The 115,343-nt window shown below is 29.4% G+C and carries 96 protein-coding genes, 2 tRNA genes, 2 rRNA genes, 3 pseudogenes and 1 CRISPR repeat array (2 of these 104 cut by a window edge); of the genes and pseudogenes, 88 read left to right on the top strand and 15 right to left on the bottom strand.

All coding sequences use genetic code 11. The annotated features are described in order from the left end of the window. The 3 genes from J1C67_RS07165 to J1C67_RS07175 all read left to right on the top strand — a co-directional run. Positions 1 to 2,323: ribosomal RNA gene (locus J1C67_RS07165) — 23S ribosomal RNA — on the top strand (it extends 583 nt beyond the left edge of the window). 90 nt (positions 2,324 to 2,413) lie between these two features. Beyond that, a 5S ribosomal RNA gene (rrf, locus tag J1C67_RS07170) occupies positions 2,414 to 2,530 on the top strand. A gap of 6 nt (positions 2,531 to 2,536) precedes the next feature. Next, positions 2,537 to 2,612, top strand: a tRNA-Phe gene (locus J1C67_RS07175). Positions 2,613 to 2,820: 208 nt separating this feature from the next. On the opposite strand, the gene J1C67_RS07180 is transcribed toward J1C67_RS07175, so the two are convergent. After that, positions 2,821 to 3,279 carry a peroxiredoxin gene (locus J1C67_RS07180; protein WP_089967563.1) on the bottom strand — a complete coding sequence of 153 codons (459 nt, stop codon included), beginning with the start codon at positions 3,277 to 3,279 and terminating at the stop codon, positions 2,821 to 2,823. A 246-nt stretch (positions 3,280 to 3,525) separates the two neighbouring features. Here J1C67_RS07180 and J1C67_RS07185 point away from each other — a divergent pair, with 246 nt between their 5' ends. Next, positions 3,526 to 4,272 carry a peptidylprolyl isomerase gene (locus tag J1C67_RS07185; RefSeq protein ID WP_089967560.1) on the top strand — a complete coding sequence of 249 codons (747 nt, stop codon included), beginning with the start codon at positions 3,526 to 3,528 and terminating at the stop codon, positions 4,270 to 4,272. A 107-nt stretch (positions 4,273 to 4,379) separates the two neighbouring features. On the opposite strand, the gene J1C67_RS07190 is transcribed toward J1C67_RS07185, so the two are convergent. Continuing rightward, positions 4,380 to 5,045, bottom strand: a complete 666-nt coding sequence (locus J1C67_RS07190; RefSeq protein ID WP_167866085.1) for an HAD family hydrolase — start codon at positions 5,043 to 5,045, stop codon at positions 4,380 to 4,382. Positions 5,046 to 5,849: 804 nt separating this feature from the next. On the opposite strand from J1C67_RS07190, the gene J1C67_RS19645 reads away from it, so the two are divergent. Then, positions 5,850 to 5,984, top strand: coding sequence for a hypothetical protein (locus tag J1C67_RS19645; protein WP_279286170.1), 135 nt, complete (start codon positions 5,850 to 5,852; stop codon positions 5,982 to 5,984). 117 nt (positions 5,985 to 6,101) lie between these two features. On the opposite strand, the gene J1C67_RS07195 is transcribed toward J1C67_RS19645, so the two are convergent. Next, positions 6,102 to 6,177: transfer RNA gene (locus J1C67_RS07195), tRNA-Pro, on the bottom strand. A gap of 148 nt (positions 6,178 to 6,325) precedes the next feature. Here J1C67_RS07195 and J1C67_RS07200 point away from each other — a divergent pair. From J1C67_RS07200 to rsmI, 4 genes are all read left to right on the top strand, one after another. Next, on the top strand, positions 6,326 to 6,628 hold the full coding sequence (locus tag J1C67_RS07200) for a hypothetical protein (RefSeq protein WP_167866084.1): 303 nt from the start codon (positions 6,326 to 6,328) through the stop codon (positions 6,626 to 6,628). Positions 6,629 to 6,851: 223 nt separating this feature from the next. Next, a complete protein-coding gene (locus J1C67_RS07205) occupies positions 6,852 to 8,153 on the top strand; it encodes a C40 family peptidase (protein ID WP_167866083.1) in 1,302 nt (433 codons plus the stop codon). 123 nt (positions 8,154 to 8,276) lie between these two features. After that, positions 8,277 to 9,026, top strand: coding sequence for a tRNA1(Val) (adenine(37)-N6)-methyltransferase (locus J1C67_RS07210; RefSeq protein WP_089967548.1), 750 nt, complete (start codon positions 8,277 to 8,279; stop codon positions 9,024 to 9,026). A gap of 2 nt (positions 9,027 to 9,028) precedes the next feature. Beyond that, entirely contained in the window at positions 9,029 to 9,874 is an 846-nt protein-coding gene (gene rsmI, locus J1C67_RS07215; protein ID WP_167866082.1) for a 16S rRNA (cytidine(1402)-2'-O)-methyltransferase, read from the top strand. 147 nt (positions 9,875 to 10,021) lie between these two features. On the opposite strand, the gene J1C67_RS07220 is transcribed toward rsmI, so the two are convergent. Continuing rightward, positions 10,022 to 10,261 (bottom strand): AbrB/MazE/SpoVT family DNA-binding domain-containing protein, encoded by a 240-nt coding sequence (locus J1C67_RS07220; RefSeq protein WP_089967542.1) that lies wholly within the window; start codon positions 10,259 to 10,261, stop codon positions 10,022 to 10,024. 540 nt (positions 10,262 to 10,801) lie between these two features. Here J1C67_RS07220 and J1C67_RS07225 point away from each other — a divergent pair. Then, positions 10,802 to 11,395 carry a DUF1836 domain-containing protein gene (locus tag J1C67_RS07225; RefSeq protein ID WP_167866081.1) on the top strand — a complete coding sequence of 198 codons (594 nt, stop codon included), beginning with the start codon at positions 10,802 to 10,804 and terminating at the stop codon, positions 11,393 to 11,395. 187 nt (positions 11,396 to 11,582) lie between these two features. Then, a complete protein-coding gene (locus J1C67_RS07230) occupies positions 11,583 to 13,874 on the top strand; it encodes an ATP-dependent DNA helicase (protein WP_167866080.1) in 2,292 nt (763 codons plus the stop codon). A gap of 169 nt (positions 13,875 to 14,043) precedes the next feature. On the opposite strand, the gene J1C67_RS07235 is transcribed toward J1C67_RS07230, so the two are convergent. After that, on the bottom strand, positions 14,044 to 14,925 hold the full coding sequence (locus J1C67_RS07235) for an aldose 1-epimerase family protein (RefSeq protein WP_167866079.1): 882 nt from the start codon (positions 14,923 to 14,925) through the stop codon (positions 14,044 to 14,046). Between the two features lie 342 nt (positions 14,926 to 15,267). Between J1C67_RS07235 and J1C67_RS07240 the strand changes: the two genes are divergently transcribed. Together J1C67_RS07240 and J1C67_RS07245 are read left to right on the top strand one after the other, a co-directional pair. Further along, the gene (locus J1C67_RS07240) at positions 15,268 to 16,119 is read left to right on the top strand and encodes a YihY/virulence factor BrkB family protein (RefSeq protein ID WP_089967530.1); all 852 of its coding nucleotides are present in this window, start codon (positions 15,268 to 15,270) and stop codon (positions 16,117 to 16,119) included. A 281-nt stretch (positions 16,120 to 16,400) separates the two neighbouring features. After that, a complete protein-coding gene (locus tag J1C67_RS07245) occupies positions 16,401 to 17,975 on the top strand; it encodes a ClC family H(+)/Cl(-) exchange transporter (protein WP_207253573.1) in 1,575 nt (524 codons plus the stop codon). A gap of 137 nt (positions 17,976 to 18,112) precedes the next feature. On the opposite strand, the gene galE is transcribed toward J1C67_RS07245, so the two are convergent. Next, positions 18,113 to 19,099 (bottom strand): UDP-glucose 4-epimerase GalE, encoded by a 987-nt coding sequence (galE, locus tag J1C67_RS07250; protein ID WP_167866078.1) that lies wholly within the window; start codon positions 19,097 to 19,099, stop codon positions 18,113 to 18,115. A gap of 201 nt (positions 19,100 to 19,300) precedes the next feature. Continuing rightward, a complete protein-coding gene (locus J1C67_RS07255; RefSeq protein ID WP_167866077.1) occupies positions 19,301 to 21,934 on the bottom strand; it encodes an FAD-dependent oxidoreductase in 2,634 nt (877 codons plus the stop codon). A gap of 451 nt (positions 21,935 to 22,385) precedes the next feature. Between J1C67_RS07255 and J1C67_RS07260 the strand changes: the two genes are divergently transcribed. The 14 genes from J1C67_RS07260 (at position 22,386) to J1C67_RS07325 (ending at position 34,556) form a co-directional block, all read left to right on the top strand. Beyond that, a complete protein-coding gene (locus J1C67_RS07260; protein ID WP_167866076.1) occupies positions 22,386 to 22,715 on the top strand; it encodes a DUF6514 family protein in 330 nt (109 codons plus the stop codon). 50 nt (positions 22,716 to 22,765) lie between these two features. Then, positions 22,766 to 23,137: a holo-ACP synthase gene (gene acpS / locus J1C67_RS07265; RefSeq protein WP_167866075.1), complete on the top strand. Its 372-nt coding sequence runs from the start codon at positions 22,766 to 22,768 to the stop codon at positions 23,135 to 23,137. 70 nt (positions 23,138 to 23,207) lie between these two features. After that, positions 23,208 to 23,816, top strand: coding sequence for a germination lipoprotein GerS-related protein (locus tag J1C67_RS07270; RefSeq protein WP_167866074.1), 609 nt, complete (start codon positions 23,208 to 23,210; stop codon positions 23,814 to 23,816). Between the two features lie 31 nt (positions 23,817 to 23,847). Beyond that, positions 23,848 to 25,008: an alanine racemase gene (gene alr / locus J1C67_RS07275; RefSeq protein WP_167866073.1), complete on the top strand. Its 1,161-nt coding sequence runs from the start codon at positions 23,848 to 23,850 to the stop codon at positions 25,006 to 25,008. Positions 25,009 to 25,095: 87 nt separating this feature from the next. After that, positions 25,096 to 25,338, top strand: a complete 243-nt coding sequence (locus tag J1C67_RS07280) for a hypothetical protein (protein ID WP_167866072.1) — start codon at positions 25,096 to 25,098, stop codon at positions 25,336 to 25,338. Between the two features lie 8 nt (positions 25,339 to 25,346). Then, on the top strand, positions 25,347 to 25,700 hold the full coding sequence (locus J1C67_RS07285) for a type II toxin-antitoxin system PemK/MazF family toxin (RefSeq protein ID WP_089967506.1): 354 nt from the start codon (positions 25,347 to 25,349) through the stop codon (positions 25,698 to 25,700). 599 nt (positions 25,701 to 26,299) lie between these two features. Beyond that, complete coding sequence (locus J1C67_RS07290; protein ID WP_167866071.1) at positions 26,300 to 27,124, top strand: transketolase; 825 nt, start codon at positions 26,300 to 26,302, stop codon at positions 27,122 to 27,124. Further along, a complete protein-coding gene (locus J1C67_RS07295) occupies positions 27,124 to 28,068 on the top strand; it encodes a transketolase family protein (protein ID WP_167866070.1) in 945 nt (314 codons plus the stop codon). Before J1C67_RS07290 ends, J1C67_RS07295 begins: the two co-directional genes overlap by 1 nt. Before the next feature lie 347 nt (positions 28,069 to 28,415). Further along, complete coding sequence (locus tag J1C67_RS07300; RefSeq protein ID WP_167866069.1) at positions 28,416 to 29,270, top strand: YitT family protein; 855 nt, start codon at positions 28,416 to 28,418, stop codon at positions 29,268 to 29,270. A gap of 91 nt (positions 29,271 to 29,361) precedes the next feature. Beyond that, positions 29,362 to 30,231 carry a YitT family protein gene (locus J1C67_RS07305; protein ID WP_089967493.1) on the top strand — a complete coding sequence of 290 codons (870 nt, stop codon included), beginning with the start codon at positions 29,362 to 29,364 and terminating at the stop codon, positions 30,229 to 30,231. Between the two features lie 185 nt (positions 30,232 to 30,416). Continuing rightward, positions 30,417 to 31,103: a cell division ATP-binding protein FtsE gene (ftsE, locus tag J1C67_RS07310; RefSeq protein ID WP_089967490.1), complete on the top strand. Its 687-nt coding sequence runs from the start codon at positions 30,417 to 30,419 to the stop codon at positions 31,101 to 31,103. Continuing rightward, positions 31,093 to 31,983 carry a permease-like cell division protein FtsX gene (gene ftsX, locus J1C67_RS07315; protein ID WP_089967487.1) on the top strand — a complete coding sequence of 297 codons (891 nt, stop codon included), beginning with the start codon at positions 31,093 to 31,095 and terminating at the stop codon, positions 31,981 to 31,983. The genes ftsE and ftsX overlap by 11 nt, the downstream gene beginning before the upstream one ends. Positions 31,984 to 32,033: 50 nt before the next feature. Continuing rightward, entirely contained in the window at positions 32,034 to 33,287 is a 1,254-nt protein-coding gene (locus J1C67_RS07320) for a S41 family peptidase (protein ID WP_167866068.1), read from the top strand. A 12-nt stretch (positions 33,288 to 33,299) separates the two neighbouring features. Next, positions 33,300 to 34,556, top strand: a complete 1,257-nt coding sequence (locus J1C67_RS07325; protein ID WP_089967481.1) for a PDZ domain-containing protein — start codon at positions 33,300 to 33,302, stop codon at positions 34,554 to 34,556. Positions 34,557 to 34,686: 130 nt separating this feature from the next. Here the strand turns inward: J1C67_RS07325 and J1C67_RS07330 are convergent, their stop codons facing one another. Continuing rightward, complete coding sequence (locus J1C67_RS07330; protein WP_167866067.1) at positions 34,687 to 35,703, bottom strand: serine hydrolase domain-containing protein; 1,017 nt, start codon at positions 35,701 to 35,703, stop codon at positions 34,687 to 34,689. Positions 35,704 to 36,060: 357 nt separating this feature from the next. Between J1C67_RS07330 and J1C67_RS07335 the strand changes: the two genes are divergently transcribed. The 7 genes from J1C67_RS07335 to J1C67_RS07365 all read left to right on the top strand — a co-directional run bounded on the left by J1C67_RS07335 (position 36,061) and on the right by J1C67_RS07365 (position 45,727). Next, positions 36,061 to 38,205, top strand: a complete 2,145-nt coding sequence (locus J1C67_RS07335; RefSeq protein WP_207253574.1) for an alpha-amylase family glycosyl hydrolase — start codon at positions 36,061 to 36,063, stop codon at positions 38,203 to 38,205. Positions 38,206 to 38,544: 339 nt separating this feature from the next. Then, on the top strand, positions 38,545 to 39,534 hold the full coding sequence (locus tag J1C67_RS07340) for a LacI family DNA-binding transcriptional regulator (protein WP_167866066.1): 990 nt from the start codon (positions 38,545 to 38,547) through the stop codon (positions 39,532 to 39,534). 50 nt (positions 39,535 to 39,584) lie between these two features. Further along, on the top strand, positions 39,585 to 41,423 hold the full coding sequence (locus J1C67_RS07345) for a glycoside hydrolase family 13 protein (RefSeq protein ID WP_167866065.1): 1,839 nt from the start codon (positions 39,585 to 39,587) through the stop codon (positions 41,421 to 41,423). Positions 41,424 to 41,540: 117 nt separating this feature from the next. Further along, positions 41,541 to 42,758 (top strand): sugar ABC transporter substrate-binding protein, encoded by a 1,218-nt coding sequence (locus J1C67_RS07350; protein WP_167866064.1) that lies wholly within the window; start codon positions 41,541 to 41,543, stop codon positions 42,756 to 42,758. A gap of 48 nt (positions 42,759 to 42,806) precedes the next feature. Next, positions 42,807 to 43,739, top strand: a complete 933-nt coding sequence (locus J1C67_RS07355; protein ID WP_089967465.1) for a carbohydrate ABC transporter permease — start codon at positions 42,807 to 42,809, stop codon at positions 43,737 to 43,739. Positions 43,740 to 43,741: 2 nt separating this feature from the next. Then, positions 43,742 to 44,605 carry a sugar ABC transporter permease gene (locus J1C67_RS07360; protein ID WP_089967462.1) on the top strand — a complete coding sequence of 288 codons (864 nt, stop codon included), beginning with the start codon at positions 43,742 to 43,744 and terminating at the stop codon, positions 44,603 to 44,605. A 105-nt stretch (positions 44,606 to 44,710) separates the two neighbouring features. After that, positions 44,711 to 45,727, top strand: coding sequence for a LacI family DNA-binding transcriptional regulator (locus J1C67_RS07365; protein ID WP_167866063.1), 1,017 nt, complete (start codon positions 44,711 to 44,713; stop codon positions 45,725 to 45,727). 182 nt (positions 45,728 to 45,909) lie between these two features. Here J1C67_RS07365 and J1C67_RS07370 read toward each other — a convergent pair whose 3' ends face one another. Further along, positions 45,910 to 46,155: a hypothetical protein gene (locus tag J1C67_RS07370; RefSeq protein ID WP_089967456.1), complete on the bottom strand. Its 246-nt coding sequence runs from the start codon at positions 46,153 to 46,155 to the stop codon at positions 45,910 to 45,912. Then, complete coding sequence (locus tag J1C67_RS07375) at positions 46,148 to 48,028, bottom strand: LTA synthase family protein (RefSeq protein ID WP_167866062.1); 1,881 nt, start codon at positions 48,026 to 48,028, stop codon at positions 46,148 to 46,150. Before J1C67_RS07375 ends, J1C67_RS07370 begins: the two co-directional genes overlap by 8 nt. 266 nt (positions 48,029 to 48,294) lie before the next feature. Between J1C67_RS07375 and J1C67_RS07380 the strand changes: the two genes are divergently transcribed. The 3 genes from J1C67_RS07380 (at position 48,295) to J1C67_RS07390 (ending at position 51,353) form a co-directional block, all read left to right on the top strand. Beyond that, positions 48,295 to 49,554, top strand: a complete 1,260-nt coding sequence (locus tag J1C67_RS07380) for a chloride channel protein (protein ID WP_167866061.1) — start codon at positions 48,295 to 48,297, stop codon at positions 49,552 to 49,554. Between the two features lie 237 nt (positions 49,555 to 49,791). Next, positions 49,792 to 51,051 carry a zinc dependent phospholipase C family protein gene (locus J1C67_RS07385; RefSeq protein WP_167866060.1) on the top strand — a complete coding sequence of 420 codons (1,260 nt, stop codon included), beginning with the start codon at positions 49,792 to 49,794 and terminating at the stop codon, positions 51,049 to 51,051. A gap of 20 nt (positions 51,052 to 51,071) precedes the next feature. Further along, positions 51,072 to 51,353 (top strand): hypothetical protein, encoded by a 282-nt coding sequence (locus J1C67_RS07390; RefSeq protein ID WP_167866059.1) that lies wholly within the window; start codon positions 51,072 to 51,074, stop codon positions 51,351 to 51,353. Between the two features lie 75 nt (positions 51,354 to 51,428). On the opposite strand, the gene cloSI is transcribed toward J1C67_RS07390, so the two are convergent. Continuing rightward, positions 51,429 to 53,015, bottom strand: coding sequence for a clostripain (cloSI, locus tag J1C67_RS07395; protein WP_167866058.1), 1,587 nt, complete (start codon positions 53,013 to 53,015; stop codon positions 51,429 to 51,431). 291 nt (positions 53,016 to 53,306) lie between these two features. Here cloSI and J1C67_RS07400 point away from each other — a divergent pair, with 291 nt between their 5' ends. From J1C67_RS07400 to J1C67_RS07455, 13 genes and pseudogenes are all read left to right on the top strand, one after another. Continuing rightward, positions 53,307 to 53,843 carry a replication initiator protein A gene (locus tag J1C67_RS07400; protein ID WP_167866057.1) on the top strand — a complete coding sequence of 179 codons (537 nt, stop codon included), beginning with the start codon at positions 53,307 to 53,309 and terminating at the stop codon, positions 53,841 to 53,843. Between the two features lie 26 nt (positions 53,844 to 53,869). Further along, positions 53,870 to 55,162, top strand: coding sequence for a replicative DNA helicase (gene dnaB, locus J1C67_RS07405; RefSeq protein WP_167866056.1), 1,293 nt, complete (start codon positions 53,870 to 53,872; stop codon positions 55,160 to 55,162). Positions 55,163 to 55,253: 91 nt separating this feature from the next. Next, positions 55,254 to 55,775, top strand: a complete 522-nt coding sequence (locus J1C67_RS07410; RefSeq protein WP_167866055.1) for a DUF6241 domain-containing protein — start codon at positions 55,254 to 55,256, stop codon at positions 55,773 to 55,775. A 380-nt stretch (positions 55,776 to 56,155) separates the two neighbouring features. Beyond that, positions 56,156 to 56,893 carry a CRISPR-associated endoribonuclease Cas6 gene (cas6, locus tag J1C67_RS07415; protein WP_167866054.1) on the top strand — a complete coding sequence of 246 codons (738 nt, stop codon included), beginning with the start codon at positions 56,156 to 56,158 and terminating at the stop codon, positions 56,891 to 56,893. Continuing rightward, positions 56,890 to 58,236 (top strand): type I CRISPR-associated protein Cas8a1/Csx8, encoded by a 1,347-nt coding sequence (cas8a1, locus tag J1C67_RS07420; RefSeq protein WP_167866053.1) that lies wholly within the window; start codon positions 56,890 to 56,892, stop codon positions 58,234 to 58,236. Before cas6 ends, cas8a1 begins: the two co-directional genes overlap by 4 nt. Further along, complete coding sequence (cas7i, locus tag J1C67_RS07425; RefSeq protein ID WP_167866052.1) at positions 58,229 to 59,116, top strand: type I-B CRISPR-associated protein Cas7/Cst2/DevR; 888 nt, start codon at positions 58,229 to 58,231, stop codon at positions 59,114 to 59,116. The genes cas8a1 and cas7i overlap by 8 nt, the downstream gene beginning before the upstream one ends. 2 nt (positions 59,117 to 59,118) lie before the next feature. Continuing rightward, positions 59,119 to 60,198: a CRISPR-associated protein Cas5 gene (gene cas5, locus J1C67_RS07430; protein WP_167866051.1), complete on the top strand. Its 1,080-nt coding sequence runs from the start codon at positions 59,119 to 59,121 to the stop codon at positions 60,196 to 60,198. A 10-nt stretch (positions 60,199 to 60,208) separates the two neighbouring features. Then, positions 60,209 to 62,434 carry a CRISPR-associated helicase Cas3' gene (cas3, locus tag J1C67_RS07435; protein ID WP_244980270.1) on the top strand — a complete coding sequence of 742 codons (2,226 nt, stop codon included), beginning with the start codon at positions 60,209 to 60,211 and terminating at the stop codon, positions 62,432 to 62,434. A 14-nt stretch (positions 62,435 to 62,448) separates the two neighbouring features. Continuing rightward, positions 62,449 to 62,943 (top strand): CRISPR-associated protein Cas4, encoded by a 495-nt coding sequence (cas4, locus tag J1C67_RS07440; RefSeq protein ID WP_167866050.1) that lies wholly within the window; start codon positions 62,449 to 62,451, stop codon positions 62,941 to 62,943. An 18-nt stretch (positions 62,944 to 62,961) separates the two neighbouring features. Next, complete coding sequence (gene cas1b / locus J1C67_RS07445) at positions 62,962 to 63,954, top strand: type I-B CRISPR-associated endonuclease Cas1b (RefSeq protein WP_167866049.1); 993 nt, start codon at positions 62,962 to 62,964, stop codon at positions 63,952 to 63,954. A gap of 16 nt (positions 63,955 to 63,970) precedes the next feature. Continuing rightward, positions 63,971 to 64,249: a CRISPR-associated endonuclease Cas2 gene (gene cas2, locus J1C67_RS07450; RefSeq protein WP_167866048.1), complete on the top strand. Its 279-nt coding sequence runs from the start codon at positions 63,971 to 63,973 to the stop codon at positions 64,247 to 64,249. Between the two features lie 189 nt (positions 64,250 to 64,438). Then, positions 64,439 to 67,564: a CRISPR direct-repeat array (repeat unit 30 nt; unit sequence GTTTTAATCTATCCATAGTGGAATGTAAAT). A 330-nt stretch (positions 67,565 to 67,894) separates the two neighbouring features. Continuing rightward, positions 67,895 to 67,966 (top strand): annotated as a pseudogene (locus J1C67_RS19850) (hypothetical protein); the annotation flags it as partial. 333 nt (positions 67,967 to 68,299) lie between these two features. Then, positions 68,300 to 69,151 (top strand): hypothetical protein, encoded by an 852-nt coding sequence (locus J1C67_RS07455; protein ID WP_167866047.1) that lies wholly within the window; start codon positions 68,300 to 68,302, stop codon positions 69,149 to 69,151. A 212-nt stretch (positions 69,152 to 69,363) separates the two neighbouring features. Here J1C67_RS07455 and J1C67_RS07460 read toward each other — a convergent pair whose 3' ends face one another. After that, positions 69,364 to 69,825: a hypothetical protein gene (locus tag J1C67_RS07460; RefSeq protein WP_167866046.1), complete on the bottom strand. Its 462-nt coding sequence runs from the start codon at positions 69,823 to 69,825 to the stop codon at positions 69,364 to 69,366. Then, positions 69,818 to 70,288, bottom strand: a complete 471-nt coding sequence (locus J1C67_RS07465; protein WP_167866045.1) for a DUF3990 domain-containing protein — start codon at positions 70,286 to 70,288, stop codon at positions 69,818 to 69,820. The genes J1C67_RS07460 and J1C67_RS07465 overlap by 8 nt, the downstream gene beginning before the upstream one ends. Positions 70,289 to 70,676: 388 nt before the next feature. Here J1C67_RS07465 and J1C67_RS07470 point away from each other — a divergent pair, with 388 nt between their 5' ends. From J1C67_RS07470 to J1C67_RS07490, 6 genes are all read left to right on the top strand, one after another. Beyond that, positions 70,677 to 70,898 carry a DUF1659 domain-containing protein gene (locus tag J1C67_RS07470; RefSeq protein WP_167866044.1) on the top strand — a complete coding sequence of 74 codons (222 nt, stop codon included), beginning with the start codon at positions 70,677 to 70,679 and terminating at the stop codon, positions 70,896 to 70,898. A 54-nt stretch (positions 70,899 to 70,952) separates the two neighbouring features. Next, a complete protein-coding gene (locus J1C67_RS07475; protein WP_167866043.1) occupies positions 70,953 to 71,171 on the top strand; it encodes a DUF2922 domain-containing protein in 219 nt (72 codons plus the stop codon). A 270-nt stretch (positions 71,172 to 71,441) separates the two neighbouring features. Beyond that, positions 71,442 to 71,570 (top strand): hypothetical protein, encoded by a 129-nt coding sequence (locus J1C67_RS19650; RefSeq protein ID WP_279286167.1) that lies wholly within the window; start codon positions 71,442 to 71,444, stop codon positions 71,568 to 71,570. A 7-nt stretch (positions 71,571 to 71,577) separates the two neighbouring features. After that, positions 71,578 to 71,715 carry a hypothetical protein gene (locus J1C67_RS07480; protein ID WP_167866042.1) on the top strand — a complete coding sequence of 46 codons (138 nt, stop codon included), beginning with the start codon at positions 71,578 to 71,580 and terminating at the stop codon, positions 71,713 to 71,715. 181 nt (positions 71,716 to 71,896) lie between these two features. Next, positions 71,897 to 72,190, top strand: a complete 294-nt coding sequence (locus tag J1C67_RS07485; RefSeq protein WP_167866041.1) for a nucleotidyltransferase domain-containing protein — start codon at positions 71,897 to 71,899, stop codon at positions 72,188 to 72,190. Beyond that, positions 72,183 to 72,569 (top strand): nucleotidyltransferase substrate binding protein, encoded by a 387-nt coding sequence (locus J1C67_RS07490; protein WP_167866040.1) that lies wholly within the window; start codon positions 72,183 to 72,185, stop codon positions 72,567 to 72,569. Before J1C67_RS07485 ends, J1C67_RS07490 begins: the two co-directional genes overlap by 8 nt. 482 nt (positions 72,570 to 73,051) lie before the next feature. Here J1C67_RS07490 and J1C67_RS07495 read toward each other — a convergent pair whose 3' ends face one another. After that, on the bottom strand, positions 73,052 to 73,639 hold the full coding sequence (locus J1C67_RS07495; RefSeq protein WP_167866039.1) for a hypothetical protein: 588 nt from the start codon (positions 73,637 to 73,639) through the stop codon (positions 73,052 to 73,054). A 373-nt stretch (positions 73,640 to 74,012) separates the two neighbouring features. Here J1C67_RS07495 and uvrB point away from each other — a divergent pair, with 373 nt between their 5' ends. The 26 genes and pseudogenes from uvrB to rlmD all read left to right on the top strand — a co-directional run bounded on the left by uvrB (position 74,013) and on the right by rlmD (position 108,017). Further along, a complete protein-coding gene (uvrB, locus tag J1C67_RS07500; RefSeq protein ID WP_167866038.1) occupies positions 74,013 to 75,980 on the top strand; it encodes an excinuclease ABC subunit UvrB in 1,968 nt (655 codons plus the stop codon). Between the two features lie 290 nt (positions 75,981 to 76,270). Beyond that, positions 76,271 to 79,096 carry an excinuclease ABC subunit UvrA gene (gene uvrA / locus J1C67_RS07505; RefSeq protein WP_167866037.1) on the top strand — a complete coding sequence of 942 codons (2,826 nt, stop codon included), beginning with the start codon at positions 76,271 to 76,273 and terminating at the stop codon, positions 79,094 to 79,096. 76 nt (positions 79,097 to 79,172) lie between these two features. Beyond that, entirely contained in the window at positions 79,173 to 79,625 is a 453-nt protein-coding gene (locus J1C67_RS07510) for an FHA domain-containing protein (protein WP_167866036.1), read from the top strand. A 10-nt stretch (positions 79,626 to 79,635) separates the two neighbouring features. Further along, a complete protein-coding gene (locus J1C67_RS07515; RefSeq protein ID WP_167866035.1) occupies positions 79,636 to 80,871 on the top strand; it encodes an FtsW/RodA/SpoVE family cell cycle protein in 1,236 nt (411 codons plus the stop codon). Between the two features lie 3 nt (positions 80,872 to 80,874). Continuing rightward, positions 80,875 to 82,344, top strand: a complete 1,470-nt coding sequence (locus J1C67_RS07520; protein WP_167866034.1) for a peptidoglycan D,D-transpeptidase FtsI family protein — start codon at positions 80,875 to 80,877, stop codon at positions 82,342 to 82,344. Positions 82,345 to 82,626: 282 nt separating this feature from the next. Continuing rightward, complete coding sequence (locus tag J1C67_RS07525) at positions 82,627 to 83,175, top strand: dTDP-4-dehydrorhamnose 3,5-epimerase family protein (protein WP_167866033.1); 549 nt, start codon at positions 82,627 to 82,629, stop codon at positions 83,173 to 83,175. A gap of 170 nt (positions 83,176 to 83,345) precedes the next feature. Further along, entirely contained in the window at positions 83,346 to 85,229 is a 1,884-nt protein-coding gene (uvrC, locus tag J1C67_RS07530) for an excinuclease ABC subunit UvrC (protein WP_167866032.1), read from the top strand. A 132-nt stretch (positions 85,230 to 85,361) separates the two neighbouring features. Next, positions 85,362 to 86,276 carry a UDP-N-acetylmuramate dehydrogenase gene (murB, locus tag J1C67_RS07535; RefSeq protein ID WP_167866031.1) on the top strand — a complete coding sequence of 305 codons (915 nt, stop codon included), beginning with the start codon at positions 85,362 to 85,364 and terminating at the stop codon, positions 86,274 to 86,276. Between the two features lie 162 nt (positions 86,277 to 86,438). Further along, positions 86,439 to 86,783 (top strand): hypothetical protein, encoded by a 345-nt coding sequence (locus J1C67_RS07540; protein WP_167866030.1) that lies wholly within the window; start codon positions 86,439 to 86,441, stop codon positions 86,781 to 86,783. Between the two features lie 42 nt (positions 86,784 to 86,825). Then, entirely contained in the window at positions 86,826 to 87,929 is a 1,104-nt protein-coding gene (gene hisC / locus J1C67_RS07545) for a histidinol-phosphate transaminase (protein ID WP_167866029.1), read from the top strand. A 340-nt stretch (positions 87,930 to 88,269) separates the two neighbouring features. Beyond that, on the top strand, positions 88,270 to 89,454 hold the full coding sequence (locus J1C67_RS07550) for a sensor histidine kinase (RefSeq protein ID WP_167866028.1): 1,185 nt from the start codon (positions 88,270 to 88,272) through the stop codon (positions 89,452 to 89,454). Further along, complete coding sequence (locus J1C67_RS07555; protein ID WP_167866027.1) at positions 89,441 to 90,097, top strand: response regulator transcription factor; 657 nt, start codon at positions 89,441 to 89,443, stop codon at positions 90,095 to 90,097. Before J1C67_RS07550 ends, J1C67_RS07555 begins: the two co-directional genes overlap by 14 nt. Before the next feature lie 120 nt (positions 90,098 to 90,217). Further along, a complete protein-coding gene (locus J1C67_RS07560) occupies positions 90,218 to 91,156 on the top strand; it encodes an ABC transporter ATP-binding protein (RefSeq protein WP_167866026.1) in 939 nt (312 codons plus the stop codon). Positions 91,157 to 91,167: 11 nt separating this feature from the next. Then, on the top strand, positions 91,168 to 92,322 hold the full coding sequence (locus J1C67_RS07565; RefSeq protein ID WP_167866025.1) for an ABC transporter permease: 1,155 nt from the start codon (positions 91,168 to 91,170) through the stop codon (positions 92,320 to 92,322). A gap of 2 nt (positions 92,323 to 92,324) precedes the next feature. Further along, positions 92,325 to 93,422, top strand: coding sequence for an ABC transporter permease (locus tag J1C67_RS07570; RefSeq protein ID WP_167866024.1), 1,098 nt, complete (start codon positions 92,325 to 92,327; stop codon positions 93,420 to 93,422). A gap of 185 nt (positions 93,423 to 93,607) precedes the next feature. After that, positions 93,608 to 94,492: an RNase adapter RapZ gene (gene rapZ, locus J1C67_RS07575; protein WP_167866023.1), complete on the top strand. Its 885-nt coding sequence runs from the start codon at positions 93,608 to 93,610 to the stop codon at positions 94,490 to 94,492. Continuing rightward, entirely contained in the window at positions 94,492 to 95,835 is a 1,344-nt protein-coding gene (locus J1C67_RS07580) for a gluconeogenesis factor YvcK family protein (protein WP_167866101.1), read from the top strand. Before rapZ ends, J1C67_RS07580 begins: the two co-directional genes overlap by 1 nt. Positions 95,836 to 95,928: 93 nt before the next feature. Next, positions 95,929 to 96,522, top strand: a complete 594-nt coding sequence (locus J1C67_RS07585; protein WP_167866022.1) for a hypothetical protein — start codon at positions 95,929 to 95,931, stop codon at positions 96,520 to 96,522. A 217-nt stretch (positions 96,523 to 96,739) separates the two neighbouring features. Continuing rightward, entirely contained in the window at positions 96,740 to 97,690 is a 951-nt protein-coding gene (gene whiA, locus J1C67_RS07590; RefSeq protein ID WP_089967343.1) for a DNA-binding protein WhiA, read from the top strand. A gap of 113 nt (positions 97,691 to 97,803) precedes the next feature. Further along, positions 97,804 to 99,882: pseudogene (dnaE, locus tag J1C67_RS07595) on the top strand (DNA polymerase III subunit alpha); the annotation flags it as partial. A 597-nt stretch (positions 99,883 to 100,479) separates the two neighbouring features. After that, positions 100,480 to 101,403 carry an endonuclease gene (locus J1C67_RS07600; protein WP_167866021.1) on the top strand — a complete coding sequence of 308 codons (924 nt, stop codon included), beginning with the start codon at positions 100,480 to 100,482 and terminating at the stop codon, positions 101,401 to 101,403. A 100-nt stretch (positions 101,404 to 101,503) separates the two neighbouring features. Continuing rightward, positions 101,504 to 102,979, top strand: a pseudogene (locus J1C67_RS07605) (helix-hairpin-helix domain-containing protein); the annotation flags it as partial. 505 nt (positions 102,980 to 103,484) lie between these two features. Next, positions 103,485 to 104,444, top strand: coding sequence for a 6-phosphofructokinase (gene pfkA / locus J1C67_RS07610; protein WP_089967334.1), 960 nt, complete (start codon positions 103,485 to 103,487; stop codon positions 104,442 to 104,444). A 66-nt stretch (positions 104,445 to 104,510) separates the two neighbouring features. Then, on the top strand, positions 104,511 to 105,923 hold the full coding sequence (gene pyk / locus J1C67_RS07615; protein ID WP_167866019.1) for a pyruvate kinase: 1,413 nt from the start codon (positions 104,511 to 104,513) through the stop codon (positions 105,921 to 105,923). A gap of 257 nt (positions 105,924 to 106,180) precedes the next feature. Further along, a complete protein-coding gene (locus tag J1C67_RS07620; RefSeq protein WP_167866018.1) occupies positions 106,181 to 106,546 on the top strand; it encodes a DUF1540 domain-containing protein in 366 nt (121 codons plus the stop codon). Positions 106,547 to 106,652: 106 nt separating this feature from the next. Continuing rightward, complete coding sequence (gene rlmD, locus J1C67_RS07625; RefSeq protein WP_167866017.1) at positions 106,653 to 108,017, top strand: 23S rRNA (uracil(1939)-C(5))-methyltransferase RlmD; 1,365 nt, start codon at positions 106,653 to 106,655, stop codon at positions 108,015 to 108,017. 232 nt (positions 108,018 to 108,249) lie between these two features. Here the strand turns inward: rlmD and J1C67_RS07630 are convergent, their stop codons facing one another. Beyond that, positions 108,250 to 108,711, bottom strand: coding sequence for an alpha/beta fold hydrolase (locus J1C67_RS07630; protein ID WP_167866016.1), 462 nt, complete (start codon positions 108,709 to 108,711; stop codon positions 108,250 to 108,252). A 698-nt stretch (positions 108,712 to 109,409) separates the two neighbouring features. On the opposite strand from J1C67_RS07630, the gene J1C67_RS07635 reads away from it, so the two are divergent. The 6 genes from J1C67_RS07635 to J1C67_RS07660 form a co-directional block, all read left to right on the top strand. Continuing rightward, the gene (locus tag J1C67_RS07635) at positions 109,410 to 110,642 is read left to right on the top strand and encodes a COG4705 family protein (protein WP_243176705.1); all 1,233 of its coding nucleotides are present in this window, start codon (positions 109,410 to 109,412) and stop codon (positions 110,640 to 110,642) included. Positions 110,643 to 110,765: 123 nt separating this feature from the next. Further along, on the top strand, positions 110,766 to 111,443 hold the full coding sequence (locus tag J1C67_RS07640; RefSeq protein ID WP_167866015.1) for a response regulator transcription factor: 678 nt from the start codon (positions 110,766 to 110,768) through the stop codon (positions 111,441 to 111,443). 2 nt (positions 111,444 to 111,445) lie between these two features. After that, positions 111,446 to 112,834, top strand: coding sequence for a sensor histidine kinase (locus J1C67_RS07645; RefSeq protein ID WP_167866014.1), 1,389 nt, complete (start codon positions 111,446 to 111,448; stop codon positions 112,832 to 112,834). A gap of 187 nt (positions 112,835 to 113,021) precedes the next feature. Beyond that, the gene (locus J1C67_RS07650) at positions 113,022 to 113,594 is read left to right on the top strand and encodes an undecaprenyl-diphosphatase (RefSeq protein WP_167866013.1); all 573 of its coding nucleotides are present in this window, start codon (positions 113,022 to 113,024) and stop codon (positions 113,592 to 113,594) included. A 119-nt stretch (positions 113,595 to 113,713) separates the two neighbouring features. After that, complete coding sequence (locus tag J1C67_RS07655) at positions 113,714 to 114,580, top strand: hypothetical protein (protein ID WP_167866012.1); 867 nt, start codon at positions 113,714 to 113,716, stop codon at positions 114,578 to 114,580. Positions 114,581 to 114,676: 96 nt separating this feature from the next. Next, positions 114,677 to 115,343, top strand: partial view of an ABC transporter ATP-binding protein gene (locus J1C67_RS07660; RefSeq protein ID WP_167866011.1) — the 5' portion only. The gene runs 68 nt beyond the window's last position; 667 of the gene's 735 nt are visible here — the first part of the coding sequence; it begins with the start codon at positions 114,677 to 114,679; its stop codon lies off the right edge, out of view.

Raw genomic sequence — 115,343 nt, forward strand, 5'->3', positions numbered from 1 at the left:
GGGTGATGATGTGCTTTTTGTAGAACGAGCCAACGAGTTACGGTATGTAGCAAGGTTAAGTACTTAAGGTACGGAGCCGAAGGGAAACCAAGTCTTAATAGGGCGACTAGTTGCATGCCGTAGACCCGAAACCGAGTGACCTATCCATGGCCAGGTTGAAGCGGGGGTAAAACCCCGTGGAGGACCGAACCACGTTGCTGTTGAAAAAGCATGGGATGAGCTGTGGATAGCGGAGAAATTCCAATCGAACTCGGAGATAGCTGGTTCTCCTCGAAATAGCTTTAGGGCTAGCGTCGGATATGAGTAATGGAGGTAGAGCACTGAATGGGCTAGGGGGCGTATCGCTTACTGAACCTTATCAAACTCCGAATGCCATATACTATTAGTCCGGCAGTCAGACTATGAATGATAAGATCCATGGTCGAAAGGGAAAAAGCCCAGATCGTCAGCTAAGGTCCCAAAGTGTAAGTTAAGTGGAAAAGGATGTGGGATTTCAAAGACAACTAGGATGTTGGCTCAGAAGCAGCCATTCATTGAAAGAGTGCGTAATAGCTCACTAGTCAAGAGATCCTGCGCCGAAAATGTCCGGGGCTCAAACTTACCACCGAAGCTACGGGCTTGTATTTAATACGAGCGGTAGAGGAGCGTCGTAATCGGGCTGAAGTCGTACCGTAAGGAGCGGTGGACTGATTACGAGTGAGAATGTTGGCATTAGTAGCGAGATGTAAGTGAGAATCTTACAGGTCGAAAACCTAAGGTTTCCTGGGGAAGGCTCGTCCGCCCAGGGTTAGTCGGGACCTAAGCCGAGGCCGAAAGGCGTAGGCGATGGACAATTGGTTGATATTCCAATACCACTACAATCGTTATTATCGATGGTGTGACGGAGAAGGATAGGATGTGCTAGCGAATGGAAATGCTAGTCTAAGCGTTTAGGGAGTTAAGGTAGGCAAATCCGCTTTAACAATTCTGAGGCGTAATGGGGAAGGCCTTTTAGGCTGAAGTATCTGATTCCATGCTTCCAAGAAAAGCATCTAGAAAGAGAAGTAGTGCCCGTACCGCAAACCGACACAGGTAGGTGAGGAGAGAATCCTAAGACCATCGGAAGAATTGCAGTTAAGGAACTAGGCAAATTAACCCCGTAACTTCGGGAGAAGGGGTGCCTGCGAGAGCAGGCCGCAGAGAATAGGCTCAAGCAACTGTTTAACAAAAACACAGGTCTCTGCTAAAGCGTAAGCTGATGTATAGGGGCTGACTCCTGCCCGGTGCTGGAAGGTTAAGGGGAATGCTTAGCGCAAGCGAAGGTGTGAACTTAAGCCCCAGTAAACGGCGGCCGTAACTATAACGGTCCTAAGGTAGCGAAATTCCTTGTCAGGTAAGTTCTGACCCGCACGAATGGAGTAATGACTTGAGCACTGTCTCAACTGCAAATCCGGCGAAGTTGTAGTGCGAGTGAAGATGCTCGCTACCCGCGATTGGACGGAAAGACCCCGTAGAGCTTTACTGTAGCTTAGCATTGAATTTCGGTATTGTCTGTACAGGATAGGTGGGAGACTGGGAAGCTAGGGCGTTAGCCTTGGTGGAGTCATCCTTGGGATACCACCCTGACAGTACTGAGGTTCTAACTGGACGCCATGAAACTGGTGACAGGACATTGTTAGGTGGGCAGTTTGACTGGGGCGGTCGCCTCCTAAAAAGTAACGGAGGCGCTCAAAGGTTCCCTCAGAACGGTCGGAAATCGTTCGAAGAGTGCAAAGGCAGAAGGGAGCCTGACTGCGACACCTACAAGTGGAGCAGGGACGAAAGTCGGACTTAGTGATCCGGTGGTACCTCGTGGGAGGGCCATCGCTCAACGGATAAAAGCTACCTCGGGGATAACAGGCTGATCTCCCCCAAGAGTCCACATCGACGGGGAGGTTTGGCACCTCGATGTCGGCTCGTCGCATCCTGGGGCTGTAGTAGGTCCCAAGGGTTGGGCTGTTCGCCCATTAAAGCGGCACGCGAGCTGGGTTCAGAACGTCGTGAGACAGTTCGGTCCCTATCCGTCGCGGGCGTAGGAAATTTGAGAGGAGCTGTCCTTAGTACGAGAGGACCGGGATGGACCGACCTATGGTGCACCAGTTGTTCCGCCAGGAGCATCGCTGGGTAGCTAAGTCGGGACGGGATAAACGCTGAAAGCATCTAAGCGTGAAGCCTCCCTCAAGATGAGATTTCCCATAGCATAAGCTAGTAAGACCCCTTGAAGAACACGAGGTTGATAGGTCAGAGGTGTAAGTATGGCAACATATTTAGCTGACTGATACTAATAGGTCGAGGGCTTGACCAATTTACAATAATTCATGTGCAATTTTCAGAGAACAAAACTCTGATAAAATTAAATATAAGAGACTAAATCTATGATTTAGGATCTAAACCATCTGGTGATGATGGCGTAGAGGAAACACTCCTTTCCATTCCGAACAGGAAAGTTAAGCTCTACAGCGCTAATGGTACTGCACGGGCAGCTGTGTGGGAGAGTAGGACGTCGCCAGGTCAGTATGGCTTCATAGCTCAGTTGGTAGAGCAGTGGATTGAAGATCCACGTGTCCTAGGTTCGATTCCTAGTGAAGCCACCAAAAAAAGACTAACTTAAGTTAGTCTTTTTTGATTTATATAATATTATGTAAATTAAAAAAGAAGAGAAATACATAGGATATAAAGTAGATTTTTTAATATAATTTATAAATATAAAAATCCAGTAGTAATATTATAATAATTTGCTACTGGATTTTTAGTCGTTTTAGAACATATAAGTTTCTAATAAGATGACTTTATAAGTGGTACTTAATTGAAAAATTCCTCAATTATTGAATCAACATGTCCTTTAACCTTAACTTTTCTATATTCTTTTATTAGAATCCCATTTTCATCAATTAAGAAAGTACTTCTTTCAATTCCTAGCACTTTTTTACCATACATATTTTTTTCTTTTATTACATCAAATAGATTGCACACAGTTTTTTCTTCATCACTTAGTAATATAAAGGGTAGATCAAATTTAGTAATAAATTTAACATGAGATGCTAAAGTATCCTTGCTAATACCTAGTATTATAGTATTAGAATCAATTATTTGTTTGTTATTATCTCTAAATTCACAGGCCTCAGTTGTGCAACCAGGAGTGTTATCTCTTGGGTAGAAGTAAAGTATTACTTTCTTACCTTTATAATCACTAAGGCTATGTAAATTATTATCAGAACCAATTAAAGAAAAATTAGGAACTGAGTTTCCGACTTCTATCATATGAATACCTCCTAACAAATTTTATTTAATTATACATCTATAAATAATTATTATCAATAGATATAATATATTAAGTGTGTTTAAAAGGAAATACTTAAATAGGTTGTAATAATCTCTAAAAAATAACTAGTAAATATAGATTAATAAATTATTTTAGCAAATTTAAGTATATTTATATTATACATTTAATTGAATTCTGATATAATAAGTGTTAGGAAATACTAACAAACAAAAAGGAGATTAGTTATGGAAAATAAAGTTTTAGCAAGTATATCAGGCGTTGAGGTAAAGGAATCAGATTTACAACAAATAATAATGAGATATCCAGAAGATAAGAGAGCTTATTTTGGAACAGAAGAAGCTAAAAAGCAATTATTAGAACAATTTATATCATTTGAATTAATGAGTAGATTAGGTGCAGAAATGAAATTAAATGAAACTGAAGAATACAAGAATAATTTAATTGCATTAGAAAAGGATCTTTTAACTCAAATAACAATAAATAAGGTTCTTGCAGAAGTAACTGTTACTGATGAAGAATCATTAGAGTACTATAATAATAATAAGGAATCTTTTGCAGAAAAAGCTACAGTATCAGCTAAGCACATATTAGTTCAGGATGAAGAAGAATGTGCTAAGATAAGAGAAGAAATACAAAGTAAAGAATGTACTTTTGAAGAAGCTGCCATGAAATATTCAAGCTGTCCATCAAAAGAACAAGGTGGAAGCCTAGGTGATTTTAGCAGAGGAATGATGGTTCCTGAATTTGAAGATGTTGCGTTTACTTTAGATCTAGAAACAGTAAGTGAGCCAGTTAAAACACAATTCGGATATCATTTAATAAAAGTTGAAGCAAAGACAGAAGGAAATGCTTCAGAATTTGAAACTGTTAAAGAACAAATAGTAAATAACTTAATTCAAGAAAGACAACAAAGAAAATACTTAGACGTAGTTAAAGAATTAGAAGTTAAACACGGCGTAAAAAGATTTTAATAAAAAACTCTCAACTTAATAGTTGAGAGTTTTTTTTCACGTGTCTTAAATTAAAATAGTAAATAAAATTTTAATATGTACTTTAGCTACATTAAAGAAATAACAAATCAAGATACTTTAACAGGTACAAATTCAATTATTTCATTATAGCTGAGAATATATTTATCAGCTAGATTAATCAATTCATCTCTATTATGCTCAGCAGCTTTATCAAATATAGCAATAGTCTTCATATTTGCAGCCTTAGCGCCTATGATAGCTGGTATAATATCTTCAAAAACAACACACTGAGAAGGATTAACACCTAATCTTTTTGCAGCTAATAAATATACATCGGGGTTATCTTTACCATTAGAAACTTCATCAGTAGTAGTAATACAGTCAAAATAGGAATAAATATTATTATTTTTAAGAACGGCTTCTAATAGTGTAACTGAGTTACTAGTAGCTAGTCCAATTTTTATCCCAGAAGATTTTAGTTTTTTTAAGAAGTCTAACGCACCTTCTTTTAGATGTATATTTTGTGAATAATGAATATAAGCCATAGTAGTCCAATCATCCATAATAGTTTCTAAAGAATCTTCTAAGCTAAAGGTTTCTTTGAAATACAGTGCAGTTTCATTAAAGCTTAGATGATTTATTTTATCGTTAAGGTTTAATGGTACAGAATGTCCTCTTTCTTTCAAATATTCTTTATCAATTTGTTCCCAAACCCACATAGAGTCAACTAAAGTTCCATCTAAATCAAAAATTGCTGCTTTCATATTATGCATATAAACTTCCTTCCCTTCGTTATATATTAAAAAAACAAGTGAATAGGCTAGTGCACTTTTAGACCATTATTATTTAAAATATGTAAATTCATATAAATATCTATTTAGTATTATCAGTATAGTATAAATAATTTTAGAAGAATATAAAAAAATATACTCACAATTTTTAGAAATTCAAGTATATTAATATTATTATAACAAATATAAAAGATTAATCAACAAAACTGAGTAAATGAATACAATGTAAATATATTTATTATTCTTTGTATCTCTGTATAGACTGAAATAGCTACACAAGCTTAATGGAGGCGTATTAAAGTAATAGTGGTTATGAATTATAAAAAACAGCATAGAGGCTATGGAGGTGTATAGATATTATATAGAGTTGATAGATATTAATGATATAGTAATAAGTTTAACAATAATTATAATTACTATAATATTTAAGAAAAACAGAGATAGTAAACGTTATCTAAAATTCTAAGTAAGCTTCAAGAAATAATTAGTTAGATTTTACTCTATTTTAAGCTATGTTTAATAATCACACACTTTATATAGACTCAATATACGAATTTTATGGTTCTTCGAATAGCACAAATATCTTTAGAATCTCTGGCTTGTTATTTTCTTTCTGCGCATAAGAATAAAATAATTGTTGAATTTTAGTCATTTTTAAGATGTGTTTCATAACTAAATTTACTAAAGTATAAAAATATTTATATTTTAGTAAATTTAGTACTTAATATTTATGTTTTTGTAAATACTAACAATAGAATATACAAATTATATAAGGAGAGGATTAACATGCCATTAATTATAGTATGCATATATATTGCAATTATTCCTATAGTATTAGCCTTTTGTAAGGGGGAAGGGATGGATGAAAGATTCAGGGAGGGTAAGGAGTACTTAGAAAATAGCTATGATAAAAATAATTAGCGATCTTTAAAAAATAACTAATGAGATTCTAGTTTGTTTTTTTCATATCCATTAAAATAGAAAATGTAGGAATTTACTACGACAAAAAAGGTAGGTTTTATAACCTACCTTTTACTATGGTCGGGGTGACAGGGATTGAACCTGCGGCCTCATGGTCCCAAACCACGCACGCTCCCATCTGCGCCACACCCCGAAGTATGTTACCATTATATATAATTATATGTACATATGTCAATAGTTTTATATAATAAAGTGTTGAAAAGAGGAATTTATTATATTAATATAGTAAATAAAATAAGTGTAGCCTAGGCTACGCGACATATTAAAAGGAGATTATAAAAATGAATGTAACAACAATTATTATAGGCATTGCAAGTATGGGATTTATAATAATGGGATTTATCATGTTAAAGAGTAAAAAATTAAAAGAAATATTAATTATTAGTAGTATGTATAAGGATACCGAAAAATATATTTGCTTTAATGGTAAGTTTAATATATCGGTAGGAATTATAGGATTAGTATTAATGATATTGGATTATTTATTAGAGCAAAAGTCAAATTATATAGTAATAATATTTATATTGTTTATGTTAATGGCAACTGTAGCACAAAAGGTAGCAGGGAAAAAATATAAGGTTTGATTATAAATGATAATAATATAATAATTTAAACATATAAATAAATTATAGATGAAAAAATCTTGCAAATAAAAACGAGTAAATCTTAGTTTGGATATGTATAGAATACATTTACATCAGCTTAACAGCTCATTTTTTAAAATTTACCATTGTCCAAGCACTTAATAAGTGATATAATGGTAACATAATATATTTGAGAGGGGGAGGTCTAAGGACCGTATAGCTTATGAAAAAAAGAATCTTATCAGCTGTTTTAGCAGTGGCATTAGTTTTAACTTCTGGGGTGACTGTATTTGCAACACCAAGCCAAGAAGTAATTGAGAGCCAAAATAAATACGAAGACATAAATAAGAAGATAGAGAATATAAAAAGTAAGATATATAGCTTAAATGCAGAAATAGATCCATTAGTGGCAAAAGTAGAAGAAAATAAAATAAAGATGCAAGATATAAAAGATGAGGTGGAAAACACTAAAAAAGATATTGAAACCTCAAAGATAGAAATCGCAGAAAAAGAAGAAGTTTTAGGGAACAGATTAAGAGAGTTATATAAATCAGGTGGACAAAGTAGTTACTTGATGATTCTATTTACTGCAGATAGTTTCAGCGATCTTATAAATAAGGTTGATTCTACTAGTAAACTAGTTAATATTGATAAAAAAGTTGTAAGTGAATTACTAGAGAAAAAAGAAAAATTAGATCAAAAAACAGCTTTATTAGAACAGAACGCAAAAGAAATAGCAACACTTAATGAAGAAACTAAAAAGAATTTAGACGAATTTGAGGTTAAGAGAAAAGAACAAGAAGTTCTTAGTGCAGAAGCGAAAATAGAACAGGATAAGTTTGATTTAGAATATTTATCAGTTGTAGAAAGAAGCTTAGTTCAAGCTCAATTTGATATGATAAATAACTCACAAGATTCAAGTGATACTCTTCAAGCAGCTATAAATCAATTAAGAAGTATTAAAGAGAATCAACTTAAGAGTCCTACTGTAACAGCAGAAGTGGATATCTATATTGAAAAGGGTAAGGAAAGAATTTACCAATTAGAAGAAGAAGCTAAAGCTAAAGCAGAAGCTGAAGCTGAAGCACAAGCACAGGCATATGTTGATACTAATATGCCTAGTAGAGGCGATGGGGGAGCTAGTTCAGGAAATGGATCAGCTGGTTCAGGAAGTGGATCATCTAGTTCAGGAAGCGCAATTGTTAATTATGCATATCAATACTTAGGAAGAGATTATGTATATGGAGCAGCAGGTGCTGATACATTTGATTGTTCAGGACTTACAAGCTTTGTATATAGAAATGCGGCCGGAATAGAAATAGGTAGAACTACATGGAACCAAGCAGGCCAAGGTCGTGCAGTTTCTCAAGCTGAATTACAACCAGGAGACTTAGTATTCACATATGGATTAGATCACGTTGGAATATATGTTGGTAATGGTAATTATATAAATGCTCCACAACCAGGAGAGAAGGTTAAGATATCTCCAGTTACATCATTTAATTCAGCAAGAAGAATATTATAATAGTAATTAAAAGACTAAGCGTATCTGCTTAGTCTTTTTTTTTGTTATGTTATTTAAACTTAATTGTCAATTATATAGGAGTGGGTTATAATTAGGAAAAAAGAAGATAAAAAGGATGATATCATGGAAGAAAAAGTGAGTTTATTAGAAAATGAAGCTATAGATGATCTTCAATTAAAGGGTCTTCATTTAATTCAAAAGAATGCTGGATTTAGATTTGGAGTAGATGCAGTTCTTTTAGCTGATTTTGCAAATGTTAAAAGAAAACATAAAGTTATAGATATATGTACTGGAACAGGGATAGTACCATTTTTACTTTGGGGAAAATATGAGCCAGAAAGTGTTATTGGTTTAGAAATTCAAGATGATATGGTAGAAATGGCAGAAAGAAGTGTTAAACTTAATAAATTACAAGATAAAATATCTTTTGTACATGGTGATTTGAAGGATAAGAAGTTACTTAGTGAATTAGGTAGATATGATGTGTTAACTGTAAACCCACCATACAAGTTAAATAATGCAGGTATAGTAAACCCTGATGATAAGCTTGCAATAGCAAGGCATGAGGTTTTATGCAACCTAGAGGATGTTATAGCATCTGCTAAAAAGCTACTTAAAGATAATGGACGTATGTATATGGTACATAGACCGGAAAGACTTATAGATATATTTGAGTTAATGAGAAAATATAATATAGAACCTAAGAGAGTAAAACTTATTCATCCAAACTCTAAGAAACCACCTAATATTGTATTAGTAGAAGGGCAGAGAGATGGTGGATCATTTTTAAAGTGGGAACCTTCGCTATATGTATATAATGAAGATGGAACGTATTCAGATGAAATAAATAAAATTTACGGAAGAGAGGAATAATTATGGCTTATGGAAAACTATATTTAGTTCCAACACCAATAGGTAATTTAAAGGATATAACATTAAGAGCATTAGAAGTCCTACAAAATGCAGATATTATAGCAGCAGAGGATACAAGACAAACTCTGAAGTTACTTAATCATTTTAATATAAAAAAGAAATTATACAGCTATCATCAACATAATGAACAAGGACAAAGTGAAAATATAATAACTAAACTTGCAGAAGGTTTAAATATAGCTTTAGTTAGCGATGCAGGAACTCCAGGTATTTCTGATCCTGGAAGTGTTATTGTGGCTAAGTGTATAGAAAAGGGGATAGCTTTTGAAGTTCTGCCGGGGGCAACGGCTATAACAACAGCAGTAGTATATTCAGGATTAGATACTACTAAATTTTTATTTAGAGGGTTTTTACCAAGGGAAAATAAAGATAGAAAAATTATTATAGAGGAAATAATAAATGCTAAAGAAACATTAGTGTTTTATGAGGCACCGCATAGGTTGCTAGATACACTAACTTACTTAAAAGATAACTTGGGAAATAGAAAAATTGCAGCTTGTAGAGAACTAACTAAACTTCATGAAGAAATAGTAAGAGGATCTATAGAAGATTGCATTAATCATTTTGTTGAGAAGAGACCTAGGGGGGAGTTTGTTTTAGTTGTAGAGGGTAAATCAGAAGAAGAAATCAAAGCAGAAAAAGAAGCGTTATGGAGTGATTTAAGTATACAGGATCATATTTTAAAAACTATTGAATCTGGAATAGATAAAAAACAAGCAATTAAAATAGTTGCTAAAGAAAGAAATTTACCAAAGAATGAAGTATATAAATACTCAACTGAATTATAGTATACTGACTTGCTATTTATTTGAAGGTCTCTTACATATATATAGACCTAATTAAATAACCCCGTAGATTATGTAAATCTACGGGGTTAGAATAGTTTGAGAAAAAAATCTCTTAAAACTATTCTTTAAACTGTAAAAATGACAAAATTAACTTTTTAATTCAGCCATACAGTTTTTACAGATATTCTTACCTTTATAATTAGTAACATCTCTAGCATCTCCACAGAAGATACATGCAGGTTGGTATTTCTTTAATATGATTTGTTCACCATCTACATAAATTTCTAATGCATCTTTTTCAGCGATATCTAAAGTTCTTCTTAATTCTATAGGAATAACTATTCTTCCTAATTCATCTACTCTTCTTACTACACCAGTTGATTTCATTTTAAATTCCTCCTTGAAACAAGTTTCGACATCTTGCAACTCAATAATACTAAATATGTAATTAAAAGTCAATATAAAAGTGAAATAATTTTTTCAAATTATAAAATACTTATATAAAAAAACTCCGTAAATAAAATATACTACCATAAATTAGAAAAGTCAAGAGTAATTTGATAAATTGCCATTTAAATAGTAGTTATAAACAAATGGCTTGTACACTTGTTTATAAGAGTAGTAATTAAATAATAGACTTAAGCAAACTTAAAAACATAAAATAAAATATACAAAATATGTAAAAATAATTCTGGATTTATAATTTTTTAATATGTCGAAATACATAATTTCTTAAATAGTTAAGTTTACATATATTGAAAAAAGTATTTGGAATATTTAATTTAAGCTATAAAAACATAAATATAGTATATAAAAAATGGAATTAGTAAAAAAAAATATAAAATAGGCAGAAGTAACTTGTAATAAGTTTATGGGTACTATATAATTAAAATATAAGATTAATTAAAAGGTAAAGGTGGATATAATATGGTTAAAAAAATTGATGCAGATTATATAAGGCAAACTACGGAAGAGATGTCTAAGAATAATATGGTTTCCTATGATGAGCTTCCTAAGTATGACCTTTTCCTATCTCAAGTTATAGATTTTTTAAATGATAAATTTCCAGAGGATAAATACACTAATAATATAGTTCAAAATTATATAAAGAGTGAAGTTATAACTAAACCTGAGGATGGGAAAAAAAGAGGATATACTAAAATACATTTAGTCCAATTAGTATTATTAAGTTATATGAGACCAGTTTTAACAACTGAAGAAATTAAAAAGGTATTTAGTTTAGCCTTTAATGAGATCAATGAGAGATCAGATGATATAATATCATGGGAAGTGGCTTATAAAATATTCTCAGAAACTCAAAGTAAAAGCTTTAATGAGAATTTAAGTACGCCATCGGTAGAAGAAGAAAGATTAGAAGATATTATAAAAGGTTTAGATTTAAATGATAAAGATGAAAATAGTATAAGAACATTTGTTTCAGTAATGTCATTAATTGCTCAAGCAAGTGCTATTAAAAAACTAGTTCAAAAAGTAGTTAATGAATTTCATGAAGAAGATTAGGTATATAAAAAATATGGAAAATTATTTAAAAGATCTTAGATTTTCAATAAATCTAAGGTCTTTATTTATTTAAGGGACTTCCAAAACAATATATTTAGAATATTTGACTTGTTATTTCATTTAAACTCTTTAAAGTGAAATATTAGGGTATAATATCTATATAGAAAAATGAGGATAGGTAAATGAAATGGATACAAGGGTTAAAATAAGGGATTCGGTTAGAGGTGTTATTGAATTTGTTCTTAGAAGAGGACATTTAGATGATAGATATATGGGAAAGAATAGAGCCTTAGAAGGAACATTAGCTCATCAAAAGTTGCAAGCTAGCAATGCAACTATATATAAGAATTATGAAAAGGAAGTTAAACTAGAAAGGGAATTTTATATAGATAATATTGTTTTAAATGTAGAGGGACGATGTGATGGTATAATATTTGAAAATGATTTAGTTATTATAGAAGAAATTAAATCTACTTTTAAATCATTAATTTTTATAGAGGAAGAATATAATGAGCTACATTGGGCTCAAGGAAAATTTTATGCATATATATATGGGGAGAAAAATGCATTAAGTAATATTAGTGTAAGACTTAGTTATTATAATATAGAAACAAATGAAGTTAAAAGTTTTGATAAAGTATATGAATTAAAAGAACTGGAGGAATTTGTATATAATATTATAAATGAATATAGTAAGTGGGTAAAACTAAAGGGAAAGTTAAATAAAGAAAGAGATGTATCTATTAAATCTTTAGAGTTTCCATTTGATACATATAGAAAAGGCCAAAGAGAGCTGGCGCTTAATTGTTATAAAACTATAAAGCAAAAAAGTATGCTTTTTGCACAAGCACCAACTGGAATAGGAAAAACAATATCAACTATTTATCCTTCTATAAAGGCTTTAGGAGAAGGCAAGGGGAAGAGAATAATATATTTAACTGCAAAAACAATCACAAGAACAGTTGCAGAGGAAGCTTTTATTAAGCTAAAAGGAAAAGGTCTTAAATGCAGAAATATTACATTAACATCTAAAGAAAAAATATGTTTTAAAGATAAGGTAAAGTGTAATCCAGATGATTGTGAATATGCAGTAAATTATTTTGGAAAAGCAAATGAAGTAGTTTTTGAAGTTATTAGCAAAGAAAAGAATATTTCCAGAGAAATAATAGAGAAATATGCAAGAGAATTTAAATTATGTCCTTTTGAATTATCTCTAGATTTAAGTGTATGGTGTGATGCTATTATTTGTGATTATAATTATGCTTTTGATCCTAGAGTTAGATTAAAGAGAATATTTGAAGCTGATGGAAGTGAAAATATTATTTTAATTGATGAATCACATAATTTGGTTAGCAGAGCAAGAGAAATGTTTAGTGCTGAAATTTATAAAAGTAAAGTTTTATTAGTAAGTAGATTAGTAAAAGGCACAGTGCCAACTTTATATAAATCATTATATGCTATAAATAAGGAATTAGGTAATATTAGAAGTGAAGTTCAAGAACTAGAAAAAAATAGTATATATAATAAAGAGGAATATAATGAATTATACAGATTACTAAGAGTAGCATTAAAAGAAGGGGATGAATATTTAGTTAGAGGCGTAGGAACATCTGCATATGAGGATGTTTTAGATTTATACTTTGATATTAGGAGTTTTCTTTCTGTAGCTGAGTTATATTCAGAGGAATATGTAACATTAGTAGAAGTGGATAAAAGTGAAGTAAGAGTAAAGTTATTTTGTGTTAATCCATCAAAGAATTTAGCTAATGTAGTTAGAGAAAGTTATTCAACTATATTATTTTCAGCAACATTAACCCCTTTAAATTATTATATAGATTTACTTGGTGGAAATAAGGATAGCTATAGAATGACATTGGCATCGCCATTTAAGAAAGAGAATTTTGAAATATATGGATATCCACTTAATATGAGATATAACCAAAGGGCGGGAAATATTGAAAGTGTATGTAAGTTAATTAATAAATTTATAAATGAGATAAGTGGAAATTATATGGTGTTTATGCCTTCTTATGATTATTTAAATAAAGTATATGAAAAATATGTTGAGTTATATGGAGAAAAAAATACATATCTCCAAGGTGAAATGTTAAATGAAGAAGAGAGAGAAGTCTTTATAAGTAGATTTAGAGTAGAATCCCAAATAACAGCCTTTTGTGTTGTTGGAGGAATATTTTCAGAGGGAATAGATTTACCAGGTAAAAGGTTAATTGGAAGTATAGTTGTTGGAGTGGGGTTCCCTAGAATATCTAAAGAGGGAGATATAATAAAGGATTATTATAAGGATAAGGGATTTGATTATTCTTATGTTTATCCTGGAGTTAATAAAGTGCTTCAAGCTGCTGGAAGAGTAATTAGAACAGAAGAGGATCGGGGAAGATTATTACTTATAGATGATAGGTACTTTAATAATAAATATAGAGGGCTAGTACCTAAGGAATGGGAAATTAAAAGATACTAAGTAGTTGAAAACATAATAGACTAGCATAGTAACTTGTTATTTAAAAAAAGAAGACTCATATAAAAAGGCTGAATTTACAATGATAGTAAATTCAGCTTTTATTTTTTTATATTGTTTAAGTTATAAGACTTAGTAAGATGAAAGGAACTAATAAGTTAAAGTTGCCTTATTAGTTACACTCAGCAAATATAGTGTATGAGCAATTGAAAGTACTTCCAACTCCTAGTTTTTCTATTCCTTCTTTATCTTTAAGTTCTCCTTGGAAATTAGCATGATCTGCATGCCCATACCAAGGCTCTATGCAAACAAAAGGTGCACCAGTTGGTTTAGACCATACTGCCATGTAAGGGAACCCTGTAAAGTCCATAGATAACACTTTATTATGATTTTTAGATTTTAAGCTTATAACTGTAGATTTTAAATCATCAAAAACTAAAGCATCATTTTTAAATACTTCTTTAGATAAAGGTATTATATTATTATCAATTAAATATGATTGTCTCTCTTGTAAGAAATGCCCCTCTTCATTAAGTAGCATAATAGAAGAAGTTTCTTTTTTATTTAATTCAAAGAAATAATCACTCATAGTTTCATTAGCTTCTAAAGGACATATAAATGCTGGATGAGCACCTATAGAAAAATAGATGGTTTCATTATCTAAATTATCTACAGAATAACCAACCTTAACACCATTATTTACAAGAGTATATGTTATTTTTAAGGAAAATTTATAAGGATAGACCTTTAAACTTTCATCTGAATATTTTAATTCGAAGACAATATTATTTTCACTTTTTTTAATCATATTAAATTCTGAGGTTCTAGCAAGTCCATGTTGAGGAAGATTAAAAGTGACTCCATTAACATTATATTTACCGCTGTTAACTTTACCCACTATAGGGAATAGTATAGGTGAATGATATTTCCAAAAATCTTCATTACCATTCCAAAGAAACTCAGTATTATCTTTTTTGTTTATAATATTGTGTAATTCTCCACCAGCAGTACTAGCAGTAATTTTTATTGATTTATTTTCTAAAGTATATAACATAATCACAAATCCTTTCATATAGCATAATATAAGGCAGAGTAAAATAAATAACAGACTAAAAAATAAAGAATACTGGTCTGTTATTTATTTAGGGATGCCTAAGTAGTAGTATATATTAAATTATACTATAGTAAGTTTGTTAGGCATATGAAAAATAACAGGTGAATATGAGAAGTATATGTAGTAAATATTACTCAAATAAACATAGTGAAATTGTGTATATAAATTAAGTGAAAAATTTGTAGGTATAAAACACTAGTAAAACAGTGATATTATAATTATAATATAATAGATATAATATATAAATTAATACATGAATAATAGTAAAGATGTGGTGATTAAATGAATGATGGTGAACTAGGCAAAAAAAGGTCCACCTTAGATTTTATAGTATATTTTATAGTTAAGATTAATAATGATGATATATTTGCGTTGGCATCTCAGCTTGCATATTACTTAATATTAGCGTTTTTTCCATTTTTAATATTTCTTATGACGGTTATTGGAGCTAGTTCTTTAAATTCAATTGAGATATTAGACGGGTTAAGAGCTATATTGCCAAGTAGTGTTTTTGATTTAGTTGCATCTATAATAAGAGAAGTGGTTGATAATCAATATAGCGGGTTGCTTGGAATATCTATAGTTCTTACTATATGGGCAGCTTCATCGGGGTTTAGAGCCGTTATTAAAGGTGTTAATAAAGCACATGATATAAAAGAAACAAGATCTTTTATAAAAAGAAGCATTATAGCAATTATTTTTACTTTTGCATTGACGCTAGTAATAGTTTTAACTTTAGCTATGTTAGTATTTGGAGATTTAATAGGAGGATATATATTAACAATAGTACCATTTTATAAAGCAATGACAATTGTATGGAATATATTAAGATATGTTATTGTAGTATGTATGATGATTGGAATATTTGCATCTATATACAGATTTACACCAGCTAAAAAAATAAGATGGAAACAAGTTTTGCCAGGAGCAATAGTTAGTACTATAGGATGGATAGTAGTATCCAGGGGATTTTCTTTTTATATAAATAATTTTTCGAATTACTCTAGACTGTATGGAAGTTTAGGAGCAGTATTTATATTAATGACATGGCTATATATAACTTCTATGATATTAATAGTGGGAGCGGAAATTAATTCAGTTCTTATACTTAGAAAGAAACAAAGAGAGAATTGATATAAGGTTATACCTATAGATTAGACACATAAAAAAGTGTTTAATCTATAGGTATTTTTATATAATTAAATAAACAGTAAAATGTATTAGATAAATAAGATTATATTTAAACAAGAAAATATTGAAATGTGGCAATTATGGTATGTTTTGACTAGATATATATATTGAAGTATACTAGCCCATATGTGATATAAGACAAAGGTAGTTTATATTTTGATACAGTTAGTATAATTTATTTGATTGTGCCTTAATAAAAGTAAGGATAAGGAGTTGATTATATTGTGGAAGATTCAGTAGAAAAGAAAGGGATACATAAACTTTTAAGCGATAGAGGTAATCTAAGGGTAAGTTTAATTATTCAGGGAACTATAATAGGGTTTATAACTGGAATTGTAATAGTTTTAAATAGAATAGCAATAAGTAAATTTTCTCATGTTTTTAAAGAAATATATCTATATTCAAAAGGAAGTCCTATAAAGGTTATAGGTGTATTTCTTTTGTTAGCACTTATGGGCTGGATTACCGGTGTTATGGTGAAAAAGGAACCTATGATATCAGGGAGTGGTATCCCTCAGGTTAATGCAATATTATTAGGAAAGTTAAATGTAAATTGGGTTAAAGTATTAGTTCTAAAATTTATTGGTGGGACTATGGCATTAGTAGCTGGATTATCGGTTGGAAGAGAAGGTCCCTCTGTGCAAATGGGAGCTGCGATAGCACAAGGTGTAAGTAATAGTTCTGAAAAAGCACCGATGAAAAAGGGCTTTTTAGTTACATCTGGAGCTGCAGCAGGTCTTGCAGCTGCATTTAATTCACCTTTATCTGGGATGATTTTTGTCTTAGAGGAGGTACATAGAAGTTTTTCTCCACTAGTATTATTACCAGCTATGGCAGCGACGCTGATGGCAGATTTTGTAACAAAGCAATTTTTAGGTATGGATCCGGCATTAAAATTTATGGATGTATCTGTAATTCCATTAGAGTATTATTGGACATTAGTAATATTAGGCGTTCTAACAGGGGCAATAGCTATTTTCTTTACTAAAGGGGTAGTTATTTCTCAAAATATATATGGACGATTAAAAAAGGTGCCTATAGAAGTTAAAATAATGATTCCGTTTCTAATAACAGGAGTAGTGGGTTTTTTAGCCCCACAGCTTTTAGGCGGAGGACATGAAATAATAATATCTTTATATGGTAGTGACATTTCTATATTGATGTTGATAGCTTTATTCCTTATTAAGTTCATTTTAGTATTAATATGCTTTGGGTCTGGAGTGCCGGGCGGGATATTTTTACCAATGTTACTGTTAGGTTCAATTTTAGGGGATATATTTGGTATTATAATATGTAATTTAGCCAATATACCATCTACGTTTATAATAAATTTCATTATTTTAGCCATGGCAGGGTATTTTGCAGCCGTGGTAAAAGCTCCGGTAACAGCAATAGTATTAATTACTGAAATGACAGGGTCATTTGAACATTTATTAGCAATATCAATAGTTGTATTCATTGCATATATAACCTCGGATTTATTACGAAGTGAGCCGGTATATGAAGTATTATTAGATAGGTTATTGAAGAATGTAGGGACACCGCTAAAAAGTGGATCGATGAAAAACACTTTATTAGAGGTTGGTATTGAAATGGGCAGTATTGTTGAAGGAAAGAGAATAAAGAATATAGATTGGCCGGCAGAATGTTTATTGGTAGCTATTAAAAGGGGTGGAAAAGAGATTATTCCTAAGGGTGAAATTAGGATATTAAGTGGAGATTATTTAGTTGTACTTGTAAATGACAGTATAAGTTCAGAGATATTAGAAGCGTTAAAAGGTTTAACGTTAGTTGATTAATAGTTAAATCTGTATGGTGATAAAAATAATTATAAAAAAATACCTATGAGCTAAACACTTTCATGTGTGGCTGGCTATAGGTATTTTTTTTAGTATTTAGAATTAAATTTTTTCTAAATATATATTATAGTAAATAATTATTCGCTATAACCATTTGGATGGTTTTTATGCCAATTCCAAGCTGTTTCAATAACTGTCTCAACAGTATTATATTTTGGCTTCCATCCAAGTTCTTCAACTGCTTTTTTAGATGAAGCAATTAAAATAGCCGGGTCACCTGCTCTTCTTGGCGCAACCTCAGCTGGAATAGAATGTCCTGTTACTTTTCTAGCAATTTCAACTACTTCTTTTACAGAAAAACCAGTTCCATTTCCTAAATTGTAAATTCTACTTTCTCCACCGTTCATTAATCTCTTAAGTGCAAGAGAATGTGCAGAAGCTAAATCAGATACATGTATGTAATCTCTTACGCATGTCCCATCTTCAGTATCATAATCATCACCATACATCATTATTTTATCTCTATTACCTAAAGCAACGTCTAAAATTATAGGTATTAGATGACTTTCAGGAGAATGATCTTCACCAATTTTTCCGCTAACATGTGCACCGGCAGCATTGAAATATCTTAAAGTAGTATATTTAATGCCATAAGCGCTGTCACACCATCTTAATATTTTCTCAACTAATAATTTAGATTCACCATAAGCGTTAGTTGGAATAGTTCTACTATCTTCATCTATTGGAACCACTTCAGGTTCCCCATAGGTAGCTGCTGTTGAAGAAAACACAATATACTTAACATTATAATCCTTCATAGCTTCTAATAGGCTTATAGTTCCTCCTACATTGTTATTAAAGTACTTAAGTGGTTCAGTCATACTCTCACCAACAAGTGAGTATGCAGCAAAATCAATTACAGCATCTATTTTATTTTCAGTAAAGACCTTATCTAATATAGTTCTATCTCTTAAATCACCAACATAAAGTTTTCCGCCCAGTAAAGCTTTAGTATGACCTTTTTCAAGATTATCTAAAACAACAACTTCTTCTCCGTTTTCTAAAAGTTCTGCAACCATGTGACTACCTATATAACCAGCGCCACCACAAACTAATATAGCCATTCTAATACCTCCTAATTAATTTCTTTCGAATTCCTAAGTCAATTATAATATAATTTTTTAATTTTTAATATAAGAATATCCAGAATTGTTAATTAAGAGTTGACTTAAGAGGTATTAAAAAAAATACCTCTTAAGAAAAAATATAAAAAGTGAAGGCATAGTAAATATTTTACTATGCCTTCTGTGATATTTATAAGCTAATTAAAGTATTCCACCTGAAAGAACTTTAGCTTTTGATTGACCTTTTTGAATTCCAGTAATGATTTTAACTGATGAGGATATATCTCCAATTAAGATACCACCAACTAGTTTATCATCTTGGAAGAATAATTTAGAGTATTTATTATTTTTATTATCTACATATCCAACCTTTTCTAATAATTCATCATCAAAGTTAATTACTCCAGCTGAGAATACGGTAGTATTCATAGCATTAAATATTACAGATGAAACAAATTTTTCGAATTTAATATCATCATAAGAGGCATTAGCACCTGCAACTTTACCCATTTCTATTGCAGCTGGCCAGTTCCCATAGTAGACTCCTTCAAGTTCGGCTACATCACCACAAGCATAAATATCAGGAATATTTGTTTCCATGTTAGAGTTAACAACTACCCCTCTGTTACATTCAACTCCTGCAGTTTTAGCTAAATCAAGGTTTGATCTAACACCCACGGAGTAAAGAATGATATCAGCATCTAAAGTTTTTCCGCTATTTAAGTTAACAGTAGTTACACCATTAGAAGTAGCTAAAACATTTTTAACTGATTCACCTAAAAGAAGATTTACAGGTGTGGAATTTGCAATATTATTAAAGAAAGCTGAACCTTCAGTATCTAATTGTCTTGGCAGAAGTCTATCAGCCAATTCAATTACAGTAACATTGATATTTCTCTTTTGAATTTCGTGAGCAGCTTCAAGGCCTAGCAGACCACCACCAACAATAACAACATTTTTAGCAGTAACTAGTTCCTTCTTAATTTTTTCAACATCAGATAATTTCTTAATAGAATGAATACCCTTAATTGTTGAATAATTTGAAGAGTTAATTTCAGTTTTGTTACCATCTAAAATAACATTAGTAGGCGGAACAAAGTTATAACTTCCGTTAGCTATAACTAACTTGTCATAGGAAATTTCTATTTTGTTATCTAACATAATTTTCTTTGTTTTATTATTTATGTTTTCAACAGAAACTCCAAGTATTTCAGTTACTTCATTTTCTTTATACCATTCTGATGAAACAATATAGAACTTATCATCAGATTCTTCAGAAATTAAATCTGAAAGCTGAGTTCTTATATATGAATGTTCTTTTTCATTTGAAAGAAGCTTAATAATACCTTTAGCATTTCTCTCTCTAATTGCACGAGCTGCATAGAAACCAGCAGCACCATTTCCGATAATTACATAAGTTTCTTCTTTATCAATTGAAATTTTAGTGGATTCACGCTCAATTTCTATAAATTGATCGCTTCCTGCACCACAAACAGGACAAAGCTCAGGAACTGTTTCAGCTTCAAATATCTCTCCGCAAATTACACATTTCCAAAGTTTAAGGTCACCATCACCAGAAATATCTTTTATAGTAGAGCTTTCATCCTTCATAGGAATAAAATCTCTAGTTCCAAGTAAAGTTTCACCAAAGCCTAAACCAAAGTTATAAGCTGCATCTAATTCATTATCATTAGCTTTAAAGTTAATTTTTAAACTAGGTCCATAAAGCTTCATATTTAATTCTTTAAATCTAGTTTCCATTCTTGGAATAGCTTCTCCGCTCCAACCATATGATCCAAAAGCACCAGCAAGTTTTCCACCATGAACAACAGGGTTTAATTTTGAAAGCACATCGCGTATAGGCTCTAGAAGCTCTGCAACTATTGTTGGAGAGCCACAAAGAATCCCCTCAGATTCACCAATGCTTGCAATAATATCTCCCATTTCATGTTCAATTACATTAAATAATTTAACTTCAATATTATCATTAGACTTAATTCCTTTAGCAATTTGCTTAGCTAATTGTTCTGTATAACCATAAGCACTAACATAAGGAATAGTAACTAATTTTTTAGCTTCTGCAGGTTTAACTACAGGTGTGCTCCATTCTTTATAAATTTCTACTATTTTCATAGGATTATCTATAAGTACAGGCCCGTGACCTGGACAAATAATATCTATTTTTAAATCTTTAATTTTATTAATAGCTTTAAGAATATAAGGTTTATACGGCCCAAATATACAATCAAAATAATATTTCAAAGCTTCCATATAATTTTCTTGGCTTTCTATTTTATTATTAAACACTTCAGGAGATGAGTAATGTGAACCAAATGAATCACATGTTATTAATACTTCATCTTCTACAACATATGTGTACATAGAATCTGGCCAATGTAAAAATGGAGCTGAAATAAATTGCAGTGTTTTGTTTCCAAGGCTTAAAGAATCACCATCACCAACAGAAATATGTTCAAATTCACAATTGGCTATTTTCTTTAAAAAGTTAATAGCAACTGGAGAACCTACAATTTTAGCATTTGGGGAAAGTTCAAGCAATTTAGCAACAGAACCTGCATGGTCTGGCTCAGTGTGATCAACTACTATATAGTCTATTTCATTTGGATTGACTCCTAAATCTTTAAGTCTGCCTATATATTCATCAAAAAACTGAACTTTAACAGTTTCGAATATAGCAGTTTTTTCGCTTCCTTTAACAACATATGAGTTATAAGTTGTACCATATGGAGTGTACATAATAATATCAAAAATTCTTAAGTTAGGATCTAAAGCACCAACCCAATGGATATCTTTTTTAATTTCTAAAGAACGCATAATAACACACCTTTCAAAGTAAAAGTTTTATATTTTATTATGGAATAATTTAATTATAAATATACATACTATACAATATGATAACAAAAGATATTTAATGATAATAATTATCCATGAGTTAATTATATAACAATCTTATACATATAAGCAATACAATAATTATTATATTTGACAAAAAATAAATAATAAAATAAAAATATTATTAGTCATAATTTGTTATTTTAAATACTGTTTCGACAGAAATCCTATTTGTATATGCGAAGATAATATGTAATAAGAATATACAAATAAGAGTTTATTAGAACTATAGGAAAAATAATGTTGAAATATAGAATAATATTTTAAGTAGTGGTCAAACAATCTTTGACAAAATTTCATTAAATACTGTGATATTGTAGTTAATATATTAATTAATATATTCTATAATAGTAAATAAAGGGAGAGGATTTAGATGAAAATCATAGAAAGTTTAGTCTCTTCAATTAGTAGAGAAGGAACTGAAATGAAATACATGTATAGGTTGACTAAAAGTAATTATAAAGGTGGTCAAGCTTATGGAATAGAGGTGGAGAGACAGGACTTAAAAGGTGGACAAGCAATAAATATAGAAAGAGATAATATTAATCTTATATCTAACAATAAATATAAAGTTAATGAACTTTTAAAATTATTATATAAAAATCAAGTATCACCAATACATCTAGTAGAAATATTGGGAGAATATGTAGATGATTACATATATGACTTTAATGATATACAAAATGAAATTAGTATAAATTAATTTTAATAACATCTCAAAATTTGTAGTAAAATATAGGTAGAGGTGAAGTTATGATTATAGGAATAGGTACAGATATTATAGAAATTGAGAGAATAGAAAAAGCTATAAAAACAAATAAACATTTTTTGGACAAGTTATTTACTAAAAATGAAATTCTATTATTTGAAAGTAAAGCTATGAGGACCGAAGTTATAGCAGGGAATTTTGCTGCGAAAGAAGCTGTTAGTAAAGCTCTTGGAACTGGTGTTAGAGGTTTTTCTTTTAAAGATATTGAAATTTTGAGAGATGAACTTGGAAAACCAGTAGCTAAATTAAATGAAAAAGTAGAAAAAGTGATTGGAAATAAAGGATACAACTTAAATATATCAATATCTCATAATAATTTATCAGCTATTGCCTTTGCTGTATTAGAGGAAAAATAATATATTTAGAATAAAAAGCCTTTTAAAGTAATAATAGTATTAATGAAGATTAATAATTTTAGGAGGCTTTATGAAAAAGAAAGTACTAATTACACTTTTATTGTGTATCCCATTCATATCTATTATTTTAGTGATTATGTTTAGATTAACAGTAGTGCCAACAAATGAAGAGGTTATTTCTCAGCTAAAAGAGATAACCTGTTATAAAACTAATGTTGAATATATAACTAATAATAGTAGAGGAGAAGAAAAAGAGGAAACAACGCAATATTACAGTGAAGACAAAGGTGCAAGAATCGATTTTGGAATAGATAGAATTAAATTTTATAAAGATGATAATATAAGGGTTGAAGATAATATATCTAATAAGGAGTATAATGTAGAAGCGGATTTAGATAAGTTACATTCCTTAGCCTTTATGAAAAATTTATTATCCTATCCAATAGAGGAAGGCAGTATAAAAGAAGGGCAAGAAGAGTGGGGCGAAAAAAAATATATAGAATTAACTTTAGAACTATTCCTTGAAAATGATCATTTAGATAAAGCTAAGGTTTTTATAGATAAAAAAGAGAAAACACCTATAGGCGCAATAATATATGACAAGGAAGGTAATGATAGATTAAGAATTATATATAAAAATTTCGAAAAACTTAAGGAAATAGATAATGACTTATTATAGTTTGATATAATAAATATGAGGTGTATTGATAATGGAAGAAAACATAAGAGCAGTTTGGGCTGAAATAGACCTAGATTGCATAAAACATAATATGATAGAAATTAGGAAACAAGTAGGAGAAAAAATTATAATTGCAATAGTAAAAGCAGATGCTTATGGGCATGGAGCTATAGATGTAGCTTCTGTTTTATTAGAAAATGGTGCTGATAAATTAGGAGTAGCAGTTATTACGGAAGCTTTAGAGTTAAGAAAAAGCGGGATAGAAGCTCCAATTTTGATTTTAGGATATACTCCTTTAGATTTTACTAAAGATTTAATTGATCAAAATATAGAACAAACAGTATATTCTTTAGACTATGCAATAGGATTATCAGAAATAGCTTTGAAAGAAGGAAAACAAATAGATATTCATATTGCTATAGATACAGGAATGGGAAGATTAGGATTTTTACCTAATGAAGAAAGTTTAGATGATATTGAAAAAATAAATAATTTGAAAAACATAAATATTAAGGGTATATTTACTCATTTTTCCTCAGCAGATGAGACTGATAAAGAATATACAATGATGCAATTAAATAAATTTAAACAATTTAATAAAAGTCTCGAAGAGAGAGGAATAAAAATAAAAGAAAAACATTTATCAAATAGTGCTGCCATACTAGATATGGAAGAAGCATATTTTGATGCTGTAAGACCAGGAATAATAATATATGGATATTATCCATCAAATGAAGTAATTAAAGAAAAAATTAATTTAAAGCCAGCTCTAACATTAAAAAGCAATATAGTGCACGTGAAGGTATTACCAAAAGGTGAGTACATAAGTTACGGTAGAGAATTTAAAACTGAAAGAGAAAGTATAATAGCTACATTACCAATAGGATATGCAGATGGTTATACAAGAGCCTTGTATAAAAAGGGTAAGGTTATAATAAATGGTAAAAGCGCACCTATTGTTGGTAGAATATGTATGGATCAATGTATGATTGATATTACGGATGTAGGTCCAGTTAAGGTTGGAGATGAAGTAATATTAATTGGAGAAGATCAAGGTATTAAATTTAATGCTGATGATATAGCTAAATTATTAAATACAATAAACTATGAAGTTCTTTGTTTAATAGGTAAGAGAATACCTAGAGTATATAAAAAAAATAAAACTACAATCAAAACTAGAAATTATTTGTAGAAATACAAAACATATTTCTTTGACAAATCGACATAATTTGCAATATAATTTACATATAAAGAAATGTTACAACCTAGGGGGTAAATTATGTCAAATTATGTTAAAGCACTAGGGTTGAGAAATAAATTTTTAAATAGTACAAAAAAGAGTAAATTTATTGAATGTAGTTTAATAGAATATAATGAACAAAAATATAAAGCAAGTTTTTTAATATTAATGGAAAAGGGCTATAAAGAAATGGCAGAAATTAATTTGGAAATTGCTAATATTCCTTTCGAGTGCGGAAATGCAAATATTAATGAATATGAGAACTGGCTTTGCGGAGTGTGAGATTTCTAATGACAACTATGGTAGTAAAAAGAGGGGATATTTTTTATGCGGATTTAAGTCCTGTTATTGGTTCAGAGCAAGGTGGAATTAGACCGGTGATTATAGTTCAAAATGATATTGGGAATAAATATAGCCCAACAGTTATAGTTGCAGCTATTACATCACAAATAAATAAGGCTAAGTTGCCAACACATGTCGAAATTTCATCAGAAGAGTATGGATTAAGCAGAGACTCCGTAGTTCTATTAGAACAAGTTAGAACATTAGACAAGAGAAGGTTAAAAGAAAAAATTGGTCATATGACTGATGCTGATATGAAAAAGGTGAATAAATCACTAATTGTCAGTTTAAACCTTACTTAAGAAATTAAATAAAAAATCATGTGATATATAATTATTATATTAAAATAAATAGTGGGTTAGTAATTTATTACTATGTTATTTATTTTAATATAAATTGAAGAGGCTTAGGCCTCTTTTTTTTATTTAATAGGATATTATAAAATTAAAATTATATATATTATGATATAATTTAGTTATAGTAATTTTACTACTAAATATACATTTATATATCTAATAATTCAGTATAAGCAATGGAGCGAGTATATAACCAAGGATAAAATAGAGTTTTCAGAGAAAATATTTTTAATAAGAACAACTACTATTCTAGTGCTTAGAGTACAACTAAAGAATATTCTATACCTACTTAAACAAAATTAATTCTTTGAGATGGATATATACAAATAAAACTACAGAAGTTTTCAGGGTTAAAAGTATGAGTAGGAAATTAGAAAGCATAATCAATCAAAATATAGTTATATAGTGTATACTATATAGGCGTAAAAAGATAAAAAGACAACATATATATAAATATAATGTACAATTGTTAGAAAATGTGATAAAATATTTTTAGATAAACAGGGCAATATAATAAAGAAAACAATATCTTAGGAGGATACAAAATGAAAAAAAATGTTCAAGAATTAAAAGCCATAGCTAAAACAGTTCGTGGTGATATAGTTTCTATGTTAACAGAATCGGCATCAGGACACCCAGGTGGTTCACTGTCAGCAGCTGATATAGTAACAGCACTATTTTTTGGAGAAATGAATATAGATGTAAACAATCCTAAAGATGAAAATAGAGATAGATTTGTATTATCAAAGGGTCATGCAGCACCAGTATTATACAGTGCTTTAGCTAGAAAGGGATATTTTCCAGTAGAAGAACTTAAAACTTTAAGAAAAATAGGTTCAAGACTTCAAGGGCATCCAAGTATGAGATGTTTACCAGGTATAGATATGTCTACTGGTTCACTTGGACAAGGCATTTCTTCAGCTGTAGGAATGGCACTAGCTGGAAAAATTGATAATAAATCATATAGAGTTTACACAATTTTGGGTGATGGAGAATTAGAGGAAGGTCAAGTTTGGGAAGCTACAATGTGCGCAGCTCATTATAAATTAAATAATTTGACAGCATTTATAGATTTTAACGGATTACAAATAGATGGAAATATAGAAGATGTTATGAATCCATCTCCAATAGATACAAAGTTCGAAGCATTCGGATGGAATACTATTATAATAGATGGACACAACATGGATGAGATATTAGCAGCAATAGAAAAAGCAAAAGCATGTACAGATAAACCAACTGCTATAATATGCAAAACAGTTAAAGGTAAAGGTGTTTCATTCATGGAAAACAAGGCATCTTGGCATGGAACTGCACCAAGCAAGGAACAATGCATGCAAGCATTAACAGAAATTGGAGGGGACAGATAATGAGTAAGAAAGTAGCAACAAGAGAAGCTTACGGAAAGGCTTTAGCGCAATTAGCTAAAACAAATGAAAATGTAGTAGTACTAGATGCTGATCTTTCAAAGTCAACAAAGACAGCAGATTTTAAAGAAGTTTGTCCTGAAAGATTTTTCAATATGGGAATTGCAGAAGCAAATATGATGGGAGTTGCAGCAGGTCTTTCAACTTGTGGTAAAATACCATTTGTAAGTACATTTGCAATGTTCGCAGCTGGAAGAGCTTTTGAACAAATAAGAAATTCATTATGTTACCCGAGACTAAATGTTAAAGTATGTGCAACTCATGCTGGTTTAACAGTAGGAGAAGATGGAGCATCACACCAAGCTATAGAAGATTTGGCATTAATGAGAAGCATACCAAACATGACAGTTATATGTCCTGCAGATGATGTTGAAACAGAAGCTGCGATAAAGGCAATAGCTGAATTTGAAGGTCCTTGTTACGTAAGACTAGGAAGACTTCCAGTTAGCACTATAAACGATGCTAAAACTTATGAATTTAAGTTAGGAAAAGGTGTAACTTTAAAAGAAGGTAATGATGTTACTATAGTAGCAACAGGAATAATGGTTCAGACTGCATTAGAAGCAAGTGATATATTAGCAAATGAGGGTATTAATGCAAGAGTTATAAACATTCATACATTAAAACCATTAGATACAGAGTTGCTAGTAAAGGCAGCAAAAGAAACAAATGCAATAGTTACTGTAGAAGAACATAGTATTATCGGTGGACTTGGATCAGCGGTTGCAGAAGCGTTAGGTGAAGAATATCCAGTTCCGGTATTAAAAGTTGGAGTTAATGATGTGTTTGGAGAAAGTGGTAAGCCAGAAGAGTTATTAAAAGCATATGGTTTAACAGCAGAAGCAATAGTTGAAAAAGTCAAAAAATCAATAATGTTAAAAAGATAATTAATATATAGAATAAATAAAATAGTTATTTTTACTACCAAATAGTCGCAGAAGAATATTCTGCGACTATTATTTTTGCTAAAATAATAAAAAAATGGTTTAAATATAGTAAGATAGGTAAATTTAACTTAAATAGATTAAATTATGATTACAAAGTAGATAGCTACGTAATATAATTAGAAAAGGAGTTTAATAAATTTATAATAATAATAAAGGGATAAAAAATAGTATATCGAGGAAAGATAAGGAATCTAAAAAATAGACTGGCATATGGACTAGTTAATTTTCAAAAATAACTAAAAAATCTTCAAGAAAATAAATGGTTTATTATGAAAAGGAGGATGGTTATGATAAAAAAGAATTTTAAAGAATATTCATTAATTACAATTGGGGTAATTTTAGTAGCAATTGCAATGGAATACTTTTTTATACCAAATGAAATAGCTGCTGGAGGAGTTACTGGACTCGCTATTATAATAAATAACTATTTTCCATTTATATCAGCTGGTCCATTAGTCTTTATAATAAATATAATATTATTTGGGGTAGCATTCTTTGTTATTGGTGGAAACTTTGGATCCAAAACAATATATGCAAGTTTTGGATTATCTATATGTATGTGGATTATAGAAAAATTTCTTGTACCACATGCTATAACAGCAGATTTATTAGTAGCAACATTATCAGGTACATTTATTTCAGCAATAGGGATGGCGATGGTGTTTAGTTTAAATGCATCAACTGGAGGAACAGATATAGTAGCAAAAATACTAAATAAATTCCTGCATTTAGATATTGGTAAATCCTTGGTATTTGTAGATTTAGTAATTATAGCTTTTGGAATAATGGCATTTGGGTTAGATAAGGGCTGTTACGCATTACTTTCAGTAATAATAACTGGAATAGCTATAGATAATGCAATAGAAGGTTTCAATTTATGTAAAAAAGTAACTATAATAAGTGAAAAAAGTGAAGAAATAAGTAAATATATATTACAAGATTTAAATAGAGGATGTACGTTTGTAAAGGGAATAGGTGGATTTACAGGAAAAGAAACAACTATAATTTATGCTGTCCTTGGAAGAAGTGAGTTTATAAAGTTAAAACGGCACATAATAGAGGTAGATGAAAAAGCATTTATAACAGTTGGAGAAGTTCATGAAGTTATGGGTGAAGGGTTTAAAGGAATAAAAGAAGATTAATAGGGCATTGTAGAATAAATAGCTAGTTAAAAAAGGATAATGACTAGTTATTTATTTGAAGATACACTATAAGAAAAAAGGGAGATAAAAAATGAAAAAGAATAAAGAAAAAATACATCAAATATTGGTAAAAGCCAAAGAGTATTTATGGATAACAATAGCGGTAGCAATAATTACATTTGCCTTAGAATATTTCTTTTTCCCTAATTTAATAGCATCCGGAGGAATTTCAGGATTAGCATTAGTTTTAAATTCAGTATTTAATATAGAACCAAGTATTTTAATACTTGGATTTAATATAATATTATTTGCGTTAGCATTTTTATTAGTTGGAGGTTCTTTTGGAGGAAGAAGTATATATGCATCAGTACTATTAGCGGTATTTATGTGGATTACAGAAAAATTATTAAGTCCAAGAGCCATAACAGAGAATCTTTTCTTAGCAAGTATATTTGGATCTTTAATAATAGCGCTTGGAACAGCTATTGTATTTAATCAGGGTTCATCTACAGGTGGAACTTCGATAATTGCTAAAATAATAAATAAATATTTTCATATTCCTATTGGCCAAGGGTTATTGCTTACAGATTGTACAGTAACTATTTTAGCAATGTATGTATTTGGAGTTGAACTTGGTTTATTTGGATTACTTAGTGCAATAGTAGTAGGTATATTAGTTGATAAATTTATAGCAGGCTTCAATCCTGTTAAACAAGTATTTATAATAACTAGTAAAGAAAAATTAGTAGTAGATTTTATTATGAAAGATATTAATAGAGGATGCACTATACTCGCTGGAAAAGGTGGATTTACAGGGGGAGATACAAGTATTGTATATACAGTATTAACATCAAGACAATTTATAACTTTAAAGAACTTTATAAAAGAAAATAATCCTGACGCATTTATAACTGTTACAGAATCGACAGAAGCGTTAGGACAAGGATTTACAGAACATTAAAAATTATTTTACTTTTATATTCAAATATGGATATAATGCTTAAAAATATAAGTCGATAAGTATATGAATATCAATATCTATTGCTTAAAATAATCGAAAAAACATTTTTCAGATAGAATTGTTATGTTATAATAGCCATATAAGTTCAATAAAAAGAAAAATTGCGCTGAAGAGAGGTGTTAGGTATGATAGAATTTAATAATGTATCAAAATTATATGATAATAATGTAAAGGCATTATCCGAAGTAAATATCAAGATTGAAGCAGGTGAATTTGTTTTCTTAGTTGGTCCTTCAGGATCAGGGAAATCAACATTTATAAAACTATTAATTAAAGAAATTGAGCCGACAGTAGGAGAAATAGTTGTAGATGATAAGAAAGTAGCTAAATTAACAAGACGCCAAACACCGTATTTTAGAAGAAGAATAGGAATGGTGTTCCAAGATTTTAGACTTATTCCCACTTTAAATGTATATGAAAATGTAGCCTTCGCAATGAGAGTTGTAGAAGCATCTCAAAAGGAAATTAGAAGAAGAGTACCTATGGTGTTGTCATTAGTAGGGCTTTCTCATAAATATAAGATGTTCCCAAATGAACTTTCAGGTGGAGAACAACAAAGGGTTTCTTTAGCAAGAGCTATAGTTAATAATCCATCAGTACTTATTGCCGATGAACCTACAGGGAACTTAGATCCAGAAACAGCAAAAGAAATAATGGATTTATTAGACGACATAAATAGAGCAGGAACAACTGTTTTAATGGCAACACATGCTAAAGAGATAGTTAATAATATGAAAAAGAGAGTTATAGCAATAGAAAAAGGTAATATTGTAAGAGATGAGAAGAGGGGGTCCTACGAAGATGAAAATTAACACGACAAAATATTTTATTTCAGATGCATTAAAAAGCATTAAGAGAAATAGAACTATAAGTATAGCAGCAATGGTTACAGTACTAATAACATTCTTCGTATTTGGAACATTTATATTAGTAGCATTAAACTTTAATAATGCTATTGAGGATGTAGCCTCAAAGGTAGAATTAAAAGTTTACTTAAATGATGAAATAAAACTAGTGGATCAAAGGGAAATAGAAATAAAATTAGGAGAACAACCTGGAGTAAAAGAAGTTATATATGAATCGAGAGAAGAAGCATTTAACAATTTTCAAGAAAGTTTAGCTGATAATCCAGGATTGCTTCAAGGATATACACTAAAAAACAATCCACTACCAAGTTCATTTATAGTAAAGTTAGAAAATCCTGAATCTGCAACTGAAATAAGCGAATCGGTTAAAGAAATGGTAGGGGTAGAAAATGTATCAAATCAACAAGAAGTAATAAATACTATTGCTAAGGTTGTAGACGGATTTAAAATTTTAGGAATGGGATTATTTATTCTGTTTATAGCGGTATCTATATTCCTAATAACAAATACTATTAAATTAACAGTTTATTCAAGACGAAGAGAAGTTGGAATAATGAAATTTGTAGGAGCTACAGATTGGTTTATTAGATGGCCATTTATAATTGAAGGAATAATAATAGGAGCGATTGGGTCATTAGCATCTAGTGGACTTTTATTCTTTGCATATAAATTTGTTGTAAAGGCTATTGTAACAAATATGTTTTATGTAAGTCTTGTACCAGTTACATTTGTATTTAGCACATTAATATGGATATTCTTAGCAGGTGGAATGGTTATTGGTGCTATAGGAAGTTTTGCTGCATTAAGAAAGTTCTTAGTAGTATAAGGACATTCAAAAAAATAAAGCAATTTATTATGAGAGGAAGTAAGTAGCACATGGACGAATTAAATAATAATGGGTTAAAGAAAAAGCATGTAGGTAAAAAAGTAATTATTATAATTTCTATAGTTGCACTTTTATTTATTTCAAACTTAGGATTTTTCTACTTAGGAAATAGGTTTGCATTTAGTGGAATAAGTTTAAATAGTATAAATAAAGAAGTTGCAGGTGAAATAAAAGATACTAAAAAGTATGATTTGCTTTTTGAAGTAAGGAATACTCTTTTATCAAAGTATGATGGTGAAATAGATGATGAACAGTTATTACAAGCTGCTATTAAGGGAATGACATTATCGTTGAAAGATCCATATACTATTTTTATGAATGCAGGAGAATATAAATCTTTTGTTGAACAAAGTGAAGGTCATTTTGTAGGAATAGGAGCACAGATTGGAATAAAAGATGATAAGGTAACTATAGTTGCTCCAATTGAAGGGTCGCCAGCAGAGAAAGCAGGAGTGGAAGCTGGAGATGTAATACTTAAAGTTGATGATAATCCTATTACAGAAGTTAATGTTGAAAAAACTATTGCTTTTATAAAAGGAGAAGAGGGTACGGAAGTCAAATTAACTTTAGAAAGAAATGGGGAAGCACCTATAGATATTAAAATAGTCAGAGGTGTAGTTAATATGGTTGCCGTAAAAGGTGAAATGATTGACGAAACAGTTGGGTATATTCAAATGTCATCATTTGATGAGAATGTAGCTAAAGATTTTGAAAACAAAATAGTAGAACTTAAGGCTGTAGGAATGAAGGGATTAATAGTTGATTTAAGAGGAAATCCAGGTGGATTTTTAGGCGAATCGGTTAAAGTTGCTTCACAGTTTATTCCAAAAGGAAAGGTTGTAACCTACACAATAGATAAATACGATAAAAAGATAGAATCTAAATCTGTTGGTGGAACAGCTGAAGGAATCCCTTTAGTAGTCTTAATTGATGGTGGAAGTGCATCTGCATCAGAGGTTGTTACAGGCGCTTTAAGAGATTATGGAGTTGCTACTACTATTGGAGTTAATAGCTTTGGTAAAGGTGTAGTTCAACAACTTATAGAGTTTAAAGATGGACTAGGCGGACTTAAAGTTACAACATCTAAGTATTACACTCCAAATGGAGAAAATATACACAAAATAGGTATAAAACCAGATATAGAGGTTAAAATACCAGAAGAGTTCTTAAAGGCAGAATATAATAGAACTAAAGATCCACAATTTACCAAAGGGTTAGAGGTAATAAGAGAAAAACTTAAATAGGAGGCTTGCTTTATGGAGTTAATATTATATACATTAAGATCCGTAGCGTATGCCATAGTTGATCCAGCACATTTGATTATATTAGTAATTTTGGGAATAATGTTCTATATGAAAAATAGAAGAGTATCTATAATGCAAAAGATGACAGTTGGGGAGAGTTTAAACTCGCCCCTAGAACTTACATTATCTCAATTAGTATTAGGTATTGTTGCAGGTGCTATAGGTAGTATTATATTAAGCAGTTTAGGAATTGTATTTAATCAAAACTCAGGAATAGAGTTAATATTTATGGTTTCATTATTTCTGGTATTTATTAAAAAAAGATTTGTATGTTTTTCATATTCAGGTGCTATATTAGGGCTTATAAGTGTAATCACAAATGCAACCGGTACTCAATCATACTTAAATATAAATGTAGTATCATTAATGACATTTATAGGAGTTTTACATATTGTAGAAGCATTTTTAGTTATGGTTGATGGAAATAGAGGGGCTGTACCAGTTTTTTCAACTAAAGATGGAAAAATAGTTGGTGGATTCTCTTTTAATAGATATTGGGCAATGCCAATAGCTATTTTTATAGCTATTACTACACAAATGGCAGGCGGCGCTAGTAGTGCTATGGTTACACCTGCATGGTGGCCCATAATAAACAAATCAGAAACATTAACGCTGTTAGCAAAGACTGTTATTACATGTGTACCATTATACGGAATGATAGGATATAATGCAGTAACATTTACAAAACTAAAGAGAAAAAAAACATTGCATTCAGGTATGTTAATATTAATATACGGAATAACATTAGCAATAGTTGCTCAAGCTGCAACATTTGGTATAATAGGGCAGTTGATAGTAATCATTTATGCACCTTTAGCTCATGAACTTATGTTGAAAATACAAAAGAAATCAGAGGATAATGGTAAATTTATTTATGTAAGTGATGAGGTCGGGGTGGCAGTTTTAGAAGTTGCGCCAAGTTCACCGGCATTTAGTGCAGGGATAAGAACTGGAGATAAAATTTTAGAAATAAATAATAAAAAAGTTTTATCAGAAGTGGATATCTTCCATACAGTAAAAGATAGCACCATTGATATTACAATAAAAATCAAAAAGTTTTCCGGGGAAATAATAGATTATGTAATAAAACCTAAAAATAAGAGAGTAGGAATATTATTAGTACCTAAAATGATAAGAAAAGAAGATGCTTTAGGTGTGGAAAATGACGATTTTAAAAAAATATTAGATGAAATGAAAAAGAAAAAATGAAAAAACTCTACTTATAGTTAAGTAGAGTTTTTTTGATTTAAAGGGGGTATATTATTATTTGCAATAGATATTGATTGCTAAAACTATTTATTTTATGGAGTACAGTTTTAACAACAAGTTTTTTGAAATCTTAACAAAGTGAGTTTTCTACAAGCATGGCTACATCATTTGCACCAGAATCTCTATTACACATAACAATTACTTCTACGTTATTTTGTGGATACACAGCGGACATAAATTCTGCACCGGGGTCCCCACCCATAAGAAAATATTTATAGATTTCATTTTCCTTTTTTATAATATAAATACCATAGCCATAATAACAATCATTTTCACAGTGAATATGAGGTGTAAGCAATTCTTTAGTTGTAGCTTCTCTTAATAATTTAAAGTTTAATAGCGCATTCCAAACTTTACTCATATCGTGAACATTTATATAAATTCCACCATCAGGACCACCAACTATAGGGATGGAGTATATATTACTCTTTAAATTCCCATTATGATCTTTTGTATAACCATATGAGCAACCTTCAGGTAATTTATCAATAGAGAAATAGCCTGTATTACTAAGTTTTAATTTGTTAATTATATTTTTTTCCATATATTCTTTAAATTCTAACCCGCTTTTTTCTTCTATGATTAATCCTAAGAGTATATATCCTGCATTAGTATAATCGAATTTATAACCTGGCTCGAATTCCATAGGATTATTTTTGAAAAGTTTTAAATGATCTTTTGGAGTTTTTAACATGTACATTGGTGGGTTTTGATACAGTTCTGAGAATTCATTTACATTATTTATATCGTCTTCTTCAAAATAATCAGGGATTCCAGAGCTATGTGTTAATAAGTGCTTAATTGTTATACGATTATCATAATTAAGATACTTAATATTTAAACAGTCTTTTAGTAAAGTATCAAAGCTTAACAAACCACTATCAACTAGTTGACATATTGCAATTGCTGTAAAAAGTTTAGCACCAGAAGCAATACCATGTTTAGTATTAATTTCATTTTTAGCATTAAAACTAAAATTAGCTAATCCATATGCTTTTTCTAATAAAATCTTATTATTCTTCTTTATCGATACAGTTCCAGAGAAATCCTCAAGTCTATTAATGTTTAATTCTAAATTAGTTATCATAAACTATCCTCACTTTTTAGTAGTGTGTATAATCGGTGACTTTAAATTTAATTATATAGGATTATACAATTAAAAAGTATACGTTATCAAGAATAAAATGTCAATTTTAAGACGCTATTAAGAAATAGAGGTATAAAGCTTGAAAGAGTCTTTAGTAGAGAAGAAGTTCATATAAAAAAGAAATAAAAATTTAGGATTATTTTATAGTGTAATATAATTAAATTTTTTATAAAATACGGAAACGATTTTGTAAAAATATTCATTGTAAACCATTACTAGCAAAACTATAATAAACCTATAAACATAAATTGTAATTTTTAATAATAGACATGCTATTAAAATATAAGGAGGCAAATTATGAATAAAAAGTTAAAGGCAACCTGTTTAGCACTGAGCATTATTATGGCACAGCAATTAGTATGTACACCAACTAAAATTGTTTATGCTGCGGAAAAGTACACAAGTGATGCATCTGTAGAAAATAAAGTAAATTACAATACTGATGTTATTTATCAAATAGTAACGGATAGATTCTTTGATGGAAACGTTTCTAATAATCCTAAAGGAAATATTTACGATGGAACAAAGAAGAGTCCAAAAAAATATTTTGGAGGGGATTGGAATGGTATAGCTAATAAAATTACTGATGGTTATTTAAGAGATCTGGGCATAACAGCAATATGGATTTCGCAACCAGTAGAGAATATATATAGTGTATTCGCTGATGGAAGTACTTCATATCATGGATATTGGGCAAGGGATTTCAAAAAGCCTAATCCAGCATTTGGTACTATTGAAGAATTTAAAAAATTAGTAAAAGTTGCTCATGATAATAATATAAAAGTTATTATCGATTTTGCTCCGAATCATACATCACCAGCTAACCCTGATGAGCCTTCATATGCTGAAAATGGAAAGTTATATGATAATGGGAATTTATTAGCTGGTTATTCAAATGATAAGAATGGGATGTTTAATCATAATGGAGGAACAGATTTTTCTACAGTTGAAGATGGAACTTATAGAAATTTATTTGATCTAGCAGATTTAAATACTCAAAATAATACTGTTGATAAATATCTTAAAGATTCTATTAAATTATGGTTAGATACAGGAATTGATGGTATTAGAATGGATGCAGTTAAGCATATGCCAGAAGGTTGGCAAAAGAATTTTATGGATTCTGTATATGATTATAAGCAAGTTTTCACATTCGGAGAGTGGTTTTTAGGAAAGAGGGAGCAGGATCCTAAAAATGTTAAATTTGCAAATGATAGTGGAATGAGTTTGTTAGATTTTAGATATGCACAAAAAATTAGGGAAGTATTAAGGGATGGGACTGATAATATGCAGGGCTTAAATGAAGTTATAGCTAGTACTGCAAATCAATATGAACATGTTAATGATCAAGTTACATTCATAGATAATCATGATATGGATAGATTTTACAATGAGGGAAGTGCCAAAGCTAATGTTGACCAAGCTTTAGTGTTAACTTTAACATCAAGAGGGGTTCCAGCTATATACTATGGTACTGAACAATATATGAGTGGTAATGGAGATCCAAATAATAGAGCAATGATGAGTGGATTTGATAAAAATACAAATGCATATAAAATAATACAGAAATTATCACCATTGAGAAAAAATAATCCAGCTATAGCATATGGAGATACACAACAAAAGTGGATAAATGATGATGTATATATTTATGAAAGAAAATTTGGAAATAATGTTGCTTTAGTTGCGGTTAATAGAAATAAATCAAAAAGTGTGGATATATCAGGAGCATTGACCACTTTACCTGAAGGTATTTATAAAGATACATTGGGAAATGTAGTTTCTGGAAATGATATTAATGTAAATTCAAAAGGGGAACTTCAAAAATTCACATTAAAAGCAGGCAGCGCAGCGGTTTGGAGCTATGTATCAAATAACAACTCTCCGATTATAGGTAATATAGGTAGTCCTATGGTCGAACCGGGGAAAACAGTTACTGTAGATGGTAGAGGTTTTGGAGATATAAAAGGAAAAGTTTCTTTTGGTACTACTGAAGGTCAAGTTGTTTCATGGGACGATAAAGAAATAAAAGTAATAGTACCAAATATTGATGCAGGAAAAATTAATGTTATAGTTCAAACAGCATCTGGAATAAAATCAAATATATATAAAAATTTTGATGTATTAACTGGAAAACAAGTTTCAGTAAGATTTGTAGTGAAAAATGCAAATACTAGCTTGGGACAAAATGTATATTTATCAGGTGATGTTGCAGAGCTTGGAAATTGGAATGCAAATAATATGATTGGAGAAATATACAATAAAGTTGAATATCAATATCCTAACTGGTATTTTGATGTAAGTGTTCCAGCAGGAAAAACAATTAACTTTAAATTTATAAAGAAAAATGGAAATAATCTTGTATGGGAAAGTGGAAATAATCATACCTACAAGGTACCAGAGAATAATACTGGAGAAATAATAGTAGATTGGCAAAATTAAAATAACAGACTGAAAAAATAACAAGTCAAGATTGTGATGATGTTTTGATATAGGCGGAAGAACTAAAATCTGCGAAAGTGGTTTAGTGATAAAACATAGTTCAAAACAGATCAAAATCTGACTAGTTATTTTTTCGATATACATAAATAAAAGACATTATAAACCGGAAACGATTTCGGTAAAAAAAGTATATTTTTAGGTTGTACAACTTAAAAAAAAATAATATACTTATACAAGAAACAAATATGGGAAAAAATATAATAATATATATAAATTTCTATAAATGACTAAAATAATTTGTTTGAATTTAACACTATTGAATGGTGGGGGAGAAGTATTTTGAATACAATTAAAGATATTGCGAAGAAATGCCATGTATCAATTTCGACTGTATCTAGAGCTCTAAATGGATATAGTGATATAAACAAAGACACAAAAGAATTGGTTTTAAAAACTGCTGATGAATTAGATTATATACCAAATAAAAATGCTAGGGATTTAGTAAAGAAAAATAACAATCATATAGCAATAATAATAAAAGAGCTTAATGAAGAATTCAATCCTTTCCAAATTCTTAGTGGATTATATGATTATGTAGAAATTTTAGATTATGAAGTATCGTTATTTACATTAGGAAAATCTATAAAAAATGGGAAATCATATTATAAATTTTGCAAGGAAAATAACATATCGGGAGCTTTGTTATATGGGATGGAAGCGAATGATCCATATGTTAAGGAATTGATTGATAAAAAATTTCCAATTGTATTAGTGGATTGCGATTTAGAAGGAGAGAAAGTAGTAAATATAGGTATAGATAATTTTAGGGTAGCTTATGAAGTCACTAATTATATGATTAAAAAAGGCTGCAAAAAAATAAAAACAATTCAAGGTAAGAGAAGTCTATATATAACAAAACAAAGGGTTCGTGGATATGAGCAAGCTCTACGGGACAATGGTATAGAAATAAATAGTGATAACATAATATACGGAGAATTTTCTAAACAATTCGGAGAAAAGATAGTGAAAAGTATTATTGAATATAAAAATGTGGATGGAATATTTTGTGCTTCTGATAATATTGCAATAGGGGTATATGAGGGCCTTAAAAGGTTAAATATAAAAATTCCAGATGAAATATCTATTGTAGGCTGTGGAGATAATGAGATCTCAAGATATTTAACACCTTCATTAACTACTATTAAGCAAAATACGTATAACATAGGATATAATGGTGCAGCGCTGTTAGACAAGCTTATAAAAAATGAAAGTGTAGAAAAATATGTTAGATTAGATTATAAATTTATTGAAAGAAGTTCAGTAATATAAAAATTGGAAACGTTTCAAAAACTAATTATAGTTGAGAGGATGGGGAAGATATGAAAAAAACTATTACAAGAGAAGCAATTTGTCATAGTGCACAAAGTAATTATTCTTATGGATACGATAGTGAGACACTACATTTAAGAGTGAAAACTAAAAAAAATGAGGTTAAAAGTGCAATAATTAGAATTGGTGATCCATATATATGGGATGCTGGTGGTTGTGATGGTGGTAATATGAATGCTACTGGAGGTGTATGGATAGGTGGTAAGAGTTACCCGATGAGAAAAGAGTGTGAAACTGAATACTTTGATAATTGGATTATTGAATATAAACCAGATATGAAAAGATCAAGATATGCATTTATACTTGAGGGATATGAAGAAACATTATTATATACAGAAAAAGGAAGTAGGGAATTAAATGGAGATGAGAGTGATGAAAGAAAGTTGTGTAAATTAAGTGATTTCTTTTGCTTCCCATATTTAAATAACATAGATGTAGCAAGGGGACCTGAGTGGGTTAAAAACACTGTATGGTACCAGATATTCCCTGATAGATTTTGTAATGGGGATAAATCTATAAATCCAATAAATGTTCAGGATTGGGGAACAGAACCAACTGGAGAAAATTTTATGGGAGGAGATCTTCAAGGGATAATAGATAAACTTGATTATTTAGACGAATTAGGTATAACAGGATTATATTTATGTCCTATATTTGAAGCAACGACTAATCACAGATACGATACAATAGATTACTTTAAAGTAGACTCTACTTTAGGGGACGAGAAAACGTTTAAAAAATTAGTCGAAGAAGCACATAAAAGAGGAATTAAAATAATGTTAGATGCTGTGTTCAATCATGTAGGGTATTTTTCAGCACAATGGCAGGATGTAGTTAAATATGGAGAAGAATCAAAATATAAAGATTGGTTTTATATAAAGAAATTTCCTGCAGTAGATAGACCTTTAGAAGAATTAGATGGAAATAATCTTAACTATGAAACTTTTGGTAGAACTCCAATAATGCCTAAATTAAATACAGAAAATAATGAGGTTGTTGACCATTTACTTAAAGTAGCTAAATATTGGGTTGATGATATGAAAATAGATGCATGGAGACTGGATGTTTGTAATGAAGTAGATCATGTGTTTTGGAGAAAATTTAGAGAAGTTGTTAAAGGTATAAATGAGGAAGTTTATATATTAGGGGAAGTGTGGCATGACGGTCTGCCATGGCTTATGGGAGATCAATTTGATGCAGTAATGAATTATCCTCTAACTGAAGCTATAAAAGAATATTTTTGTTTAAATGATATTAGTGGAGAAAAATTTAGATATATGGTTGAAGAAAATAAAGTAGCATATTCAAGGCAAGTAGGTGAAGTCACATTTAATCTTTTGGATAGTCATGATACTCCAAGAATGTTAACAGTTGCAAATGGTGATAAAGAAAAAATGAAATTAGCATATTTATTTATGTTTACTCAAGCGGGTTCACCTTGTATATATTACGGGGATGAAGTTGGCATGGAGGGTGAACAAGGTATGGGACGTGAATTCCATAGAAGATGCATGGTTTGGGAAGATGAAAAACAAGATAAGGAATTCCAAATATTCATGAAGAAAATTATTGGAATAAGAAAAGAGTATGAGGAATTTAAGTTATTAGATAATAGGTGGATAAGTTATTGCTGTACTAAAGAAGCTTTAGTATATTCAAAAGGTAATATAACGATTTTAATAAATAATTCAAATGAAATGGTGGATGTAATGTTACCAGAAGAAATTAGAAATAAAAAGGTTTTTAATTTATATGATTTAACAAATGAAGAATTAGTAGAATCAGTTAGTATGGAAGCTAATTCATTTAGAATTTTCAAAATAAATTAAGTTTTTAGAGAACTAGGCCTCGTAAAATAAATATTAGAATAGTAACCTTGATTTTGATATATTATTTATTTTATAACGTCTTAGCTTTAATATATAAAAAATAGGGGGAATAAAATTATGATTAAGAAAAAAATATTCGCAACAATGATGGTTGGTATAGTTATGAGTTCTTTATTTATGGGGTGCTCAGGTGGGAAGGATAAAAGCGTATCTGGAAAGGCAGGTAAGGAATTAACAATTTGGACTAAGTTACCAGAACTAGAAGTGCCAGTTTTAGAAGAAGCAGCAAAAAAATGGGGAGATGAAACTGGAAATAAAGTAAAGGTAGTAAGAGATGATGGAGATTACAAAGCATTTTTACAAGCTGCAAATTCATCACAAGGTCCTGATATATACTTTGGATCACCTCATAATCAATTAGCGGCTTACGAAGAAGCCGGATTAGTTACAGAAGTTGCAGAAAAGTATGTAAAAGAAGATGAATATATAAATAAAGGGGTTTGGGATGCTGTAACTGTAAATGGTAAAAAGTATGCCATGCCAATATCAATTGAAACTACTGCATTATACTATAATAAAGATTTAGTGAAGGAAGTTCCAAAAACTATGGATGAACTATTAAAAATGGCATCTGCTAAAGGTGAAGGAAGTTTCCAATTTAATATTAATGATCCATATACTAATTTAGGATTTTTATTAACAAATGGTGGATATGTATTTGCTCAAAAAGATGGTAAATATGATATAAATGATATCGGTATTAATAATGCAGGATCAGTTAAGGGGTTACAAACACTTCAAAATTTAGTTGTTAAAGAGAAATTTATGCCATTAGATATTACATTAGATATTGCAGTAACTAATTTTAAAGAAGGAAAATCAATGTTCTACATTTCTGGACCTTGGGATATACAACAGTTAAAGGATTCAAAAGTAAACTTTGGTATAGCTGAAATTCCTTCAATAGATGGTAAGCCTTATAAAGCTTTATCAGGTATTCAATGTGGATTTGTAAGTGCAAAATCAAAAAATCAAGATGAGGCTTGGGAGTGTTTAAGTTACTTAACTAAAGAAACACAACAAGGTTTGTATGAAAAAGGAAAAACTCCTGTATTTAAATCAATGATGGACAAACAAGAAGTTAAAGATAATGAAAATGTAACAGCATTCTTAAATGCATCTAAAAACTCTGAACCAATGCCAAATATAAAAGCTATGGATGCAGTTTGGGAGCCAATGAAAAATGTACAAAGAGTTTTACAAGGTGAAGACCCACAAAAAGTTGCAGATGAAATTTTATCAGGAATTAAAAAAGGAATAGAATTACAAAACTAATAAATTAGGGGAAGAAATTCCCCTAATTATATAATGGGGGGAAAGGGTATGAGTAAAAATAAACATAAGCGTAAAGATAATGCTACAGCAGCAAAATTTCTAGCACCAGCATTAATAAGTATGTTGATATTATCGGTTATACCTATAGTGCTGACAATGGTAATAGCTTTTACAGATTATAATTTAAAAACTGTAAATACTGGATGGAAATTTATCGGAATAGAAAATTTTAAAAGTATTCTTACTGGACCATTGAAGGAAATTTTTCTTCCTGTTTTTTTATGGACAGTAGTAGCCGCAACATTAATAACTCTAGGGAGTTTTATTGTAGGTTTAGTTTTTGCTATGGTTATATCAAATAAAAATATGAAAGAAGCAGCCATTTATAAAGGAATATTAATATTGCCATGGGCGTTACCTGCAACAATAGTAATAATAGCCTTTGGGGGATTGTTAAATAGTCAATATGGAGCAATAAATGAAATTTTAATGAAATTACACATTATAGGTGAACCAGTTATGTGGTTAACACAGGTTGGACCAGCAAGAATTGCACTTGTTTTAGTTAGTATATGGATTGGATTCCCCTATATGATGAATGTATGTATTGGTGGATTATCATCTATTTCCGATACTTATTATGAAGCAGCAGACCTGGATGGCGCTAATTGGATACAAAAGTTTATGAAAATTACACTTCCATGTTTAGCAAAAACATCATATCCTTTATTAATTGGATCCTGGGCAATGAACTTTGGAAACTTTGGAGTTGCGTTCCTATTATTCAATGGTGGACCAGTTAGACCAGATTCACCTTTTGCGGGATATACAGATATATTAGGATCAGCAGCATATAAAATGTCAATTCAATTTGGTAGATTTGAATTGGGATCTACATTATCTATATTAATGTTTATAATTGTGGGTGGAATCTCATTTATTCAAATGAGAGCATCAGGACAATTTAAAGAGGTGGATTAATTATGATAAAAAAGAATAAAATATATAAAGTAAAATTAAAGAAACAAGACAAAATAAAACTATGGGCAAGTAGAGTGTTTTTATGGATTTCAATTCTAATAATAGCATTTCCAATATGGGCAATTATTTCAGCCTCATTATCACCTGGAACAAGCTTTTATGAAAATGGAATAATACCTAAAGCTGTTACTTTTGATAACTATATTAATGTTTTAAAAAATACTGATTTTCTAATTTGGATTAAAAATAGTTTAATATTATGTTTATTTGTTTCAATGATTCAGGTTATAATGACATTACCGGCAGCATATTCATTTAGCAGATTAAGATTTGCTGGCAAAAAATATGGGTTAATGACATTGTTAATACTTCAAATGTTTCCAGCTACAATGGCTATTCCAGCTATATTATCTGTAGCGTATAAATTACCTTTTGGTATGGATAATTTACCTTTTTTAGTTTTAGTTTTATGTGGTTCAAGTGCTTATAATATATGGCTAATGAAAGGTTTTGTAGATGGTATTCCAAAAGAACTAGATGAAGCTGCGCTTGTAGATGGGGCATCTCATTTTAAAATATTCACAAAAATTATTATTCCACTAGCAAAGCCTATGTTAATAGTAATATTCTTCTTTTCTTTTATAGGGGTGTTTGGAGAATTTATGATATCAGCGGCTTTATTAAAATCACCACAAGTTAAAACTCTAGTGTTGGGATTAAATGGAATGATGAAAAGCGGATCTACAACTAGTTGGCCAGTATATGCCGCAGCATCAGTAATGGCGACTATACCACTTACAGTTATATTTATTTCAATACAAAAGTTTATAGCTAAAGGATTAGTTGCAGGAGCTGTAAAAGAATAAAATTTATGGTGTAGAGATATCTAGAAAATTTTAAAACTACATCTAATTATATAATAAATTAATTGCAACAATTGTCCAATTAAAATTATTGAGAGGATGTAGCTTATGAATATTAAGGATATTGCGAAGATGGCAGAAGTAGCGGTTGGAACAGTTTCTAGAGTTGTAAATAATGATCCAAATGTAAAAGATACAACAAGGAAAAAAATCTTGAAAATAATAAGGGATAATAATTATATACCAAATAATAGCGCAAGGAATCTAAAAAAAAGCAATTCTAATGATATAGGTGTTTTAGTAAGAGGAGTATTTAATCCGTTTTTTTCTGAGATGATAGATGTTATTAATAAAGAAATTAAAAAGAGTGGAAAATCTATGATTTTAAGGCAAACTGATTATTCTTTAAAAGGTGAGGATGAAGTTAGGGAGATTATTTCATTTGAAAAAGAAAGGAAACTTCAGGGAATAATATATCTTGGGTGTGATATTAGAGAAGTAACGGAAGAGACATTTAAGGGGATAACTAGTCCAATTGTTTTAGCTTCAGTGAATACAACTTATAATACAAAAGTTAATAATTTTTCTTCTGTAGGAATTAAACAAAAAGACTCAGCATATATGGCAACAAAATATCTAATAGATCTTGGACATAAAAATATAGCTATTATTTTAGGAATTGAATCAGATTCAGGATTAGTATATGAAAGATTTTTAGGGTATAAAGAGGCGTTAATAGAAAATGGATTAAAATTCAATGAAAATTATATTATATATGGACAATATAATCCTAAATTAGCTAGCAAGGCAACTGAAGTATTTATAAAAAAATATAAAGAAGTTGATGCTATATTCTCAATTTCTGATATTATGGCAATAGGTGCAGCAAAGGCATTATCAGATAATGGACTTAAAGTTGGGAAGGATATTTCATTAGTTGGATTTGATGGAATGGATGTGACAGAGTTTTATACACCAGCAATTACAACAGTAGTACAGCCAAGAGAAGAAATGGCTAAAATAAGTATAGATTTATTATTAAAACAGATAAAAAAAGCCACACCTAATGAACATATTATTTTAGAAACAAAACTTGTAAAAAGAGAATCTTGTGTAAGGAAATAACATAAGTATATGTAATACATAGACAATAATATCTAAAGTAAAGATTTCATGTTAAAGAAAATAGGAGGCTATTGTAAACTAGCCTATGAATAAAGCAAAAAAGTGGATTCGATAAGAATCCACTTTTTTGCTTAAATTAATAATAGGAATATTTTTAAAATTGGTTTATGCCAATTTAAATTTTAAAGCCACGTTTTAATCAAGATATATTCTAGATATCTAGCTATAATATTGTATATTAATATTATTCCACCACAATAAATCATATTAAACCAGATAAATTTAAGTTCATCATTTGCCTTAAATCTTTTTATAGATTTATTTATAAAAAAGAATGCAACTACCCAAGGTATAACACTTTCAATTGATATGATAGGCATTAAAAAGATTAATCCGATTGTAATATATAATATAATTTTCTTATTCATTCATACCAGCCTCATTTCTATAGTAATTTCCTCTTATCATCTTATCGCTTATATCAGTAAGACTTTTTATATTAATTTGCTCTTCCTCAGTTAACCCATCTTGGAGTAATTGTTTATTTGAAAGTAATACATAACTCTTATTTGTATTTAATAAATTTCTTCCGAGTGTAAGTGGTGTATTATATTGCTCTTTTGGCGCTCCAAATAAATAAGCTAATGTTGGTAAGGTGTCTACTTGTCCAGCATACATTGAGAAAGTTTCTTTTTCTAAATCCTTGTTATAAATAAATAATGGAACTTTTCTATTATTTTCCTTCATCCAATCCTCTAAGCCACTTGTATTTGCGATTTCATCAGCATAGTACTTATGAACACCTTCATGGTCCCCAAAAATTGCAATTACCGTATTATCTAAAGTTCCATTAGCTTGTAATTGTTTTAGAAGTTCACCTAGATATTTATCTGTATAATTAATAGACTGCATGTAACCACCAAGTTTTGTTTCTTCTAAATTTGATGGTAGTTTCATCATTTTTGCATCTTCAGGCATATTAAAAGGAAGATGGCTTGATAAAGTGATAGTAGATGCTAGATAAGGTTCTTTTAGTGAATTTAGCACATCACCAAATTGTTTGAGATAACTCTTATCTGATAATCCAAGATTAATTTTTTCTGTTGTGTCGTAATCTGTTGAATCTAGCAATGTATCATATCCAATTGATTTAAGATTTATTAACCAGTTCCAAAAAGATCCTCTATCTGGATGAGATACAACAGTATTATAACCTAGATCCTCAAATATATTAGGTAATGAATAGTCATAAGTATTAGTTGGATATCTAAAGAAAGTTGATCCTTCTCTTACTGGAAATGTGGATGTGTTTGTAATAAGTTCTGAATCAGAACTTGTACCATTAAATGTTTGTTCATGGAAATTATCAAAATATAGGGAATTATTAAGTAGTTTATTTAACGTGGGAGTTATTGCCTGTCCATCAATATTTTGATTTATTACAAAAGTCTCTAATGATTCCCACTGAATAACTAATAAGTTTTTACCCTTCATAATTCCTGCATATTTATTATCTTCATTATTTTCTTTTAAGCTCTTTAATGTATTTTTGACAGATTCTTTTTCAGTTTTGTCAAAAACATAAGGTTTAGATCGGCTGTAGGAATCAAAAGAATCAAATATATGATAAGCAATAGGTGATAGATTAAACATTGTTTGATTTGGTGAACAACTATTACTAAAAACAGATTGATATTTATATCCCAATGATTTTTCATCTATTTTTATATGAACATATCCAATATAAATCATAGAAATAGATAATATAGCTAAGCCGCCTATTATATTTGTATTGTACTTCTTTATAGTTTTTGAGCACTTTATATTTCTAAAAGAAATAACTACTAAATCTATAACAAATACAATGTCTACTATTCTAAACATAGAAAATATTGAACTTCCTAAATCTTCTAAATTATTTGTCATTCCGAACATATAATAATTTAAAAATGATGAATTACTTCTAAGGTACCATATATCACCTATTACTATAAGCGTAAAGAATAAATTAAGCCCTAAAAAAGACCATTTCTGAGCACTACCCTTAAAGAAAAATCCTAAAGATAAAAAGGCTGAATTCACCATAGTCCAAACTAATATTGGAGGAACTGAATAAAATATTAGTTTGAAATTTACTCCATTTACCTTATCATCTGAAATAAGGATTAAAAGCATTAATGTCTTAAGTAGCAACATAATTAAATTTTCTGAAAAATACTTGTTAGTAATTCCTTCTACAAAGCTATTCTTAATTCTTAACGGAAGACTATCTATGACAACTTCCTCATTATAATTTAACATTTTAAATCTTCCTTTCGTCTTTAAATATTGTCTAATTATAGCATATAAGGTATTAGTAGTATATGGATAGAGTGTTAATCATTTGAACTGCTATTATTTTTCTTTGCTTTTTGTGATGCTTTTAATATGAGGGAGGCTAGGAGAGAGGATTACCCAACTGAGATGCTAACAGTACAGAAATCATCTTCTAAATGCATCATAGACTTTTTTTTACATACATAATTATGATATAATTCTAAGAAACTTATTAAATTAGGAGGAAACAAATGAAAAAAAAATATTTTAAGCTAAGTATTTTAACCCTATATGGAATAATCATAGGGGGATTTGTAGGATTGCTAACTTGGAGCTTTTTATCTATTATAAATTTAGGAGTTCATTTTTTATGGCATACTTTACCTAGCTATTTTAGCATTAAATACTGGACAGTTATTATGTGCTTAATAGGTGGCTTATTAGTAGGCTTATGCCAAAAGTTTTTTGGCGAGTATCCTCGCAAAATGCCAGAAGTAGTTTCGGAATACAAAGAAACTAACCGCGTTGATTATAAAAATATCCATAAAGCTACTTTATCCGCACTTATTGTTTTGCTTTTTGGTGCAAGTCTTGGGCCTGAAGCTGCATTGGTGGGAATAGTAGGCGGTCTTGTTACATGGACGGGGGATATTCTTAAATCATTTTTTAAAGAAAATGAAGAGTTTAGAGAGTATACAACATTATTAACAAACTTCGAAATCAAAGCTACAATGGCTCTGATATTTAGAGCCCCTTTATATGGTATTTCTGATTTTTTTAATGATAAAAATGATAGCTCTGCTATAAAGAAATTAAAAGTGGTTATTTACTCTATAACTACGTTATCAGGATTTCTAATATTTACATTATTGCTTAAAATTGATAATAGACCTTCTTTTTCTGCTGATTTTGGGTCTTCAATTATAGGAAATAAAGAGCTTATTTCAACTATACCTCTTATTTTAGTTGGAATATCCATTGCTTTGTTATATGAATTCTTTGGGAAATTTCTTCATACTATAACTAAGCCTCTTAATAAACACAAAATTTTTAAAGCAATTTTAGGTGGTTTAATATTAGGATTAATAGGAACACTTCTTCCTTCTACTTTATTTTCAGGAGAACATGAACTTAAAGTTCTAGCTGTTGAATGGAGCACTAAGAGTGCTTACTTATTAATTATTACTGGATTTTGTAAATTGTTTGTTACAGAGGTTTGTCTTTCAACAGGATGGCGTGGAGGACATATTTTTCCTATAGTATTTTCTGGTATAAGTATTGGTTATGGATTTTCAATGATTTTTTCATTGGATCCTGTTTTATGTGCAGCTATTATAACGGCATCTCTTACAAGTGCAGCTTTAAAATCTCCACTTGTAGCTTTACTTCTTTTAATTATATTTTTCCCTCTAAATTTATGGCCATTAATGATAGTTGCTTGCTTTATTCCAAAATATCTATTAAAGTTTAAAAATTCTAAGACTATAACAGGTGGAAATCCTGTAGGATAAAGGCGAATGTAAACTAATGAAAATATAGCTATATAACTTATTGGAAGATGAGTTATATAGCTTATATTACTATTACAATACCTTAAAGGATTAAAGGATTAAAGGATTAAAGATAGAAAAGGAGATAATAATAGAACCAAATAAAAAAAATGTATTATATTGAAAAAAAGAATAAATTATGTTAAATTATAAATGTAAACGTTTATACATAATTATTTTTTCAAGGGGGAATAAAAAATGAAATTTAAGAAAATAAGTAAACTTTTAGCAGTCACATTAATTTTTTCAAGTGTTAGTTCTTTTAAAGCATATGCTTTTCAACCAGCTTCACATTGCACATTAATAGAAAATGTAAAAGAAAACTTGCCACAAGAAAGTATAATAAAAAAATCTCTAGAAACTTATCCGGGAATAGCAAATTGGGGATCAAACGCTTTAGACTTAGGTTATTTGCAACCGGGACAAGCATTGGAACGTGCACCATGGGCTGATAGATATCACTATTATAAAGTTGGAACTTTTGCATCAGAACAATTAAAGATGGCATTAGCATCAAAAGATATGAAAAAAATAGCTTTTGCTGCTGGTTGGCTTTCACATATAACAGGTGACCTTGCATGTCATGGTATATTTGTAAACCCAGAATGTGGAGTATATTTAGACAATGAAAATACTCGACCATTACACAGAGAATTAGAAAATAATGCTGAAGCAATAGTATGGGCAGATATAGCAAAAAAACCTATAGAAGATTATTCAAAAGGTATAGCACCAATATTTAGTAATATAGAAGATATACCTTTTGACCTAGTAAATGATGTTTCACAAAAAGTTTACGGAGTAAGTGCAAATTTAAGCGAAGAAAAACTTCAATGTAAAACATTAATGATAGGATTACAAACAGGAATTGGATATAACTATGGGGATTTACAAAAATCTAAAGAACTACTATCCCAAAATGGTAGACTTGAAAGATTAAAAAATGCATTTATTGATGCACAAAATAAGTGTACAAGCTTATTAATAGAAGCAGAAAAGGGTGACTATAGTAAATTTTCAGATAGATGGAATTTAGATGTTGGAAAGAGTGCTTCACCTATAAGCTCACTTACAGCTGTGGTTGAAACTGGAAATGAATTTGGTAATGGAACAGATGATGATATATTCTTAAACATTCAATTAAAGAATGGTACAATTAAAGAGTGGAAGCTAGATAAAAAAAATTACAATGACTTTGAACAAGGGGATAATGATGAATATTATTTATATATAAATGAAATTGAATTTGCTCCAAGTGATGTAGACAAGGTTATAGTTAAGAAGAAAGGAGTTTCTAGTTCAATTGGTGCAGATTGGTACTTAAAAGCAATAACAGTTAATGTAAACGGTGCAGATGCACTAAAACAAAACGTTGATAATTGGATAAAAGGAACTAATACAGTAAAAGAGTTTAAAGTAGATTGGAGTAGTATAACTAATACTTCAGATGCTCAATAAAAATAAAGGTGGTTAAAATTATGAAAAAATTAGCAAGTATATTTGGTAAAATATCATTTTGTATTGCTATTGGTGTAATATTTTTATGTGTAAATTATTTTGCAAAGATAATACCTTTTATACACGTTAGTTCTTTTATACTAATTATGCCTTTATATATATGTCCATTAAGCATAATTTTAGCTATAATCTCATTAAGTAAGAAAAAAAATAAATGGGCAATAATAGGATTGACGTTGAATAGTATTATGTTTCTCTTAGAAATTGCATTTATTATAATGGGAACTAGGTTTTTGAGATAAGGAATTATAAACCAAAATATAAGCTTCTGTATTATTCTTTTTAAGATAATACAGAAGCTTATATAAATTAAACTTTTACCATTGGTATCCGTTATCTCCACCATTAGAACCGTTGCTACTATCAAACCAAGAATCAAGGAGTTCAAACCAATTTCCAATGTCATCTATTTTAGAATTTTGACCATCTCTGCACCAATTTAATTTACCATATAAATAATCTGGTTGAAGGCTGGTTGTATCTATGGAATTGTACCATCTTTGACCTTTCCACTCGGAATAACTTGCATTTGCAGTTACATCTCTGTACATTTTATTTCCATCTGGTAAGAAAATACTTAGACCTGTTTGACCTTCTGTAAATCCTTTAAAACTTTTACCGCCATAAGAGTAAACTACCAAGTCATCTACGTTTTTCATAACAGTTGTAGCTAATTTTTTAATATTAGCACTAAAAGCATTATCTGTACTTATTCTTCTACATAAGTCATATAAATCGAAGTAAGGATATGATAGCCATTCATCTTTATCCTTTTCATCGAAATAATGAAGTAAAGTTGTATTTTTCCCAGTGCCCCTAAGTCTTTCTATATCGCCTTTCTTATTTTCTTTCCATAAACTTTTAGCCATTGTATCTACAGAGTTCTTTACAGTTTCTATTTTTGAAAGATCAAAACAGCTTAGAACTTGATCATTTGCTCTTGCAGATGAAGCAGCATCTCTTTGTTCTTCTACCATTAGAGCGCCCAATTGTAAATCTGTAACTGTAGAAGGATCAAAATTTTGTTCTTTTCCTTTTAATGTTAAATCATTCTGTGAAGTGCTTTCACCACCAGCTTTTAGACGTTTAAATATATCATCATACTTAAATCCTTCTCCCCAAACTACAGGAGCAGAGGCTACCATAACATTTGCTTGGAAGCTACCATTGCCAGGCCTATATTGATATGCTATTTCAGCAGCACCCATTAAACAAGCATCGTATGCCAGTACATTCACTGATTGATCATTGGTAAGTACATCTGATATTTCAGCAGTATATAAACAGTCACTATCATTTGTATCATCCCAACATACTGCTTTGGGATTTTTAGGCTTTTGTAATGCCTTATTATCTCTTACGCCACCACCGTGATTAGAAATAATAAGTTCATATTTATCTGCTGGATAATTTGCTTTGCAGGAATCTATAAATTTCTTAAGGGTTTGTGCATCCCCCATATTTGCTTCATACTCACTAGTTTTTGTTATCTCAGGAAAATCTTTTCCACCTTCAATTCTTACGGCTTTATGATTTTCAATTTTATACATTCTCGAATCTGAAAAGTCTTCTCCCAGTATAGTTGAATCATCTGAATAATCAGGAGTTCTATCAACTAAAGCAATCAAGTTTAAATTAGGGTTATCTATATATCCCGTTTTCATTTCTTGTATATCCTCAAGTAAGCTTTCCTCTAAATTATTATCTGCATCGCTATAAACCATTACTGTCAGTTTCTTGTTTGGAGCCTTTGCAGTTGATTTATCTAGCTGCACTCCTTGGATAGGATTTGATTTTGTGTTATTTTCCGATATATCATCCAATGCCTTTACTGGAGTATAGGAAAATAAGGTTGTGGTTAAAAAAGCGCAAATTGTAAGGCTTGTAATTTTTTTAATAATCATTAAATTAATCCCCCTTTTTTATAATTTACTATTTATGGAAATTTTAACATGTTACATAATAATTGTCAATAATATGGTAAATTTATGATGATGTTAATAAATTCACTGCATCAGTAAAAACCTCACAGGGATTTTAAAAAGTGAATATATATTTTTAGTTAGTAGGATGTGCTAAATAATAGATGAAGTAAATAAACTTTTTGAAAAATAATTTAATAAATTTTTCAATAATTCTCTTCTCTGCATATATTTAAAGTGAGTAATTAAAATTAAAAAAAGGCGGATGATTATATGGATGACTTTAGATATTTATCACAAGGGGAAAGATCAAATGGTGGTTATATAACTATTCCAAGGGAACTTTATACTTTAAGTTTATATAGTGAATTAAGCAATGATGCTATTTTATTATATGGAATTTTACTTAACAGATTTAAATTAAGTAACAGAAATGCTATGAAGGATAAAATTGGACAAGTGTTTGTTATGGCATCTATAGAAAATATTATGAAAATGCTTAAAGTATCTAAGGGAAAAGCTAGAAAGGTATTAAAAGAACTTGTAGATTTATTGCTTTTAAAAATTGAAAAAATGGAAGGGTTTAATAGTAAAAGAAGATTATATTTAGGTGCAATTAGAAAAGAAAATGTGGTAGTAAGTAATGATAAAATTTGTCCCTACCAAGGGTCAAATAATGAACCTACTAAAGGACAAAATTTGCACCCTATTAATAATAATATAAATAAACATTATTTAAAAAGTAATGAACCCAAAGGGGAAAAGAGTTTAGTTTATTCTTATTTAAAAGAATTTGATTTTGAGGATTAATGGAAAGATGTAAGGGGGGATTAGTTATGGAATTACCAAAGGCTATGGAAAGTGAACAAGCTGTATTAGGAGCAATGATAGCATATCCAAGTGTTGCAAGTGAAGTAGTTGATTTATTAAAAAGTGAGGATTTTTATTATACAAATCATATTAAAATATATAGAGAAATAGTGAATTTATATAGTGAGGGATTAGTAATAGATACAATAACTTTAGCTCAAAGCCTTAATAATAAAGGGCTTATAGAGGAAGTTGGAGGGGCTAGTTATTTAAGTGACCTTTCCTTGGGAGCAACTTTTTCTGAAAATATTAAATATCATTGTAATATTATAAAGGACAAGTGGACTAAGAGAAATATTATCAACATAAGCCGAGAGTTAATGAAAAAGGCTTATGATACTAAATCAGTTGCAAGGAATATTATTAGTGAAGGTGCTGAGGAACTTTATAAAATTTGTAGTGATAATGGGAAGATGTACACTATGGCTGAATGTTTAGATAGTGCCCTTGTAGAAATAGAAAAGCGTTATAATAGCAAGGGTGAGAGCCTTGGAAAAACCACAGGGTTTGTTAGTTTTGATAAGGCTATAGGTGGATTGCAAAAAGGGAATTTATTTATTATTGCAGGAAGACCATCAATGGGTAAAACTGCACTGGCATTAAATATTGCATGTAAGGCAGCTAAAAAAAGCAGAGTAGCTATATTTTCTTTTGAAATGTCAAAACAGGAGCTAACAGATAGATTATTAAGTGATGAAGTTAGTGTGAAACTTGGAAAGATAAAATCGGGTAAATTATCTAGTGATGAATTTGAACAAATAAGTAATGGAGCAGCATGTTTAAGTGAAAGATATGCAATTGTATATGATGGTAGAGCTTTAAACACTAGTGAAATAAGATCTAAATGTATGAAAGCTAAATTACAAGATGGACTTGATATAGTTGTAATAGATTATCTTCAATTAATTAATGGAGATTCAAAATCTAGTGGAAATAGAGTATATGAAATAAGTAAGATATCTAGAGAATTAAAAAGCATGGCTCGTGAATTAGAAATAAATATTATTGCTTTATCACAATTATCAAGAGCTACAGAAGGAAGAGAAGATAAAAGACCAGTGCTTTCAGATTTAAGAGATTCGGGAGCTATAGAACAGGATGCAGATATAATAGCATTACTATATAGAGATGAATATTACAATAGAGATAGTAATGAAAAAGGTATTTGTGAAATATTAATAGGGAAGAATAGAAATGGAAAAACTGGGATGTTTAAATTAAATTGGATACCAGAGATTCAAAGGTTTGTAGATATTTAATTTCATATCCATAATAAAACAATTTAGACAAAATACTATATAATTGTATCTATCTAATATATAATGTGAGATAGGATGGAGGTTATATAAAATGAAAAACTTAAAAACAGTTATAATATCTATACTTTTAATATGTGCATTAACTGGTGGAGCTGTATACATTACTATAACTAATAAAATCAAAAAAGAAAATGAACTAAAAATTGTACAACTTAAAAAAGAGGAAGATGAAAAGGCAGCAAAGGATAAAATAGCAGCAGAGGCAAAAGAAAAAGAAGAGGCAAAGGCAAAAGAAAAGGCTGCGGGTACAAAAGAGGATGTTTTTGATACAAATATAGTTGCTGAGGAAAGAGTATACATTAGAATGCATGGAATGATAAATACTAAAATAAACGCAGAAGATGGGAATACTTGGGGAATGATAGAAATAACTACTGAAGACTGCAATAAACTTATTGAAGTTGTAAATACTAACAATTATGAGGATAAGGAAAAATTGTTAGCATTTTTAAATAGTTGGAAAAATAAAGATTTTTCAAATGGTGTGGAACAACATAATTATATATGGGAGAAACTTGGTGGGGTAGAAGGGAAGGCAATTAGTTTAAAATAGTAGCAGAAACTGTTGATAATAGATTAGATACTTGTTTATATATAGTAGGATAAATTAAATATATATTAGAGACATAATAAAGAACACACAAGAAATAGTAAGTAAACTTTGCAACATTTGAAATGTAGCAAGTATCTTTAGGTGCTAGTTAGCCTGGGTAATAAAATTCAGAAAAAATTAAAGTGGACTTGTTAAAATAAAGCCCTTATATTATAGCACCTATTGTGGTGTTATAGCATAAGGGCTTTAATTATGTAAAATATAAGAATTTTATGTATAAAAGCATAAAGATAATAAGTAAAAATAAACAAATGAGATAATATATGTTAAAATATAATAAAGCATGATATTAAAATTTATAGTTAAAGGGGATAAAAATAATGAGGTTTAAAATAGAATTAGAACTTAAAAGTGAACGTTTGATTTTAGATTATCGTCCTGCGGTAATAAGTCTATTCAAACATAGTTTAACTATATATGAAGATGGAAAACATTTTAGTTCTTATTATGAAATAGGAAAAGATAAGATGTTTACATTTGCAGTGGGTATACCTAATAGCAAATTAACAAAAGAGATGATATTAGTGCCTGATAAAAAAATAAATATTACATTTAGTACTGGAGATATAGGAACAGGTATAGTTTTCTTCAATGCACTATCCATTCAGAAAAATAAAATATATCCGTTAGCCTATGAAAATACAATGACTATAAAAAATATTATTATAGAAAAAGAATATCCAATTATAAGAGATACAATTGATGTTATGTTTAGATCTCCATTATGTGTTAGAGAGCATAATAGAGAAAATAATAAGGATACATATTATTCTTATGAAAAGGACGGTTTTAATGAAGCTTTTAAGAATGTATTAAAATCACAAATAGATAAGTCGAAAATGTTATCAATGTCTATTTTAGATGATTTTTCTATAACTCCTATAAGATGCAAGAAAACTGTTGTTAGACACCATTCACAATTTGTGGAAGCTACGGTAGGAAGTTTTAAGTTTACCGGTAATGTAGCATTACTTAGTTATCTATATACAAATGGGGTTGGAAGTAGAAAATCAAGTGGATTCGGATTATTTGAAATAATTGGTGGGGATATGATATGAAAAGTATAATAGAAAACGGGAAATTCAACACTAGGATGGAAGCATCTGATTGGAGATATAGTGCAAGTATCGTTGGTATTATAAAATATTTCGATTATCTTGTAGAGAGGGGATATGATACAGAATCTAATTTTTATAAAATAGAAGATGATATCATAGAATACAATAGTGAAGAAATTATAGAAGAGAGATATTTTTCATTTGCAGAAAAATATTTTGAAAGTGCTATGCATCATAGAATAATAGAACAAATATTAAATAGTGAAGAATTTACAGAAGAACAAATAAAATTAGTAAATGAAAAATTAAAAGCTAATGTTATTATGAAAAAGGTTTTTGGAGATATTAAGTTCATAGCTGAGAATAAAGAGACAATATTAGAAAAAATTAATACTAATAGATTGATACTAATAAAAGAAACATATAGAGGTGGAAAAAGTTTATATTCAAATTTTTCAAATACTAATAGTTTAGGTATAGAACCAAGTGGTATTTGTAGATTGCAAAACTACAATATAGATATACCTAAAAAGAGTAAATCTATTTCTTATAACTGGAACTTTAAAACATATAAATCTGATGATGAGAAAGAATTTGATTTTATTCCCTTTGCATTTTCAAAATCATATGAATCATTTTTTATAAATAATAATTATGATATAAAGCAACTAGTTAAAACAAATAACTTAATTGCTGATAGTGAGAAGCCTAGGGCAACACTGTTTTCTGAACTAAAAGGGTCAGCAGAATTTATAGATTTTGATGTTGAAGTGATCATAAAAAATAGAGGTAATGATTATTTTGAAACATTATATATTAGAAAAGATGCTATTAAAATATTTGAAGCAATAAATAATTATAAAGGTATCCAATTTAAATATAAAGTAAATGATAATTACTATATTGATTTTGAAAAAGAAGTAACAGACAACATTTTGAATAATATAAAACTTGATGGATTAATAGAATTACTATTAAAATCAAAATCAAATTATTCATATAATATAAAAACTCTTATAGAAATAAATACATTAATTTATGGAGGGGATAAAATGGACAAGCAAATGAAATCTGCCTATGGAAGTGCTAAAAGGGTAATGGCAGAGATTCCAGAAAATAAAGTTAACAGTTATAAACAAAAGTTAATTAGTGCAATAACCTTTAAGGATTATGGAAGGTTCTGTGAAATATTACTACAATTATCTTCGTATTCAGGAGTAATATTTGATTTTGCATATGACTTATTTAGTGATTTTGATGAAAATAAAAATATAGCGTATACATTTATAAATGCACTTAACAATGAATCTAAAAAAGATAATGGGGGAAAGAAAGATGAATAAAAAAGCATTAACACTTACAGTAGTAGCAAATATGACATCTAATTATGGGGAAGGTTTAGGAAATATATCAAGCGTTCAAAAGGTTTTTAAAAACGGTAAAAGTTATGCAACAAGAAGTAGAGAGAGTCTTAAAAATGCCATTATGGTTCAAAGTGGAATGTATGATGATTTGCAAACTGTTGTAGATAAAAAAGTAAATCAAAAAGTTGTTTCAGAAGAACTTAATGCTACAAATTGTAGAGCTTTAGAAGGCGGATATATGAATACAATGGGAAACACAAATATCAGAAAGAGTTCTTTCTATTTAACAGATGCAATTGCTTGTGATAGCTTTGTAAATGAAACAAGATTCCATAACAATTTATACCTTGCATCAAATTTTGCGGAAAACAATAATTTGAATTTACAATCAGATGCAGGAAAATGTGGACTTATGCCATATCAATATGAATATGATAAAACTATGAAAATGTACAGTGTAACAATTGATCTTGAAATGATAGGGAAAGATGAAAATTTTGAATCACAAGAAGCTGATGCTAAAGAAAAAGCAGCGAGAGTAATATCAATATTAGATACAGTTGAAATGCTTAATTTAGTTGTAAAAGGAAATTTAGATAATGCAGAACCTTTATTTGTTGTAGGTGGATTAACTGATAGAAAAACTCATTATTTTGAAAATGTAGTAAAAGTTAAAGAAGATAAATTATTAATTACAGAAGATTTAAAAGAAAGAATAAAAAAAGGTTGTAGTGTAGCGTTATTAGAAGGTGGTAATTTCAAAAACGAAGCTGAAATTAAAAGTACATTAGAACCTGTTAGTGTTTCTAAGTTTTTTGAGGAGTTAAGAAAAGAAATTAACATGTATTATGGGGTGTAGGTATGGAAGTTTTAAGAATTATACTAACGCAAAGTAGTGCGAATTATAAAAAAGAAGAAACTATTTTAAATAAAATGACATATCCACTTCCACCATTTTCAACAATAATTGGAGCAATCCATAGTGCTTGTGGATATAGAGAATATCATGAAATGGATATTAGTATCCAAGGTAAATATGATGCTATGCATAAGGAACCATATACGGATTATTGCTTTTTAAATTCTATAATGGATGATAGAGGGATTTTAGTGAAAATGAAAAATGGAAACCTTTTATCAACAGGATTTGATAAGGTGGCTAAAGCTAAAAAGCCACAAGGAAATAGCTTTAGAAAAGGAACTACAATACAAGTTATGAATGAGGGTTTTCTACAAGAATATAGAGAATTAAAAGACTTATCAGAAAAAATTGCAGAGTTTAAAAAAGATAGAATTGATAAAGTTTTAGGCCTTATTAAAAAGCGTAAAAAAACATTAACGGATAAAAAGAAAAAGGTTAAAGAAGAACCTGGCGTATTAAAATTAGTTTTAATAAGAGAAAAACAAATAAAAGAATTAGAAAAAAATATTAATAATAGATTTAAAGAATATAAAATTAATGAATGTGAAATACCATATTCTAAATTTGCAAGTCTTACAACGTCTTTAAAATATTATGAAATTTTAAATAATATAGAATTAATAATCCATGTTAAGAGTGATAAAGAAACACTTATGGATATTAAAGAAAATATATACAATTTGAAAGCTATTGGTAGAAGTGAAGATTTTGTAGATATTAAAGATGTTTGCATTGTAGAGGTCGTAGATGAAGTTGAAGAATCTATAACTAGTGAATATTCAGCATATATTGATTATAATCTTATAAAAAATGAACTTGTATGTTTAAAATTAGGAGATAATATAACGGCAAATGGAACAAAGTATTACCTTAATAAGAATTATATTATAGCTAATAGTAAACGGATATTTGAAAAGAAAAAAGTTGTTTATACATCAGAATATGAAGCAGAAAAAGGCAACGAAAATCTTTGGTTTGATGTGGATGGAGAAAAGTCATATATAGTTAATTTTAATTAGGGGTGATACTGTGGATTTATCTATGTATAAAGCAAAACCAGAAAAAAGTATAAGACAGCATACAAATGAATTGTTAGAAAACCTTGATATATTACAAGAATTAGATTATATAAAAAATAATCATGTATATGAACTTACTAAAATTGCTTGTGAATATCATGATTATGGTAAGGCAAATAGAGAATTTCAAAATAGAATAAAAAATAATACTACATTTAATGAAAATACTGAGATGGCACATAATGTGCTATCTCTTTATTTTATAAATGAAAATGAATTTGAAAATAAAGAAGATTATTATAAAGTGGCATTTGCAGTTTTATATCATCATAATTATTGTGATAATTTAAAGGCAATAAAAAATAAAGAATATAAGCTATTAGCCAAAGTGTTACTAAGTGATTTTGAAATAAATACTATTGGAATGAATACACCTAAAAATATAAAAAGAATAGCAAAAACAAATGAAGCAATTCTTATAAAAGGATTTTTGCATAAGTGTGACTATAGTTCGAGTGGTGGAATACCAATTGAACATAAAAGTGATTTTTTAAAATTAGGACTTGAGAATTTATTAAAGAAATGGAAAAGTAAAAATTTGAATTCGAACTGGAATGAACTTCAACAGTTTTGCAAGGAGAATACAGAAGAAAATATTTTAGTTGTTGCCCAAACAGGTATGGGTAAAACAGAGGGAGGACTTCATTGGATAGGAGATAATAAAGGGTTTTTCATATTGCCTTTAAAAACAGCCATAAATTCAATCTATAAAAGAGTTAAGGAAGAGATTTTAGAAGATGATAATATTGAATCTAAATTAGCATTATTACATTCAGATGCATTAAGTTATTATAATAACGATAAGAGCAAAGAACTTGATGTTATGGATTATTATAATCAGAGCAAACAACTTTCAATACCTCTTAACATATCAACTATGGATCAATTATTTGATTTTGTTTTTAAATATCAAGGGTATGAACTTAAACTTACAACTTTATCTTATTCAAAAGTAGTTATTGATGAAATTCAAATGTATGGAGCCGATTTACTTGCATATTTGATACATGGGATTAAAGTAATAAATAAATTTGGAGGAAAGGTTGCAATTTTAACAGCAACATTAGCTCCATTTATAAGAGATAAATTAAAGAGTGGAGAAAATCCAATTGAATTTAAGGAAAAAACATTTATAAATGATACTAAAAGGCACAACGTTAAGGTTTATGATAGTGAAATTGATTCTGAAACTATATATTGTAAATTTGAAGAGAATAAACAAAAAGGTGTAAGTAATAAAATACTTGTGGTTTGTAATACTGTTAAAAAAGCACAAGAAATATATAAAGAACTTGAAGAAATAGGAGTAGATAATATAAATATACTTCATAGTAAATTTATAAAATGTGAAAGATCAGAAAAAGAAACAGAAATATTAGAATTTGGTAAAACTGAAAATAAAGGAACAGGTATATGGATAGCAACACAAATTGTAGAGGCTAGTTTAGATATAGATTTTGATTATTTATTTACAGAGTTATCTGATATAACTGGATTATTCCAAAGGCTTGGAAGATGCAACAGAAAAGGCGTTAAACCTACAAAAGAACCTAATTGTTTTGTGTTCTTAAATATAAATAAGAATCTTTTAACAAATGGGGATAAGGGATTTATTGATAGTAGGATATATGAATTATCAAAAAATGCACTTAAGGATATAAATGGAGTTTTAACAGAAAGTGAGAAAATAAAGATTATAGAAGAAAATCTTACTACAGAGAAATTAAAAGGTAGTGATTATTTAGTCAAGTACAACAGATTTTCAAAGTGGATAAGTGAACTAGAGCCATATGAAATAGACAAAGAAGATGTGAAGTTAAGAGATATAGTATCTTACAATGTAATACCAAATAAAGTTTACGAAGACTATAAAGATGAAATTGATGAAAATTCTAGAAAATTATTAAAATCTATAAACCCTAAGCTAACAAAGTTAGAGAAAGAAAAAGTTAAGCTTCATAAATTGGAATTGAAAGAGCAAATTAAAAAGTATACTGTTCCAGTTGGAAGAAACGATATCTTTTTTAAAGGTGAAAACCTAAGAGTTAGTAAAGTGCAATTGAGTAGAAATGAGTTTATAGATGTTGTGAATTGTAAATATGATGAACTTGGATTTATCAGAGCAACAAGCAAAGAAATAAAAGGGTTAGTAGATAATTTTGATAATTTCATGTAAGGAGAGGTAGAATTATGGATAAGCCAATTAGTGGAATGATGATTTATTATTATATTGTTTGCAAGAGGAAGTTATGGTACTTTTACAATCAAATACAAATGGAAGCAGATAATGAAAATGTTAAAATAGGAAAGGTTCTTGATGAAACTGCTTATGGAAGAGAAGAAAAACATATCAATATAGATGATGTTATTAGCATTGATTATATAAAAAATAGGGGAGTATTGCATGAAGTGAAAAAGAGCAGAAAAATAGAGGAAGCTGGTATAATGCAGATAAAATATTATTTGTATTATTTAAAACAAAGGGGTGTAGAAGGTATTACAGGTAAAGTTGACTATCCGTTATTAAAACAAAGTGTGGATATAGAATTAACAGCGGAGGATGAAAAGTATATAGAAACAGTATTAATAGATTTGAAAGAACTTGTAAACAAACCACTTCCACCACTTCTTGAGAGAAAAAGTATTTGTAAGAGTTGTGCATATTTCGAACTATGCTACATTTAATGAAGGGGATGAGTTATTTTGAAACGTAGCTTTTATATATATAATGATGGAGAAATAAAAAGAAAAGATAATACATTACGATTTAAAAATAGTGATAATGAAACTAGAGATATTCCTATAGAGCAAGTTGAGGATATTTATATCATGTCAGAAATGACGTTTAATACGAAATTTATAAATTTGGCATCAAAATATCAGATACCAATACATTTTTTTAATTATTATAGCTTTTATACAGGTAGCTTTTATCCTAAAGAAACTTTACTTGCAGGTAATTTATTAGTAAAACAAGTTAGGCACTATGAGGATGATCAAAAAAGACTTTGTATAGCAAGAAAATTTATAGATGCTGCAGCCTCAAATATTTATAGAAATTTAAGATATTATAATGGTAGAGGTAAGGATGTAGAAAAGGCAATGATAGAAATTGAATCCCTTAGGAAGAAAGTATTGAAAACGGAGAGTATCAATGAATTAATGGGCATAGAAGGTAATATTAGAAAACAATATTATTCAACGTGGGACGTTATAGTTAATCAAAAAATAGACTTTAATAAAAGGGTTAGGAATCCACCAGATAATATGATTAATACTATGATTTCATTTGTTAATGGATTAGTTTATACAAGGGTTTTGGGAGAAATATATAGCACACAACTTAATCCCACCATTAGTTATTTACATGAACCTGGAGTTAGAAGATTTTCACTTAGTTTAGATTTAGCAGAAGTGTTTAAACCAATTTTAGGTGATAGGTTGATTTTTTCATTATTAAACAAGAACCAGATAACGCCAAGCTGTTTTACTAAAGAACTAAACTATCTTCATTTAACAAAAGATGCATCAAGAACAATAGCAATGAAATTTGATGAAATGTTAAAAACAACAATTTATCATAAAGAATTATCAAAAGATGTTACATATAAGCATCTGATAAGATTAGAATGCTATAAACTAATAAAGCATATTATGGATGAAAAAGAATATGAAGGATTTAAAATGTGGTGGTAGGGGAGGTTTTAATTAGATGTATGTTGTTTTGGTATATGATATAAGTGGAGATGATGATGGGCGGAAAATATTAGGAAAAGTGTTTAAGATATGTAAAAAATACTTAACTCATATTCAAAATTCTGTCTTTGAAGGAGAGTTGACAGAAGGTCAAATAGCAAAATTAAATGCAGAATTAAATAAATTTATTAGAAAAAGTTTAGATTCTGTGATAATATTTAAGAGTAGAAATGAAAGATGGCTAAATAAAGAATTTTGGGGAAAACAAGATGATGCGACATCAAATTTCTTTTAATAATAATAAGTTGTCGATGTGACATAGTGCTAAAAGAGTACTAGTTAGACAAAGCCTTTGTTATTAATGGTCTGAAGTTATAATAATATAATTTTAAAGTGATAATATGTGAAATATATATATTGTAAAAGTACATCGACAAAAACAAACCCTGGAATGGTTGGTAATACTAGCTATTATTGTCGGTCTGTTTTAATCTATCCATAGTGGAATGTAAATTTTAGAACATTAAAGATTTTAAATATTAATTCTCTATGTTTTAATCTATCCATAGTGGAATGTAAATTAGCAAGAATGACAGAGGCACAAATAAGTTTAAATAGTTTTAATCTATCCATAGTGGAATGTAAATACAAATAGTATATGGGAATAGTTATACTTGGATAGGTTTTAATCTATCCATAGTGGAATGTAAATAATTCTTAAACATAAATAATTATGCAATCTTTGCTCGTTTTAATCTATCCATAGTGGAATGTAAATTATTTCTATTTAAAGGTATGGATGATCCGGAAAAGGTTTTAATCTATCCATAGTGGAATGTAAATGCTGTTGGTTTAGTTGGTATAGTATCTTTCTTAGGGTTTTAATCTATCCATAGTGGAATGTAAATCAAAGTTGTAAAGACCTGTGGACAAAATAAAAAAGGTTTTAATCTATCCATAGTGGAATGTAAATACTGATATAACTCCGGCTAATGCTTATACGGCGTTTGTTTTAATCTATCCATAGTGGAATGTAAATTTATGATTGGTTTTTAACTGGTGGAGGATCTATTGGTTTTAATCTATCCATAGTGGAATGTAAATTTAACATCTGTTCCTACTTCGACTTCAATATTTATGGTTTTAATCTATCCATAGTGGAATGTAAATATTGTTTGTACTCCATTGTAGCTACATTGTACCTATGGTTTTAATCTATCCATAGTGGAATGTAAATTAGATATTAAAGGTAAATTATATGACCACTTTAAAAGTTTTAATCTATCCATAGTGGAATGTAAATGTTGGAGCGGGTTACTTAGCAACTAAAGAAGCAGTAGTTTTAATCTATCCATAGTGGAATGTAAATGCTACAATGCAATCTGCATATTTTTGTATATTTAAGTTTTAATCTATCCATAGTGGAATGTAAATAAAGATTGGGACATAAATTAAGTACAGATGGTGGAAGTTTTAATCTATCCATAGTGGAATGTAAATGAATTCAAGGAGCAGATGGCGCTAAAGGAGATATCGGTTTTAATCTATCCATAGTGGAATGTAAATTGTGTTATTATTGTCTTAGGAAATAAATTACAGAAAGTTTTAATCTATCCATAGTGGAATGTAAATAATTGAAGCAACTCTTCCAAACCTATTACAATAGGAGTTTTAATCTATCCATAGTGGAATGTAAATATTACTTTTACAAAGCCTTCAAATAGTGGAATAACTGTTTTAATCTATCCATAGTGGAATGTAAATATTACTGTTTTAATAATATAAAACATAGGTACTTTGGTTTTAATCTATCCATAGTGGAATGTAAATGAAGATATTTTAATATCGTATGTACTCAAAGCCGAGGTTTTAATCTATCCATAGTGGAATGTAAATCTAGGAATAGACCTAATAACACGATGCCTAAGCATTGTTTTAATCTATCCATAGTGGAATGTAAATTTCCTTAGTACTTGCATATCCCTTATCTTCTCTAGTGTTTTAATCTATCCATAGTGGAATGTAAATCCATGAAGGTTCATTAGATGCTAAATTTAAGTATTGGTTTTAATCTATCCATAGTGGAATGTAAATTAAGAAACAAGATATGTTAAAAAAACTTACAGAACAGTTTTAATCTATCCATAGTGGAATGTAAATTAGTTTGTATATTAGGCTTAACATAATCTTTTATATGTTTTAATCTATCCATAGTGGAATGTAAATAGTAATAAATCTCTTTCTTTTCCATAATTAAAGGTTGGTTTTAATCTATCCATAGTGGAATGTAAATACTGGAATTATTCTTGTAAGCAAACTATCTGTAGATGTTTTAATCTATCCATAGTGGAATGTAAATCAAGATAATCTATAATTTTTTTTTATTTTACCTCCCGTTTTAATCTATCCATAGTGGAATGTAAATTAAATTAAGTCTGTGGTTGCATCACAGTTGCCAGGGGTTTTAATCTATCCATAGTGGAATGTAAATAATAGTAATCAAAACAATTTTGGTGGAGCTAACTTTGTTTTAATCTATCCATAGTGGAATGTAAATTTAAATAACTCTACCCATATCTCCATTACACAAGTGTTTTAATCTATCCATAGTGGAATGTAAATAATTCTAACACTCCTCGAATTGTTATTCAATTGCGTGTTTTAATCTATCCATAGTGGAATGTAAATATGCAATTAAGATTGGCAGCAGGTTCCGTAACATTGGTTTTAATCTATCCATAGTGGAATGTAAATAATAAAGAACCTCCGATTAGTAGTACTCCACCTATGTTTTAATCTATCCATAGTGGAATGTAAATTAAAGAATAACATCTTTATCCTGATAAGAAATCATGGTTTTAATCTATCCATAGTGGAATGTAAATGAAGAACCAGAAAGGAATACTTGCGAGATAGCAAATGTTTTAATCTATCCATAGTGGAATGTAAATTGACCTGCAACATATCCAACATTTTTATATCCAATAGTTTTAATCTATCCATAGTGGAATGTAAATACATCTGTAAGCTTAACTTCAAAATTCTTTCTTGGAGTTTTAATCTATCCATAGTGGAATGTAAATTGTAGTTGCTTCATTCTATAAGTAGCAATATAAACGTTTTAATCTATCCATAGTGGAATGTAAATGCTGCTATTCCTTTGTTTCCACTCGCTGCATAAGCGTTTTAATCTATCCATAGTGGAATGTAAATATCATTGCAACTACTAGACATACATTATAGCTATTAGTTTTAATCTATCCATAGTGGAATGTAAATGATATATAAGGCTTGGATTAGTAATATTATTTTGGTTGTTTTAATCTATCCATAGTGGAATGTAAATGATTTAAAGTCTGATACAAACTATAAACAACTAATGGTTTTAATCTATCCATAGTGGAATGTAAATTTTGAAGAAACGGTCGCAAAAATAAGTACATTAGTAGTTTAAATCTATCCATAGTGGAATATAAATAAGGCATTTAATATCCTTAAAATCTGAAATAAAAGCGTTTTAATCTATCCATAATGGAATGTAAATCCTAGCACATGAAGGTTGTCCCAAAGTGCAACAATAGTTTTAATCTGTCCATAGTGGAATGTAGCAACCTAAGGTCAGGGACTAGCCCTTTCTTCGGCAGCACCTCCGATGAGGAGATGATTTCCAAATAGCAAGCCATAAGTCTATCGGACGAGCCTCCAGACTTGGCTACTACCCCCGCGAGTTTTTAATATTTACAGGTATAAGCATCTAAAAGCACTATGATTTTTATAGTGTTTGGTGCATTTTGAAATAGGATAATTTGAATAACTTAAAAGAAATATACAAATAAAAGGTGTTGCAATATTGAAACACCTTTGCTTTAGGTTATTGGAAATAATTGTTCGCCAGGGGAACTAGAGGGGGATGAAGTCACACTCTTAGGATTTTTCAAATGGTGTGGAACAACATAATTATATATGGGAGAAACTTGGTGGGGTAGAAGGGAAGGCAATTAGTTTAAAATAGTAGCAGAAGCTGTTGATAATAATTTTGGGGCTTTTATGTTATGAAAATATAATCACTACAAGGGTATAACAAAACGGTATACCATTTATAAAGCCTTAATTTTACTAGGTTTAAGGGCTTTAGTAGATTGAAAATTATTCTTGTAATTAAATGGTAGGATTATCAACACTGCTTGCACTTGGTAAAAACTGGATGTTGGAGAAGTTTATTTTTGGAAATTTATTTTCAGAATAAGTCTTGCCTTTTTTGCCTATAGTTTCAAAATTAAATATTAAATTCATAACCAGTATGTTAAAATATTCATAGTATTGAATATAAAGGAGTTGTTTTGTTGTGAAAAAAATATTGTTTTGTTTATTATTTTCTACAATTTTTTTAACATCATGCACACTAGAAGATTCTCAAAGTACAAATAAATCCTCAGACAATAGTACTTTAACTGAAGAGGTTACACAAAATTCAAATGATAGTCCTAAACCAAAAGACACTACTACCATTCTAGATAATGCCAACACATCTCAAGATAAAGAAAAAGAAGTATCAAAGGATTCTTCCAAAGAAATAAGTCCAACTGAAACATCCGGAAAAAATGAAGGTTCTAAAACTAACATTTCTCCAGGAGTATCTAAAGTAAAAGGTAAAGTTCAATTATATGAAGACACTTTCTTTGATGACAGACGTTTCGGAGAGAATATTCCGAAAAACTTTTGTGAAGTTGTTATTTCAAACCTTACAGAGACTTCTTTTGATTTTATGGTCTATGAAGTTACCGATGCAAAAAATGATGATAAAAAAGTTATTTTCCTTAAGAATACAGCTGTTTTTAGAGACGATGGAACAAAAGCTACTTTTTATGGGAAAACTTATACCCTTAATTTTATATTTCCAAATAATCATGGTGCAAATTCTGTTGTAACAGACATGAAGATATCAGGATTTGAGCCATTAGAAGGTAAAACTTACTGTAATAATAAAATACCAGTTCAAGAATACTATGACTTAATAAAAGAAGCTTGGCAGAAAGAGAAGGATTATATTGATTCTATTGATGATCCTAAAGTAAAACAATCAGTACAAACCACGTTCTCAGCAGCTATTATGGAGTCATGTGGTTTACTTATGGAACATCCTGAAGACTCTAATGCTATAGATGGAAGTCTAAGGAAGGTTCTCGCTGGTGACTAATTTTGAAGCTTTGGTAAGGTAAATTTGGGTTACTAAATATGGAATGGTAACATTTCTTGTACAGATATTTTAAAGTCTTAAGTATACCTAATTAAAAATAGCATTACAAAATTAATTGCAATGCTATTTTCATATATTCATCCATACGCCCCTGGGGTGTAAATTTTTCCAGTGACAACCTTCTAATTTATATTTTAACATATAAATTAATACTAGTACCTTAGTATCTTATTTTCTTCATAGCAGCATTTTTGATAATCTACTGGTAAATAATAAAAATCTGAATCATAGTCTTCTATATATTCAGTTATCCAGGAGTTGTATATCTCTATTAAAGTATTTATTAAATTTTCTTCTTTTAAACATATCTTTTCAATAAGATTAGCATATGCCTTTCCTATTTTTGTGTATTTAGGTATAGATTCACCCTTAAGTAGTGATAATTTATCATTAGTACCTTGAGCTATATTATGCTCTAATATAAATCTTTCAGCTGTTTCTTCAAAACTATCACAATGAAGTACCTCTGCTATATCCTTGATATATAAAAGTTCATTTTCACCCAAAGCATTAACTATATATTTACTTGTATTATTAGTTTCTCTACTGATAAACTCAATCAAAGAACATAAATAATATAAATCATCATATTCTTTAGTTAATAATTTAATCATTATAAATGTAACTCCTTTCAAATTTTAATCTTGTAAGTGCCTTTACTGTATGGAAACTTATCTGATGTGTTGGCTTTCTAAATTTAGCAAATTCCATAAAAGCTGGTTTAGAAATTTTACCTTCTATATAATCAGATACATAATCCCAAATAACATCATCAGCTAGAGGCCCTTCTACAATATCGTAATCATGTAAATTGCCTTTTCTACAATTAGCTATAAAATCTAACCACTCTTCATTAGGCTCATTAAATATTTTAACATTTAAATCATCTATATAAGATAAAGAATATACATTAATCACTTTATTGGTTTTATATTTCTTAGTAAATTTTTCTGCTTGTATATTACTATTAGTGCAATAAAAACCCCAACTAAAGTCTTTTGTGAATTTATGTAATCTTATTTCTGGATATTCAACAATAAGATTACTCCCATGAAAAAGATTATTTTTATCTATCATAAGTCCTCCTTTGATATTAGTTGTCTTTATTATATCCAATTAAGATTGATTAAACAACTTAGGGCTCTTCAAATTATGTTACCTTAGTAAGTTTATTAGCAACCTCAGGTCAAGGACTAGACCTTTCTTCGGCAGCACCTCCAAGGAGAAGAAAATTTCCAGGTAAAAGTTAAATAAGGAAGACCAATAATTTTAATATATAGGCTGGACTAGTAATGCTTTAATTACTAGTCCAGCCTATTTTTTGTTTCTAAAAGCCTATAAGGTAGTTTTATTAATGAGTATTTAAACCTAAATATCATAGTCTCAAAAATAATTATAATTAATTCAACTATTTTTTCAAAAACCTTAATGAGTGCATATATTTAAGTGAAGGGAGGTGAAACATATGGCAGTTAATTCAGTATTAGTTGATACAGCAGTTGTTGTTAAATACAAAGTTGGTGTTGATACAAAAGGTAATGAAATATTTAGAAACCAAAGAGCTAATGATTTAAATTTATTAGCTACAGAAGAAACATTAATGGATCTTGGAGATATAATTGGAGGCTTCATTAGTTATCCAATATCTCAAGTAACAAAAGAAACAGTAAATTTACTATCAAGATAGTAAGTTGCATCTTAGGTTAAACCAGTTAATGTCAAAAGAAAGGAGGTGAAATGAATGGTTGAAAGAGTATTAAATATGAAGTTTAATGACGAAGCTGAGGGTAAATTTACTTTTGCAATTAAAGATGTGAAAGCTGAACTTAAAGATGAAGATATTGCTACAGCTATGAATAGTATTATCACTAAAGATATCTTTTTATCAAAAGGTGGTAAACTTAGGACTAAAGCAGAAGCTCAAATAGTAACTAAAGAAACTACAGATGTAGAACTTTAGTATTAAGAGGAATTTAATGACCTAGAAGTGATAAACTTTTAGGTCATTTTGTTATGACTATATAGCAGGTGGGAATCCTGCAAGATAAAGGTTAGCAACCAGTCATTATTGTTCTTGTTATACTCTGATATTGTATGTAAATCATCATTAGCTATATGATTTATCTTTTCCTAATGTAGTTTGCAATAAATCTCCAAACGATATTGTTAAATCAAAAAAAGCAAAAAAGAATAATGTTACAAAAAAGTAAGAAATAGAGTAAATACCTGCTTGAGTTTAAAAGTAGCAGTTGTTAAATTGAAAAAAGTTGAAAAATATAGTAATATTATAAAAGAAGTAAAAGTAGTTCCTAATGGAGTATTTTGTCTTACATCTGCTTTAGAATTACATAAGATATAGGCACAAGATGGATAAAAATATTATTAATGAAGCATTTAGAGAATATATTCGAAGAAAAGAGAAAAAAATTAATTTACTAATGAAATACTCAGAAGAATGTAGTATTGCTAAAATAGTAAAATTATATATGGAAGTTTTAATATGATAAAAGAAATATTTCACTTGAAGTAGAAGCCTTAGCAGACGCTGCTGCGAAAAATATTTACATTGATAATAAAAAAGCAGCAAATTCTGAAAATGGGGTTTACATAATAAGGGTCTTTGAGCAGGAGACAATTACCAGCTAATGGGGTGGTTGAAAATATAATGATTAAGAAGGTGATAAAATGTTAGATGAAAAACTAATAATAGAATTACAAAATATATTTAATCAATATATAGAAGTTGAAAAAGTTATTTTATTTGGTTCAAGGGCAAGAGGAGATAATAAATACAATTCGGATATAGATTTATGTTTGTTCGGCAAGAATATAAATCATTTAACACACGCAAAGGTAAGTATGGATATAGAGGAAACAAATACGCCTTTAAGTTTTGATATTTTGAATTTTAATGAATTATCTAAAAAAGAGTTAATAGAAAATATAATTAGTGAAGGGATTCAAATATATAATGAGTAAAAAACTAGGTGAAAGAAAAGGAGATTTTTTCAAAGCGTTAAAAAGGCTTGAAGAGGCTCTAGAAAAAGATATAACTGATGATTTAGTAGTAGATGGAATAATACAAAGATTTGAATTTACATTTGAACAAGCATGGAAATCGATGAAATTACATATAGAAGATCAAGGTATATTAGATGAGGCACTATCTCCAAGAAGTACTATTAGGTGTGCATTTAAACAACAATTAATTTCAAATGGAGATATTTGGATTGAAATGATGCTTGATAGAAAAAGAACTTCTCACATGTATGATGAAGCAACTGCTGTTACGATAGTTAAGCTAGTAAAGGAAAAGTATATTATTGAATTTAATGATTTAAAAAAGAGTTTAGAGTAGATTATTCTGAAAAAGAGAGTGTTGCACTTGGAGAATTTATTTTAATTAAGAATTGAGAATTAATAATTCTTAACTCTTAATTTTAAATAAGGAAGAACAATAATTTTAATATATAGGGTGGACTAGTAATGCTTTAGTTACTAGTCCACCCTGTTTTTTGTTCCTTTTAATCAACCAAACAAAAAATAAAACCTGTCAAAGAAATTATAAAAAGTAAAATACTTATATATAAGTCAATTTTAAAGTTTGTATATTTATGTTTAGTAAACTTATATTTGCTATTTATGAACATAGAAATACTTAAAAATAGAAGCAATGTAACTGCAATTATATTAAATAAATAGTCATAGTTTAAAAGCAATATAATTAATATAAATGATAAACATAAAAACACATTATTAATATTGTTATATAATTTTTTAGTCATATTTCTCTCCTTTTCTTTTGAAACTATTTAATTTATATAGACCATGAGTAGATTATTACACTCTTTCAACTATATGAAGAACATGAACTAGAAAAAGTTTAATGATTAAAATAATCCCTACAAATCCTAGAACCAGTGATAAAATACTTAGGATATAATAAACAAAGTCATTTGTTATCTTAGTGAATATATGTCTAATGAAGATATAACTTGGTAGTAAAAATAAAACTATCATAAATAAAAAGGTATAATTATCAACTGTGGGAAAGGTTAGCACTTCATTATTTCTTTCTATTAGAGATATTTCTTTTATTTCATCATAAATTTTTGAAACTTCTATTTTCACTTTTTCATTATCTTTTAGTGTATTATAGGCAACTTCATTCAAATCTTCACTGTATATACCAAAATATACTGTATTTGAATTACCACTTTTAATAACTTGAACCTCTAAGGTATCCTTTGGAAGAAGAATATCGGCAATCATTGTTAGAGCTATAACTAAACATAATATAGCTGTTATTTTAGATATTATACTTAGTGTTCTAGGTAGTTTCAGTATGGGTTTATTTTTTTTGTTTACTCTGTAACTAATTATAAAAACCATAAGCGTTATAAATAGTACAAATAAAAATTTAAGCATATTTATAGACTCCTTCTAAATATATGTATTAAAAAACACAATAAAGTTTATTTGTGGATATATATTTTTATAATTTTCAGTAATAATATATACGTATGATTAACTTTTTGTAAATATTTCAACAATACAATTATACCATATTTACAATAAATAGAGAAAAATAACCATTTGAAAATATAATCCCAGTAATGATAATTTTTAATTAATTTGAATAATGAGGAAAGAAAAGATAAAATAGATTTATAAACATACATAAGGGAGCTGAAAGAAAATAGACTAGAATTTGACTAGTTATTTTAAAGAAGCTCTCTAAGGAATATGAAAAAAATATAAGTGAATAATAAAGACAACAGATTATTTAAGGAGGTGTGGTATGTCAGAATTTAAAATACAATCTAACTTTAAGCCTACAGGTGATCAACCTATGGCTATAGAGAGTTTAGTTAATTCTATAAATAAGGGTGATAAGTTTCAGACTTTGCTTGGAGTAACTGGTTCGGGTAAAACTTATACTATGGCAAATATAATACAACAATTGCAGAGGCCTACTGTGGTTTTGGCTCATAATAAAACATTGGCAGCTCAGCTATGTTCGGAGTTTAGGGAGTTTTTCCCTGATAGCATTGTTGAATATTTTGTTTCTTATTATGATTATTATCAACCTGAGGCCTATGTTGCTCATACTGATACTTTTATAGAAAAGGATGCTTCTATAAATGATGAAATAGATAAGCTTAGGCATTCTGCAACAGCAGCTCTTTTAGAAAGACGGGATGTAATTATTGTTGCATCAGTTTCTTGTATTTATGGACTTGGTAATCCTGATGAATATAAAAAGCTTACAATTTCTTTAAGGGTAGGAATGGAAAAGGATAGGGATACAATAATAAAAAAATTAATTGAAATACAATATGAAAGAAATGATATAGCTTTTACTAGAGGAACTTTTAGAGTTAGAGGGGATTCTTTAGATATTATTCCTGTATCATCTTCAAATAAAGGTGTTAGAATAGAATTTTTTGGAGATGAAATTGAAAGGATAAGGGAATTTGATGTGGTAACTGGAACTATTGTAGGAGAGCGAAAGCATATTTCAATTTTCCCAGCATCGCATTTTGCAACATCTACTGAGACTTTAGAAAAGGCAATGCATATTATAGAGGATGAATTAGAGGATAGATTAAAACAGCTTAATGCTCAAGAAAAATTATTAGAATCTCAAAGGTTAAGACAAAGAACTAATTATGATTTAGAAATGATAAGGGAAATGGGATATTGTAATGGAATGGAAAACTATTCAAGGGTTTTAGATGGGAGAGCTCCAGGAACGCCTCCTCAAACTTTATTAGATTTCTTTCCAAAGGATTTTTTAATGTTTATAGATGAAAGTCATGCTACATTACCACAAGTTAGAGCAATGTATGCAGGTGATAGAGCAAGAAAAGAGAACTTGGTGGAGTATGGGTTTAGACTTCCTTGCGCTTATGATAATAGACCTTTAAAGTTTGAAGAATTTGAAAAGAAAATAAATCAAATAGTATTTGTAAGTGCAACTCCAGCACAATATGAACTAGATAACTCAACAAATATAGCAGAGCAAATTATAAGACCAACAGGGTTATTAGATCCAGTTATAGAAATTAGACCAGTAACTGGGCAAATTGATGATTTGTATGGAGAAATATTAAAAATAACAAAAATGGGATATAGAACTTTAATAACAACGTTAACTAAGAAAATGTCGGAAGATTTAACTAAGTATTTAAAAGACTTGGGAATAAAAGCAGAGTATATGCATTCGGAGATACTTACAATGGAAAGAATGAAAATTATAAGAGATTTAAGGCTTGGTGAGTTTGATGTATTAGTTGGAATAAATCTTTTAAGAGAAGGGCTTGATATACCAGAAGTTGCTTTAGTTGCAATTTTAGATGCAGATAAAGAAGGGTTCTTGCGTTCTGAAACTTCATTAATTCAAACTATAGGTAGAGCTGCAAGAAACCTAGACAGTAGAGTTATTATGTATGCAGATAGAATTACTAAATCTATGGATAAGGCTATGAAGGAAACTGATAGAAGAAGAGGAATTCAAATGAAATACAATGAAGATAACGGAATAACTCCAATGTCTATAAAGAAAGATATTCGTGAACTAATAGCGATATCGAAAGTTGCTGAAGATCCAGAAGAATATAATACTGAAAACTTAGAAGAAATAAATCCAAAAGATAAGAAGAAGTTAATTAAGAAATATACATCAGAAATGATGGAATCTGCTAAAAATCTGCAATTTGAAAGAGCAGCAGAATTAAGAGATATTATTGAAAAGTTAAAGAAATAGTAAACTGGATTTAACATTAGGGATAGATGTTAAATCCAGTTTTTTATTATTTAGGCTATTATGTTTTAAATGAGTATGGTATATCTAAATAAAAATTATTAAATAATATATAATATAATTGACAATAATTATATTAAAATCTAAAATAGAATAAAGAATATATGTTCGTGATTAATTTCTAGAATATATGCAGAAACTAAATTTAGAATTTGAAAAAAATAATAAGGTAATGTGGGATATATATTTTTATAAGTATGCCTTATAAATTAGAAGAAAAGGTGGTTGGGTACATGAAAGATAAAATAATAATAAAGGGTGCTAAGGTACATAATTTAAAAAATGTTTCTTTAGAAATACCTAGAGATAAATTAATAGTTTTTACAGGGTTATCAGGGTCGGGGAAATCATCTCTTGCTTTTGATACTCTTTATGCAGAAGGACAAAGAAGATATGTAGAATCATTGTCTTCTTATGCAAGACAGTTTTTAGGACAGATAGATAAGCCAGATGTTGAATCTATAGAAGGGTTGTCACCAGCTATATCTATAGATCAAAAAACTACAAGTAAAAATCCTCGTTCAACAGTTGGAACTGTAACGGAAATATATGATTATTTAAGACTTTTATATGCAAAAGTAGGTGTTCCTTATTGTCCTAAGTGTAAAGTGAAAATTACTCAACAATCTGTGGATCAAATTGTTGATGGAGTTATGTTGCTTGGGGATAAAATTAAGATTCAAATTTTAGCACCTATAATTAGCGGGAAAAAGGGTGTTCATGAAAAGGTATTAGAAAATATTAAAAAGAATGGTTTTATTAGAGCAAGAATAGATGGAGAAATCTATGACTTAACAGAAGAGGAAATAAATTTAGATAAAAATATAAAACATAGCATAGAAGCGGTAGTTGATAGAATAGTTATTAAAGAGGGAATTGAAGGCAGATTATCAGATTCAGTTGAAACAGCATTGAAATTATCAGAAGGATTAGTTTTAATTAATATAATTGGTGGAGAAGATATTTTATTTAGTGAAAAATTTGCCTGTAGAGAATGTGGAATGAGTATAGATGAATTAGCGCCTAGATTATTTTCATTTAATTCACCTTTTGGTAAATGTGATTATTGCGATGGTCTTGGAGCTTTAATAGAAATAGATGAGAATCTAGTAATACCTAATAAAGATTTAAGTATTATGGAAGGTGCAATAGCAACTTGGGGTGAAGGTAGATTAAAGGATGATTCCTGGACATTAGCTATATTAAAAGCAATGAGTAAAGAATTTAAGTTAAACCTTAAGAAGCCAATTAAAAGTTTGAAACCAGAAGAAGTAGATTTATTACTTTATGGAACAAAGGGACATAAGCTAACTGTAAATTATACAAAAGAAGGAATGACTGCTAAATACTCTTATGCTTATGAAGGGGAAATAAATGCTCTTAAAAGAAGATATAGAGAAACTAATTCTGATGTTATAAAAGGTGATATAGAGCAATATATGAGTAACAATCATTGTCCAAAGTGTAAGGGAGCTAGATTAAGAAAAGAAGCACTTGCAGTAATGGTTGGGGATAAAAATATTTACGAATTTACGAAGATGCCAATAAGAGATGAACTAGAATTCTTAAATTCAGTAGAATTCTCAGAAAAAGATAAAATTATTAGTGATCAAATTGTAAAAGAAATAAATAGTAGATTAAATTTTCTATTAAATGTAGGTTTAGATTATTTAAATCTTTCAAGAACCGCGGGAACTTTATCTGGAGGGGAATCACAAAGAATAAGACTTGCAACTCAAATTGGATCAGCACTTATGGGTGTATTATATATTTTAGATGAGCCAAGTATAGGACTTCATCAAAGAGATAATGACAGGTTAATAGAAACTCTTAAAAACCTAAGAGACGTAGGAAATACTGTTATTGTAGTTGAACATGATGAAGATACTATAAGAGAAGCAGACTTTATAGTTGATATTGGGCCAAGAGCCGGAGAACATGGTGGAGAAATAGTAGCAAGTGGAACATTAGAAGATATTAAGATGTGTAAAGAATCCATAACTGGTCAATACTTAATAGGAGAAAAGAAAATTAACTGTCCAAGTGAAAGAAGAAAAGGAAATGGAAATAAAATAGTGATTCAAGGGGCAAAAGAAAATAATCTTAAAAATATTAATGTAACATTCCCTCTTGGAATATTAACAATGGTAACAGGAGTTTCGGGTTCTGGAAAAAGTACATTAATTAACGAAATACTTTATAAAGGTTTAAATAGAATAGTAAATAAAAGTAAAAATCCAGTAGGTTCACATAAAGATATAACAGGTTCTGAAAACATAGATAAAATTATAGATATAGATCAAGGGCCTATAGGAAGAACTCCACGTTCTAACCCAGCAACTTACACAGGAACCTTTGATATTATAAGAGAGTTATTTTCTCAAACAAATGAAGCTAAAATGAGAGGGTATAAACCAGGAAGATTTAGTTTTAATGTTAAAGGAGGAAGATGTGAAGCCTGCACAGGTGATGGAATTATTAAAATAGAAATGCAATTCTTGTCAGATGTATATGTTCCTTGTGAGGTTTGCAAGGGAAAAAGATACAATAGAGAAACTTTAGAAGTTAAATATAAAGGGAAATCTATACATGACATATTAAATATGACTGTAGAAGAAGGGCTAACGTTCTTTGAAAATATGCCGAGAATAAAGAATAAGATGCAAACATTATTTGATGTAGGACTTGGGTATATAAGACTTGGTCAACCATCAACTCAGTTATCAGGAGGGGAAGCTCAAAGAATAAAGCTTGCATCTGAACTTTCAAAGAGAAGTACAGGTAAAACTTTATATATTTTAGATGAACCAACAACAGGACTTCATATTGATGATGTTAATAGATTAGTAGAAATACTTCAAAGATTAGTAAATGCAGGTAACACAGTAGTTGTTATTGAACATAATTTAGATATGATAAAGTGTGCTGATTATATAGTAGATTTAGGACCAGAAGGTGGAGACAAAGGCGGGAGTTTAGTAGTTTGTGGTACTCCAGAAACTGTATGTAAGAATAAGGAGTCATATACTGGTAAATATCTTAATAAGATATTGCAATAGTATATAGGACTTGTTATTTTTACCTAAAAGTCTTAATATATATATAGTAAATATAACTTAAATTTGAGGTGAAAGAATGAGTTCTTCGAAACTAATAAATATAATTTTTGGAATAGCATTTATGGTACTTTTATACGTCATTATTTTTTATGCTCTAAAAATTATGTATAAAGATGTTAAAACTGGTGGAAAAAGAAGACAAGGGACAGCCAAGAAAAATTATGGAATTGAAGTGTTAAAAGCAGGTGATAATGATAACTTAGAAGAAGGAACAATGTTACTTTTAAGGGGTCCTATAACTATAGGTCGAAAAGAAGGTAATACAGTTCAATTAACAGATCAGTACGCTTCAGGAAACCATGCAAGGCTTGCTATTAAAAATAATGAAGTATATATAGAAGACTTAGAGAGTACAAATGGTGTTTTTCTTAATGAAGAAAAAATTGACCAAAGAGCCAAGCTTAGGCCAAATGATAAAATAAGAATCGGAAGTGTAATATTTAAGGTTATTAAGTCAGATAAGAAATAGAGGTGAAAGTATGAAAAGTAGTGTAAAGTATGAGAAAAGACTCTTAAAATTAATCTACCTACTATGCTTACTTCTATTTACAAACTTAGCTTTATTACCAAAAGAATTTGATTATAAAGCAATGGGAATGGGAGTGTTATTATGCGGAATAATAGCATATTCTCATTATGTAATACGAAAGTTTTATCCGGATGGAGATAAATTTTTATTCGTTTTTGCTAGTATTTTAGCAGTAGTTGGAGTAGCAGTGATTTATAGGCTTAAACCAGTAGAAGCTATGAAACAGTTGGTTTGGGTAATACTTGGGATTATAGCTTATATTTTAATTGTAGTAATAATGCCAGATTTAAAGAGTTTTGCAAAGTATAAAAAAATATATTTAATAGGTACATTGGTACTTATGCCACTGGGATTTGTTTACGGGAAAATATTCCATGTTGAAACCTATGGGGCTATGAACTGGGTATATATAGGACCATTTGGATTTCAACCTTCAGAGTTTGGTAAAATAGCACTAGTGTTATATTTATCATCAGCATTAATGACTTATGAAAATAAGGGCAAAATGAAAGGTGATTTTAAACAATTAATACAACCAGCTTTAGTAGCAATGTATTCTATGGCGTGCATGGTTCTTCAAACAGATTTAGGATCAGTTCTAATATTCTTTGGGATATCAGTAACCATGTTATATATAACTACATCTAAAAAGAAGTATGTATTTGCATGTTTAGGGTTATCATCAGTAGGTGCAGTTGCTGCATATGGAATGTTTAGGCATGTTAAGGAAAGGATAGAAATATGGCAAGATCCTTGGAAATATGTAGAAACAGCAGGGGGACAAATAGTTCAGGGGCTATATGCAATATCTTCAGGGGGGCTTTTTGGGTCAGGGCTTGGAAAAGGTCTTCCAGAATATATACCAGTAGCAACCTCTGATTTTATATTTGCAGCAATATGTGAAGAACTTGGAATGATATTTGCAGTAGGAATTATGATTATATATTTCTTAATGTTTTATAGAGGAATTAGAGCAGCCTTCGTAACAAATGAAAAATTCTCTCAAATTGTAGCTGTAGGATTCAGTACTATGATAGCTTGTCAAACGCTGGTTATTATAGGAGGAGTATTTAAGGTTATTCCATTAACAGGAATAACACTTCCACTTATAAGTTATGGTGGTAGTTCAATGCTTACAATATTCTTCGCACTTGGAATACTTCAGAAAATTTCAGAGGAGGCATAATATATGAACGATTTAGGAAAAAATGTAAGGAATGTAATGGTAATATTTCTTTTTTGTTTTATAGCTTTAATATCATATATGGTGTACTTCCAGGTTTTTAAGGGACCTGATATTGCAGCAATGCCAGGGAATGTAAGGCTTTGGGCAAAAAGAAATGAAGTTATAAGAGGTACAATCTACGATAGAAATGGTGAAGCGTTAACTAAAAGTAAAAGAATAGACGAGTTAAGTCAAGATAGAGAATATGTTTATAAAGATTTATATACACATTCTTTAGGATATATAGATGAACAATATGGAATAACAGGTCTAGAAGAGGAATTTGATAGTGAATTAAGTAAATATAGCGGAGCAGGTAATAACTTAAGAAAATTCTTCAAAGATTTTGATTTGAAAACATTTTTTAAGGAGAGAAATCAAGAAGATGAAAAAATAGGTAATGGGGTAGTTACAACTTTAAATCCCAAAGCCCAAAAAGCAGCTTATGATTTGCTTGGAGATCAAAAGGGTGCAGTTGTTGCTTTAAATCCTAAAACAGGAGAAATACTAGCAATGGTATCAAAGCCAACCTATGATCCAAACAACATGAAGCTTGCAATAGAAGGAGCAACAGCTGAGAACAGCGAAGCTGGGTATTTAATTAATAGAGCAGTGGAGGGATTATACCCGCCAGGTTCAGTAATGAAGACAATTACTTTATCAGCAGCTTTAGAAAATGATCCATCTGTTGCAAATAGAACTTTCCAAGATAAGGGGAAAATAACTTTTGCAGATGGAAGAGAACTAAATAATTATGTACATCAAGTTCATGGGGCAATAAGCTTAAGAAAAGGATTTTCAGTATCTAGTAATGTAGTTTTTGGAACACTTGCTATGGAACTTGGAAATGAAAAACTAAAAGCTGTAGCTGAAAATTTTGGGTTTAATTCTGTAGTACCAGCAGTTGGAACTACAATAACAAAAAGTCAATTTCCAACACTTGAAGAGTATGAAGTTGGAAGTATAGCACAAAGTGGAATTGGTCAAGGAAGTGTTCTTACTACACCAATGGAAATGGCATTAATGGTAAGTGCAGTATCTAATAACGGTATGTTAATGCAACCTAAATTAGTTAATAAGGTAATAGATTCACAAGGTAACACGGTAAAAGAAATACCTTCAAAGGAATTAAAACAAGTAATATCACCAGAAACTTCAGCAGTAGTTAGAGATTATATGAAAACACTAGTAGCTGGAAAGACTTTTTATGGTTGGGATATGCTACAAAAATATGGAGCTGGAGGAAAAACAGGAACAGCAGATTATAATCTTCCAGATGGTTCAGAAGCAATTCCTCATGGATGGTTTGTTTCAATAGCACCTGCAGATGATCCACAAGTAGCTATTGCAGTTATAGTTGAAAATGGTGAAAATGGAGTGAAATTGCCAGCGGTTATAGCGGCTAATGTTATAGATGCTATATTAGGAAAATAATAGTTAAATGTTCTTTGGAAATTTGTTAAGAGATAGAGGTTAGTTTTAGTTTACATCTAAGAGTTATATTTATAAGCTTAGATGTAAAGATACAAGACCTCTATCTCTTTTTGATTTAGGAATTCTCCAAAATTGTAACTAAGGGATATGAAATAAAATAGATATTAAACAAACACCTTTATTCTACAAAATCATATATTAAAGAGAGACTTATTTTAACAATAGCAAAATTAAAAAAAATAGAAAACTCTTGATGATTAAAGTAGAAATGGGGATGGGGAAATGTTTAGAGTAAAGGCTTTAGAAGTAGAGGGATGCTATTTAATTACACCAACTGTATTTATGGAAAATACATGTGATTTAATAAGGGTCTTTAATGATACTCAATTTAATATTTATGGTCTAAGTACAGATTTCAAAGAAGAATATTATGCAATTGCAAGGCCTGGGGTTGTAAGAGGGATGCATTATCAAGCACCACCTGAAGAACAGGATAAGATTATAACTTGTATAGCAGGAGAAATTCAAGATGTAGTTATAGATTTAAGAAAGAAATCTAAAACTTATGGAAGATATGTAGTTGTAGAGTTAAATGAATTTAATAGAGATTTAATATATGTACCAAAGGGCTGCGCTCATGGTTATTATATAAAAGGTAACAAAGACGCTTTAATATTTTATAAGGTTACTAAACCTTTCAACAATGATTATAGAGGCGGAGTTAATTGGGATTCCTTAAATATTCCTTGGGAATTTAACAAAGATGAAGTAAAGGTTGAAGAATGGGATAATAAATTAGCTAAATTTGAAGAATTTGAGTCTCCTTTTTAGGGGTACATTAAAATAGATAATAGTATTAATTAGTTAAAGCGGATTAGAAACATTTAACTAATTATTTTTTGAAGATCTATTAGGCATAAAGAAAAGTAATAGTCAGTAGCATGATATATGGTGACTAGTTATTTTTTATGCCTTACATAATAATGAAAGGGGGGAATAAAGTGTTTGATTTTGAATACCACTTAAAAAACTTGCCAGATAAACCAGGAGTTTATTTAATGAAAAACACTCTAGGTGAAATTATTTATGTAGGAAAGGCTAAAATATTAAAGAATAGAGTTAAAAGCTATTTCCAAAAATCTAAAAATCACTCTGAAAAAGTAAGAGTATTAGTTAAAAATATTTCGGAGTTTGAATACATAGTAACAGATACAGAAATGGAAGCATTAATACTTGAATGCAATTTAATAAAAAAACATAGCCCAAGGTATAATATTGCTTTGAAAGATGATAAGTTTTATCCCTTTATTAAAATAACAATAAATGATGATTATCCTAGAGTTTTCGTAACAAGAAATTATGCTAAAGATGGAAGTAAATATTTTGGCCCATATACTAATGGAACAGCAGTATATGAAACAATAACTTTAATAAATAAAATATTCCCTTTAAGAACTTGTAGGTTAGTTATAAAAGAAGATGGAAAACCAATTAGGCCTTGTTTAAATTATCATATAAAAAAATGTCTAGGTCCATGCTCTGGATACATAAGTAAAAAACAATATGGTGAAATGATTAAGGAGATTATGGAGATACTTAATGGAACTGATAAAACTGTTGTTAATGAATTAAAGATACAAATGGAATCTGCATCTATGAAGTTGGAATTTGAAAAAGCAGGAAGATTAAGAGATAAAATTCTAGCTATAGAAGCTATTGTAGAAAAACAAAAAATCTTTAAAACTATGGAAGGTGATGAAGATTTTATAAATATATACCAAGATGAAAAGGACAGTTGTGTCCAAATATTTTTCTCAAGAGATGGTAAAATCACAGGAAGAGAGAATTTTATATTTGAAAATACTGTAGATGATAATGTTGGTGAAGTTTTATCACAATTTATTACTTCTTTTTATGGAAGCACAGCTAAAGTTCCAAGGTATATTTATGCTCCAGAAATTGCAGATTTAGAGTTAATAGAAGAATTTTTAGCTATTAAAAGAGGATCGAAAGTTCTTGTTAGGATCCCACAAAAGGGGCAAAAAAAAGAAATGCTAGAAATGGTTAAAAATAATGGGAAAATAACTTTAGAGCAATTTAAAGATAAATTTTTAAGAGATAAGGAAATAAATAAAACATCCCTGGGTGAACTTAAGGATTTATTAGACTTAGATGAGATTCCATTTAGAATTGAAGCTTATGATATTTCAAATATTCAAGGGGTAGACTCTGTTGGAACTATGGTTGCTTTTGAAGAAGGTAGACCGAAAAATAGTGATTATAGAAGATTTAGAATAAAATCCGTAAAAGGTGCCAATGATTATGATAGTATGAGAGAAATTTTAGAAAGAAGATTTAAACGTGGTTTAGAAGAAATAAAAGCAATTCAAGAGAAGGATATAAAGTTTTCTTCCGGTAAATTTTCAAGTTTTCCAGATTTAATTATGATGGATGGGGGGAAGGGGCAAGTTAATATAGCGCTTGCAGTTTTAGAAAATCTTAATATTAGTATCCCAATATGCGGACTTGTTAAAGATGATAAACACCAAACAAGAGGGATTATATATAATAATGAAGAACTTATAATTAATAGAGGTTCTAATCTTATGCAATTAATAAGAAGGGTTCAAGATGAAGTTCATAGATTTGCTATTACTTATCATAGAAGTCTTAGAGATAAAAGAACATTACATTCTATATTAGAGGATATACCTAATGTAGGTGAAAAAAGAAGAAGAGCACTTCTAATGAAATTTGAGAGTGTTGATAATATAAAAAATGCTAATATACAAGAATTATTAGAAACACCAACTATAGATAAAAAAGCAGCTGAAAGCATAGTTAGTTACTTTAATAAGATTAATAGTGACAAAGAGGCGAGGTAAACAAAAAGAAAAGGTAACAAATTAGTTACAATACAAGTATAATGATAATATATGTAGTTAAATTGCTTGTTAAATGGTAAACTTTAATTTATACTATCAAATGAGATTATAACAAGGTTGAAGGAGTTTAATATGAATCAATTTAGGGGTTTAATAGATTTATTTAAAAAATTTTATAAAGAAGAAAATGTAATAGAAGATGCTCAAATGAAAAATCATGTTTATTTTAAAGTGGGCGGACCAGCTGATATATTATTAATTCCTGAAACAAAAGAACAGGTTCTTAAGAGTATAGAAGTTTGTAGAAATAACAATATACCTTTTTATGTAGTAGGAAATGGATCTAACATTTTAGTTAGAGATGGGGGTATGAGAGGTGTTGTTATAAAACTTGGAGAAGTTAAAAACATATCAGTAGATGGGGATAGAGTTAACGCAGAATGTGGAGCATTATTAAAAGATGTTTCAAGTGCTGGGCTTTCAAATTCATTAACAGGATTTGAATTTGCATGTGGTATTCCAGGAACTGTAGGTGGAGCTGTATTTATGAATGCAGGAGCATACCATGGAGAAATAGCTGATGTAATAGAATCAGCAGATGTAATAGACACTAAAGGGAATATAATTACTTTAAATAAAGAAGAATTAGAACTTGGATATAGATGCTCAGCGGTTATGAAAAAAGGATATGTAGTTTTATCTGCTATCTTTAAATTGCAATCTGGTGAAGAAGAAAAAATTAAAGAAAGAGTTGATGATTTAACATTTATGAGAGAATCAAAACAACCTTTAGAATATCCATCAGCAGGAAGTACTTTTAAAAGACCTGAAGGATACTTTGCAGGAAAACTTATTCAAGATGCAGGATTAAAAGGGTTTACACTTGGAGGAGCAGCGGTATCAGATAAACATTCAGGTTTTGTTATAAACAAAAATGGAGCGACTGCTAAGGATATAATAGAATTAATAAAGCATATTCAAGATGAAGTAAAACAGCAATTTGGAGTAGAGTTACATCCAGAAGTTAGAATAATAGGCGAAGAATAATAAAGAGGCACCCAAGTTTTAGGTGCCTCTTTATGGTTATATAAGTTTCCTTCAATAAAACAGATTAGCATAGAGGTTTGTTATTTTTTTTGAATAGTCATAATTGTCAATTAAATTAAGTTGTTGTATAATATTATTAAAAGCTATAAGGGGATAAAGGATATGGAATCTATGGGTTTTACAAAGTTAATACCAGGTATATTTATTTTAATTGGAATTATGCTATTAGGGAGAGCTTATTTAGTTAGAGTTAAGAAAAAAACAAGTTTAATTTCAGGTTTAGATGCAAAGACTTTAAATAGAGTTAAGAATGTGGACAAGCTTGTAAAGGACTATTCTAATGGTCTTGTATTGATGGCCTGTGCATGTTTTATAGCAGTTATATTTTTATTATATTTAGGGATAGTTGGAAAAATATTAGGGTTAGTGATAATAATAATTTCATCTATTAATTTAAGTAGAATAACTTTAGATATGGATAATAAATTAAAGAAGAAAATATATTAAAAATTAAAAAAGGGGGGTAGTCCACAACTGTGGGCGTCGTTTATGAATTATAATGTACGAGATGAAGTTAAGGGTATGGCTAAGTATGTAGCCGGAAAGCCTATCGCAGAAGTTAAAAGAGAACTTGGAATAGAGAAAGTAGTAAAACTAGCATCTAATGAAAATCCTTTAGGCTGCTCTAAAAAAGTTAAAGAAGCAATTATGGAATTATTAGGTGAAGTTAATATGTATCCAGATGCAACTTCTTATGAGTTTAAAGAATGCTTAAGTAATAAGTTAAATATAACTAGAGATATGATTTTCTGTGGGGCAGGATCAGATTCTTTAATTAATGTGTTATGTACAGTTATTTTAGAGAAAGGCGATGAAAGTCTTATGCCTGAAATTACATTCCCAAGGTATGAAAGTAATACATTACTTATGGGTGCAACCCCTGTTAAAATACCTTTGAAAAATAATTATCTAGATTTAGAAGCTATGGTAGATGCCATAACAGATAAAACTAAAATTATTTGGTTTTGTAATCCCAATAATCCAACTGGAAGTATGTTTACAGCTAAAGAGTTTAATAATATTATAGATAAAATACCAAGAGAAGTTTTAATAGTAATGGATGAAGCTTATGGTGAGTATGTAACATCAGATGAATATCCAGATTCTTTAGAACTATTAAAGAAATATCCAAACATGATTATATTAAGAACATTCTCAAAGGCTTATGGGTTAGCATCTTTAAGATTTGGTTATGGAATAGCAAGAGAAGAATTAGTTGATTATTTAAATAGAGTTATAAATGCATTTGATACTAATCTATTTGCACAAAAATCAGCAGTTGTAGCTTTGCAAGATGAAGAATTTTTAAATCAAGTAAAAGCTTTTAATGAAGAGCAAAGAGCATATATAACACTTCAATTTGAAAAAATGAAATTAGAATATGTACCATCACAAGCTAATTTTCTAATGGTTAATGTACGAGGCGATGATAAATCAATTCATGAATATTTATTACAGCGTGGATACATTATAAGACCTGGATTCCTTTTAGATATGCCAGGTTGGTTAAGAGTTAGTATTGGTACAAAAGAAGAAAATAGAGAGTTTTGTAAATTGTTAGGTGAAGCAATAGAAGAACGTGATTCTAAATAAAACTTTATAAGGCATATAAAAAATAGGTTAGCCATAGTGACTAGCCTATTTTTTTTATATGATATAATATTATTAGTCAGGTTCACTATATATAAGGCACAATCAAATAAATAATAGACCAGTATGCTAGCCTATTTTGTGTAATACTGCGTCAGTAAATCCTTAGATAAGTGACACTCCAAAACTTGTTTGGTTAGTGGAACTTACTCAATGAGCAGCTCCAGTATATGCGGATTTACTTCCTTGTCTTACACAAAATATTCGTCGCATCTTTGGTCTATTATTTATTTTCAAGTGCCTAAGGTGAGTTTATGATAAAGGGGATATATGGGGAGGCACTATGTGGAATAAAAGTTTGCTTATTTTTATAAGATATTTTTTAATTTTGATAATGATATTTGGAATAGTTATAAATAGAACAAATTTAAATACTGCAATGATAATATTTATATTTATATTTTTAATAAATAATCAGATAAGATTTTTTTCATTGCATAAAACCTTTTATAAAATAGTATCGTTTGTAATAGAGTTTATATTCATAATTGTTGCTTATAAATGGATTGGTGGATACCTTATTACTTATCTCATTTTATTAGCTATTGATAGTAACATATTTTTTGAAAAACCATTAAAACATATTTTTAATTTAGGAATAATTTTACAAGGAATATTACTTTCTTTAAATGAAACACTAGAATTTAAATTTATAAATATAGCTTTATTAATATTTGTGGTTTCTATATTGTACTTAATAAAAGATGAAAGTGATAGAAAGCTTGAGGCCCAGATGCTTTATGATAAGCTTAGGGTTTCAGAAGAAAAACTTAAAAGTGCTAACAGAGATTTAGAGGTTTATGCAAGTTCAATAGAGGAATTAACTTTACTTAGAGAAAGGAATAGGCTATCAAGAGAAATACATGATAGTGTAGGACATGCGTTATCAGTAATTGTAATACAACTAGGCGCTATTGAAAGGACAATAGAAAAAAATCAGCAAACTGCAAAACAAGTAACAAAAGAACTTAGAAAATTTACTCAAAGCAGTTTAAATGAAGTTAGAATGGCTGTCCGGGAAATAAAACCTAAAGAATTTGAAAACTATGAGGGTATCTTAATAATAGAGGAGCTTATAAAAAACTTTAAAAAGTTAACAGGGGTAGATGTTAGACTTGCTTTTACAAAGAAAAAGTGGCCTTTAAACCCAGATCAAGCCTTTGTAATTTATAGAATAATTCAAGAGTTTTTATCTAACAGTGTAAGGAATGGTAAAGCTACATTTATTCAAATTTTCATGGCATTTAATGATTATAAATTGGTAGTTACATTAAAAGACAACGGTATAGGTGTGGACAACTTAGTAGAAGGAATAGGGATTAAGAGTATGAGAGAAAGAGTAACGGAAATAGGTGGTATTTTTAATTATAAAACAAAGGTTGGAGATGGATTTTTAGTAAAAATAGAGCTAGATAAGTTGGAAAAACTTAAAATTCATTCTAAAGGGGATAATAATGGAGAAGATTAAGGTAATGCTAGTGGATGATGAAAAGCTTATTAGAACAGGTATGAATATGATACTTAATACCTATGAAGATATTGAAGTTATAAGTATGGCAGCCAATGGTGAAGAAGCTTTAATAGAATGTAGAAAAAATCAACCAAATGTTGTGCTTATGGATGTTAGAATGCCTAAGTGTGATGGGGTAATTGGAACAAAGCTAATTAAAAAGGAATTTAAAGACATCAAAATTTTAATTTTAACTACTTTCAATGATTTAGAATATATTCATGAAGCGTTAAAATATGGTGCATCGGGATATCTTTTAAAGGATAGTGATTATGACTTGATTTATGAGGGGATAAAAGGCTGCTTTAAGGGTAATGTTGTTATAAATCCAGAGGTGGCATACAAAATACTTAATGAAAATATAAATTATAATAAGAAAAGTAATTTAGAGGAAATAAAGAGCAATAATGATTTAAATGATAAAGAGATAAATATAATTAAAGAAGTAGCTAAGGGGTTAGTTAATAAGGAAATTGCAGAAAATTTATTTTTGTCAGAAGGAACCATAAAAAATAATATAAGTAGTGTATTGCAAAAACTTTCCCTTAGAGATAGAACTCAACTTACCATATTTGCATTTAAAAACAATATAGTAGAATAAAAAAGTAATAGAGAGTCTGTAAAAGTTACTTAAGTAACTTTTGAAGTTACTCCTGATACTGGTAATGCCCTCTTAATTCTTCTAAAATATAATTAGAAGGATTAAGGGGGCAAAATTTTTATGAATAATATAATTGTAAAAAATGTAACAAAAAGATTTGATGATAAATTAGTTTTAGATAATATATCTTTTGAAATAAAAGAAGGTGATATATTTGGTTTAATAGGACCTAATGGAGCAGGTAAATCCACATTAATAAATATTATGACAGGACTTATTAAAGGAAATGTTGGAGAAGTAACACTAGGTGGGCATGCTATATCAAAGGAGCCAATAAAAGCAAAAGAGCTTATAGGGTTAGTGCCACAAGAACTAGCTTTAATGGAAACATTAACAGCTTATGATAATCTTGAATATTTTGGTGCTTTCTATGGGCTAGGAGGAAAACTTTTAAAGGAAAGAATCGAAGAGGCACTTATAGTAACTGGGTTAAGTGAAAAGAAAAAAGTAAAGGTTAAAAAATTCTCGGGAGGAATGAAAAGAAGATTGAATTTAGCTGTAGCAATAATGCACAGACCTAAAATTCTTATATTAGATGAGCCAACAGTAGGAGTAGACCCTCAATCTAGAAATTATATTTTTGAGTTTATTAAAAAAATAAATAAAGAGAGTAATACAACTGTAATATATACTTCTCACTATATGGAAGAGGTGGAGCAGCTTTGTAACAATATATTTATTTTAGACGAAGGAAAAGAAATTGCTTTTGGATCAAAATCAATGATTAAGTCTATGACAAATATACATGGAACCATTAAACTTATTGTAGATAAAAATGATGATGAATTTTTATTAAATATAAAGAAACTACAAGGAGTTAAGGATTGCTTTATTGATGAAGAAGAGATTTCAATTTATGTAAATGAAGTAACATTTAATTTAGACGAGTTATTAATGTTAGCAGTTAAAGAACATAAAAAAATAAAAAAAATTAATGTGAAAGAAGCCTCATTAGAGGAAGTATTCTTATCACTTACAGGAAAAAAATTAAGAGATTAGGGGGAGGACAAATGCGGATAAAAGCTACAATAAAAGTTAACATTAAGTCAATATTATCTCAATGGAAAGAACTGGTGCTAATGTTTTCTATATTCCCTCTAATAATGGCTGGAATTATGGGTAATTTTCAAAAGGATGTTTTTAAGCCAGAGGTCAGTAGTGATAAAATAAACATTAACATTATAGATAAGGATAATAGTGAAACAACTAAAAGTTTTAAAGGATTATTTGAAACAAAAGAATTAAAAGAAATTTTTAATGTTACAGATAAAGGACAATATGAAATAACTATTCCAGAGGGATATGAAAAAGATATAATTAATCTAAAAGAAACTACTATAGTAGTTAATGAAAAGAAAAGAGTTTCGAGAATAAATGAATTAATTATAAAAAGCGTCATAGAACAATACGGAAAAACCCTAACAGAAAACGCCATAATTTCTAATGAAATTAGTACTATGAGTGTAGTAGATAAGGATAAGTTATTTAATGAGGTAATTAGTAATATAAACAAAAATTCATCCATTACTTCTTTAAAGCAGAATATAATTCAGGGAGAAAGAGTTTTAACTTCCTTTGAAAATCAAGCGGCAACAATGATGGTATTTATGTTATTTACAATTATTATATGTTGTATTGCAGGGTTTGATATGGATAAAACAAATGGAAGTAATAGAAGATTGCTCTCTACACCTATAACAAAATGCAAGTTTTTTAATTTAGGTTTATTAACATTCTTTATTACAAGTTTAGTTTGTGGAACATTTTATATTTTATCTTTTAGAATAACAGGTTTAGCTTTTAAAGGGATAAATCCTTTAAATATAATAGCAATATTAATATGTCAAAGCTTGCTAATAACAACTTTATCCGGAATTATAATAGCGTTTTTTGGTAAGAATGTTGCAAATACAGTGGTTGTTGTATTAATGTATCTTCAGATTATATTTGGTGGTGGATTTATCCCATTAAAAGATATAAATAATAATGTGTTTCTAAGTATTTCAAGATTTTTACCAGGGAATATTATTTCAGAAACCTATACAAATTGTATTCTTTTCAATTCATTTAATAGCATTAGCAAGTATTTAATTATTATGTTATTAATATCTATAGTTGTATATTGCATAAGTATATTAAAAGTAAAAATAAAATGGGAGGTATAAATATGAAATTTTTATATATGGTGTTAGTTAATTGTAAAAAGTATTTTAAGGATTATGTAAGTATTGGTTGTATGTTTATACTTCCTATTGCAGTCGTTATTTTTGTAAATTTCATATCAGGGCCGGGACCTAGTAGTAAAAGTTTAAATTTAAAAGTAGCAATGGTCAATTTGGACACCGGGGATTTAGGAAAGGAATTAGTGGAAAAGATAAATCCACCTAGTGTTTATGATAATAAGGAAGAAGCTTTAGAAGGGTTAAAGAACTATAATGTAATTGCCATATACGAAATACCAGAAAATTTTACAAATCAAATAAATGATAATAAAAAACCAACCATAAACTCTTATAAACTAGAAGCCGGAAATAGTGTGCAAATATTTGAAGTACAAATAGAAGAAAAGGTAAATGAATTATTTAAAGTTCAAATACTAAAAAATAGCAATATTATAAATAATGAAAATGAAGTAAATAAAAATATTATAAATATACAATATGATATGGAAAAAAATATTATGGGAGGAACTGAGTTTATGCCCATTGTTATGATAATGTTTTTTCTAGTTTCATTTTCAAGTAATATAAGTACAGATTTATTAAAGCTAAGGCAAGGAAAGATATTAGAGAGATTTTTATCTACTGCTAATAAAGGATATGAAATTATAGGAAGTATTTATATTTCTATGGTTATTACACAAACTATAATGTATACAGCATCATTTATTGTAATGAAATTGATATTAAAAATTAAATTTGTAAATTTTGAATTTTTAGTATTAAATATTGCTTTAATGAGTATGATATCCATAAGCTTAGCAATAATGGTTAATAGGATTTTTAAAATCCCAGGAGTTGCATCTTTGGTTCTAAATTTAATATCAATTATAATGTTTTTCTTATATATGGCAGGGCTTATTGGAGAGACTTCAAGTAATATTCTCCAAATAATTATAACATTAAGCAAGTTTACTCCATTTTATTGGGCACTTGGAAGTATAGAAAAAGCAGTGTTGTTTCCTAATATTTTTATATTAATATTAATAGCATTAACTTTCTATAGTGCTGGGAGTATACGATATTCAAATTTTGCTAAGGAATAAAGTATTTCTAAATAAATTTTTTGGAGTGATCTAAGGTATATCCCAATAAATAAGGTGGCTATTAAATTAGCTACCTTATTTTTATTGAAATGATATAGTTAAATTTAGAGGTTATATAAATAAACATCTATAATTATGATATAATCTATTTATAGAGTAAAGCAGAAATAAGGGAGGTTTATGACATGAGATTTATAATAGTAACGGGACTATCAGGAGCAGGTAAGACAGAGGCAACAAGAAGCCTTGAAGATATGGGGTATTTTTGTGTAGATAACCTTCCACCGAAGTTAATACCTAAGTTTGCAGAAGCTTGTCTTCAAAGCGACGGGAAAATAAATAAGGTTGCATTAGTTATAGATATAAGAGGTGGAATATTTTTCGAAGATTTATTTGAAAGCCTAGTATATCTTAAAAATCAAGATTTCCAATATGAAATATTATTTTTAGATGCTTCAGATGAGAAGTTAGTAAAAAGATTTAAAGAATCAAGAAGAAGCCATCCATTAGCAGCTAATGGAAGAATTACAACAGGTATAGATGAAGAAAGAAGAAAATTAAGAGAAGTAAAAGATAGAGCAGATATAATAATAGATACTTCAAAATATGAAATAAGAGATTTAAGAGAAGAAATGAATAAGAATTATGGTGATGAAAAAGAACCTAAAAAGCAACTTTCAATAACGGTGTTAAGTTTCGGTTTCAAATATGGAATTCCTGTAGATGCAGATTTAGTATTTGATGTAAGATTTATACCAAATCCATTCTATATACCAGAATTAAAACCATATTCAGGTGGAGATAGGCCAGTAAGAGATTATGTTTTATCTCAAGAAGAAACAAAAGGATTTTTAACAAGAACAGAAGATATGCTTAAATTTTTAATCCCTAATTATAAAAAAGAAGGAAAAAGGCAACTTATTGTTGCTATAGGATGCACAGGGGGAAGACATAGATCAGTAGCTATAGCGAATGCCATAGAGGAAATATTATGTGAAGATAAATTTAATGCAAGAGTAGAACATAGAGATATAGGAGAAGACCCAAATAAAGGGGCTAAGAAGCTATGATTAATGTTAAAGACTGGATGAGGCCGGGAGTAAAGCTCAAAAGATGGATGTTCTTTGGAATATTTGGAGTTTTATTAATTGCCTTTGGATTTACAGAATTGGTTACTCGTAGAGTTTATGATATTTATTATAAAATATTTTATATATGTCTTAATCTAACAGGAATATTTGTTATATATATTTCTGTTACAGAAATGATAAAATCTATAGTTGCATTAACAAGTAAAGGGTATGTAAAGTTATCCTTAGATAGTAGGAAAATGGAAAGTCTTATATATGAAAAAAGACTTTTAGTTAAGGGACCTAAGATAGTAGTTATTGGTGGTGGAACAGGATTATCAACTATGCTAAGAGGTCTTAAGTATTATACTTCGAATATAACCGCAATAGTAACAGTTGGAGATGATGGGGGAGGGTCTGGTGATTTAAGAGAAGATTTAGGAATGTTGCCACCAGGGGATATAAGAAACTGTATTTTAGCCCTTGCAGATACAGAACCATTAATGGAAGAATTATTACAATATAGATTTCCTGATGGAAGACTTAAAAATCAAAGTTTTGGAAATTTATTTTTAGCAGCAATGAATGGAGTAAGTGAAAATTTTGAGGATGCTATTCAAAAAATGAGTTCGGTACTTGCAGTAACAGGAAAAGTATTACCTGTTACTTTGGATGATATGAAGCTTGTAGCAAAACTTGAAAATGGAAGTATTGTTGAAGGTGAATCACAAATTCCAAATGAAGTTATAAATCAAAAATCTAAAATAAAGAAGCTTATGATAAATCCAAAGGATGCAAGAGCATTAGAAGAATCTTTAAAAGCGTTAAGAGAAGCTGATGCAATTGTAATGGGTCCTGGAAGTTTATATACAAGCATAGTTCCTAATTTACTAGTTAAAGATATAGTAGAAAATATTAAGAAAAGTGATGCTATAAAAATATATATATGTAACATAATGACTCAGCCAGGGGAAACAGATAATTTTAGTGTTTCAGATCATATAAAGATATTACAAAAATATGGTGGAAGAAACATAGTAGATTATGTTATTGCAAATAGAGGGGACATACCAAAGATTGTTAAGGAAAAATATCTAGAAGATAGTTCACAGCTTGTAGAACTAGACAGAAAAGAGTTAAAAGCCTTAGGAGTAGAGGCTATAGAAGCAACCCTTGCAAAAACTGAGAAAGCATATGTTAAGCATGATACAGAATATTTAGCAGAAGTATTAGTTGATACTATTATGGAAAAGAAACTTCTATATGATAGAAAGAAAATAATAGAATATATGTATTTATCACAACGTATAAAAGAAAAAGAAAAAAAACGTAAAAATAAATAACTTTAAAATAAGAGCTAGGCTATATATAAGATATAGTCTAGCTCTTATTATTTATACAGTAACAAATGAAGAAAATTGTCATATTGTAATAATATGAAGAGAATAATTATAAAAACAAAGGAGAAATGTGATATGTGTCAAAGAAACAATACGAATAATGGCTGTGGTTGTGGTTGTGGTTGTAATGAAAATGCAATTAAAGAAGCTTTTAGACAAGGTTATAAAGCAGGAGTAAAAGCTGGATATTGCGAAGGTAAAAAAGTAGGATTTGCTGAAGGAAGAAAAGTAGGATTTGCTGAAGGAAGAAAAGTAGGATTTGCCGAAGGTAGAAAAGTAGGATATTGCGAAGGTAAAAAAGATGGATTTGCTGAAGGAAGAAAAGTAGGATTTGCTGAAGGAAGAAGAGTGGGATTTGCTGAAGGTAGAAAAGTAGGATATTGCGAAGGTAAAAAAGAAGGATTCCATGAAGGTAAAAAAGTGGGATATGCTGAGGGTTATAAAGATGGAAAAGCAAGTTGTAAAGAAGATTTAGAGAATGATTGTTACGAATGTGATAAATGTGATAGTTACGATGAATGTGATAAGTACGATGAATGTGATAAGTACGATGAATGTGACAATTACGATGAATGTGATAAGTACGATGAATGCGATAGTTGCGAAGAAAACGACAATTCCAATTATTAGGAAATTTTTTCAAACTCTATAACTAGAATCACATTACCATAAAAATAAAAAGAAAGCCTTAAGTGGTTTTCTTTTTATTTAAGAAATAAAGGAGCTGAAAGTACCTTATATAAAGCAATAAATTACATCTAATTATTTATTTTGTTTTATGATATAATTAAATTATAAACAATAGATAAAAATGTATTTAAATAGATAGCGAGGAGAATCAGAACCTATGTCATTTTCGTCAAAAGTTAAAGGTGAAATCTGTAGATATGTAGATGTAACAAATGAAGAAGCTTTAGCAGAAATATCAGCAATTATGAAAGTTAGTGGAACTATATCATTTAGTGGTTTAGGTTTAGCTTTTAGAATAGCAACAGAAAACCCAGCATCTGCAAGGCACATATTTAAATTACTTAAGGAACATTTTCAAATTCATTCTAAATTAATGGTTAAAAAAGGAAATTCTCTTAAGAAAAATAATATCTATATGGTAAGTATAGATGAGGAAATGGGAGTTAGGAATTTGCTTCAAAAAACGGGTATATTCCAAGAAATTGATGGGGTTCTAACACTTGATTATAGAATAGATGAAAAAATGGTTGAGACTGATGAGTTAAAAAGAGCATACATAAGAGGCGCATTTATAGGTGGTGGAAGTATAAGTAACCCAGAGAAAACTTATCATCTAGAATTTGTTACTCATAGTGAAGAATATGCAGAAGACTTATGCTTGCTAATAAATAGCTTTGAATTAAAATCAAAAGTAATTCAAAGAAAAAATAGCCATATAATTTATATAAAAGAAGGAGACCAAATTTCAACCCTTCTAAGCATAGTAGGGGCGCATACTTCTTTATTAGAACTTGAAAACATAAGAATAATGAAAGAAATGAGAAATAACGTTAATAGGCTTGTAAACTGTGAAACAGCTAATCTTAGTAAAACCGTAAATGCATCGGTGAGGCAAGTTGAAAGTATAAAGCTTCTGCAAAGAGAAATAGGACTTCAAAGATTACCAAGTAACTTAAGAGAAATAGCAGAATTAAGATTAAGTTATCCAGAAGAATCACTAAAGGAACTTGGAGAAATATTAGTTCCACCAGTTGGTAAATCGGGGGTTAATCATAGGTTAAGGAAGCTAGAGAAAATAGCAGAAGAGGTTAGATCAGGAACTTATTAGAAATATTAAAGAAATAGACCAATATTATCAGGGCATTTTTAAAAAGTAGATTAATTTAGTAGTCTGTTTTTTTTCAAGGGCCTAATATACCGTGCAGAAAGGATGGTGGTAAAGTGGAACAAAAAAAATTCACTCATCTACATCTCCATACAGAATATAGTTTATTAGATGCTTCAGGTAAAGTAAAAGATATAATGAAGAAAGCTAAAGAGCTAGGAATGGATAGCATTGCCATAACAGATCATGGAGTTATGTATGGTTGTGTGGCTTTTTATAAAGCTGCAAAAGAGCAGGGAATTAAACCGATACTAGGATGTGAAGTGTATGTTGCCGCCAAGTCAAAGGATATTAAACTTAATGACAAGGCAAATAGCACTCATCACCTAGTTCTTTTAGTTAAGAACGAAATAGGATACCAGAATCTTATGAAAATAGTATCCACAGCTTCTATTGAAGGATTCTACTATAAACCAAGAATTGACCATGATTATTTAAAAAATCATAGTGAAGGATTAATAGCCTTAAGTGCATGTTTAGGTGGAGAGGTTCAGTCCTATCATCTAAAAGATAATTATGAAAAAGCAAAGGAAGTAGCACTTCTTTATAAGGATATATTTAATGATGATTTTTATTTAGAAATACAAAATCATGGAATGGAAGAACAACGAAAGGTTACAGAAGAAAACATTAGGTTATCTAAGGAAACTGGAATACCTCTTGTTGCAACAAACGATGTTCATTACATAAATCAAAAAGATTCAGAATCACATGATGTATTAATGTGTATTCAAACGGCAAAAACAGTAGATGACCCAAACAGAAGAAGATACCCATCAGATCAATTTTACTTAAAATCACCAGATGAAATGTGGGGAATGTTTTCTTATGTTAAAGAAGCTTTAGAAAATACAACTAAAATTGCAGATCAATGTAATTTTGATTATGAATTCCATGTTTCCAAATTACCTGAATTTCCAGTGCCTGAAGGGAAAACCCCTTCAGCTTATTTAGAAGAAATTTGTTATGGTGGTCTTATTGAAAGATATGATGTGTTTAAAGATTTTCTAAATAAACCACTAAATGTTAAGGAAATTGTGGATTATAGTAAGAAAAATGAAAAAGCTTGCGAGTATGTTGAAAGATTAGAATATGAATTATCAGTAATAAACCAAATGGGATTTGTAGATTATTTCTTAATTACATGGGATTTTATAAAATTTGCAAATGATAATGGAATTCCAACAGGCCCAGGGAGAGGTTCGGCTGCAGGTTCAATTGTAGCATTTACTCTGGGAATAACAAAAATAGATCCGTTAAAGTATAACTTGCTTTTTGAGCGTTTCCTTAATCCAGAAAGAGTAAGTATGCCCGACATAGATTCAGATTTTTGTTATGAAAGAAGACAGGAAGTTATTGATTACGTTGTAGAAAAATATGGCGTATCAAATGTATCTCAAATAATAACTTTTGGAACAATGGCCCCAAGGGCGTGCATAAGAGATGTAGGTAGAGCTATGAGCTACTCTTATTCGGAAGTAGATAGAATAGCTAAAATGATTCCAGCAGTGATTGGAATTAGTATAGAAAAAGCATTGGAAATGAATCCGGAACTTGGTAATGCTTATAAAACAGAAGATAGAGTAAAAGCATTAATAGACGTAAGTCGTGATTTAGAAGGGTTACCAAGACATTCATCAACTCATGCAGCAGGTGTAGTTATAGCATCAAAGCCGCTAGTGGAATATGTGCCTTTGCAAAGGAATGACGAATCAATAATAGCCCAATTTGATATGGGAACACTTGAAGAACTTGGACTATTAAAGATGGATTTCCTTGGACTTAGAACATTAACAGTTATGAGTGATTCAGTTAAAATGATTAAAGAAAACAGGAATGTAGACATAGATTTAGATAAAATAGATTATGATGATAAAGAAGTTTATAAAATGATTAGTGAAGGAAAAACAGCAGGAGTATTCCAATTAGAATCAGCCGGTATGGTATCCTTCATGAAAGAACTTAAACCAGATTGTTTAGAGGATATAATAGCCGGAATTTCACTATATAGACCGGGGCCAATGGCAGAAATTCCAAGATATGTAGACTGTAAAAGAAATCCTGAGAAAGTTAAATACGAAACACCAGAGTTGGAAGAAATACTAGATGTAACTTATGGAGTAATGGTTTATCAAGGTGCGACTTGTTTTCAAATATAAAATGTGTAGAAATGCACAACAAAATTGAAGGAGATGAAAATCTCTAACTATTTATCAGAGAGTGAAAGCTCCACTAAAACTCCGTTATGCACTTAGTAATCTATAGATAACTAATGTGTATAAAGCACGGTAAAGTCTATGAAAAGCAGACCTGAGAAGTGGTTGGCGAAATAATAGGGTGGCTAAAAAACTCCTATGACTACGTACAGGAATTACTTTAAGCTTCGAAACCATTACGTTGAGGAATAAGAACTCAACTTCTAACAGTAAACCAATCATCTTGGTTGATTGGTTTATACTTAACCTAAAAGGAGAAGTGCATTAAATGTTGTTAGCGGAGTGTAGGTAGAGTCTAAGGGAGAATAAAAAATAGCTAAGATAAATGGAACAAGTGAACCATGCAAGAGTTTAAAATCTAAATAGTAGGAAATGACTATTGAATGCATGGGGCAGCAGCCCGTAGTAGTGTTGAAGTAAGGTAATGCTTATAGAGCGAAGGGGCATAGTCAATGAGGTTAAATATAAGAATGGAACATGTGTCTGTTGGGGAATATATATACAGAGGTGTGTTTTATGAGACAAAAAGCTAGCTTAGATATTAAAAATAAGGCAATTGAATTATATAAAAGTGGAGTTTCGGCAAATTGTGTGGCTAATAATATTGGATATAATGAGGCAACTGTTAGATGCTGGTTAAAGGAATATAAAGTAGATATACGAAAAGGTGGAATGTATAATAAAAAGTATTCTAATGAAACCGTAGATAAAATAATAGAGTTGTATAATACAGGATTATATACTACTGACATTGATAATATATTAGAACTTAGGAGTGGAGTATCACAATACTTATTGAATAAGAATAATTTAGAATTAAGGCATAGAGGGCCTAAAAGCAAGATTGGAAATGAAGATTATTTTGATTTAATAGATAGTGAAGATAAGGCATATTTCTTAGGATATATAATGGCAGATGGTAATGTAAGTATAACTAATTCTCAATACTCATTAAAAATTCATATAGCTATACAAGATAAAGATATAGTTGATAAATTCTTGAAAGTTATTAATTCTTCCAATAAAACTAAAGTTAAAACTGATAGTAATAGTTATTATGTTAGTTTAACATCGGTACATATGTGTAAGAGTTTAATAAGTTTAGGTGTGATACCAAACAAAACTGGAAAGGAACTTGTACCAAAAGATATACCAGATGAATTAATAAGTCATTACATTAGAGGTGTATTTGATGGCGATGGGATTACGGATATAAGTAGAAAAAGAAGTGGTTTTGTTGGAAGTGTTAATATTATTAATGATATATTAAAAATATTAAATGAGAATTTAACAATATTTGAGGCTGGTAAAAATAAAAAGGTAGTATATTTTTTAGGAGGCAAAAAGTTTTCTAAAAAATTATATGATTATTTATATAAAGACTCTACTATTTGGTTAGAAAGAAAGCGAGCTAGATTAGAATATATTTATTCTTATTGATGGAACGCCGTATGAGGTGAAAGTTTCACGTACGGTGTGAGGTGGGGGAAAAGCAGGTCTTAACGTTAATGGCGAAGATTATGTTTACCTATCACCATAACAAGTAATGCAAATAGTAATGAAACTTGCCGGATATTCAATGGGAAGAAGTGACCTTGTAAGAAGAGCAATGTCTAAGAAAAAGCACAAGGTTATGGAAGAGGAAAGAAAGAACTTTATACATGGAATAGTAAATGAAAATGGTGATGTTGAAGTTGTAGGTTGTTTGCGTAATGGAATATCAGAGGAAATTGGAAATAAGATATTTGATTCGATGATGGACTTTGCAAGTTATGCTTTCAATAAAAGTCATGCAGCAGCTTATGCAGTAGTTGGATATCAAACTGCATATTTAATGCACTATTACCCTGTTGAAACAATAGCAGCTATGCTTAATTCAATTATAGGAACAAGTGAAAAAGTTGCTCATTATATAAACTTTGCAGAAAGTTTAGGTGTTGAAGTTCAACCACCTAATATTAATGAAAGTTATGCGAAGTTTACAGTTAAGGGCGAAAAAATTAAATTTGGTATGGCAGCTATAAGAAATGTTGGAACAAATGTAATAGATAGTGTAGTTATAGCTAGAAATAAAAAAGGTAGATTTGAATCATTAATTGATTTTATAAATAAAATAGAATTATCATCAATAAATAAAAGAGCAGTAGAAAGTTTAATTAAATCTGGTGCCTTTGATGAATATCAAGTATTTAGATCAAAGCTTTTAGCTGTTTATGAAAAATTGATGGATAGTGTTTCAAATGAAAAAAAGAGAAATATAGATGGTCAAATAAGTCTCTTTTCATTTGCAGAAGAGTCTATTAAAACTCCTGAGATAATATATCCAAATATAAAAGAATTCTCGAAGAAAAATCTTTTAGCAATGGAAAAAGAAATGACAGGATTATATTTATCAGGACATCCGTTAGATGAATATGGATCAAGTTTAAAAATGCAGACATCAACTAATATTTCAGAAATATATAAAGCTCATGAATTATTAAAAGAATCCTTTGATGAACAACTACAAGAGGATACAATTCATGATGATGAAAGAGTAATACTTGGTGGGATAATTTCAGAAGTAAATCAAAAAGTTACAAGAAATAATACTATGATGGCTTTTATAAAACTAGAAGATTTAACGGATACTATTGAAGTAATAGTGTTTCCAAGAACATTAGATAAAGTTAGAGAAGTATTAAAATTAGATAGTTTAGTGGTTATTAAGGGAAGAGTAAGTATAAAAGAAGATGAAATTCCTAAATTAATATGTGAAACAATTGAACCACTAGAAAAAATAAATACTTCGAAAATTTATTTAAAAGTAGAAACATTACCAGAAGCAAAGAAATTAATAAAAACACTAAAAACAATGCCAACAGAATATAGAGGTGATACAACTGTGTTTATATTCACTGCAATAGATAAGAAAAACTATAGAATGGTTAGAGAAATTTGGGTAAACTTAGAAACAGATGTAACTACTTATTTAAGAGAACTAGTTGGAGAAAACAACCTGAAAATAGTGGATTAGTTAATTAAGATAGCTCAAAAAAAATAACAAACAAAGGTGCAAAGTGTACTTTTGAATATACTTAAGATATTTTTTTAGAAGAATTACTAGTTATTATGATTATAATATTAGCTAGTGATTTTTTTAGGGAAAATACAATAAAATTATGAAAAAACATATAAATATTAATAAAAACTAGTCAGATTGATTATTAATAAATGAAAAAAATGACAAATGGATAAATGAAAATTTTTACATAAATGAATGTATTAAATTTTTTTATTAACATATAAAACACTTCCTATTAGGTTATAATATAATGGAAGAATAAAAAAAAAGTAATAAAAAGTATAAATATAGCGTTATTTTAGTTGCATAAAAACAGCATAGCAAGTAAAATAATATAGGTAGTAAAAACAGAACGGACTTTAACAGCATACCAATTAATTAAGTAATTTAGAAAAATGGATTATTTCACAAAAAGTGGGACACAATTTGTCCTAGTGGTGTTAAGGAGGTATATAACATGAAAAAAATAGCTATTTTAACAAGTGGTGGAGATGCACCAGGTATGAATGCCGCTATAAGAGCAGTTGTAAGATCAGCTCTATATAATGGTTTAGAAGTAATGGGTGTACAAAGAGGATACAGCGGGTTAATCAATGGAGAATTATTCAAAATGGATAGAGCATCAGTATCTGACATAATTCACAGAGGTGGAACAGTTTTAAGAACAGCTAGATGTCTAGAATTTAAAAAAGAAGAAGTAAGAAAAGAAGCTGTTAAAATATTAAAAGATAATGGTGTAGATGCTTTAGTAGTAATAGGTGGCGATGGATCATTTACAGGGGCCAAGCTATTGTCAAAACTTGGAGTTAAAACAGTAGGAATACCAGGAACAATAGATAATGATTTAACTTATACAGATTACACAATAGGATTTGATACTGCTTTAAACACAGCAATAGATTCTATTGATAAAGTAAGAGATACTTCAACTTCACATGAAAGAGTTTCAGTTGTAGAAGTAATGGGTAGAGATTGTGGCGATTTAGCTTTATATGCAGGACTTGCAGGTGGAGCAGAATACATAATTACTCCAGAAAAAGGATACTGTAAAGAAGACTTATGCAGAGTAATATTAGAAGGAAAAGAAAAAGGTAAGATTCATAATCTAATATTATTAGCAGAAGGTGTTGGCGGAGCAGTAGAACTTGCTAAACACGTTGAATTCCAAACTGGTATAGAAACAAGAGCTACAGTTTTAGGTCACGTGCAAAGAGGTGGAAGTCCAAGTGCTTTTGATAGAGTATTAGCTTCAAAAATGGGAGCTAAAGCAGTAGAAGTTCTTTTAGCAGGAAAAACTTCAAGAGTTATAGGAATTAAACAAAACTTGATAATAGATCAAGATATAGATGAAGCATTAGCTTTAGAAAGAACATTTGATGAAGAATTATTTAAGATAGCAGAAGAGATATCACACTAGAAACTTAAATATTTTAAGCAATATTTAATTTAAACTATAAATAAAAGAACTAAAGGAGTGTTATACATGAGAAAAACTAAGATGATTTGTACAGTAGGTCCAGCAAGTGAAACTGATGCTATATTATCACAAATAATAGAAGCAGGTATGAACGTATCAAGACATAACTTCTCACATGGAGACCACGCAGAACACAAAACTAGAATTGAAATGGTACAAAGATTAGCTAAAGAAAAGAATAACCATATTGGTGTAATGTTAGATACTAAAGGACCAGAAATCAGAACTGGTAAATTTGATCCTAAAAAGGTTGAATTACAAGTAGGAACTGAATTCACAGTATATGCTGGTGGAGATGTTATTGGAGATACAACTAAATGCTCAGTAACTTACGAAGGATTAGCTAATGATGTTAAGCCTGGAAACACTATATTAATAGATGATGGTTTAGTTGGATTAACAGTAGTAAGCATTAGTGGAAATGCAATTAAATGTACAGTACAAAACACTGGATTTGTAGCAACTCATAAGGGTGTTAACGTTCCTGGAGTTTCAATCAAATTACCAGCTTTAACTGAAAAAGATAAATCAGATCTTATATTTGGTTGTGAAATGGGTGTTAATTTAGTAGCAGCTTCATTTATAAGAAAAGCAGCTGATGTTAAAGCTATAAGAGCAATTTTAGTAGAAAATGGTGGAACAGATATTCAAATATTCTCTAAGATAGAAAATCAAGAGGGTGTTGATAACATAGATTCTATAATAGAAGCATCAGACGGAATAATGGTAGCTAGAGGAGATCTTGGAGTAGAAATACCAATGGAAAACTTACCAGCAGTTCAAAAGATGATAATTTCAAAATGTAATGAAGCTGGTAAAGCAGTTATAACAGCTACTCAAATGTTAGATTCAATGATGAGAAATCCAAGACCAACAAGAGCTGAAGTTTCAGATGTAGCTAACGCTATAATGGATGGAACAGATGCAATAATGTTATCTGGAGAATCAGCTAACGGAGATTGGCCAGTAGAATCAGTACAAACTATGGCTAAAATAGCATTAGAAGCTGAAAAGCAATTAAGCTATGAAGTTTCAGTTTCAAAATCTAAAAAGCATATACCTGCTATTGCAGGAGTTATTTCAAGAGGAGCATGTAATGCTGCTAATGAATTAAAAGCTTCAGCTATAATTTCATCAACACAAAGTGGTGCAACTGCAATGAGAATTTCACAATGCAGACCAGATTGTCCAATAATTGCAGTAACACCTAACGAAAGAGTTGCTAAGTCATTAGCATTATACTCAGGTGTTTACCCAATAGTTGCACAAGAAATGAAGTCAACTGATGAAATAATAGAAAGATCAGTTAAAGTAGCACAAGAAAATGGATTTGTTACAGCAGGAGAAACAGTGGTAGTTGCTGCCGGTGTTGGTCATGTTGGATCAACTAATCTTTTAAGTGTAGCAGTAGTAGAATAATAATAGTTATAAAAGATGCTTTAGGGCATCTTTTTATTTTTAAATATAAAGACAAAATTAATTGTTAACAAAAAATTAACAATTATATGCTTAAATGTTATATATAATGTATATTATGTATTATAATGAGAATAATACTAGTTAGGGATTAAGTGGCAACTGATTCTGAACCTGCACCTTCGGGTGCTCTTTTTTTGCATAAAATACCACCTTTATGAAGATAATAAGTATAAAATATAAAAAGGTGTGATAATTTTATGATAAGTCTAAGATGTAATGTAAGCAAATGTATTAATAATAATTCAAAAGTATGTAACGCTGAAAATGTAAATATTGTAGGAGGAGACTCTCATACAAGTAAAGATACTTGTTGTTGCACCTTTAGAGAAAATAGTTTTAAGAATTCTCTATCTAATTTAAGTAGTTTAAACTACTTTGGAGAATTAAAACAAATATTTAATAGCAGCTCTAGTACTCAAGTAGAAACTAGAATTTATTGTGACGTGAAATCTTGTTATCATAACTCACTTGGAAATTGTACTGCTCAAAATATTAATGTTGTTCAGAGTTTTAATAATGGTAGATCAGGAATTTGTTGTGAGACATTTATTGAAGCATATTAGGCTTGTTATTTATTTTCACGTCCCTTAAACAATATAATGAAAATTTATGATATAATAAGGGGTAAGTAAGAATAATTAAAAATATATGAAAATATAGGTGATAAATTTGATAGAAAAAAATAAAGAATACATATTAGACATAGTAGGTCAAGGTTATGAAGGGGAAGGAATAGCAAAAATAGATTCTTACCCGATTTTTATTCAAGGAGCTCTTACAGGAGAAAAAGTAAAAATTTTAGCTATTAAGGCTAACAAAAATTTTGGGTTTGGAAAATTATTAGAAATAATAGAACCTTCAGAAGAAAGAGTAACTCCAGAGTGTGAAAATGCTAAGAGATGTGGTGGTTGTTCAATACAACATATGAATTACAAAAATCAATTAGACTTTAAGTTTGATAGAGTTAAGGATTGCATGCATAAAATAGCAGGACTAACTACAGATTTAGTTCAATATCCAATTGGTATGGAAACACCATCAAGATATAGAAATAAGGTTCAACTTCCAGTAGGAATGGTTAAAGGAAAACTAGCAATAGGATTCTATGCAACAAGAAGCCATAACATAATTGATATAAATAAGTGCTTAATTCAAGATGAAATTGCAGATAAAGTTGCAGCAATTACAAGATCATGGATGGAAAAATATAAAATACTACCAGCTACAACAGATGGGATATTTGATCCTAAAGGATTAGTAAAACATATAATGATACGTAAAGGGTTCAAGACTAATGAAGTAATGGTAGTTCTTGTAACTATTAAAAAGACGGTTCCACATATAAACGAATTTATAGCTAATATTAGAGATAATATAGATGGAATAAAAAGTATAGTTCATAATATTAACTCTAAAGATACAAACGTAGTTTTAGGAACAGATTTTAGAACTATATGGGGAGCAGAAAAAATAACAGATTATATAGATGAATTTAAATTTAATATATCACCAGTATCATTTTTCCAAATAAATCCTGTTCAAACAGAAGTGTTATATTCAACAGCTTTAAAATATGCAGCTTTAACAGGTAAAGAAACAGTATTTGATGCTTATTGTGGTACAGGAACAATAACATTATTCCTAGGACAAAAGGCTAAGAAGGTTTACGGAGTTGAAATTGTACCAGAAGCAATTGAAAACGCAATTGAAAATGCAAAAGAAAACAAAATATATAATGCAGAATTCTTAGTTGGTACAGCAGAAGAAAAAATCCAAGAGCTATTAGATCAAGGGGTTAAACCAGATACAATAGTAGTAGACCCACCAAGAAAGGGCTGCGATATAAAACTATTAGAAGCAATAGCTGAAGCAAAACCAAAGAACGTAGTATATATATCTTGTGATCCAAGTACATTGGCTAGAGATTTAAAAATATTAACAGAAAAAGGATTTAAAGTAGGGAAAATTCAACCAGTTGATATGTTCCCTCATACTCCACATATTGAGTGTGTTGTTAAACTTAAAAGAAAGTAATATAACCTAAAAAACTCAAACTAACTTCAAAAAGGTTTTACAAAATGATGGTGATCCAGTACGAAGAGGTCGAAGGTTGTGATATCAATTAAGCTCTTAAAAAAGAAAGCTATATGATTGAATCAAGTAAGGATTGAGGGAGAAATCCCTTAGTCCTTTTATTTTATTTATTTTCCCTTAGTTTTGTTAACACAAGGCTATGTCTCATTGAAAGTAAAAATTAATCAGAGTTTTATTTTATAAAATCCTTCACTAACCTTGATATATAAGTAGCTTTAACTAGTGGAAAAATATGTCTTATTTGGGGAACTACAATCAATTTAGAATCAGTTACCTTGTGAACTATTAATTTTGAATATTCGACAAGTGTAAGTATCTCGTCACCACCTACGATAACATACGGTGGAGTAGATATATTCTCAAGTTGGCTTTCTACGTTTATATATTCGTCTACAAGAAAATCATTAATAATAATCTGAAATGGGTCAGTTAAAGCTAAGGCCTTCTGTACTATTGGGTTAAATAATGACCCTAGGCATTTTAATAGATAAAGGAAATCTATTTTATCTTCATGAATTTTAGACATAAAAGCCTTGTCCAATTTTGGAAAACTTGCACCTGAACTTATTATAACTGAACTTGTTACTGCTGGGATATTCTTAGAGGAAACTCCTAAGCAAATAGGCCAACCCAAAGAATGCCCAATTAAAACTACGTTATCTAATTCAGATACAAATTTGCTAATTGATTCAATATAATTATCAGCATTATACCCTGTATTATCAGAGCCTCAATGTCTGGGTAAATCTAATAGATAGCAGTTAAACTTTTTGAGTTTCTTAGCTAATGACTTAAAGAACTTCTTGTTACATCCTGAACCATGTACAAATACCAACATCTTTTCTTCCTTAGAGACTTCTATTTTCTTTAAAAAATTATATTCTATTCCATTTTTTATAAATAATTTTACGGATATCCTTTATTTTTTTATGATTAATATTTAGACAATCTTCATTATTTTATTGATATAATACTTAATAAGTTATAAGTGTAAAAAAATAATTCATAGATAGAGGCAAACCCCTCTGCTAAGATGACAGGCGTAAGAAGTTAATAAGGCATCTTCAAATAAAGAATAAATAATACAAATAATAATATTATTATTGCAAATAAGAGTATAAAAATAGAAATAGGAAAAGCTAATGTATACATGAGTTGCGATATTTAATCTATCAAAACTTGGTGATGAAAAAAGTGTTTAAATAGTTTGCGATACACATTATTAATACTATTCTAATGGAATTTTAATGGAGTTTTAATAAAAAGCATATAAAGTTATTATATAATAGTATGTTTTATTTATATATAGTCTAAAAATAAGGAGACGATAAAATGCACATGATTAAAACAAAAGACACTAAAAGTTTATTAAATAAAGTTCCAGAGGTAACTATTTATTTCTGGATTATAAAAATATTATGTACCACAGTTGGTGAAACTGCATCAGATTTCCTCAATGTTAATCTTGGATTGGGACTAGCTGGTACGTCTATTTTAATGGGAGCATTTTTAATTGGGGTGCTCTTCTTTCAGTTTAAGGCTAAGAAATATATACCAGGCATTTATTGGCTAACAGTAGTATTAATAAGTATCTTTGGAACACTTGTTACAGATAATCTAACAGATAGCATGGGTGTACCTCTTGAAGTAAGTACTATAGTTTTTAGTGTCGGCTTAATATTGACATTTACCATATGGTATGCCAAAGAGAAAACATTATCTATCCATTCAGTTTTTACCAAGCAGAGGGAATTCTTTTACTGGTTGACAATTCTTTTCACATTTGCACTGGGTACGGCAGCTGGAGATTTAATGGCTGAGAGTCTTGGTCTAGGGTATTTTATAACAGGTGTAATAATTTGTGCGGTAATTATTTCCGTTACAGTTGCTTGGAGATTCGGACTTAATTCTGTGCTAGCATTCTGGACTGCTTATATTATGACTCGTCCTTTGGGGGCTTCATTAGGAGATTACCTTTCACAATCACAAGAATACGGCGGTTTAGGATTAGGTGCAACCCTTACAAGCGCAATATTTATTGCAGCAATTTTGCTGACGGTTGTTTTTATTTCTGTAACCAAGCGAGATTTGGTTGCTAGACCATCAACAAAACCAATAAGTGACACAAATAGGTATTCTGTTTTTTTGCAAGTTGTGGTAGTTGTAAGTGCACTGGTACTTTCATCTGGAACAGGCTATTATTGGCAACATACCAAGCTACAAAATGAAGTGAATAATTCTGTTTCACAAGGTTCACCACAAGAAGGTTCCTCAGTAGACATTTCGCAATTTGGACCGCTGGGAGATTTATCTAGCTTCAAAAAAATTACGGAAGATACACTAAGTCTTGTTAACTCAGGAGAGTTGACAGCTGCTAAGACACGGGTTAATGATTTGGAATACTCATGGGATAATGCCAAAGCTCGACTTAAACCAATGAACTCTAAAAAATGGACAGAGGTTGATAATTGCATAGACAATGTGTTGAGACAGCTAAGATCTACACATCAAGATGCTGAAGCATGTAAAATGGCATTGGAATCATTATTAACTGCATTTAGTTAACTCATTCACTATATTCAATAAGAGCTATTATTGTAATCATTAAGGAGTTAAAATATAAACTAAAATAGATAAATAAGGGAGCTTGAAAAATAGTAAAGAATATTATGGAAGCAAGGTGGTAATTTGAAGAATTTTAAGATTCTTTTAGTTGAAGATGAAAAGCAAATGGCAATGTTTATTGAAATGGAATTAAATCATGAAGGATATACCGTTGATGTAGCTTATGATGGAAGAGAAGGTTTAAATTTATCAGAGTCTAAGGAATATGATTTAATACTTCTTGATATTATGATACCTGGATTAAATGGAATTGAGGTTTGCAGAAGGATAAGACAATCTTCTAGTGTGCCTATCATTATGCTTACTGCCAAAAGCGATATATCAGACAAAGTTTTAGGTTTGGATGTAGGTGCAAATGATTATCTGACAAAACCATTTGCAATAGAAGAATTATTTGCAAGAATAAGGGTGTATGAAAGAAATAAATCTATAAGCAATAATGATGAAATAAAAGTAAAAGATATTGTTATGGATAACAAAACTCATAAGGTTAAGAGGAAGGGTAAGGAAATTGAACTTACCAAGAAGGAATATGACCTTTTAGAAATACTGTTAATAAACAAAAATATTGTGCTTACAAGGGATCAATTAATTGAGAAGATATGGGGTTATGAATATGAAGGACATACAAATGTAGTTGATGTATTTATAAGATATTTGCGCATTAAAATTGATGATGGATTTGAGGATAAGCTTATAACTACTATAAGAGGCGTAGGATATTTTATTAATGGTGATTAATTATGAAGTTTAAAATTGTTGAAATTATTAAAAGTGCAAAAATTTCTGTTAAATTAACTATAGTTTATGCTTTAATGTTCTCATTACTATTACTGATATTAGATGCCTCAATTTTGTATGGAGTAAAATATCACTTATATAGTCAGGCAAATAAGCAAATAGAAGATGTTAAAATAATAGTGATAAATAATGTTACACCAAAGAATGAGCATTTAGATTTATCAGATAAAGAACTGCTTTCAGATATTCCTTCTAAGCAGAACATAGCAGTAAGAGTATTACAAGAAGATGGGAATGTATTAAATACATCAGGAGACTTTAATTATGATATCAAACCTAATCAGGTGTATGATAGAATAAAACATTTAGAAAAAAATGGGCAAAATTTAGCATATAAAATCATTAAAATTGAAAGTAAGGATTATGGTACAGTATATATTCAAATAGTAAAAGATTTAGAAAACGAAATTAATTTTATTGAGGTATTGTTTATGTTTATGGCAATAGCTGATTTTATAGGCATCATTAGTTCGATTATATTAGGCTATATAATAAGTAAAAAAATGTTGAAGCCTATTGATAATATAACTAAAATTGCTGAGAATATAAGCATTAATAACTTAAAGGAAAGAATAGAAGTAAACGGTCCAGATGATGAACTTAAAAGATTAGGAGATACTTTTAATAAAATGATAGGTAGGCTTCAAGGTTCATTTAATAGACAAGTGCAATTTGTGGCAGATGCATCCCATGAACTCAGAACGCCGATTGCTGTTATACAAGGGTACGCCAATCTGTTAGATAGATGGGGAAAAGATGATAGGGAAGCTTTAGAAAAATCAATTTATGCAATTAAATTAGAAGCTACCAATATGGCAAATTTAGTTGAAAAATTATTATTTCTTGCTAAAGGCGATAGTGGTACTCAAGAAATAGAAAAAAAGGAATTTTTGCTAAATGAGCTTATAAGTGAGGTAGTTAGGGAAAGTAAGTTAATAGATGCAGATCATATAATATCAAGTGATAAAAACGATACTATAAGTATATTTGCAGATTACAGAATGTTAAAACAGATGCTTAGGATATTTATTGATAATAGTATTAAATTTGCACCAGAGCAAAGTACAATAGATATAAGTTCAGAAATTCAGGGAAAGAAAGTAAAAATAACTGTCAGTGATATGGGTACTGGAATCCCAAAAGATGATATTGAAAAAATATTTGACAGGTTTTATACTGTTGACAAGTCAAGAGTTAAAGAAAAGGGTGGAACAGGCCTTGGATTATCTATAGCAAAGTGGATTTTAGATATGCATCAGGGAACTATAGATGTAGAAAGTGAAGAAGGTAAATATGCTAAAATAATTGTTACATTAAATTTAGATGAATAATTTAGTAAAATAAGGTGGAAGAGAATGTCTCTTTCATCTTATTATTTTTTAAAATTTTAGAAGAAAGAACATTTCTTAATCTAATTTTAATTTTAGGGATAGATAATGTGAAAATAAACAAAGCAAATATAAGGCATAGAAAAGATTGCTTTTTTATAAAAATATATTATAGAAAGGATAGTTGAAAATGAATATAGAACTTTTTAAATTAATAAATAATTTAGCAAATAAAAATATATATTTAGATAAAATAATGATTTTCTTTTCGAAAGATGCACCTTACATATTCATAGCAGTTACTGCAATAGTATTTATTTTAGGGATTACAAAAAAGAATTCTGACTATAGAAAAATTGCTTTTAGTACATTTGTTTTTACAGCACTGAATCTTATACTAAGCTATATTATTGGAGGTATATATTATGTAGACAGACCATTTGTTAATAATAAAGTTAACTTGCTAAGTACACATGTTGCAGATGCTTCTCTTCCAAGTGATCATGCAACTGGAACTATGAGTATTGCATTAGGGCTTGGGAAATATAACAACTTACTTGGAAAAATTCTAAGTACATTATCAATTATTGTAGGTTTTTCAAGGATATATGTAGGTCATCATTATCCGTTAGATATCATAGCTGCATATACAATAGTTATAATCACAAATTATTTATATAATTCAATGTTAAGAATTAAAATTTACAAAATATATGATAAAGCTGAAAAAATTATAATGAAAAAGTTAGAACTTATAAAATAAAGAATATTTAATCAAATTCCAATAATATTTTAATGAGTTTTTAATTTTAGAGCTATAAAGTAACTTATGAAAGAAAGAAAAAAACATAAAAGTTAATATTAAATTTTGGAGGTAGAATTATGAATAAAAAAACAATAACAATGCTTACTAGTCTTACGGTTGGAGGAACATTACTTTTTAGTACGGCAATGACAAGTGCAGCTCAGTTATCTAGTTATGAAACATATAAGACATCAATTAGGGATACTATTGCTGTGAAAAATGAAACGGCAGATATAACAGCTTCTATAACAGATAATGGAACTAATTTGGTGAATCTAACTGAAAGTTTAAAGAGAAATGAAACCACTGGGGATATTAGCAGTGTGGCAACTACAAATATTTCAGGGGTAGCTAAAACTATTGAAAGTTATAGACAGGATGGAAAAAGTATACAAAGTACAGGTGTAGCAAATGAATATACAGTAAGAGATAATAAGGATAAAAAAGATGGAGAAGAAGTTGCAAACCCTGAAATGGTTAAAGGCATGGAAGTTGTAATTGACACTTTAGTTGGAACAATGAAAGATAATGTTGTTGTAAATGAGAATTCAGATGGTACAAAAAACGTTACTTTAAATCTTAAAAATACAGAGATAACACCTCTAGTTAATGCAGTAGCTTCAATGGCTCTATCAGGTGGGAAAAATATAGATATGCATAACGAAAAATCAGAATTAGGAAGTCTAAAAGACATAGCTCCACAGCTTGTAAGTGATATCAAGGTTGAAAGTGTTAATTCATCAGCAGTTATTGATAATAACAATGTAATTTCAAAAGAAGTTGCTAAGGTTGTATTATCAGGTAAAGATGCAGATGGAAAAGAGCACCAAATAGTTGTTGATATAAACTTAAATTTATCTAAAATAGGAAGCACAACTCCAGATAAATTAGACTTAACAGGAAAACAGATAAAAACAGTTACTGATAAGTTTGAAAAAAGATAGATTTGACTGAAAAATATTTACCAATGAAATTGATCAAATATTAATTTGATCAATTTCTATTTAGGGAGATTAAATAAAATAACTGGGGGGGATATCTTGAAAAAAGTAATAGAAGTAGAGGGATTAACAAAGGTTTATAACAATGGTAGAGGGATAAAAAACATATCCTTTGAAGTTTACAAGGGAGAGGTTTTTGGGTTCCTTGGTCCAAATGGAGCAGGAAAAACTACTGTAATGAAGTCAATTATAGGGTTAAACTCCTTTGAAAGTGGGAAAATTAAAATACTTGGGTTTGACATTAAAACACAATTTGAAGATGCATTAAAAAATGTGGGATCAATAATTGAAACTGCAGAAGCTTATGAGTATATGAGTGCTTATGATAATTTGAAAATAGCATCAAGATTTTATAAGGATATTAAAGAAACTGATATTGATGAAATACTTGATATAGTTAAGCTTAAAGAGTTTAAAAAAGAAAAAGTAAGTAAATTTTCACTTGGAATGAAGCAAAGACTATCGCTTGCTTTAGCACTTTTATCTAAACCAGAACTAGTAATTTTAGATGAACCTACAAATGGGTTAGATATTGAAGGTACAGTCCAAATGAGAAACATGATAACTAAACTTTCAAAAGAACAAGGGATAACCTTTTTTATCTCTAGTCATCTTGTCCATGAAATTGAGATAATGTGCAACAGAATAGCAATAATTCATAACGGAAAGCTTATTGATAATGGTAAGGACATTGATAAAATTAAAA

The sequence above is a fragment of the Clostridium gasigenes genome, assembly GCF_017348895.1.
In the GTDB taxonomy this organism is placed as follows: Bacteria; Bacillota; Clostridia; order Clostridiales; family Clostridiaceae; genus Clostridium; species Clostridium gasigenes.

Excerpts from the sequence above, each read along its gene's own strand:
- J1C67_RS07210 (WP_089967548.1), top strand. The coding sequence starts at position 8,277 with ATGGAAGAAAAAGTGAGTTTATTAGAAAATGAAGCTATAGATGATCTT.
- J1C67_RS07410 (WP_167866055.1), top strand. The coding sequence starts at position 55,254 with ATGAAAAACTTAAAAACAGTTATAATATCTATACTTTTAATATGTGCA.
- J1C67_RS07190 (WP_167866085.1), bottom strand. The coding sequence starts at position 5,045 with ATGCATAATATGAAAGCAGCAATTTTTGATTTAGATGGAACTTTAGTT.
- J1C67_RS07635 (WP_243176705.1), top strand. The coding sequence starts at position 109,410 with ATGCACATGATTAAAACAAAAGACACTAAAAGTTTATTAAATAAAGTT.
- J1C67_RS07365 (WP_167866063.1), top strand. The coding sequence starts at position 44,711 with ATGAATATTAAGGATATTGCGAAGATGGCAGAAGTAGCGGTTGGAACA.
- J1C67_RS07565 (WP_167866025.1), top strand. The coding sequence starts at position 91,168 with ATGCGGATAAAAGCTACAATAAAAGTTAACATTAAGTCAATATTATCT.
- J1C67_RS07570 (WP_167866024.1), top strand. The coding sequence starts at position 92,325 with ATGAAATTTTTATATATGGTGTTAGTTAATTGTAAAAAGTATTTTAAG.
- pfkA (WP_089967334.1), top strand. The coding sequence starts at position 103,485 with ATGAAAAAAATAGCTATTTTAACAAGTGGTGGAGATGCACCAGGTATG.
- J1C67_RS07325 (WP_089967481.1), top strand. The coding sequence starts at position 33,300 with ATGGAGTTAATATTATATACATTAAGATCCGTAGCGTATGCCATAGTT.
- pyk (WP_167866019.1), top strand. The coding sequence starts at position 104,511 with ATGAGAAAAACTAAGATGATTTGTACAGTAGGTCCAGCAAGTGAAACT.
- J1C67_RS19645 (WP_279286170.1), top strand. The coding sequence starts at position 5,850 with ATGCCATTAATTATAGTATGCATATATATTGCAATTATTCCTATAGTA.
- J1C67_RS07355 (WP_089967465.1), top strand. The coding sequence starts at position 42,807 with ATGAGTAAAAATAAACATAAGCGTAAAGATAATGCTACAGCAGCAAAA.
- cas6 (WP_167866054.1), top strand. The coding sequence starts at position 56,156 with ATGAGGTTTAAAATAGAATTAGAACTTAAAAGTGAACGTTTGATTTTA.
- J1C67_RS07390 (WP_167866059.1), top strand. The coding sequence starts at position 51,072 with ATGAAAAAATTAGCAAGTATATTTGGTAAAATATCATTTTGTATTGCT.
- J1C67_RS07385 (WP_167866060.1), top strand. The coding sequence starts at position 49,792 with ATGAAATTTAAGAAAATAAGTAAACTTTTAGCAGTCACATTAATTTTT.
- J1C67_RS07600 (WP_167866021.1), top strand. The coding sequence starts at position 100,480 with ATGAGACAAAAAGCTAGCTTAGATATTAAAAATAAGGCAATTGAATTA.
- J1C67_RS07650 (WP_167866013.1), top strand. The coding sequence starts at position 113,022 with ATGAATATAGAACTTTTTAAATTAATAAATAATTTAGCAAATAAAAAT.
- cas2 (WP_167866048.1), top strand. The coding sequence starts at position 63,971 with ATGTATGTTGTTTTGGTATATGATATAAGTGGAGATGATGATGGGCGG.
- J1C67_RS07185 (WP_089967560.1), top strand. The coding sequence starts at position 3,526 with ATGGAAAATAAAGTTTTAGCAAGTATATCAGGCGTTGAGGTAAAGGAA.
- J1C67_RS07460 (WP_167866046.1), bottom strand. The coding sequence starts at position 69,825 with ATGATTAAATTATTAACTAAAGAATATGATGATTTATATTATTTATGT.
- J1C67_RS07320 (WP_167866068.1), top strand. The coding sequence starts at position 32,034 with ATGGACGAATTAAATAATAATGGGTTAAAGAAAAAGCATGTAGGTAAA.
- J1C67_RS07470 (WP_167866044.1), top strand. The coding sequence starts at position 70,677 with ATGGCAGTTAATTCAGTATTAGTTGATACAGCAGTTGTTGTTAAATAC.
- cas4 (WP_167866050.1), top strand. The coding sequence starts at position 62,449 with ATGGATAAGCCAATTAGTGGAATGATGATTTATTATTATATTGTTTGC.
- J1C67_RS07305 (WP_089967493.1), top strand. The coding sequence starts at position 29,362 with ATGAAAAAGAATAAAGAAAAAATACATCAAATATTGGTAAAAGCCAAA.
- J1C67_RS07285 (WP_089967506.1), top strand. The coding sequence starts at position 25,347 with ATGACAACTATGGTAGTAAAAAGAGGGGATATTTTTTATGCGGATTTA.
- J1C67_RS07255 (WP_167866077.1), bottom strand. The coding sequence starts at position 21,934 with ATGCGTTCTTTAGAAATTAAAAAAGATATCCATTGGGTTGGTGCTTTA.
- whiA (WP_089967343.1), top strand. The coding sequence starts at position 96,740 with ATGTCATTTTCGTCAAAAGTTAAAGGTGAAATCTGTAGATATGTAGAT.
- J1C67_RS07465 (WP_167866045.1), bottom strand. The coding sequence starts at position 70,288 with ATGATAGATAAAAATAATCTTTTTCATGGGAGTAATCTTATTGTTGAA.
- cas5 (WP_167866051.1), top strand. The coding sequence starts at position 59,119 with ATGGAAGTTTTAAGAATTATACTAACGCAAAGTAGTGCGAATTATAAA.
- J1C67_RS07295 (WP_167866070.1), top strand. The coding sequence starts at position 27,124 with ATGAGTAAGAAAGTAGCAACAAGAGAAGCTTACGGAAAGGCTTTAGCG.
- J1C67_RS07540 (WP_167866030.1), top strand. The coding sequence starts at position 86,439 with ATGGAATCTATGGGTTTTACAAAGTTAATACCAGGTATATTTATTTTA.
- J1C67_RS07620 (WP_167866018.1), top strand. The coding sequence starts at position 106,181 with ATGATAAGTCTAAGATGTAATGTAAGCAAATGTATTAATAATAATTCA.
- J1C67_RS07480 (WP_167866042.1), top strand. The coding sequence starts at position 71,578 with ATGGATAAAAATATTATTAATGAAGCATTTAGAGAATATATTCGAAGA.
- rsmI (WP_167866082.1), top strand. The coding sequence starts at position 9,029 with ATGGCTTATGGAAAACTATATTTAGTTCCAACACCAATAGGTAATTTA.
- J1C67_RS07180 (WP_089967563.1), bottom strand. The coding sequence starts at position 3,279 with ATGATAGAAGTCGGAAACTCAGTTCCTAATTTTTCTTTAATTGGTTCT.
- J1C67_RS07375 (WP_167866062.1), bottom strand. The coding sequence starts at position 48,028 with ATGTTAAATTATAATGAGGAAGTTGTCATAGATAGTCTTCCGTTAAGA.
- J1C67_RS07550 (WP_167866028.1), top strand. The coding sequence starts at position 88,270 with ATGTGGAATAAAAGTTTGCTTATTTTTATAAGATATTTTTTAATTTTG.
- uvrB (WP_167866038.1), top strand. The coding sequence starts at position 74,013 with ATGTCAGAATTTAAAATACAATCTAACTTTAAGCCTACAGGTGATCAA.
- J1C67_RS07280 (WP_167866072.1), top strand. The coding sequence starts at position 25,096 with ATGTCAAATTATGTTAAAGCACTAGGGTTGAGAAATAAATTTTTAAAT.
- cas8a1 (WP_167866053.1), top strand. The coding sequence starts at position 56,890 with ATGAAAAGTATAATAGAAAACGGGAAATTCAACACTAGGATGGAAGCA.
- J1C67_RS07515 (WP_167866035.1), top strand. The coding sequence starts at position 79,636 with ATGAAAAGTAGTGTAAAGTATGAGAAAAGACTCTTAAAATTAATCTAC.
- J1C67_RS07235 (WP_167866079.1), bottom strand. The coding sequence starts at position 14,925 with ATGTTATATACTTTAGAAAATAAATCAATAAAAATTACTGCTAGTACT.
- J1C67_RS07485 (WP_167866041.1), top strand. The coding sequence starts at position 71,897 with ATGTTAGATGAAAAACTAATAATAGAATTACAAAATATATTTAATCAA.
- J1C67_RS07290 (WP_167866071.1), top strand. The coding sequence starts at position 26,300 with ATGAAAAAAAATGTTCAAGAATTAAAAGCCATAGCTAAAACAGTTCGT.
- J1C67_RS07260 (WP_167866076.1), top strand. The coding sequence starts at position 22,386 with ATGAAAATCATAGAAAGTTTAGTCTCTTCAATTAGTAGAGAAGGAACT.
- J1C67_RS07495 (WP_167866039.1), bottom strand. The coding sequence starts at position 73,639 with ATGCTTAAATTTTTATTTGTACTATTTATAACGCTTATGGTTTTTATA.
- J1C67_RS07225 (WP_167866081.1), top strand. The coding sequence starts at position 10,802 with ATGGTTAAAAAAATTGATGCAGATTATATAAGGCAAACTACGGAAGAG.
- ftsX (WP_089967487.1), top strand. The coding sequence starts at position 31,093 with ATGAAAATTAACACGACAAAATATTTTATTTCAGATGCATTAAAAAGC.
- J1C67_RS07510 (WP_167866036.1), top strand. The coding sequence starts at position 79,173 with ATGAGTTCTTCGAAACTAATAAATATAATTTTTGGAATAGCATTTATG.
- rapZ (WP_167866023.1), top strand. The coding sequence starts at position 93,608 with ATGAGATTTATAATAGTAACGGGACTATCAGGAGCAGGTAAGACAGAG.
- J1C67_RS07350 (WP_167866064.1), top strand. The coding sequence starts at position 41,541 with ATGATTAAGAAAAAAATATTCGCAACAATGATGGTTGGTATAGTTATG.
- J1C67_RS07240 (WP_089967530.1), top strand. The coding sequence starts at position 15,268 with ATGAATGATGGTGAACTAGGCAAAAAAAGGTCCACCTTAGATTTTATA.
- J1C67_RS07555 (WP_167866027.1), top strand. The coding sequence starts at position 89,441 with ATGGAGAAGATTAAGGTAATGCTAGTGGATGATGAAAAGCTTATTAGA.
- J1C67_RS07360 (WP_089967462.1), top strand. The coding sequence starts at position 43,742 with ATGATAAAAAAGAATAAAATATATAAAGTAAAATTAAAGAAACAAGAC.
- cas7i (WP_167866052.1), top strand. The coding sequence starts at position 58,229 with ATGAATAAAAAAGCATTAACACTTACAGTAGTAGCAAATATGACATCT.
- J1C67_RS07380 (WP_167866061.1), top strand. The coding sequence starts at position 48,295 with ATGAAAAAAAAATATTTTAAGCTAAGTATTTTAACCCTATATGGAATA.
- cloSI (WP_167866058.1), bottom strand. The coding sequence starts at position 53,015 with ATGATTATTAAAAAAATTACAAGCCTTACAATTTGCGCTTTTTTAACC.
- J1C67_RS07560 (WP_167866026.1), top strand. The coding sequence starts at position 90,218 with ATGAATAATATAATTGTAAAAAATGTAACAAAAAGATTTGATGATAAA.
- murB (WP_167866031.1), top strand. The coding sequence starts at position 85,362 with ATGAATCAATTTAGGGGTTTAATAGATTTATTTAAAAAATTTTATAAA.
- J1C67_RS07205 (WP_167866083.1), top strand. The coding sequence starts at position 6,852 with ATGAAAAAAAGAATCTTATCAGCTGTTTTAGCAGTGGCATTAGTTTTA.
- J1C67_RS07655 (WP_167866012.1), top strand. The coding sequence starts at position 113,714 with ATGAATAAAAAAACAATAACAATGCTTACTAGTCTTACGGTTGGAGGA.
- galE (WP_167866078.1), bottom strand. The coding sequence starts at position 19,099 with ATGGCTATATTAGTTTGTGGTGGCGCTGGTTATATAGGTAGTCACATG.
- uvrA (WP_167866037.1), top strand. The coding sequence starts at position 76,271 with ATGAAAGATAAAATAATAATAAAGGGTGCTAAGGTACATAATTTAAAA.
- J1C67_RS07585 (WP_167866022.1), top strand. The coding sequence starts at position 95,929 with ATGAAGAGAATAATTATAAAAACAAAGGAGAAATGTGATATGTGTCAA.
- J1C67_RS07490 (WP_167866040.1), top strand. The coding sequence starts at position 72,183 with ATGAGTAAAAAACTAGGTGAAAGAAAAGGAGATTTTTTCAAAGCGTTA.
- J1C67_RS07400 (WP_167866057.1), top strand. The coding sequence starts at position 53,307 with ATGGATGACTTTAGATATTTATCACAAGGGGAAAGATCAAATGGTGGT.
- J1C67_RS07200 (WP_167866084.1), top strand. The coding sequence starts at position 6,326 with ATGAATGTAACAACAATTATTATAGGCATTGCAAGTATGGGATTTATA.
- J1C67_RS07330 (WP_167866067.1), bottom strand. The coding sequence starts at position 35,703 with ATGATAACTAATTTAGAATTAAACATTAATAGACTTGAGGATTTCTCT.
- acpS (WP_167866075.1), top strand. The coding sequence starts at position 22,766 with ATGATTATAGGAATAGGTACAGATATTATAGAAATTGAGAGAATAGAA.
- J1C67_RS07345 (WP_167866065.1), top strand. The coding sequence starts at position 39,585 with ATGAAAAAAACTATTACAAGAGAAGCAATTTGTCATAGTGCACAAAGT.
- dnaB (WP_167866056.1), top strand. The coding sequence starts at position 53,870 with ATGGAATTACCAAAGGCTATGGAAAGTGAACAAGCTGTATTAGGAGCA.
- J1C67_RS07525 (WP_167866033.1), top strand. The coding sequence starts at position 82,627 with ATGTTTAGAGTAAAGGCTTTAGAAGTAGAGGGATGCTATTTAATTACA.
- J1C67_RS07370 (WP_089967456.1), bottom strand. The coding sequence starts at position 46,155 with ATGAATAAGAAAATTATATTATATATTACAATCGGATTAATCTTTTTA.
- J1C67_RS07300 (WP_167866069.1), top strand. The coding sequence starts at position 28,416 with ATGATAAAAAAGAATTTTAAAGAATATTCATTAATTACAATTGGGGTA.
- alr (WP_167866073.1), top strand. The coding sequence starts at position 23,848 with ATGGAAGAAAACATAAGAGCAGTTTGGGCTGAAATAGACCTAGATTGC.
- hisC (WP_167866029.1), top strand. The coding sequence starts at position 86,826 with ATGAATTATAATGTACGAGATGAAGTTAAGGGTATGGCTAAGTATGTA.
- J1C67_RS07645 (WP_167866014.1), top strand. The coding sequence starts at position 111,446 with ATGAAGTTTAAAATTGTTGAAATTATTAAAAGTGCAAAAATTTCTGTT.
- J1C67_RS07475 (WP_167866043.1), top strand. The coding sequence starts at position 70,953 with ATGGTTGAAAGAGTATTAAATATGAAGTTTAATGACGAAGCTGAGGGT.
- J1C67_RS07520 (WP_167866034.1), top strand. The coding sequence starts at position 80,875 with ATGAACGATTTAGGAAAAAATGTAAGGAATGTAATGGTAATATTTCTT.
- J1C67_RS07230 (WP_167866080.1), top strand. The coding sequence starts at position 11,583 with ATGGATACAAGGGTTAAAATAAGGGATTCGGTTAGAGGTGTTATTGAA.
- J1C67_RS07335 (WP_207253574.1), top strand. The coding sequence starts at position 36,061 with ATGAATAAAAAGTTAAAGGCAACCTGTTTAGCACTGAGCATTATTATG.
- J1C67_RS07220 (WP_089967542.1), bottom strand. The coding sequence starts at position 10,261 with ATGAAATCAACTGGTGTAGTAAGAAGAGTAGATGAATTAGGAAGAATA.
- J1C67_RS07270 (WP_167866074.1), top strand. The coding sequence starts at position 23,208 with ATGAAAAAGAAAGTACTAATTACACTTTTATTGTGTATCCCATTCATA.
- ftsE (WP_089967490.1), top strand. The coding sequence starts at position 30,417 with ATGATAGAATTTAATAATGTATCAAAATTATATGATAATAATGTAAAG.